Source organism: Arthrobacter sp. WCS2018Hpa-7 (genome assembly GCF_031843805.1).
Taxonomy (GTDB): Bacteria; Actinomycetota; Actinomycetes; order Actinomycetales; family Micrococcaceae; genus Arthrobacter.
On the sequence record NZ_JAVTJB010000005.1, the window covers coordinates 1 to 115,343 of the forward strand.

Genomic DNA, 115,343 nt, shown 5'->3' on the forward strand with positions numbered 1-115,343 from the left:
CGCGCGATCACTGGGAAGCAAGCCCCTCCCATACACACGTTTTGTCCTATAACCCTGAAGAAAGTCGAACTGGTCCTGGTGAATGGGGGTTGACTATTCAAGCAACGAGGGTCCGGAGAAGCCGCGCCGAATGCCGTACCGACAATCCGGGGAGATAGGCGCGGCTTAGTGCCCGCCCCATTGCCGGAAGGTGCAACGGGTCTTGGTAATACAGGTACAACGTTCGGTACTCGGGCTGGAATCTCGACTTAAAAGAAGCCAGTGACCTGAATCCATAAACGGGTTCCAGTGCCTGCCCCACAGCATCCAGAATTCCCGCCAGGCCCTCAGCCTGCTGTTCGATCTCGCCCTTCTCCCTGGCCAAGGGCGAACCGGACAGTGAGATGACCTCTACGGAGCCACGCAAGTGCAGGATGGCCGAGGCAATCAGGAATTCCATGACTCCCGGGAAGGTGTCCCCACGCCGCCTCATGAAGTCCAGCGTCCAACTGACAACCTGGCCATCCTCGTAAACCGGAAGCCAACTGGTGACCCCGTACACGAAACCGGCCTCATCGACGGCAACGCAGCACAGGACGTCGTCGTCCTCCAATTCGTCCAGGCCGCCCAAGGTGAAGCCCATCTCGGGAATCTTCTTTTGGGCCGCCCACTCCTCAGACACCTCAGTGACTTGGGCGCGCACGCCATGCGAGAGTTCTGAGTAGCGGCCCCAACTGGCCCTTATCCCCAGTTTTTTGGCGCGGTTCAGTGATGTCCTGACGTTCTGCCACTCCTTGCCCCGAAATTCCAAGTCCCTGATCCGCAGGCGGGTTTCCTGGGCAACAGCCACCCTGCGGAACCCCCGCGTTTGAAGCATGGGCCACAGCTCATCCGTGCAGGAGTAGAAGCACGGTATCAACGCCTGCTGGGTGCAGTACTCGAGGAAACCCCTGGCGGTTTCCAGACGATGTCCCGACGACCCAAACGGGCCAGCCAGCGTCAAGGCCACGTGACCATGCTGTTGGTAAGCCACTCCCCCGGTGCCCTCACCGTTGAACCAATATTTGTTGGGTTCCCAGAGCGCCATCCAAGACAAGGAGTCACCCCCGGACTTGACCAGGGTGCGGGCTCTCTGGCGGGCTTGGTGGTCGAGTCCGCCGGAGTGGTGTCCACGGATGAGCAGGATCCATACGCCCACCAGCGCCACCAACCAGAACACCGTTCCGGAGTAGGAGAAAAGGAACACCTCCAGGACATCACGTTCGGCGAAGACCTTCCGGTAAACGCCCGGCAGTGGAACGGGGAGGTACTGCCTGGCCAATTCTGCAGCCAATCCCAGCAAGCCGCCGTCACGGTCCATGCCGCCGGACGCCAACCACACCGCGGTGTAGGCGATGCCAAGCCCTGCCCCGGTCAGGCCCACCAACCAGAAAATCCTGCGCCGGAGTCGATCCGAGGACACCACCCGGAAGTGGCCTCGGTAGACAAAAAGCAGCACAGCCAGCCCCAGCGGCACCAGGACGAGCGGGATCAGGTGCACCACGGCCGAGTTCAGCATCGGCACGTGGGGACGTCCCTGCAGCCTGGGCATCCCGGCAAAGAGGCCGAGGTAGATCGCTGACAACACCACCACTACCAGCTGGACCGCAATCGCGATCCCCAAGGCCAACCTGCGTCCACGCCTCATGCCGTCGGCACAAATGAGCAGCAAGACTACGGGCACCACTGCCAGCGCCAAACCCCACGGGCCGGTATAGCCTTGGCGGCCCACCTCCAAACAGGCAACATCAATGGTTCCGCCGCAACTGCTTTCCAACTGGCTGAGCGTGGGCAAAGGATTCAGGATGACGTCCCGCAGCAATGCGAGGGGACCGGACGGACTCTTCGCCGCAGCGGTAACGATGGGCCCCACAGCGAAGATTGCCATGGTCAACGACAGAAGGTTCCGCACTTCCCTGCCCGTAGAGCGATGCAGATGGAGATGCCCCTGGCTGCTTTGCATCCACCACCCGGCGGCCAAGCCGATCAGGGCCCCCAGGAAACCCACCACAGTCTCGGCGTGCCCCACGTAGAGCACCAAGAGCAAGGAGACCGAAAGGGCCACCGTGCGCAGGCGCCGTTGCCACAGCGAAGGGAGCAGGGCGCTGGCCGCCAAAGCAGTCGCCAGAGCTGCGCCATAGGGACCGATCAGCCGGGTGTCTGCCATCCGTGACAGCCAGCCGTCATCTGAGTGCTGCGCCACCTGGGTGACCAAGAGGAAAGCCGAAACGCAGGCGAACTGAGCGCCCAGGAACACACCCGCCGTTTTGAGTGATCCAAGGTGCCGCTCGGCAAGCCCCAGAAGAAACACGATCATGAGGACCGCTGTGGCATAGGCCAACGGATTGGTGGTGAAGAACAGCGATGTCCAGATGGACCACCATTCTCCCGACCGCAGACCGTCAAGTGATACGCCTGCGAAAGCAAGCCACGGTTCCGGCGGACCGGACAGGAAACTGCCCGAAACCAGGGATAACGCCACAAACAAGCTCAGCACCAGCAGGGTGAACGGTGTGGCACGCATGTGCTTGCCCGCCTGCAGCATTGCCGGCTTGATCACACCCTTGAGGGCACGGCTCATGGGGACAGCCTCCAGCGGTCGGCAAGGAAACCCAAGGCACCAGGCATTCCCCGGACAACCGCGTCCCAGGAATGTCCTGCATGCTGAACGGAATGTTCTTCTGTTGCGAAGCCCGCGCTCCGGGCCGCCTCAGCGAGCTCATGCATGTAGTCGGTGAACTCGTGGTCCGTTTCGCCGGCCGTGAGGTAGGCACCGCTTCCGGCATAAGTGCGTTGCTGCATCAAGGCCAAAGGCGTCCTCGACTCGAAAGCCGCTGCATCGCCGTCGAACGAGTCCTGAATGGTCTTGTTTCGATCCTTGGCCAACGCAGGTTCCCGTTCCGCCGAGAACGCGAGCACTGTGGGGAAGAGCTCCGGGTGGGCTGTACCCATCTGCATGGCACATGTTCCCCCAAACGAGAAACCGCCCACGGCCCACAGCTGAGGGTCATTGGAAACATCCAGCGTGGAGGTGATCCAGGCCGGAACATCCTTGGAGAGGTATGTGTCCGCAGGGGCAATCAGGCTATCCATGCACATGGTGTTGGCGCCGTTTGACCCGTTCGGATCCACCACCACCGTCACCGGAGCTACTCCGTGGTGGGCTTCAGCGAAGCGGTCAAGTTGGGAACGGAGTTGGCCGCCCGTCAACCAGTCGGCCGGGCCACCGGGCTGCCCTGAGAAAAGCACCAGCACGGGCAGCTTGGGGCGGGGTTCAGCCTGATACGCGGGGGGAAGGTAGATGTACGCTTCCCGTGCAGTGAAACCGGAAGTGGTCCCGGGGATGTCGGCCTTGCGCAAAATACCGTTGGCCGGCATGGACTCCGGCGCTTTCCACCCCTTAAGGGCGGGGCCGGGCTTACTGTCCGGACTCCGTTGAAGGCCGGCCTCCAGCGGCTGAATGCGGGCCACTGCAGTACCCAGCAAATCTCCTACCGAGTTGTTCAGCCCGAAGTAGAGATTCACTTGGACCGCACTCAAGAGGACGACCCCCAGCATCGCCAGGACGCTGAGGGAGCGGCCTTTACCGGAGTTACGTGGAAAGCGGGCTGCGCAAAGAAGGACAGCCGCGACAGCCGGCACAGACCAAGCGAGAGTCTCAAAGGGCAGGTTCTCTGAAAAAGTGGCCATGAGGTCCACCAGGATCCAGTGGACCAACGCCACGATGCCTGCAGAAACAGCGAGAGAGCCCACGACAACCAGGGGCCAGGATCGTCGTCGTCGCCATAGCAGGTACATTCCACCGGCAGCACCGCAAGCAATGCTGAACCAGAGGAACGGACCACCAACCAGGCTGACGTCGGAAAGAAAATCCATAACGCCTAGCGCCAGGTACCGACGCCGATGACCGGACCGGCCTCCAGCCAGGAGGACAACCCTGCATAGGCGTCGAAGTTCATGGCGAGCATGAACTTCTTGCCCTCGTACTGCAATTCAACAACCACAACGCCGGGCTGCACCCTGACGAGTTCATCTTCCGTGGGTTGGCGGCGGCCCAACAGTTCCAGCGAACTGCGCGTAAATCTGTGCTTGGGGATCACGCTCAAGGACATCAAGCGGAACCACTCCAGCTCATTGTCCTGATAACGACAAACCCCCATCTGCCAGCTGTTTCCAGCCGTGCAAATGGAGGCGTCTACCGTGCCCAGGGCACGCCGCAGGTTGAAGCGGCGCACCCCGAACAGGCACAGTGAAATGATCAGCAACGTAAACGCTGTTGCCAGGGCGATGAACGGAATAAGGGAATCGTCCATCAAGGTCGTGCTATCGGATCCCCGCTGTAGCCGCTTCGCCCAATTTGGCGTTGTCAGCAACAATGACCACGCGATCGTTGTCAACGGAGAAGAACCCGCCGTCGACAACTACCGCAATACGGTCACCGGAAACCGGCTGGATTGCCAGCTCGCCCTCGGCCAGGATGGCCAGAAGGGGCGAGTGGCCCGGCAGGATTCCGATTTCACCATCGCTGGTGCGGGCCTTCACCATCTTGGCCGCGCCGGACCACACGAAGTGGTCCGCTGCGACAATCTCAACCTCGAGCTCAGCCATACTACTTGGTCTGTTCCTGGATCTTGGCCCACTGGCGCTCGACGTCATCCAGGCCGCCGACGTTGAAGAACGCCTGCTCTGCAATGTGGTCCAGCTCGCCGTCGCAGATGGCCGTGAAGCCTTCCACGGTGTCCTTGATGGACACGGTGGAACCCTCGACGCCGGTGAACTGCTTGGCGGTGTAGGTGTTCTGGGAGAGGAACTGCTGGATACGACGTGCACGCGACACGACGATCTTGTCCTCTTCAGACAGTTCGTCAACACCGAGGATGGCGATGATGTCCTGGAGTTCCTTGTTCTTCTGCAGGATCTGCTTAACACGGACAGCCGTGTTGTAGTGATCCTTGCCGATGTACTGGGGATCCAGGATGCGGGAAGTCGACGTCAGCGGGTCAACGGCCGGGTACAGACCACGGGATGCGATTTCACGGGAAAGTTCCGTGGTCGCGTCGAGGTGTGCGAAGGTCGTGGCCGGGGCCGGGTCGGTGTAGTCATCAGCCGGCACGTAGATGGCCTGCATCGACGTGATGGAGTGACCCTTGGTGGACGTGATGCGCTCCTGGAGGAGACCCATCTCATCGGCAAGGTTGGGCTGGTAGCCCACAGCGGACGGCATACGGCCGAGCAGCGTGGAAACTTCCGAGCCTGCCTGGGTGAAGCGGAAGATGTTGTCAATGAAGAGCAACACGTCCTGGTTCTGGACATCGCGGAAGTACTCCGCCATGGTCAGGGCCGACAGGGCTACGCGCAGACGCGTTCCCGGCGGCTCATCCATCTGACCGAATACAAGGGCGGTGTCCTTGAGGACGCCTGCCTCTTCCATTTCAACCCAGAGGTCGTTACCTTCACGGGTACGCTCGCCGACACCGGCGAATACGGAAGTACCACCGAAGTTGCGGGCAACACGGGTGATCATTTCCTGGATCAGAACGGTCTTGCCAACGCCGGCGCCGCCGAACAGGCCGATCTTTCCACCCTTGATGTACGGGGTGAGAAGGTCGATGACCTTGATACCGGTCTCGAGCATCTCCGTGGAGCCCTCGAGGGACGCGAAGGCCGGAGCCTTGCGGTGGATCGGCCAGTAGGCGTCAGCCTTGATCTCGGACTCTTCGACGTCCAGCGGCTTGCCGAGAACGTTGAAGATGTGGCCCTTAACGCCGTCGCCGACGGGCACGGAGATCGGAGCGCCGGAGTCCTGGACAGTGGTACCGCGGACGAGTCCGTCGGTTGCCTGCAGGGAGATGGCGCGGACGAGGTTGTCACCCAGGTGCTGGGAGGTCTCGAACGTGATGGTCTTCGTCTGGCCGTTGAGAGTGATCTCAGTGGTCAGAGCGTTGTAAATCGAGGGGATTGCGTCAGCCGGGAATTCGACGTCGACAACCGGACCAATAACACGGGCAATGCGGCCGGTGGCACCGGCCGTTGCTACGTGTTCGGTAGCAGTGGCAGTCATCTCTCTCACTTCACTCAGTAGATGGCGTGGGGTTAAGTTTATCTGTTTGTTGCAGGTGCGGCTTCGAACCGAATCCGGTGCAGGCTAGGACGCGAGGGCGTCGGCGCCGGCAACGATTTCGGAAAGCTCCTGCGTAATCTCGGCCTGGCGGGCCGTGTTGCGAAGGCGCGTGTACTTCTTGATCAAATCGGTAGCGTTGTCACCGGCCGACTTCATGGCACGCTGGCGGGCTGCGAGCTCGGAAGCAGCGGCCTGCAGCATGGCTGCGAAGATGCGGGACTCGATGTAACGCGGAAGCAGTGCGTCAAGCACCTGCTCTGTTTCCGGTTCAAACTCGTACAACGGCAACAGCTCGGATTCCGAGGCTGCTTCCTCTTCGACGACCTCCAACGGGAGCAAACGGATAACCGTGGGCTCCTGCGTCACCATCGACTTGAAGCGGGTGTAGACGACGTGGATCTCATCCACGCCACCCTCTTCGAAGTCAGTGGAGAAGTCTTCGAGAAGTGCAGCTCCGACTTCCTGTGCGGTTTCGAATTCCGGTGCGTCCGTGCCACCGGTCCATACGCGGGTATATGACCGGTTGCGGAAATCGAAGTACGCCTGCGCCTTGCGGCCAACCAGGTACGCCTTGACTTCCTTGCCTTCTGCGTGAAGAAGCTCGGTGAGACCTTCAGCCTGCTTGAGCACGCTCGCGGAGTACGATCCTGCAAGGCCACGGTCCGATGTAATGATCAGGACTGCGGCGCGGCGGATCTGCTCCGGCTCGGTGGTCAGCGGGTGGTCGATTTCGCTCTGAGTTGCGACAGCAGAAACGGCGCGGGTAATCGCGTTCGCGTAGGGCAGTGAAGCTGCTACGCGGGCGCGGGCCTTACCGATGCGCGAGGTAGCGATCAGTTCCATCGCCTTGAAGATCTTGCGCATCGACGTCGTCGAGCTGATCTTCTGACGGTAGACCCGAATCTGGGCTCCCATACTTATCCTTTCCTAAGTTCCCGATGTGCTGCCCTGCCGGGGCCCTTGCGGACCCCGGCAGGGCAGGTGATCGGAACTAGCGCTTCTGCTTGACGATCTTTTCCTGGTCGACGTCGCCGCCGGAGATCGCTGCGTGCTCTTCGTGGCCGGCGCCAACCAGGTGGTTGTCGCCTTCTCCGAAGAAGCCCTTCTTGAAGGAAATGATGGCTTCCTTCAAGGCTGCAGCGGTGTCGTCATCCAGGACGTTGGTCTGAGCCAGCGTGGTCAGGATGGAGGACTTGTGCGCGAGGTGCTCCAGGAACTCGGACTCGAAGCGGCTGATGTCCTCAACCGGAACGTCGTCCAGGTAACCCTTGGTACCGGCCCAGATGGATACAACCTGGTTCTCAACCGGGAACGGTGAGTACTGGCCCTGCTTCAGCAGTTCCATCAGGCGTGCACCACGGGTCAGCTGCTGACGGGAAGCAGCATCCAGGTCCGAGGCGAACATGGCGAATGCCTGCATGTCGCGGTACTGGGCCAGGTCCAGCTTCAAGGTACCGGAGACCTTCTTCATGGACTTGACCTGTGCAGCGCCACCAACGCGGGAGACGGACACACCGACGTCAACAGCAGGACGCTGGTTGGCGTTGAAGAGGTCCGACTGGAGGAAGATCTGGCCATCGGTGATGGAGATCACGTTGGTCGGGATGTATGCGGAGACGTCGTTAGCCTTGGTTTCGACGATCGGAAGACCGGTCATCGAACCTGCACCGAGCTCGTCGGAGAGCTTGGCACAACGCTCCAGCAGACGGGAGTGCAAGTAGAAAACGTCACCCGGGTAAGCTTCGCGTCCCGGCGGACGGCGAAGCAGCAGGGAAACTGCACGGTAGGCTTCGGCCTGCTTGGACAGGTCATCGAAGATCACCAGTACGTGCTTGCCGCCGTACATCCAGTGCTGGCCGATGGCCGAGCCTGCGTACGGTGCAAGGTACTTGAAGCCAGCGGGGTCCGATGCCGGGGACGCCACGATGGTGGTGTACTCCAGCGCGCCGTGATCCTCGAGGGTCTGGCGGACGGCTGCGATGGTGGAAGCCTTCTGGCCGACACCAACGTATACGCAGCGAACCTGCTTGGTGACATCTCCGGAAGCCCAGTTGGCCTTCTGGTTGATGATGGTGTCCACGGCGATGGCGGTCTTGCCGGTCTGGCGGTCACCAATGATCAGCTGACGCTGGCCGCGGCCGATCGGGATCATGGCGTCGATAGCCTTGAGGCCGGTCTGCATCGGTTCGTGAACCGACTTGCGTTCGGTAACGCCCGGAGCCTGGAGTTCCAGTGCACGGGTGCCCTCGGCCTTGATCTCGCCGAGGTCGTCGATCGGCTGGCCCAGCGGGTCGACAACGCGGCCCAGGAAGGCATCGCCAACCGGAACGGACAGGATCTCACCGGTACGGTGAACTTCCTGGCCTTCTTCAATACCGGTGAAGTCACCGAGGATAATGACACCGATCTCGCGGACGTCAAGGTTCTGGGCCAGGCCCAGCGTGCCATCTTCGAAGCGAAGCAGCTCGTTCGCCATGACCGAGGGAAGACCCTCAACACGGGCGATGCCGTCACTTGCGGTGGTCACACGACCAACCTCTACGCGCTCTGCGTTACCGGGTTCGTAGGACGCCGCGAACTCGTTCAACGCATTACGGACGTCGTCGGCGTTGATGGTCAATTCGGCCATCTGCAGTCCCTGCTCTCCTGTTTTCGTGATCATCGTTGCTCACGATGACCGGGTTTTATATCAGTTAAGTTGTGCTTAGTCTGGCTAGCCAGCGAGCTGACGGCGGAGTTCGGACAGGCGGGCGATAACCGAAGCATCGAGCACTTCGTCACCAACCTGGACACGGATTCCACCAATCAGGGCGGGGTCAACGTTGAGGTTGACCTTCAGTTCGCGGCCGTACAGGGCGTCAAGCCCGGCCTGCAGACGGCTGGCCTGCGTTTCCGTCAACGGACGGGTAACGCTGACAGTTGCAATCCAGCGCTGCTGACGCTTGGCTGCAAGCTTGGCGAAAGAATCGACGAGCTTGCTCGGCTTGACACCGCGCGGCTGCGTAACTGCCTGGCTGATGAGAACCTTTGCTTCCTCGCTGCTGCCAGGAACAAGCTTCTCGGCCAGTGCAATCTTCGCCGCAGGGGATCCCTGCGGCTCAGACAGAGCACGTTGTACTTCGTGGCTGGAGGCGACGATCTGGTTGAAGGCAAACAGATCGTTTTCCAGCTCTTCCAGCCCCGTGATACCGGAGGCAGAAACGGCCGACTTGTTTTCAGCTACGGCAATAACAACCGTGGCGGCAAGCGTCTCGAGTGCATCGCCGATATCACGTGCCGATGCCCAGCGTGAGCTGGCCAGTCCGCCCGCAATTTCAGCAGCATCAGCGGAGACTTTCCCGCCAACCAGCTGCTTGACCAGCGCCGACTTTTCGTCTCCACTGCGGGACGGGTCAGTCAGGGCGCGGCGCAAGCCAGCCGAGCTGTCCACCGTTCCCAGGATTCCGAAGAGGTCCTTAGCCAACTGCAGCGAGGCGAAGGGAAGCTTGGCTTCCAACTGCGCCAGTGCTGTGGTCAGCGATTCGCTCGATATACCTGCCATTACTTAGCTGCACCTGCGCTCTGGGTCTCCAGATCTGCAAGGAAGCGGTCCACAACGCGTGCGGCACGCTGGTCGTCGGTGAGTGCTTCACCAACGATGCGGCCGGCCAGCGTGGTGGCCAGGGTGCCTACCTCGGAACGAAGCGAGACAACAGCTGCCTGGCGCTCCGATTCGATGGCAGCGTGTGCCTGCTCGGTGATGCGTGCAGACTCCGCTGCAGCCTTGGCCTTCAGGTCCGCAAGGATCTGGGCGCCTTCGGCGCGTGCTTCTTCGCGGATGCGGTTGGCTTCGGCGCGGGCATCGGTGAGCTGCTGCTTGTACTCTTCAAGAGCTGCAGAAGCTTCCGCCTGGGCCGCTTCGGCCTTTGCAATGCCACCTTCAATTGCTTCGGCGCGCTCTGCGAAGGTCTTCTCGAACATCGGGACAATGAACTTGACCACGATGTACAGGAGGACCGCAAAGCCGACGAGGACGACGCCCATTTCCCAGACATTGGGAACGAGAGGGTTGGCGGCCTCTTCGCCTTCAGTGGCGGCTGAGATGATCAGCTGATTCATATTTCACCCGTCCTATCTACTCGGTTGCGGAATTCGCTTCGTTCTAAATCCGAAGACTAGAGAACGAACGCGAAGACGAGTCCGAGGATGGCGAGAGCTTCGGTCAGTGCCAGACCAAGGAACGCGATCGGCTGCAGCACGCGCTGAGCTTCCGGCTGACGAGCAACACCGTTGATGTAAGCCGCGAATACGAGACCCACACCGATACCACCGCCGATTGCGGACAGACCGTAACCTACGAGGTTGAGATTGCCTTCCATTTTTTTCCTTTCAAGATGCCACCCATGTGGCAGGTTGTTTGGTTTACTTCAATCCCCATCAGGGGAAGATTTTGTGCCTAGTGGCTGTCGGCGTGCAGGGCGCCTTCAATGTAGATCGCGGTCAGCAGGGTGAACACGTAAGCCTGCAGGGCCATAATCAGTGCCTCGAGCATGTACATGGCGACAGCGCCGACGAGGACCAGAACCGAGGTGCCCTTCAAGAGGACGTTTTCCTGCATGACCAAGTACTCGATGCCGGAACCGGCGAGCATGACGATCAAGTGGCCTGCCAACATGGTCGCGAACAGACGGAGGCTGTGAGTGACGGGGCGGACCAGGAAGTTGGAGATGATTTCGATCGGTACCACGATCGGGAGGATGTACCACGGAACACCCGAAGGAACGGTGGCGAGCTTGAAGTACTTCAGTCCGTTCTTCTTGATGCCGATGATAATCCAGGTGAAGTACACGATGCCGGCCAGCACATAAGCTCCACCGACGTGGGAGAAGCTCGGGAGCTGAATGACGGGAATCGCGCCATAGATGTTGTTCACCAGAATGAAGAAGAACAAGCTGAACAGCAGCGGGACGTACTTGATGAAGTCCTTGCCGCCGATGATGTCCTTGGCGATGCTGTTGCGGACGAAGCCATAGGCCATCTCGCCTGCGAACTGCAGCTTGCCGGGAACCAGCTGCTGCTTTCGTGCAGCGAGGATGAAGAATGTAGCGATAATGACGACCGAAAGGATTACCAGCAGCATCTGCTTGGAGAATCCGTCGTGCGCACCCCAAGGCAGGATTGCCGGCAGGTGCATTTCGTCGATTCCGGGTGGGGTGAATGACCCCGAATCCTGGGCGGGGAGCGCAAGCGCGATCAACGCGTTTCCTCTCTGCTGTGTCCATCATTGGGCATTGGTTGGAATCCGGGCGCGTTGGACGCATCCGTATTCCATGTGAAATTATTTGGCATTACTGTCCCCGTCCGTGGACGGACCGCTGTCTGCGTTGCTCTCGCCAGAAGAAGAGCTTTGCCTGGTGAGGCCGTGCATATGGGAAAGATAGAACCCTCCTGCGGCTCCCAGCAGAGCGCCAAGGAGCACAATCCAGCGGGTCCCCCACAGATTATCCAGACCCCAGCCTATCAAACTCCAGACAATGATCCCGCCAACGATGTAGCTGAAGACGGCGATGCCGGCGTTGTATCCGCCGTCGTTTCCGGCTTCCGCGGTTTCATTGGCTTTTCCAGGTTGCTGGGCTTGTGCGGCCGGGCGTGAATATCGCTTACGCGGAGACATCCGGGCCACCCTTCTTTTCTTCAGGATCGTTGTAGATCTGAAGGCGGGCCTTGCTGAAACCATAGATTTCTGCCGCCTGCCAGAAGACAACGGTGACCACGGCGCCAATCAGGAACCAGCGTTGGTGGAGCCAATCCGGCGCACCGAGCACAAACAGTACTACGGCAAAGCCGACCACTTTGATGAAATACGTAGCAACAAAGAGGCCAACAGCACCTGAAGGGTTGTTGCGGCCTACATAGTGGCCGATCAAAAGGCTGATGCCAAAGAAGAGCATGACCAGTGCGGCGCCGAACGCCACTGAAAGGGCGCCCTGACCGCCGTTCATCACGGCCGCGATCACGCAGGTGACTGCAGTGGCCGCGACTGCGGCCGAGGCACTCAGAAGAAGCAACCGCAGCCAGAGGTTCGACGTCTCACCGGAGACTCCAACACCACGTTTACCGGACGGGCGTCCGGTTTCGGCGTTGGATGTCATGGGGATACCAATCCTCGTGGCACAGGTGCCATATTCTCAAAGTGGGGTTACGGGCGAGTGACTGTCCGCAGAAAGAATTCTACATGAGATAGAACTGTGACGATAACCAGCCGTCACAACTACTCCCCCGGACGCGCCGAGTTACGTGTGAAGTAGGGCCACGCAGTCACAGCGGCCATGATCAGCGCCGCCGCGATGACCACAATGAGCACAATCTGCCACGGGAAGACGGCGAATGCGACGCCACCGAAAGCCAGGATGCACGTCCAGACATACAGCATGACAACGGCGGCGCGGTGCGAGTATCCGAGGTCCACCAGTTTGTGGTGGAGGTGCCCACGGTCTGCCGACCACGGCGACTGACCCCTCGCAGTCCTGCGGACCACCGCCATCCCGAGATCCAGGAGGGGCAGGGACAGAACCGCGAAAGGCAGCAAGATCGGAACAATCGTAGGGATGCCGTTGGCACGGTCATACAGTCCCGAGCCGATCTGCCCCGTCGCTACGACGCCGGCTGACGCCATGAGCAGCCCGATGAGCATGGCCCCCGAGTCACCCATGAAGATTTTTGCCGGGAACCAGTTGTGTGGCAGGAACCCGATGCAACTTCCCACCAGGATGGCCATCAAGAGGGTCGCAAGGTCTGAGTTGTCGGTGGATGGATTGTTCCTGTGGACCCAATAGGCCGTGAGGAAGAAGGCGCCGCCACCAATGATGGCCACTCCCGCTGCCAAACCGTCCAGCCCGTCAATGAAGTTGACGGCGTTCATGGTGGTGACAATGAGTCCCGCAGTGAGCACAATCTGAAGGATCTCAGACTCAAGGAAAATCGGTTCCGGGATGAATGGCACCACCGACATCCGGACGCCCCACAGTGCCACGATTAAGGCGGCAGCGCCCTGGCCCAGCAGCTTGATCCACCACCGGATGTCCAGGATGTCATCTGCCACCCCTACGGCTACGATCACCACAGCACCGGCCAGGATCCCCCAGGGCGCATCGTTGTGCCTGAAAATGTCCTTCACGAAGAAAGAGTTGCCGGCAACTACCAAGGCGACGAAGAAGCCCGCAAAGATGCCCAATCCCCCGAGCTTGGAAATCAGGGCGGAGTGCATGTCGCGGCTGCGGATGGGACGGTACAAGCGCAGTTTGTTTCCGGCCACGCGGGCACCCCACGTTCCCGCGTAGGACACCACGGCAGCCGTGAGTGCCATCAGCAGATACATGATCATGATGCGGCTCCCGGGAGCAGCCCGCCCACTGTTCCGGAAATGGCAATGTACTGACGCTGCCGACGCGTCGCCTGAAAGCCGGTGGTTTCCGGGCACCTTGAGGTGTGGAATTCTGTGTGTGGATAAATGGAACTACTCCGTCGCCATGCCTGCACCGGCTGTGCCGAATGTTGCGGGATTTCTGTGGACTCTAGTCACGATACTAATGCCAACGGCCGTGACCACCCTGTGACGCAGCCGCAAGACCCCCGCCTGTTTGACTGGGTTGTAGCTGCGTATCTGTCAGCTGGCTGGCCCTTGGACGTTCCGCAACGCGTAGATTCCCTCAAGCACCTGCGCATTGGAACGCGGTGCTTTGAAGCTGTGGCGCAGGCCCTTGAGAAGCCCGCCCAGCAGCACTTTGCGGTTGGGCGAGGCCGCGATGGTGCGGGTCCAGTTACGCAACGACGCGCCCGTGAAAAGAACCTTTTCCCACGGCGCCAAGGCACTGGAACGGGTGTAAACCCACAGCTTGTTCCGAACCTCGTAGTAGAAGCGCGGTCCAGGGTCAGCACCGGCGTCGCCGAAGACCTTGGTGTGGTGATTGGCCACCGAAGCTTCCGTGGTCAGTGCTGTTCCCCTGCGCGAGACCCTGGCAGTGTATTCAAGGTCGTCGTTCCAGATGAAGTAGTCCGCGATGGGCAGGCCGTATTTCCTGATCTCTTCGGCACGGATCAGCACGGAGACGAAGGAAGCACTGCGAATCTGCGTGGCACCGACGCGTGCAGCAGCGGTACGTGCTTCTTCGCTGGCACCCATCCGGGGACGCATACGGTTCATGGGGTGGTCCCGGCCGTCGGTCCAGACCACGCGGCTGGCAACGAAGGCCGGCGTATCTCCTGTTTCCTGCTGATAAGCAGTGGAAACATCCAGCGCTTCGGAAAGGGCGGCTGGTTGGGGTTCTGTGTCATCGTCCATGATCCAGACGTGATCCGCGCCGTGATCCAGCAGGGCGCGTTCCATTCCGACCACAAATCCACCAGCACCGCCCACATTGGCGGTGAGCGTGACTACGTCCGTAGCCAACGGCCCCTGATAGTCCCGCAGGTACTCTGCGGTTCCGTCAGTGGAGGCGTTGTCCACCACGACGACGGCGTCCGGAACCCGGGTGCCGGCCGCGATGCCCGCCAGAGTGGTCTGGAGGAGTTCACGCCGGTTATAAGTCACCACGACGGCGACCACAACAGCTTGGGACGTCATTTACTTGCCTTTGGTCTTGGGTGATTGAAAACGGCGCCGAACCAACAGGCCGGCAAGCTTCCACGGCTCAAGGAAAACTCTGTAGGCAACCCGGCCCGGGTGGAGGACCAGCCGCCAGGCCCATTCGAGCCCCAGCCTCCCCAGCCAGCGCGGCGCCAGTTTCTGGATGCCGGCAACTTGCTCGATAGCGCCTCCAACGGCGCAATACGTAGCCGGCGGCAATTCCCCCAGCCGGCGATGCAGGACATGTTCCTGGAGCGGCATCCCCAGACCCAACAGCACCAGCTGCGGCCGGAAGGTGCCCAGCCAGCCCACTACGGCGTCTTCGAGCGCGTCATCCCAGCCCTCGCCGGGCATACCGTCCACCGTGGCGCCGGGAATGATGGAACGCAGGCGGGCCACCGCTTCGGTATTGGCCTCCCGGCCGGCGCCGATCACAGCAACCCGCTGCAATCCGGGAACCTTGCCGAGTTCAGGGATCCAGTCCATGGAGCCCAGGCGGTACGCCATGGCCCCTTCGCTCAAGGGCAAACCCTGCCGCTTCCGGGAAACCCCCCACAGCAACGTGGCGGGGGCCCCATCCAGGAGGATTATCGAGCTCTTCTCATACAGGGCGCGGACATCCGGACAGGAATGGAACAGCGTGATGCTGTGCAGGTTGTGGCCGAGTACTGTGCTTGTGGTCCCCGCAGCAATGAGCCCGCCAATGGCCTCAATGAGTTCATTGACGCGCAACGGAGTAGCGTCGACGTCGAGGACGGGGACGCGCTGGCGGTCCGGAATCATTCGGACTTGGCTTCTCGTGAGGCCGGCGGCTCCACATCGCTGCCAGCAGTCAAGTCGTCGTCAGGCGTCGGTTCGACGACGGCGGTTTCCGTCACTTCAAACGGGGCGTCGCCCACGGTGGCTGTCTCCGCGACAGGCTCAGCCCCCGGAACTGCCTCATCCGCGACGGCTGTTTCTTCAGCCCCTTCTTCGGCAACCGCTTCTTCAGATGCTGTCGCTTCAGCAGGTTGCTGAACGTCTGCGGATACAGACTCTCCAAAGCCGAGGAGGGTCGGAACGATCGCACGGAGGCTTTCCAAGGAGATGGCTCCTTGGCGAACTACTCGGAACGGGGTGGCAGTTGCGTCCACAATCGTGGACGGCAGCGCCGCCGTACCTTCCACGGGCCGGAATCCGCCCTCAAGGTACACGTCTACGGATTCGGCCAGTTGCATGCGCGCTTCCGAAGCGGTCTGGGCTGCTTCCTGGCCTGTGCGGTTGGCCGATGATACGGCCAGAGGGCCCGTGAGCCCGAGGAGTTCCAAGGCAATCTGGTCGTCGGGCATACGCAGGGCAACGGTGCCCTTGGTATCGCCCAGATCCCAATCCAAAGAGGGTTGTGCGTGCAGGATCAACGTCAGCCCACCTGGCCAAAAAGCCTGTGCCAGCGCGCGGGCGTCGGCCGGTACGTCCGTGGCGAGGCCATCCAAGGCGTTGATCCTGGGGATCAGCACGGGAGGAGGCATCTGCCGGCTGCGTCCCTTGGAGGCCAGCAACATCGTCACAGCCAGGGGCGAAAAGGCATCCGCGGCGATGCCGTACACAGTGTCCGTCGGCAGCACGATGCACTTCTTCTCGCTGATGGCACGCTGGGCGTGCTGAAGTCCCTCGGCACGCTGGTCATCGGAAGTGCAGTTGTAGGTTGTGGTCACAGCGCTATTCTTTCACTCATCAGGTGCGGTGCTTGCCAGCACCGCACTGGTGGCACGTTCCTTGCCGTTCAGGTCGAAATGCGTGGTGACGTTGTTCCAACGTCCCGTGCGGCGCAACATCCCGGCGATCCAGCCGGCTTGGACTTCTGCGTGTTCCATCACGAAGTAGCCGCCGGGCTTCAGGAGCCGGGCCGCGGAGGCCGCTGCCGCCGTCGGGAGTTCCATGCCGTCCGCTCCCCCACCGTACAGTGCCTCGGGAGGATCGTGGAGCGCGACTTCAGGTTCTGTGGGTATCGCCTCTGCCGGAATATACGGCGGGTTGGAGACGACGACGTCGAAAGTTCCGTTATGTTCGGGCAGCGCGTCCCGGAGATCGCCCTGCACGAGGGTGACGCCCAGCGGCTCCAGGTTCTTCGAAGCCCAAGCGTGCGCGAAAATACTGTATTCCACGGCGTGGACGTCAGCGCCCGGCACCTCGTGGGCAATCGAGCCGGCGATCGCACCGGATCCGGTGCCGAGGTCCACCACTTTGGGGTTCGGCATTCCTGCCACGTGGTCAATGACCAGCTGGACCACCGACTCCGTTTCGGGCCGGGGAATGAAAACGCCCGGACCCACGCGCAACTCAAGGTACCGGAAATAGGCGACGCCGGTGATGTGCTGCAGGGGAACACGTCCCGCCCGCTCCTGCACCAGTTCTCCATAGCCATCCGGCGCGGGAGCATCGCCCAGCAGCATGGCCCGCAGGCGTCCCAGCCCCACACCCAGCAGGTGTTCGGCAAGCAACTCCGCGTCCACGCGTGGCGTGGGGACACCGGCCTCGGTGAGAACGGCAGTGGCCTCGCGAACTGCGTCCGCGAGGCTCTGGCCTTGGTAAAACGTCATGGATCTACTCTGCTGTTGATGTGCGGCAGGGTGCTATTCGCCGATGGCGTCCAGTCGTGCTTGCTCGTCCGCCTCAATGGCCGACTGGATCACAGGCTCCAGGTCACCGTTCATGACGGCATCGAGGTTGTACGCCTTGTACCCGGTGCGGTGGTCCGCAATGCGGTTTTCCGGGAAGTTGTACGTGCGGATGCGCTCCGAACGGTCCATGGTGCGGATCTGCGACTTGCGCTGCTCCGAGTTGGCGGCGTCGATCTGTTCCTGCTGGTGGGCCAGAAGGCGGGCGCGGAGAACGCGCATGCCGGCTTCGCGGTTCTGCAGCTGGGACTTCTCGTTCTGCATGGCCACCACGATGCCCGTAGGCAAGTGGGTGATGCGGACAGCGGAGTCGGTGGTGTTCACGGACTGGCCGCCCGGACCCGAGGAACGGTAGACATCGATCTTGAGATCGTTCTGGTTGATCTCAAGCTCTTCAGGCTCGTCCACCTCGGGAAGCACCAGCACGCCGGCAGCCGAGGTGTGGATGCGGCCCTGGGATTCGGTAACGGGCACGCGCTGCACACGATGCACGCCACCTTCGAACTTCAAACGCGCGAAGACGCCCTGCGCGGGATCGTTGGAGTTGCCCTTGATGGCCACGGCAACATCCTTGTAGCCACCAAGATCGGATTCGGTGGCCGAAATCATTTCGGTCTTCCAGCCCCGCGATTCGGCGTAGCGCATGTACATGCGCAGAAGGTCGCCGGCGAACAAAGCAGCTTCGTCGCCACCTTCGCCGCCCTTGACTTCAAGGATGACGTTGCGGGCGTCGTCGGGATCACGAGGAATCAGCAGACGGCGCAGACGCTCCTGCGCAGCGGGAACCTGCTCCTCCAACTGCACAACTTCTGCGGCGAATTCGGGATCCTCATCAGCCATCTCTTTGGCTGCTTCCAGATCATCATTGAGCCCGCGCCACTTGTTGTACGCCTCCACAATGCCCTGAAGCTGAGCGGACCGCCGCCCCAACTTCCGGGCCGCAGACTGATCGGCATAAACAGCAGGATCACTCAGCTGCGCCTGAATAGCAGCATGCTCATCAAGCAATCCCTGTACGGACTCAAACATTTTCAAACCTCTTTCGACTTCTACAAGTCTAATAACTGCATCGTGGGGTCACGCACAGCCCATCTGGGGCCCACTGGGCCGTTTCTGACCTCACGTGGTGTCGGGCCAAGGATTCCTTAAACAAAGACCGCTCAAAATATGCCGGCCAGGGAGTGGCTTCGGGCCTGCCGGAGCCGGGTAGTTTCCGATCGTAGATCGGAAGCTACCCGGCGTAGGGGCGGGGCCGGCATATTTTGAGCGGTTAGAGCACAGCTACTTGTCGTTGTCCGACTTCGCTCCGAGCGTGGTCTTCTGAACCTGCATGAGGAACTCGACGTTGCTCTGCGTCTCCCGGATCTTGTTGGTCAGCAGCTCAAGGCTCTGCTGCTGCTCCAGGCCGGAAAGGACGCGGCGCAGCTTCCACATGATCTTGACTTCTTCGGGCGAGAGCAGGTTCTCTTCGCGGCGCGTACCGGACGCGTTGACGTCCACGGCCGGGAAGATGCGCTTGTCCGCCAGCTGGCGGGACAGGCGGAGCTCCATGTTGCCGGTGCCCTTGAACTCTTCGAAGATGACTTCGTCCATCTTGGAGCCGGTCTCAACGAGGGCCGTTGCCAGGATGGTCAGCGAGCCGCCGTTTTCGATGTTGCGGGCAGCACCGAAGAACCGCTTGGGCGGGTACAGGGCTGCGGAGTCCACACCACCGGACAGGATACGGCCGGAGGCCGGTGCTGCCAGGTTGTAGGCGCGGCCAAGACGGGTCATGGAGTCCAGCAGGACTACAACGTCCATACCCATTTCCACGAGGCGCTTGGCGCGTTCAATGGAAAGTTCGGCAACCGTGGTGTGGTCGTCGGCGGGACGGTCGAAGGTGGAAGCAATGACCTCACCCTTGACGGTGCGCTGCATGTCCGTGACTTCTTCAGGACGTTCGTCAACCAGAACCATCATGAGGTGAACCTCAGGATTGTTGGTGGTGATGGCGTTCGCGATGGACTGCAGGATGAGCGTCTTACCGGCCTTCGGCGGGGAGACGATCAGGCCACGCTGACCCTTGCCGATCGGGGCCACGAGGTCAATGACACGCGGGCCGATCTTCTTGGGGTCAGTCTCGAGGCGGAGGCGCTCGGACGGGTACAGCGGTACGAGCTTGGCGAACTCGACGCGGTCCTTGAGCTCTTCCGGAGTCTTGCCGTTGACGGAAGTGACGCGAACCAGCGCGTTGAACTTCTGTCGGGCAGACTGCTGGCTGCGGTCTTCGCCGTCACGGGGTGCGCGGATGGCGCCGACAACGGCGTCGCCCTTGCGGAGGTTGTACTTCTTGACCTGTGCCAGGGAGACGTAAACGTCGTTTGCCCCGGGGAGGTAGCCGGACGTACGGATGAACGCGTAGTTCTCCAGGACGTCCAGAATACCGGCTACGGGAAGCAGGACGTCGTCCTCGGTGACCTCGACGTCGTCGACATCCGGTCCCTGCGCGCGGCCACGGCGACGTTCGTTCCGGTCGCGGAAGCGGTCGCTGCGGGTGTTTCCGTCACGGTTGTCCTGACCTCCCCGACGGTCGCTGCGGTCGTTCTGGTCGTTGCGGTCACGACGGTTGCGGCGGTTGCGGCGGTTGCCGGTGTCATCGCCGTCGTTGTTCTCTTCACGGCGGCCGCGGGTGTTGTCACGGCGTTCGCGCTGCTCGCCCGAATCTGACTGTTCGCGCTGTTCGGTGCGGTCGGCACGCTGCTCACGCTGTTCGGTGCGGTCGGCACGCTGCTCACGCTGCTCGGTGCGGTCGGCACGCTGCTCACGCTGTTCGGTGCGGTCAGCACGCTGCTCGGCTGCGGGGGCTTCGGCTGCTTCAACAGGTGCTGCAGCAGCTTCGCCACGGCGGCGGTTGCGGGTGCGCGGTTGGCGACGCTCGGTGCCGGACTCAGCCGCTTCAGGTGCTGCCGGTGCTTCAGCAACCGGCGCAGCAGCGGTCTCAGCAGGCGCAGCAGCGGCTTCAACAGCAGCTACCACACCATCACTGGTGGCGCGGCGGCTACGCCCACGACCACGACCGCGGGGAGCTTCCTGGGCCGGAGCCTCGGAAGTTGCCTCGGCAACGGCACCGTTATCGGAAGCCTTGCCCTTGGACTCACCTGAAGCCTTGGCTTCCACTGCCGGGGCCTCCTTGGCCACCGCAGTGGTTCCCTTTGCCGAGGCGCTGGCCTTGGCGGGTGCCTTGGTGGTGGAGGTGCCGGCGCGATGGGCGGAAATGGCGGTAACCAGATCCCCCTTGCGCATACGCGATCCCCCGGAGATGCCCAACTGGCTCGCGAGAGCCTGAAGCTGGGCGAGCTTAAGGCCTGCAAGGCCGCTGCTCTTGGTGGTTGCTGCTGTTGACGACTCAGCAGCAGAAGATGTTGTGTCCACAGCTGAAGCCAGCTCAGTGGTTTCTGTCACGAAGGATCCTTCCCCCTCGACGGCGTCCAGAGCGAGAGCTGGACGCGATGATTTGTTCTGGGCTGCAGTTCAGATCTGCAGCCGGTGATTGGGCCGTGCCTGATGGATTGTGGCCAACAGGGCCGGATACTGATCGCCATCACTGGATCCGGTTGCCCGGACAGCCGGCTGAATGTTCAGGAAACAGAGAGATCTCGGCACCTGAGACAGGCCGGAAAGAGACGACACCACCAACGTTGGCACAGTTGACGAAAGGTACGGCGAAACACCGAGATCCAAAATCAGGGAACTGCCCGCGGCTTTACCGGCGGTGCACTTCCACTCTAGCACCTTGAACGTCCACAGCCAGCGTCATCACGCGCCAGCCAATGTCGGGTGTGTTGGACGCCGTGTAGGACTCAATGAAATCAGCAACAGTGGCGGCTTCGCTTTCCCCGTTGGCCAGCACCATCACAGTAGGTCCCGCACCGGAAACAACGGCCGCGTGGCCTGCGGACCGAAGCGCCGCGATGAGGTCGGCGCTGGGGCGCATAGCCTGTGCACGGTAGCTCTGGTGGAGGTAGTCCTCGGTCGCAGGCAACAGGAAGGACGGCTGCGCCGTGAGGGCGTGGATCAGCAGGGCGGCGCGTCCGGAATTCATGGCCGCTGCATGATGGCCCACGGATGCCGGGAGCAAACCGCGCGCGGTCTCCGTGGACAATTCGAAGTCCGGGACTGCGACTACGGGGACGACCGACGGCGCGACGTCTGCTTTGGTACTGCTGTACTGCTCGCTGTCCTGCCAGGACAGCGCCAGTCCGCCGAAAATCGCGGGTGCGACGTTGTCCGGGTGGCCTTCCATCTCGCTGGTCAACTGCAGGATCCAATCGCGATCCTTCCGCGATTCCTCCGGTACCAAGGCGTTGGCGGCGGTCACAGCTGCTACCACGGCAGAAGCCGAGGATCCGAGGCCACGTCCGTGGGGATTGACGTTGTCCGCGGTGATTTTCAGCCCGGAATGCTGGTAGCCGAGGCGATCCAGCGCAAGATCAATGGCGCGCACCACGAGGTGGCTGGAATCCCGGGGAAGGGTTTCGGCCCCTTCACCGGAGAGCTCGAACTCAAGCTCTCCGGTGCTGAGGGTTTCCACCGTCAAGGTGTCGTAAATGGACAAGGCCAAGCCGAGGCTGTCGTAGCCGGGGCCCAGGTTGGCGCTTGTACCGGGGACCTTGACGGTCAGCCGCTGGCCTGCCGCGACGAGCGCACGATCAGTCGCGGTGGGCTGCGTTGATTCCACTCTTACTTTTCTTCCAGTCCCAGTTCTGCGGCAACGGTGACGACGTCGTTCGGCACCTTGACGGGGTGGACATCACTGCCATCCTCAGTGCGCAGGGCCCACTGAGGGTCCTTGAGTCCGTGACCGGTGACCGTGATGACGATGGTCTTTCCGGAGGGAACCTCGCCCGCAGCGTGCTTCTTGATGAGGCCCGCTACGCCTGCAGCGGAGCCTGGCTCCACGAAGACGCCTTCTTTGGCAGACAACCAGCGGTGGGCTGCCAGGATCTCATCATCCGTGACGGCCTCAATCAGGCCACCGGATTCGTCGCGGGCGGCAACAGCGGTGTCCCACGACGCCGGGTTGCCGATGCGGATGGCAGTAGCGATGGTGTCAGGCTCGGTGATCGGGTGTCCGGCAACGAACGGCGCAGCCCCTGCAGCCTGGAAGCCCCACATGATGGGCGTCTTGGTGGAGACGGCCGGCAAGGTTCCGTTAGCGGTCTCGAAAGGCGCGGAATATTCCTTGTAACCCTTCCAGTAGGCGCTGATGTTGCCGGCATTACCGACGGGCAGCACATGGATGTCAGGAGCATCGCCGAGTGAATCCACGATTTCGAACGCACCGGTCTTCTGACCCTGGATGCGGGCTGGGTTGACGGAGTTCACCAGGAACACCGGGTAGGACTCGCCCAGTTTGCGGGCAATGTCCAGGCAGTTGTCGAAGTTGCCGTCAACCTGGAGCAAGGTGGCGCCGTGGGCGATCGCCTGGCTCAGTTTGCCCATGGAGATCTTGCCTTCAGGAACCAGAACTGCACACTTCAGGCCGGCCGCAGTGGCGTAGGCAGCGGCCGAGGCGGAAGTGTTTCCGGTAGACGCGCAGACTACGGCCTTGGCGCCGGCTTCAACTGCCGCCGTCATGGCCATGGTCATGCCACGGTCCTTGAAGGAACCCGTGGGGTTCATGCCTTCAACCTTGAGGTACACCTCTGAGCCGGTAAGCTCCGAGAGCTGCCGTGCATGAACCAAGGGCGTGCCGCCCTCGCCGAGGGTAATGACCTTGGTGGCTTCCGTTACGGGCAAACGATCAGCGTATTCGCGGATTACTCCGCGCCATTGGTGAGCCACTTAGACCCCTTCTACCCGCAGTACGGATGTCACAGAATTGATGACGTCCAGGCCCTTGACGGCCTCGACGGTTGCTGCGAGTGCAGCTTCGGATGCACGGTGCGTCACGATCTTCAGCTCAGCCGATTCAACGTTCGACTCAGAGTCGCGGTGGATCGTCTGACGCATGATTTCGATGGAGACACCGTTTTCCGCAAAGATATGCGCAATCCGAGCCAAAACGCCTGCTTGGTCAGCTACGTCCAAGCCGATGTAGTAGCTGGTGTTGGAGGCATCGATGGCCAGTGCCGGAACGTGCCCGGTGGTGGTTTCCGTACGGCCCGGGCCACCCAGGACCAGGCGCCGCGCTGCGGAGACGAGGTCACCAAGTACGGCAGAGGCGGTGGGGGTTCCACCTGCACCCTGGCCGTAGAACATCAGTTCTCCGGCGTTCTCCGCTTCGATGAAGACGGCGTTGAAGGCACCACGAACGGCGGCCAGCGGGTGTTCCCGCGGCAGCAGTGTGGGGTGGACGCGCACTGAAATGCCACTGCCGTTTTCGGAATCGATCTTCTCGGCGATCGCCAACAGCTTGATGACGAATCCGGCCTCCTTGGCAGAAGCGATGTCAGCGGCGCTGACCTTGGTGATGCCTTCGCAGTAGACATCATCCAGGGAGAAGCGCGTGTGGAAGGACAAGGACGCGAGAATGGCGGCCTTCGCCGCGGCGTCGTGTCCTTCGACGTCGGCGGTGGGATCCGCTTCGGCATATCCGAGGCGCTGGGCTTCGGCCAAGGCGTCAGAGAACTGAGCACCTGTGGTGTCCATCTGGTCAAGGATGAAGTTGGTGGTGCCGTTGACGATGCCCAGGACCCTGGTGATGCGGTCGCCGGACAGGCTGTCGCGGATGGGGCGCAGGATGGGGATGGCACCGGCTACTGCCGCTTCGTAGGACAACTGGACGCCGGCTTTATCAGCCTCTTCGTACAAGGTGGGGCCGTCCTGCGCAAGCAGGGCCTTGTTGCCTGTGACAACGCATGCGCCGTTCTGGATGGCCGTCAGGATCAGCGAGCGTGCAGGCTCAATGCCTCCCATGAGTTCGATGACCAGGTCTGCATCCTTGACCAAGGTGTCGGCATCCGTGGTGAAAAGTTCACGCGGCAGTTCGACGTCACGCGGGGCATCGATGGTGCGTACGGCGATGCCGGAAAGTTCCAGGCGGGCGCCGCTGCGGGCAGCCAAGGCCTCGGCGTCGTCAATCAGAATCCGCGCGACCTGGGCCCCAACGTTGCCACAGCCCAGCAGGGCCACCTTCAAGGTTCGCACTTCAGACATTCGCCACTCCCATGTCGCGGTTCAAGAGATCTTCTTCGGTTTCCCCGCGGACAATCAGCCGGGCAGCTCCGTCGCGTACAGCGACAACGCCAGGCCGTGCCAGGTAGTTGTAGTTGCTGGAGAGGGCCCAGCAGTAGGCGCCGGTACCCGGTACTGCGAGCAAATCACCGGCTGCCACATCCGCGGGCAGATATACATCTCTAACAACTATGTCGCCGCTCTCGCAATGTTTGCCCACTACGCGGGACAGCTGGGGAGCCGCCGAGGAGTCACGGGAAGCCAAAATCGCCGAATAATCCGCGTCGTACAGCACCGGACGGGCGTTATCGCTCATGCCGCCGTCCACTGACACATAGCGGCGCGGATACGTAACGTTCTTTTGCCCGTCCCCACCCTCAGGGGCGTCAACACGGACGGTTTTGAGCGTGCCCACTTCATAGAGCGTGAACGTGGTGCTGCCGACGATGGCCCGTCCGGGCTCGATGGAGATGCGCGGCGGCGTGATGTCCAACTCGGCGCAGGTGGAACGCACGACGGCGGCCATCGCCTCCGCGATCTCAGCCGGTGGGCGGGGTGTGTCCACCGGGGTGTAGGCGATGCCGTAGCCGCCTCCGAGGTCCAGTTCCGGCAGGACTATGGAGTACTTGGCCTGCATGGCCGCAAGGAAGCCCAGAAGCTTCTCCGCAGCGACAGCAAAGCCATCAGGTTCAAAGATCTGCGAGCCGATGTGGCAGTGGAGGCCCAGCAGTTCGACGCTTGAGTAGGAGGTGGCCGCTGCCACAGCTTCCTCGGCTGCCGACAGACCCGCTTCCTCGGTGGAGTCTTCGGCCATGGACAGGCCAAACTTCTGGTCCTCGTGTGCGGTGGCGATGAACTCGTGGGTATGCGCGTGCACACCAGGTGTCAGGCGCAGCATGACCTTGGCAACCTCGCCGCGGCCGGAAGCTATTTTGGCAACCCGCTCAAGTTCATCGAGGCTGTCCACCACGATCCTGCCCAGCTTCATGTCCAGGGCGCGGTTGATCTCCGCGTCCGACTTGTTGTTGCCATGCAGACCCAGGTTGGAGCCATCAATTCCTGCACGTGCAGCGACAGCGAGTTCGCCGCCGGAACACGTATCCAGGCGGAGTCCCTCTTCTGCCACCCAACTGGCCACAGCGGTGCACAGGAAGGACTTCCCTGCGTAGTAGACGTCCACTCCCCCGCAGATGTCGGCGAAGGCGGCGTCGAAGGCATCCTTGAACGCCCTGGCGCGGGAGCGGAAGTCCGATTCGCTCATGACAAACAGCGGAGTACCGAACTGTTCCTTGAGTTCACTGACGGAGAACCCGTCAACGGTGACCTCACCGGCGTCGTTCTTTCCAACCCCGGCTGCCCACATGGGTTCCTGCAGTGCGTTGAGGTCCGCGGGTACGGCCAACCATTCAGGAGCGAGCGGAGAAGCGTGGTCAGCGGCTGTGTTCATTGCCCTACATCCGTTCCGGCGCCGAAACGCCCAGCAGTTCGAGTCCGTTGGCGAGTACCTGGCTGGTGGCGTCATTGAGCCAGAGGCGCGTGCGATTGACGTCAAGGACGGGATCGTCACCCTGCGGCGACACCCGGCAGGCGTCGTACCAGCGGTGGTAGGCCCCGGCGATGACTTCAAGGTGGCGTGCCACGCGGTGTGGCTCGCGCAGCTCAGCTGCCTTGGCCACGATGGACGGGTAGCTGCCCAGGTAGGAAAGCAGCTCGTTTTCCGTGGCGTGGTCCAGGAGCGATGCGTCGAACGCATCCACGCCATCGACCTGGCGCTCCACTCCGGCCTCGGCAGCATTGCGTGCCGTGCCGCGGGAACGGGCATGGGCATACTGCACGTAAAACACCGGGTTCTCGTTGCTGTGCTTCTTCAACAGTTCCGGGTCCAGCGTCAGTGGCGAGTCGGCCGGGAAACGGGCCAGCGAGTAGCGGACGGCGTCCTTGCCGAGCCAGGAAATGAGGTCCTTGAGCTCGATGATGTTGCCGGCACGCTTGGACAGTTTTGCGCCATTTACCGACACCAGTTGGCCGATGAGGACCTCGATGTTGACCTCGGGATCATCGCCCGCGCAGGCCGCGATGGCCTTCAGGCGGTTGATGTATCCGTGGTGGTCGGCACCGAGCAGGTAGATCTTCTCAGTGAACCCGCGGTCCTTCTTGGAAAGGTAGTAGGCAGCGTCCGCGGCGAAGTAGGTCGGTTCGCCATTGGCACGGATCATGACGCGGTCTTTGTCGTCACCGAAGTCGGTGGTGCGCAGCCAAACGGCACCGCCGTCGTCAAAGACGTGGCCCTGCTCGCGAAGACGGGCAACGGCGGATTCGATCGCACCGGCGTCGTGCAATTCCTTCTCCGAGAAGAAGACGTCGAACTCTACGCCGAATTCCGCCAGGGTCGTCTTGATGTCCGCCATCTGTGCCTCATAGGCAGCGGAACGGATCACAGGGAGAGCGGCCTCGTCCGTCAGTTCCCGGATGCCGGGGTGTGCGTTGAGGACTTCGTCGCCGAGCTCGCGGATGTACTCACCCGGGTAGCCGCCCTCAGGGACGCCGCGGCCGTGCAGCCGGGAAAGGACAGAGTTGGCGAAGACGTTCATCTGCGAACCGGCGTCGTTGATGTAGTACTCAGCGGTGACGTCTGCACCGGAGGCGCGCAGGACCCGGGCTATGGCATCGCCCAAGGCCGCCCAACGGGTGTGCCCAATGTGGAGCGGTCCGGTGGGGTTCGCGGAAACGAATTCCATGTTAACCACGCGGCCTGCGAGCGCCTGGTTGGTTCCGTAGCTGGCGCCGGCCTCAACAATGGCCTTGGCGAGGACACCGGCGGTGGCGGCATCCACAGTGATGTTCAGGAAGCCTGGACCAGCGATTTCGACCCCGGTAACACCTGGAATGCCCTGCAAGTGGTTGCTGAGGATGCCGGCGAATTCGCGCGGATTCATGCCGGCCTGCTTGGAGAGCTGCAGGGCGATGTTGGTGGCCCAGTCTCCATGATCCCGGTTCTTGGGTCGCTCCACTCGCACGGAATCGGGCACGGCAGATTCCGTCAAGGTAATTTCGCCGGTAGAGACGGCGTCCTTAAGGCAGGCGGATATGGCAGCAGAGAGTTCTTCGGGAGTCACGCATCTAGCCTACCGGGGGCCCGCAAAGTCGCGGAATTGGGGGTCGCTTATGTGGATAATCCGGTCACAGCCGGCACACAGGAACGACTGGCGGGTGGCACAGACTGAACCATTACGCTGAATTCAACGTTGTGAAGACGTAGGAGGTGGCCTCGTCCGCCATCCCGCGAGTACCAATCCCATGACCATTTCTTGTCCAGTTGAAACGAGCAGAACCATGACTACGCCACTCCGCAAGAGCATTTACGCCGGAATTGCCGGCCTTTCCCTCATCGGTGCCGTGGCGGGCTGCGCGCCATCTGCGCAGTCCCCTTCCGCTGAGTCCACGCCGGCAGCCGAGAATGGCGGCCAGGCCAGCACGTCCAGCCCCACCTCTTCCTCTACCGCGTCCGGCTCCACTGCCGCGGGCACCTCGGCGTATAAGGACGGCACCTACAGCGCCGACGGAACTTACACGTCCCCCAATGGCCAGGAGACCGTTGGCGTGGAATTGACGCTTGCAGGTGACACGGTATCCGCGGTCAACATCACCACGCACCCTTCGAACCCCAACACCAAGAAGTTCCAGGGCGAGTTCGCCAGCGGCATTTCGGCGCAGATTGTGGGCAAGAAGATCGATGAACTCAATGTCTCCAAGGTGGCTGGTTCTTCCTTGACGTCCGGCGGGTTCAACGAAGCCGTGGAACAGATCAAGTCCCAGGCCAAGTAGCACCATGCCGCTCGCTGACTGGAGCTCCTTCAGTTTTGACGGCATTGGGACGCACTGGGAGATTTCGACGCCGGAGGCACTGGGACCCGCGGTGCGGCACCAACTGCTGGAAACAGTCAGTGACTACGACACAACGTATTCGCGGTTCAGGATGGACTCCCTGGTGTCCGGACTGTCCCGCGAACCGGGCAGGATCACTTTGCCCGGGCATGCCGCAGCCCTTCATGACGTCTACGCGGCCTTGTACCGGCTCAGCGGGGGCGCCATGACCCCACTGATCGGCAGCAGCCTGGAACGGCTTGGCTACGATCCCGGTTACACACTGGCCCCGTCCGGAAATCCCCAGGCCCCGCCGCGCTGGGAAGACGTCCTTGAGTGGACGGATACGGCCCTGACCACCACCGAACCAGTGGTCCTGGACATAGGGGCCGCGGGGAAGGGACAGCTGGTGGACCTGCTGGGCGGGGTCCTGCAGTCAACCGGTCATCCCGAGTTCCTGGTTGATGGGAGCGGCGACATGCTCCATGCGGGCACCCATCCTGTGGTGGTCGCCTTGGAGCATCCCTATGACCCCGGCCAGGCCATAGGCACTGTTGAGCTCCACAATTCAGCACTCTGTGCCTCGGCTTCCAACCGGCGCGCCTGGGGCGATGGCCTGCACCATGTCCTGGATGGGACCACCGGCAAGCCCATCCAGACCACAGTAGCTACCTGGACCATGGCCGCGAGCGCTTTGGTGGCGGATGCCTTGGCCACCGCCCTGTTCATGCTTGAACCGGCCCAATTGCAGGATGAGTTCGATTTCTCCTGGATCAGGGTGTCCTCCAGTGGTGCCGCCACGTTTTCGCACCGTTTCGAGGGGAGACTGTTCACATGATTGCCGCTAAGTCCCGCGTAGACACCTGGTTGGGCCGCTTCACGATGTACCGCTTGATTCTGTGGGTGCTGGGTGTGCTGGTGGCCTACAGCATGCTCCTCAACATTCTGGGCTGGCTGACGTTCGGCCTCCCGGAGATGCTGGTGCATCTGGTGCTCTGCCTGGCGGTGACGTACGCGTCCAACCGACTGTTGGCCTTGATCTTCGGCGTCAAGCCACACACGGAGTCCTCCCTGATTACGGGATTGCTGCTCTATTTCCTGTTCTGGCCTGCCTTCGGAGTCACTGACATGACAGGCGTGGCCCTGGCCTGCGTGGTGGCCAGCGTGTCCAAGTATGCGTTGGCCTTTCGAGGGCGGCACATCTTCAATCCGGCAGCGGCCGGGGCCTTCGTCACCGGCCTGACCGGGTTGAACATCGCCACGTGGTGGGCAGCGACCCCTGCGATGCTGTGGCTCCTGGTTCCCGGCGTGCTGATTGTGTTGTACCGCACGCGGAAAATGTTGATGGCCACGGTCTTCCTTGTGGTGGCTGCCGGCATCATCACGGTGGAGCTCCTGAGCCGCAGCATGACATTCGGACAGGCCTTGTGGCAGGCCTTGGCGCAGAGGCCTCTGCTGTTTTTCGTGGGCTTCATGCTCTCGGAGCCGCTCACCCTCCCTCCCCGCCGCTGGCAGCAGTTGGCGCTTGCCGGTGTGGTGGGCGTCGTGTTCGCTGTTCCCTACAACTTCGGCTTTGTTGCCAACTCCCCCGAACTCGCGTTGTTGCTGGGTAACCTCCTGGCCTTCTTCCTGGGCCAACGGGGCGGGGTGGAACTGACGTTCAAGGGTTCGCGTTCCCTGACCCCGGGCAGCACCGAGTTCAGGTTTGAGCCACAGCGCCCGGTGCGCTTTGCTGCCGGCCAGTTCATGGAACTCAACCTGCCGCACCGGGCTTCCGACGGCAAGGGACGACGGAGGGTCTTCAGCATCACCAGCGCCCCGGGTGCCCCGGAGGTGACCTTTGGAGTTGGCACGGCCGAGCCGCTGTCCACGGCAAAGAAGGCACTGTTGGCTTTGAAGCCCGGGGACATGCTCTCTGCCACGGCCGTAGGTGGCGACTTTCTTCTACCGCGCGACGCCGGGAAACCGGTCCTGCTGATCGCTGCGGGAATCGGTATCACGCCCTTCCTCTCCCACCTGTCCGTTGACGCTGCGCCTCGCGACACCGTGGTCTTGTACCTTGCCAAAGGTCGCGATGAGTTGGCCGGCGTGGAGCAGCTGGAAGCCTCCGGGGCCAGGGTGATCGCCCGGCTGGCGGACGGTTCCGCTCCCCCGGAATTCATGGTCGACGCCGGTGCCGCCAGGATCGATGCGGAGCGCCTTAAGGAGTTGGTCCCTGACGTTGCGGAACGGGAAGTTTTTGTTTCCGGTTCACCAGCGAGCGTTGATTCCCTGCGTGCTTCGGCCCGCTCTGCCGGGGCGCGCCGCATCCACGTGGATTCGTTCGCCGGGTACTGATGCCAAGGGCCGGTCCGGACGCTCCAAGGCGGGGATTGCCGCCGGGGCGCCGGGTTTTCATTTGCGGCGCAGTGGCTGCTAAGCTCTAGGACGTCCCACCGGCAACGGAGGGAACCCTGGATGCCCTCGTAGCTCAGGGGATAGAGCGTCTGCCTCCGGAGCAGAAGGCCGTAGGTTCGAATCCTATCGAGGGCACAACGAATACCCCGCCAGTGAACTGGCGGGGTATTTTTGTGTGCCGGAGCCCTGCTATCAGTTCGGGGCTTGCCGGGCGTACACCGCAATATTGTCGGCGGCTGCTTTTAGGCTGAATCCAGTTGGTCTTTCCGATAGCCAAAGGGGTTTGCCGTGATGTGCTCGATCGTTCCTCCGTACATGCTTCGCAGGATTGCCGCCCAGAACGAGCCACGGCTGCGGGCTGTGGCCAGGGCAGCCAAAGAGTCGCTGCTGCACATCAAAGGCCTGCAAGCCATCCGCACAGCACCCATCCCGGCGGCGCCACCCAGCGCCCGCCAGGCAAAGCCGGGCCCGCCCAAGCGAACTGTTTTCGATGCCGAATCTTCAGAGACCCTGCCCGGCCGTGTTGTCCGGAAGGAAGGTGCAGGGCCCGTGGGGGACGTGGCCGCTGATGAGGCCTATGACGGCCTCGGCAGCACGCACCGCCTTTATGGCGAAATCTTCGGCAGGGACTCCATTGATGATGCGGGCCTCGCCCTGGATGCCACTGTCCACTACGGAAAGCTCTACGACAACGCCTTTTGGGACGGATCCCAAATGGTCTTTGGCGATGGCGACGGGCAGATCTTCCAACGCTTCACCAAGTCCGTCAGTGTCATCGGCCACGAACTCGCCCACGGGGTGACCCAGTACACGGCCAACCTGGCCTACCGGAACCAGGCCGGGGCTCTCAACGAGTCCATGTCCGACGTCTTCGGTGTCCTCGTGGAGCAGTACCTGAAGCAGGAGTCTGCGGCGAAGGCCAGCTGGCTCATCGGTGAGGGACTCTTCACTGAGCAGGTCCAAGGCGCTGCCCTGCGCTCCATGAAAGCACCGGGCACCGCTTACGACGACGACGTCCTCGGCAAGGATCCCCAGCCGGACTCCATGGACACCTACGTGCGCACCAGCGCGGACAACGGTGGGGTGCACATCAACTCCGGCATCCCCAACAAGGCTTTCTACGTTGTGGCCTCGGAACTCGGCGGCAATGCGTGGGAGGCCCCCGGCCAGATCTGGTACGGGACGTTGACCAGTGGATCCCTCCCCGCGACCTGCACTTTCGGAAAGTTTGCCAAGACCACCGTGGCTACCGCTGAGGAACTCTTCGGTTCCGGTTCTGCGGAGCATGACGCCGTCCTTAAGGCGTGGGAGACTGTGAAGGTCAAGGTTTAGTCGGATGGCGGGACCGGACAGCTTGGTGCGGTCCCGCTGGCTGACTGACGAGGAAACGTCGAACGAGAAGCAGCCGGCCATGAAGATCACCGTCCAACGCAGTGGGGGAATTGCAGCGATGACGCGCGTCTGGAGCGTGGACGCAGTCTCCCCCGGCGACAAGGAACGATGGGTTCCGATGGTTGAGGCTTGCCCTTGGGAGGAAGCCAAGAGCCAGTCACGGGCGGCCAACGAACCGGACAGGTTCATGTACTCCATCAGGGCAGGCCAACGCCGGGCCACCCTCCCGGACCGTGCCGTCACCGGGCCTTGGCAGGAACTGGTGGAATGCGCCAAGGCCGAGGGCTCTGAGTCCCGCGGCCGGCTGGGGAGCCGGCGCTGAAAGCCCGGGATGCACTGAACCCGGCGCGTCTCTAGACGGCCTCCGCCAACTGCCCACGAAAAGCACGCCTGTAGCTCTGCGGGCTGGTATCCAGCACCTTGGTGAAATGGTGGCGGAGCAGCACGGAATGTCCGAACCCCGCTTCCCTGGCGACTTCGTCGATGTTCAGCTCAGTGGTCTCCAGGAGTTCCTGGGCCCTGAGCACCCTCTGCGAATTCAGCCAGGCAGCAGGAGTAGTTCCCGTCTCTGCCCTGAAGCGGCGGGCGAAGGTCCTCGGTGACATGTGGAGGCGGGCCGCCAACTCGTTAACGCTGTGTTCCTCGTCGAGGTGCTCAACCATCCACCGGAGGAGCTCCTCCATGGGCGCAGATCCGCAGCGGGGCATGGGCCGGTCGATGAACTGGGCCTGGCCGCCATCGCGGTGCGGCGGAACCACCATGTCCCGGGCAATGGCGGCAGCTACGTTGGCTCCCAATTCGACGCGTACCAAGTGGAGGCAGGCATCGATGCCGGCCGCGGTGCCTGCGCTGGTGATGATGGTTCCGTCCTGCACATAGAGGACGTTCTCGTCCACGATGGCCCCGGGGTATCGGCTGGAAAGATCCTGTGAATAGTGCCAGTGGGTGGTGCAGCGCCGCCCTTCCAGCAAGCCAGCACGGGCCAGAGCGTAGGCCCCGGAGCAGATGGACATCACCCATGCGCCCCGTGCGTGGGCCGCTCGCAGAGCCTCCAAGACCGACTCGGGGACGGCTTGGTCCCGTCCGAAAGGCGCCATGATGACGAGGTCCGCGTCTGCGGCAGCTTCAAGGCCCAGGTTCACGTGGAGGGACAGCCCGGATTTCATGCGGATGTCCCCCGGCTCGGGTGCGCACACCCGGAAGTCGAAGGCCGGAACTCCGGCGCCCCGATCCGATCTGTCGATGCCGAAGACTTCGAACGCCGTGCCGAACTCGAAGATCGAGAAGTCGGGAACAACTATCACCGCCACTGATTTCAACATATCTCCAGTGTGGCAGAAAATTATCTAAATGGGGCATTTCTGCCACTGTTTCTTGACCTTCCACAGGAGCAGGCTGGAGACATGGAAATCTTCGGAATCATCCTCTTCATCGTCCTCCTCACCGCCGTCTCAGCCACAGTCTCAGCCCTGCTGAAGGATGGCCGCGGCCATAACCCGCCCATCCAGTCCAAGGAACCCTGGAGCGCTTTCGACGCTCCCAGCACCCCGTATTGGAACCCCCGCATCTACTAGGCCATGCCGGGCCACTGCACACCTTCGGAAAAACCTAGCCTGCCAGCCACCACCGGCAACCCGTATTGTCCATTCGACGCCCGCCCGTTCACGGAATTCTGCGCAGATTCCCCGAACGGCGGGCGTCCCTATGCCTGCCACTTGCGACGGAACGGGCATCCATGCCGATGCCACATGGACTAGATTCACTTGCATGATCCAAACCTCTGCCCGCCTTCTCCAGTTGTTGTCTCTGTTGCAGGTGCGCCGGGAGTGGACGGGTCCAGCTCTCGCGGACCGCATGGGCGTCACCGAACGGACCGTGCGACGCGATGTCGACAAGCTCCGTAACCTCGGATATCCCATCCACGCCTCCCCGGGGATCGCTGGCGGTTACCAATTGGGGGCCGGCGCGCAACTGCCGCCCCTGCTGCTGGACGACAACGAAGCTTTGGCAGTTGCCTTGGGGTTGAACTCAGTAGCCGCGGGACCCGTCGCCGGAATTGGCGAGGCCTCCGTCCGCGCCCTGGCAAAGCTGGAACAAGTGTTGCCCTCCCGGCTGCGTCCGAAATTCGCCATGCTGAAAGCAGCGGTCACTACCCTTCCCAGCAACGCAGCCACGGTTGATCCCCAGCAGCTGACGGTGGTTTCAGCCGCGATATCGGACCGGCGCCAGATCTCTTTTGACTACGTCAAGTCCGACGGCGAATCGGCACGACGCCTTGTGGAACCCTACCGGCTGGTGGACACGGGCCGCCGGTGGTACCTGGTGGCCTGGGATGTGGAGCGGGAAGACTGGCGGACCTTCCGCGCGGACCGCTTTGCTTCCCTGCCGTCAGAACGCAAAAAGTACACGCCCCGTCCCTTGCCGGCGGAAGACCTGGCAGCCTACGTGCAGCAATCCATCACCCGTTCCCCGTACAGGTTCGACGTCGTGGTGCGGCTCCGCGCGCCGCTCGCGGAGGTGGCCGCCGTCGTCAGTTCGCAGTACGCGACGCTGTCCGCTGACGGTCCGTCAGCAACGATCCTCCGTTCCGGGTGGGACAACCTTGCCGCACCCGCCGCTTATCTTGCCGCGCTGGACATGGACTTCGAGATCCTGGAACCGGAAGAATTCAGGTCCTTCGCCCGGCATCTGTCCCACCGGCTCACTGCGGCAGCGGGGACTGTGACGGACGCAGCGGACGTGGAACCGCGGCCACAGTAGACTGGCAGCAGCCATGACACTTCATATTTCCTACCCCGCTGAGCTGCCCGTATCCGAGCGCCGCGAGGATCTGATGGCGGCCATTGCCGCAAACCAGGTCACCATCATCGCCGGCGAGACCGGTTCCGGTAAGACCACGCAGATCCCCAAGATGTGCCTCGAACTTGGCCTTGGAGACAAAGGCCTGATCGGGCACACCCAGCCGCGCCGCCTGGCAGCCCGTACCGTCGCAGAACGAATCGCCTCGGAACTGGACGTCGAAATCGGACAGGAGGTGGGCTTCCAGGTCCGCTTCACCGGAGAGGTCAGCGCGTCCACCAAGATCAAGCTGATGACTGACGGCATCCTTCTGGCGGAGATCCAAAGAGACAAGCTGCTGCGCAAATACAGCACCATCATCATCGATGAAGCCCATGAGCGCAGCCTCAACATCGATTTCATCCTGGGCTACATCAAACGCATTCTCCCCCAGCGCCCGGACCTCAAGATCATCATCACCTCGGCCACCATCGATCCCCAGCGCTTTGCCAAGCACTTCGGGAGCGAGGAAGACCCAGCGCCCATCATTGAAGTGTCCGGTCGGACGTATCCGGTGGAGATCCGCTACCGGCCGTTGTCCCAGCCTGCCGGCGGGGATGAGGACACCTCGGACGATGAACTGGAAGAAGACCGGGATCCCCTGGATGCAGTGTGCGATGCGGTGGACGAGCTCGCCAAGGAAGCTCCCGGCGATATCCTCATCTTCTTCTCCGGTGAACGCGAGATCCGCGACGCCGCCGAGGCCATCAACGGGCGCATCCAAAGCAACCGTCGCCTCGCCGGGACCGAAGTGCTGCCACTTTTTGCGCGGCTGAGCCTGCAGGAGCAACACCGGGTCTTCAATCCGGGTGGCAAACGGCGCATCATCCTGGCTACCAACGTTGCTGAGACGTCGCTGACCGTCCCGGGCATCAAGTACGTAATCGACACCGGCACCGCACGTATTTCGCGCTACTCCCACCGGACCAAGGTCCAGCGCCTCCCGATCGAGCGCGTCTCCCAGGCATCGGCCAACCAACGCTCAGGCCGTTGCGGGCGTGTTTCCGAAGGCATCGCCATCCGTTTGTACTCGGAGGAGGACTTTGAGTCCCGTCCGCAGTTCACGGACCCGGAAATCCTTCGAACCAACCTCGCTGCGGTCATCCTCCAGATGACCGCCATGGGCGTGGCCCGCAGCCCCAAGGACGTAGAGAACTTCCCCTTTGTGGAGCCCCCGGATTCCAGGGCAATCAACGACGGCGTCACGCTCCTGCGCGAACTCGGCGCCTTGGGTTCGCCCAAGTCCGGAGACGCAGGAACGGGAGGCCGCAGCGGCAGCGGCCTCACCGCCGTCGGACAGCAGCTGGCCCAGCTGCCGGTTGATCCCCGGCTTGGCCGCATGATCGTTGAGGCAGGCAAGCGTGGCTGCGTCCGCGAAGTCATGATCCTGGCCGCTGCACTCACTATTCAGGACCCCCGCGAAAGGCCGACGGACAAGCAGCAGCTGGCCTCGGAAAAGCACGCACGCTTCCGCGATGAGACCTCGGATTTCACGGGTTTCCTCAACCTGTGGAACTACATCCAGGAAAAGCAACGCGAGCTGTCCTCCACCCAGTTCCGCAAGCTCTGCCGCAACGAGTTCATCAACTATCTGCGCGTCCGCGAGTGGCAGGACCTCTTTACCCAGCTCCGGCAGCTGGCCAAGCCACTGGGCATCGCGCTGGACAACAGGCGTGAAGCCGATCCGGTGGGCAACTATGAGGGCATCCACATCAGCCTGCTCTCGGGATTGCTGAGCCACATTGGGCTCTTGGATGAGCGCAAGCGCGAGTACGCCGGTGCGCGTGGCAGCCGCTTCGCCATCTTCCCCGGCTCGGCCTTGTTCAAGAAGTCTCCGGCATTTGTCATGGCAGCGGAACTGGTGGAAACCAGCCGCCTGTGGGCCAGGGTCGCCGCCAAATTCGATCCCCTGTGGGCTGAACAGGTAGCTCCCGACCTCGTGAAGCGGTCCTACAGCGAACCTCACTGGTCCTCGCGGCAAGGCGCCGTCATGGCCCACGAGAAAGTCACCCTTTACGGTGTCCCGATCATTCCCAACCGCAGGGTCAACTACGGACGGGTTGATCCCGGGCTCTCCCGCGAACTGTTCATCCGCCACGCACTGGTGGAGGGCGAATGGAAGACCCATCACAAGTTCTTCCACCGCAACCGTGCCCTGCTCCAGGAAATCGAAGAGCTCGAGACCCGCATGCGGCGCCGGGACATCCTGGTGGACGATCAAACGCTCTTCGAATTCTACGACTCACGCGTGGGCCAGGAAGTAGTCTCCGAAAGGCACTTTGATAAGTGGTGGAAGGACGCCCGGCAGGCAGACCCCACGCTGTTGGACTTCGACCAATCCCTGCTGATGAGCGAAGACGCCGATGCGCTGGACGATTCCGCCTATCCTAAGACCTGGCTGCACAAGGGCTTCGAGCTCCCCTTGAGCTACGAGTTCCATCCCGTGGCACCGGGGTCGGCTCCCAACCCATCGGACGGCGTCACAGCCGAGGTTCCCGTGCTGTTCCTCAACCAATTGGACGACGCCCCGTTCCGTTGGCAGATTCCGGGCCAGCGGGTAGAACTGGTCACTGCCCTGATCAAGTCGCTGCCGAAACAAGTGCGGAAGAACTTCGTCCCTGCACCTGATGTGGCCCGGCAGGCAACCGCGGCACTGGAAGCGGACTTTGACCCCGCAACCGATGAGCTGGAGCCTTCCTTGGAACTGGTGCTTCGCCGGCTCCGCGGACACGTTATTCCTCCCGGTTCCTGGAACTGGAATGCCGTGCCGCCGCACCTGCGCGTGAGTTTCAAGGTGGTGGACAGCAAGGGCAAAGTCCTGGACGAAGGCAAGGACCTCGCTGAACTCCAGGAAAAGCTTGCCCCCGCCACCCGCCGCGCCATCGCCGAATCGCTCGGCGCAACCCCGGCCACCACGGCACCGGCCAAGGCCGGTAAGGGACCGGGAGTCTCCGGCCCGGCGAACGGTCAAGGGGCTGCTGTCAAGGCTTCGTCCTCCGGCAATCCCGATGGCGTAGTAGCTGAACGCAGCGGAATCACTGAGTGGGACTTCGGGACCGTGGAACGGCAGGTAACGCGCACCGTCAAGGGCCACGCAGTCACCGGCTTCCCGGCAGTGGTTGATGAAGGCAAGTCCGTGGCCCTTCGGGTCTTCCAGACCAAGGCCGAACAGGAAGCCGCTATGCGTGGTGGCGTCATCAGGCTTCTGGCACTGCGGATTCCGCCTCCTGACCGCTATGTGCTGGAGCATCTGAGCAATATGGAGAAGCTGACCTTCAGCCAGAATCCGCATGGATCCGTCAGTGCCCTGATCGCGGACTGCGCCCTGGCTGCCATCGACAAACTGACGCCCCAGGACCTGCCGTGGGACAGGAAGTCCTTCGATGCGTTGTATGAAGTAGTCCGTGCTGAACTGATCGATACCGTGTTTACGGTGACTGCCGTCGTCGAACGCGTTCTGGCAAGTACGCGGCGCATCCAGAAAGCGCTGAAGTCCAACGCCAGCCTGCCGCTGATCAGCGCCCTCAACGACATGAAGTCCCAGCTGGAGCAGTTGGTCTTTCCCGGCTTTGTGGCACAGACGGGCTACGCGCAGCTTAGCCAGCTGCCGCGGTACTTGCAGGCGATCGAGAAGCGGCTGGAGAAGCTTCCCGGCAACGTGCAGCGGGATGGCTTGAACATGGCGATCGTGCAGGCGCTGGAGGATGACTATGACGACGCCGCGTCCGCACTTCTCCCCGGGCGCCGGGCCGGCACAGAGTTAACACGGGTGCGCTGGATGATCGAAGAGCTGCGGGTCAGCCTCTTTGCCGTAGAACTCGGAACCGCCTACTCCGTCTCGGAGAAACGCATCCGCACGGTGCTGAACCAGGCGCTCGCCCCGGCCTAGCATCGACCAAAAAACCCGGCGGCGCTGATTCAGCACCGCCGGGTCAACTCTGTTGAGGTCTTAGTCCTGCGGAACAGCATCCCCATGCCCGGCCGAACGCAAGGCAGCACGAAGCTTCACGGCGGTGGCATCCATGACGGCGGGATCCGGATTGTGGTCCACGTTGTGGATCTCGAAGTCCGCGGTGGAGTAGGCCGGCCACACGTGGACGTGCAAGTGGTCCACCTCAAAGCCTTCCATCAGGACGCCGACTCTCCTGGCATCAAACAGGTCCTCCTGGACCTTTCCGATGCTTTGCGCGACATCCATGACCTTGGCCAGCAGTTCTGGACTCGCGTGGGTCCATGAGTCGATTTCCGCGCGCGGCACCACCAGCGTGTGGCCTTGCGTCAGCGGTGCAATAGTCAGGAAGGCCACCACATCCTCGTCCTTCCAGACGAAGCGGCCCGGAATCTCCCCGTTGATGATTTTGGTGAACAGTGTGCTCATGCGTCTGCCCTTTCGGATGGGTCCTGGAGTGTTGAGGTGTCCAGCACGAAACGGTACTTCACGTCACCGGCAACCATGCGGTCGTAGGCCTCGTTCAGTTGGTCGGCCCGCACGATTTCAATGTCACTGGCAACACCGTGTTCCGCACAGAAGTCCAGCATTTCCTGAGTTTCCTCGATGCCGCCAATTAACGATCCCGCATAGGCGAGCCGGCGGCGGATGAGCAGTCCGGGGCTGACAGGCGGCATCTCATCGGCGGGAAGGCCCAACTGGAAGAGCGCGCCGTCCAGTCGAAGCGTGCGGAAATAGGGGTTGAGGTCGTGCGGCGCGGCAACCGTGTCAATAATGACGTCGATGCTCCTGTTGGCGGCTTCCATGGCCTCGGCATCCTTGGACAGGACCACGTGATCGGCGCCCAACTCCCGGGCAGCGTCAAATTTGGATTCAGAGGTGGTGAAAACCGTCACCTCCGCCCCCATGGCCTTGGCGATCTTCACGGCCATATGTCCCAAGCCACCCAAGCCCACCACGCCCACGGCGTCGCCTTCTTCCACATCGAAATACCGCAGCGGAGAGTAGGTGGTGATCCCTGCACACAGCAAAGGGGCTGCCGCTGCCGGGTCAAGGGCCTCGGGAACGCGCAGCACGAACCGCCGGTCCACCACAACCGACGTCGAGTAGCCGCCTTGGGTGATGGCGTCACCTTGACGCGGGTCAGCGGCACCATACGTGCCGATGTTGCCCCTTTCGCAGTATTGCTCCAGGCCTTCAAGGCAGCTTTCGCATTCGCGGCAGGAGTCCACCATGCAGCCGACACCTACGTGGTCCCCCGGCGTGAATTCCTTCACGGCGGAGCCCACGCGGGTTACCCGGCCAACAATTTCATGGCCCGGCACCAGCGGGTATGGAGGAACCCGCCATTCACCGCGCGTCGCATGGACGTCGGAGTGGCACAGCCCGCAAAACCCAATCGCGATCTCTACGTCATCTGCGGTGGGTGCCCGCCTCGCAAGGGTCAGGGGCACCAGGCCGCTGTCCGGGGACGTGGCACCATACGCTGCAGCCAGGGTGGTGCTTCCGGTTTCACTGGTGTCCAGGGTGATGGGTCTGGCAAGGGGCGGGGGCACGGGGCGTCCTGGAGTCATGATCCGACGCTACTCCCGGCAGCGCCGCTTCTGCCACTCGGCCCTACGCCGTCCCCGGCATCTTCCTCCAACGGCTCGCTGCCCACGGCCACCGGGTTACCAGGGTTGTTGGACCACTGCGAGAAGGACCCCGGGTACAGGGCAGCCCGGAGTCCCGCGATGTGCAGCGCTGCGATTTCATGGCTTGCTGTGACGCCGGATCCGCAATAGACCGCCACGGTGGACGTGCCATCCACGCCCAACGCTTCGAAACGGCGGCGGAGCTCTTCGGCCGGCAGGAATGTTCCGTCGGGTGCAAGGTTCTCCGTGGTAGGGGCGCTGACGGCCCCGGGAATGTGCCCTGCCCGCGGATCAATCGGCTCCACTTCGCCCCGGTAGCGCTCCCCCGCCCGAGCATCGAGCAGGACTCCGTCCTTGTGCCACTGAGCGGCTTCGGGTTCGTTGATGGCCGGCATGCCTCCCTCGCCCAAGGAAACACGTCCGACGACGGGCTTCACGTCGCCCGCCTCCACCGGGTAACCACCGGCACGCCAAGCGGCGAGGCCGCCGTCGAGCAGGTAGACAGCATCCAGGCCCGCATTGCGCAGCATCCACCAAACGCGGGCCGCGGCCATGCTCCCGTTGTTGTCGTACGCAACCACGGTATCGCCGTCGTTGATGCCCCATTGCCGCGCCGCATCCTGGAACCGTTTGGTGGATGGCAGCGGATGCCGGCCACGGCCTGGCTGCGCATGGTCGGCAAGCTCCGTGGGGAGGTCCACGAACACCGCGCCGGGCAGGTGCCCCGCCAGGTACTCGCTGTGCCCGTCCGTCCGGCCGAGCACCCAGCGGACATCCAGAAGCACCGTACGCTCCCCTGAATCGAGGCGGTTGCGTAGTTCGGGGGCACTTATCAGCGTGGCCATCGTTTCTCCTTCATTCCCGCGGCATGGGCTCCGTTGCTGCCGGCGCCCGGTTTCCAGCCTAGGCTTATGCGGTGAGCAATTCGTGCATTCAGGACAGGGCATGGGCCAGTGAGGCCATCCGCAAAATCGAGGCCGAGAACAACCGTTCGGCGGACACACACCTTTACGCGGTCCCCCTTCCGGACCACTGGGGCGTCCAGCTGTACCTGAAGGACGAATCAACCCACCGCTCCGGCAGCCTCAAGCACCGCCTGGCGCGGTCCTTGTTCCTCTATGGACTGGTCAACGGCTGGATCACCGAGGGAACCACGATCGTTGAGGCCTCGAGCGGCAGCACGGCAGTCTCCGAGGCCTATTTTGCCCGGCTCATCGGACTGCCTTTCATCGCGGTGATGACAAAAACCACCAGTCCGGAAAAGATCGCCCTGATCGAGGATTTCGGCGGTGCCTGCCTGTTGGTGGACCACGCCTCCGAGGTGTACGCGGTGGCCGAAGAGACCGCGAAAACCTCCGGCGGTTATTACATGGACCAGTTCACGCACGCAGAACGCGCCACGGATTGGCGGGGCAACAACAACATCGCCGAGTCGATTTTCGACCAACTCGCCCTTGAGGAACATCCCATCCCGGAGTGGATCGTCGTGGGAGCGGGCACGGGTGGAACCAGCGCCACCATTGGCCGCTATCTTCGGTATAACCGCTACTCCACCCGCCTTGCCGTGGTGGACCCGGAAAACTCGGCCTTCTACCCCGCATGGCGCGATGGAAGCGCCGCCGCGGCAACAGGCCAGCCATCCAGGATCGAGGGCATCGGCCGGCCACGATCCGAGCCGAGTTTCGTGCCGGCGGTCATCGACCACATGATCCAGGTGCCGGATGCGGCCTCCGTGGCGGCCATGCGCCACCTCCGGAAACTCACCGGCCTGCACGCAGGACCCTCTACGGGGACCAACCTCTGGGGCGTCTGGCAGTTGGTGGCCGGGATGGTCGCCGAAGGCCGCCGTGGCAGCATCGTGTCGCTGATGTGCGACGGCGGCGACCGCTATGCGGGCAGCTACTACGACGCCGGGTGGCTGGCGGCCAAGGGGCTGGACCCCGCACCGCATGAGGCAGTCCTGGAGCAGTTCCACCGCACAGGGGTGTGGACCGGCTAGACCTCTACCGAGTCGCGTGGGTCAAGACGCTCATAGCTTGTCCCGTAGCGGGCGCCGATACGCCTCACGTGGCCTTCAACAATGCCTCGTCCCAGTTCGTTAAGCAGGGCGTCGTGGACCGGGAACGCCCGGGGAGCGCGGACCGAGATGACGAAGTCAACAACCTCCCCCACCTTGGACCATGGGGCATGGATGGGAACCAGGAGAGTCTTGACTTCAATCCCGTCCGGGACCACGAAAGAGTCCCCGGGGTGGAACACGTTGTCATCTATCAGGTAACCGATGTTGGCCACCACCGGGATCTGCGCATGGATCACCGCGTGCTGGCCGCCGAACGTGCGCACCCTGAACCCCGCGGCGTCGAAGTCGGAGCCCGGCTCAGCCGTGTGGACACGGGCTGCTACATCCGCTTCCTCCCTCAGGGCGGCGGCAACCCCGGCGGGCGCATGGAGCACAAGCCCGGCGTCGCTCCGGAGCGCGGACACCAAAGCGGGCCGGTCAATGTGGTCATTGTGCTCGTGCGTAATGAGGACGGCGTGGGCGCCGGTCAACGCTTCCCCGGACTCGGAGAAGGTCCCGGGATCGATGACCAGAACGTTCCCCTCCTTCTCCAACCGGACACAGGCGTGGGTGTATTTGGTGAGCAACATGACCAAAGCCTAGGACCACCGGCTGACAGTTTCCAAGCCTGCCCTGCTGGTAAAATTGGGGTTTGCCAGCATCCCCAGGGAAGTGAGTCCTTCAATGCCACACGGCACCAACTCCGCCACGACCGGCCCCTCGGCGCCGGCCACCAGCGGCGTCAAGGAGCAGCGCGTTACCAAGCAGCGCTTGGCCGTCAGCGCCGCACTGGACGAATTGGATGACTTCGTCAGCACCCAGGAGCTGTACCGCCTGCTGCAAAACAAGGGCATTTCGGTGTCCCTGGCCACCGCATACCGCATTCTTCAATCGTTGGCTGATGACGGACTCATTGATGTCCTCCGCAACGGTGAGGGCGAAGCGGTCTACCGACGCTGCAACGTCACCGGGCACCACCACCACCTGCTGTGCCGCAACTGCGGCAAAGCAGTTGAAGTGGAGGCACCCGCCGTCGAGACTTGGGCGGCACGAACGGCTTCGGAACATGGCTTCACTGAGGTGGCCCACACCGTGGAAATCTTCGGGCTGTGCCCGGAGTGCACTGCCAAGAAGGCAGCCGGGGTTCTCTAGAGAGCGCCTGCCGGCTGGTCCCGCGACACCCTGCCATTGAGGCCCCTGTTGGCCCTGACCCTTCCGATCACCCTGCACACCACGTAGATCAGGAATGACAGCGTGGTGACGTACGGGCTGATGGGAATCCGGCTGCCGAGGGCCAGCAGAATTCCACCGACCGTAGCCGTCATCGCGAAAACCACGCTCAGCACTACCACCAACCGGGGCGAGGTGGTCACCCGAAGCGCAGCTGCTGCCGGCGTAATCAGCAAGGCAAGGACCAGCAGCGCGCCGACAATTTGGATGGACAGCGCCACGCTGACACCCAGAAGCACCATGAACCCAATGGCCAGGCCACGAACCGGAACACCCCTGGCTTCCGCCATTTCGGGGTCTACGCTGGCAAAGCTCAGTGGCCGCCAGATTGCCGCCAAGGCGATCATCACCACCACTGCGGTTCCCGCAAGAACTTGCAGCTGTACGGTATCGACGGAAACAATCTGGCCGGTCAGCAGTCCGAACTTGTTGGCCGCGCGGCCCTCATAGAGTGCAAGGAAAAGGATGCCCAGCCCCAGGCCGAAGGGCATGATGACGCCGATGATCGAGTTCTTGTCCCGCGCCCGGACGCCCATGAAGCCCAGCAGCACAGCGGCCGCCACCGATCCGATCAACGAGCCAAAGATGATGTCGGCGCCGATCAGCAAAGCGAACGCAGCACCGGCAAAGGACAGTTCCGAGATGCCGTGGACCGCGAAAGCAAGGTCCCGCTTCATCACGAACGTGCCCACCAACCCGCCCAGCAGTCCCAGCACGGCTCCAGCCCAAATGGAGTTCTGGACGAGGACCAGCAACTCGCCGTAGTTCTCAAAGTTGAAAATGGTCTGCAGAATGGTGTCGAGGTCCATCTAGAACTCCTCCCCGGCGGTTGCATGGGCATCGTCATGGAAGTGCGTCGTTGCGTCAGGGAGGCCGACGACGACGATCCTTCCGTTGGCGTGGATGACCTCCACATGGCTGTTGTACAGCTCCGAAAGGACTTCCGTGGTCATGACTTCCTGGGGCGTGCCTACACGGAACTGGCCGCCGGCGAGGTAGAGGACCCGGTCAACATAGTCGATCACCGGGTTGATTTCATGGGTCACGAAAATCACTGCACTGTTGCGCTCATGGCACTGCTTGTTGATCAGGGAGCTCACGCCCTGTTGATGGTGCAGGTCCAAGGAAAGGAGCGGTTCGTCGCACAGCAGAACCTGTGGCTCCGTGGCCAGAGCCTGCGCCACCCTCAACCGCTGTTGCTCGCCGCCGGACAATTGCCCCACGGGCACCTTCGCGTAGTCGGAAGCTCCCACCAGCTCAAGCAGTTCGTCGATCCTCGGGTTGACCTTCCCGGCCGAAAGCCGCATGCCCCACCGGTGCCCGTCGATCCCCAGGCCCACCAGGTCGCGGGCACGCAACGGGGTGTCCGGAGCAAACGACTTTTGCTGCGGGATGTAGCCGATCCGCTTGCTGCCGCGCTCCACAGGATGGCCACCCAGGGAAACTGTCCCCGAATGCAGTTCCTGCAGGCCAAGGAGAACCTTCAGGAAGCTGGTCTTGCCGCTGCCGTTGGGGCCCAGGACAGCGAAGAACTCGCCGGGATTGATGTCGAGGTCGAGGTCCCGCCAGAGCGCCCTCTTCCCGAACTGAAGGCTCGCTCCACGGAGGCTCACTACCGGTGTCAAAAGTTGTCCTCGATCCATGCGTCACTGGGAACGCAGTCAATGGTGCCGCTGGTATTTACGGCAGTACTGGTGGCAGGCAAAAGGCCCCGCAGCCATCCTGAATATCTTAGGACGTTGGCAGGGCCCTTCACCGCATACCGGGTGTCAGGAAATGCTATTTCTTGAGTGCAGAGGAGACCGCTTCCACGTTATCCGCCATCCACTGAATGTAGTCCTTACCGTCAGGAAGCGTCTCGGTGAAGTTGACCACCGGCACGCCGGCGGCTTCCGCGGCCCGTTTGACGGCTTCAGTCTGGGGCCCTTCGGTCTGCTCGTTGTACGCCAGGAAGCGCACGGATTTGGCGCTGACCAAGTCAGTGGTTTCCTTCAAGACAGCGGCCGGGACATCCGTTTCCTCTTCAATGGCAGCGCTGTAAGCCTCCGGAGTCTTGTTTTCCAGGCCGGCTGCCTCCAAGAGGTACAAGGGCACGGGTTCAGTAACAGCTACCGGCGCGTGGTCGTTTTCGGCCTTGACGGCATCAAGCTTTCCGGTGAGGTCAGCGAGTTTGGTTTTGAAGGCTTCGGCATTGGCAGTGAATGTCGCGGCCGATCCCGCATCAAGGCTGCCGAGCTTGGCAGCGACTGCATCGGCGAGCTTGCCCATGGTATCCAGGCTGTACCAGACGTGCTCGTTGAACTCGCCGTGGTTATGCGTGTGGCCTTCTTCGCTGTGGGATTCCTCGCTGTGGGCTTCTTCTTCCGGGGCGAGCCCGGAGATTTCCACGGCGCTGATCATGTTCTCGTGGCCGACCTTGGTCTCATCAGCAATTTTATGGAGGAACTCGTCATAGCCTCCACCGTTCTCCACCACGAGCTTGGCCTTGGAAATGACCAGCTTGTCCTGAGCACTCGCCTCGTAGGAGTGCGGGTCCTGGCTGGTCTTGGTGATGATGGCGTTCACCTTGACCCTGTCCCCGCCAATCGCCTTCACGACGTCACCGTAGACATTCGTCGAGGTGACAACCTCAATGCCACCTGACGACGACGGATCGCTTGCCCCTGCTGTCCCAGCGCAGGAAGAAAGAAGCAGGGCGGCAAGGGCTGCGGAAGCGGCCATGGACAGGCGGGCGGCGGAACGACGCACGAGAACCTCGGATCTACTCAAAATGAGAATCAAACACAATTGCTGGCAGATTCGAGTGTATCTCTAAATGGGAATGATTCCTATTTAGACAAGACCGGCGCCGATCTGATGCGATCGGCGCCGGATTGTTCCGTGGTGCTACTTGACCTGTTGATCTCCATAACGGCGGATGCCCGTCGCCTGCGTGGCGTCGCGGATCTCACCAACCAACTGTTCAATAACGTCCTCCAGGAAGAGGACACCTTGGGTCTCACCGCCGGCGCCGATGACACGGGCCAGGTGCGAGCCCGTCCGTTGCATGACGGACATGGCCTGCTCGATTTCGTCGTCCGGTGCAAGGTTGGCAAAGGAACGGATGCGCCCCTCGGCGATGGGATGCCTTCTGCCCTCGTCCGGGATGGACAGGATGTCCTTCACGTGCAGGTAGCCGGCAAGTTCGCCGTCGTCGTCCACCATGGGAAAACGGGAGAATCCCGTGCGGCTGACCGCCTTTTCCAGGTCTACTGGAGTAGAGGCAGTCTTGAGCACCACCAATTTGTCCAAGGGAACCATGATGTGCGAAGCCGTGTGCTCGGAGAACTCCAGTGCACCGCTCAACAAACCGGTTTCGTCGTCCACCAAACCATGGCGCGTGGACTCCTGGACGATCGACTGCACTTCCTCCAGCGTGAACGAGGAGGATACCTCGTCCTTGGGCTCGATCTTCATCAGCCGAAGGATGTGGTTGGCCAACCAGTTCAGCGTCCAGATGATCGGGTTCACCAAGCGTGCAATGAACATCAACGGGGGCGCCAACAACAGTGCGGCCTTGTCGGCCACCGAAACCGAGATGTTCTTGGGAACCATCTCGCCAAACGTGACATGCAGGAACGTGACGAACAGCAAGGCGATCGCAAAGGCGATGATGTCCGCCAATTCAACCGGAACGCCAACCAGCTCAAGGGGCTCAGCCAACAAGTGATGGATGGCCGGCTCGGCAACCTGAAGGATCAACAGGGAACAGACGGTGATACCCAGTTGTGCACAGGCAAGCATCAACGACACGTTTTCCATGGCGCGCAGGGTTGTCTGCGCGCGCTTTGATCCCGCTTCAGCCAAGGGCTCGATCTGGCTGCGGCGTGCAGACATGACGGCAAACTCGGCGCCGACGAAGAAGGCGTTGCCGATCAGGAGAACGACGAGCCAGACAATTCCTACCCAGTCACTCATACGGCACCCGCTTCGTGACGCGGATTTTCTGCGTTCTCCTGGGTGTGATCCGCTTCCACATGATGGAAGCAAATCCGGTCGATCCTTCGGCCGTCCATCCTGGTCACCGTAAGCGTCCCGCCTACCGTTTCCACGACGTCCCCCGTCCTGGCTATGCGACCAAGCTGGCTCATGACATAGCCGCCCACAGTCTCGTAGGCGGACTCGTCGGGGACCGTGAGGTTGGGTATCTGCTCGGAAACTTCATCCGGCCGCAAGAGTCCCGGGAAGTACCAGTCGCCGGACGCGCTCTGCAGCACTCCCGGGCGGACTTTGTCGTGCTCGTCGGCGACCTCACCGACGATCTCTTCCACCAGGTCCTCAAGGGTGGTGATTCCTGCGGTTCCGCCGTACTCGTCCAGCACGACGGCCAACTGCAGGTTGCCCTCGCGCAACTCGGAAAGCAGCGCATCCAGGTGAATGGTTTCGGGAACCTGCAGGACATCGGTCATGATCGCGCCGGCCTCCAGCTTGGCCCGGCGTTCGGCCGGGACAGCAACAGCTTTCTTGACGTGCACCACGCCGCGGATATCGTCCGTGGAATCACCAATAATGGGGAACCGCGAATATCCGGTGCGCCGTGCGGCGTCGAGGATGTCGGATACAGGCTGGTCCGCGTCGATCGTTTCCATGCGGATACGTGGTGTCATGACATCTGCTGCCGTGCGCCCGGAAAAGTTCAGGGTGCGGGCAACAAAATTAGCGGTCCCGGCGTCCAAAGTCCCCAGCTCAGCGGAGCGCCTCACCAGGGAAGCCAGCTCTGCGGGGGTCCTTGCCCCGGAGATCTCTTCCTTGGCTTCAAGGCCGAACAGATTCAGCACCTTGTTCGAGAACCCATTAAGAACCACGATGGCCGGCTTGAAAACGGCCGTGAACATCAGCTGGGGCCGGGCCAGGCGTTTGCCCAAAGGGAACGCAAGGGCGATGGCCATGTTCTTGGGAACCAATTCGCCGATCAGCATCGACAAGAGGGTGGCGACAGCCATCGCCAGGATCAAGGCCACCGAATGCGCAGCATCCGGGCTAAGCCCCAGGGACGCAAGCGGTCCCCCAAGAAGTTGCCCCAAGGAGGGCTCCATGACGAAGCCGGTCAGCAGCGTGGTCAGGGTAATCCCGAGCTGGCAACTGGAGAGCTGTGTGGACAGTGACTTGAGGCACTTCAGCAGTGGGGCGGCAGCATGATCGCCGTTATCAACCGCACGCTGAACGCTCGATTGGTCCAAAGCAACCAGGGAAAACTCAACTGCTACAAAGAAGCCGGTACCCAGGATCAAGGCAAAGCCGGCGAGGAGAAGAATCCATTCCACTTAGCGCATCACTCCATGAGTGGGCGTGTGCAATGGGGAGGGCGCCTTCAGCGGGGGGATTCGCCCCGGCGGAGGCTGGTCGGGTCCCGCGGACGCATGGTCCGAGGAACCACCGGCTGTGAGCGCCGGCGCGTGATGGGCATGTGAACGGGTATTGCCGGCTCGACGGGCACGCTGTGCGGAGTTGCCAGATTGGCTCCCCCGACAGTTCCCAGGCCGGCACCTAGATTTACTGTCCATAAGAGTTTCAGTCTACAGTCCACCCCCCGGGCACCTCCAACAGCAGGCCTGACTCCGCGACAAAAAAGAAGTGTCACCCCACTAAGTCAGCCGCAACATGATTTAGGTCACCACTATTGGCAGTTAACCAACGATCCTAACTAGACTGTCAGGGGTCTGAGTTCGCGGGACCCGGACCCTGTCCCATCGTTGCGGAAAAGCAACTTTGGCCAGCGGGAAAACAACACTCATGGAAGAGGCGTATTTCAAGTGCCAGAGCAGCCCAGCCACCGTCTACCAGAGGAATTTGGCGGAAACGAGTGGCTCGTTGACGAACTGTACGAGCGGTACCAACAGGACAAGAATTCGGTCGACACCAAGTGGTGGCCGCTCTTTGAATCCTTTGCTTCTGCTGACGGCACTTCTTCCAACGGAACCTCCGCAGCTCCCTCAGCTGCCAATCCACCCACCCAAGTACTTCCCGTGGTAGCCCCGGCTGCAGCGGCTCCGGCACCGGCGCCGGCCGCTCCTGCCGCTGCCGCGGAACCGGCTGCACCGGCGGCACCCGCCCCGGCAAAGAAAGCACCGGCCACCGTAGCCCGGGACGGAGCAAAGAAGCCCGCAGCCGGAACCACCGCCCAGCCCATTCCTGCGCAGCTGCCCAAGAGCACCAAGGCGCCCACGGCACCTGAGGAAGATGTGGTTTCCGTCCTCCGGGGCCCGGCCAAGGCCATCGCCACCAACATGGTGACAAGCCTGGAAGTACCTACCGCCACGAGTGTCCGGGCAGTTCCCGCCAAGCTGCTCATCGACAACCGGGTGGTCATCAACTCCAACCTTGCCCGTGCCCGCGGTGGCAAGGTCTCCTTTACGCACCTCATCGGCTACGCCGTTGTCCGTGCGTTGTCCCAGTTCCCGTCGATGAACGTCTACTACGACGAAATTGATGGCAAGCCCAGTGCTGTGCAGCCCGCACACGTCAACTTCGGCATCGCCATTGACATGCCCAAGCCCGATGGCACACGCCTCCTGATGGTTCCCAACATCAAGAAGGCCGAGACCATGGACTTTGCTGAGTTCTGGCACACCTATGAGGACCTGATCAAGCGCGCCCGTAACGGCAAGCTGACGGCAGACGACCACGCCGGTACCACGGTCTCGTTGACCAACCCCGGTGGCATCGGCACCGTGCACTCCGTGCCTCGCCTCTCCAAGGGCCAGGCCGCCATCATCGGCGTCGGTGCCCTTGACTACCCCGCAGAGTTCCAGGGCGCCAGCGAGAAGATCCTCGCCCAGAACGCCATCAGCAAGATCCTCACGCTGACGTCCACCTATGACCACCGGGTCATCCAGGGCGCCGGCAGCGGCGAGTTCCTCAAGCTTGTCCATCAGCTCCTGCTCGGTGCGCAGAACTTCTATGACGAAATCTTTGAAGCCCTGCGCATTCCCTACGAGCCTGTCCGCTGGAGCCCGGACCTCCAAGTGGACCCTGCCGACGAGATCAACAAGGTTGCCCGCATCCAGCAGCTGATCCACTCCTACCGCGTGCGCGGCCACCTGATGGCGGACACCGATCCCCTGGAGTACGTCCAGCGCAAGCACCCGGACCTTGACGTCCTCACCTACGGCCTCACCCTGTGGGACCTGGACCGCGAATGGCCCACCGGCGGGTTCGGCGGCAAGCCGCAGCTTAAGTTCCGCGACATCCTCGGGGTCTTGCGTGACGCATACTGCCGCACCACGGGCATTGAGTACATGCACATCCAGGAACCTGCAGAACGCAAGTGGTTCCAGGACCAGCTGGAGCACCCCTACTCCAAGCCGAGCCGTGAAGAGCAGCTGCGCATCGTTTCCAAGCTCAACGCCGCAGAAGCTTTCGAAACGTTCCTGCAGACCAAGTTCGTTGGCCAGAAGCGCTTCTCGCTGGAGGGCGGCGAGTCACTGATTCCGTTGCTCGACGCCGTTATCTCGGATGCTGCGGACGACGGTCTGGACGAAGTTGCCATCGGCATGGCCCACCGCGGCCGCCTCAACGTGCTGACCAACATCGCCGGCAAGACCTACGCACAGGTCTTCCGCGAATTCGAAGGCACCCAGGACCCTCGCTCCGTGCAGGGCTCCGGTGACGTCAAGTACCACCTCGGCACCGAAGGTACCTTCACCTCGGACAACGGCAAGCAGACCAAGGTCTACCTCGCCGCCAACCCGTCCCACCTCGAGGCTGTGGACTCCGTCCTAGAGGGCATCGTCCGGGCCAAGCAGGACAGGCTGGATCAGGGCGAGTCGTTCCCCGTCCTGCCCATCATGGTCCACGGTGACGCCGCGTTCGCCGGCCAGGGTGTTGTGGCTGAAACCCTCAACCTCTCGCAGCTGCGTGGCTACCGCACCGGCGGCACTATCCACGTGATCGTCAACAACCAGGTTGGCTTCACCACGGCGCCGTCGTCATCGCGTTCGTCCACGTACTCCACGGACGTTGCCAAGATGATCCAGGCACCGGTGTTCCACGTGAACGGCGACGACCCCGAGGCCGTAGTGCGTGTTGCACAGCTCGCCTACGAGTTCCGTCAGCGTTTCCACAAGGACGTTGTCATCGACATGGTCTGCTACCGCCGTCGCGGCCACAACGAGGGCGACGACCCCTCGATGACGCAGCCGCTCATGTACAACCTGATTGAAGCCAAGCGCTCCGTCCGCAAGCTGTACACCGAGTCACTCATCGGCCGTGGAGATATCACCGAGGAAGAAGCAGAGCAGTTGCTCCGCGACTACCAGGAGCGCCTCGAGCGCGTCTTCGCTGAGACGCACGCAGCGCAGACCTCGCCGATCCCGATCATCACGGCGGATTCCGCAGCTGTCTCGGACATCGAGCGCCCCATCGCCCAGCAGGCCGACTTCGGGACCAACTCCCCGGCGTCCACTGCCATTTCCACGGAGACCCTTGCCCGGATCGGCAAGGCACACCTGGAAATTCCGGACGGCTTCACCGTCCACTCCAAGCTCAAGCAGCTCTTGGAGAAGCGCGAGCAGATGTCCCGTGAAGGCGGCATCGACTGGGGCTTCGGCGAGATCGCGGCCTTTGGCTCGCTGATCATGGAGGGCGTACCAGTCCGGTTGGCCGGACAGGACTCCCGCCGCGGAACGTTCGTGCAGCGTCACGCCGTCTTCCACGACCGAGCCAACGGCAACGAGTGGCTGCCGCTGGGCAACCTGTCCGATGATCAGGCCAAGCTGTGGATCTACGACTCCCTGCTGTCCGAATACGCAGCCATGGGCTTCGAATACGGATACTCGGTGGAGCGCCCGGATGCCTTGGTCCTGTGGGAAGCGCAGTTCGGTGACTTCGTCAACGGCGCCCAGACCATCATTGACGAGTTCATTTCCTCGGCTGAGCAAAAGTGGGGCCAGCGCTCGTCGCTGGTACTCATGCTTCCGCACGGATATGAAGGCCAGGGACCGGACCACTCTTCTGCACGCATTGAGCGCTTCCTGCAGATGTGCGCCGAGGACAACATGATCGTGGCCAACCCCACCACCGCGGCCTCGCACTTCCACCTGTTGCGACGCCAGGCCTACAGCCGTCCGCGCAAGCCGTTGATCATCTTCACGCCGAAGCAGCTGCTCCGCCTCAAGGGCGCCGCATCCGCCGTCGAAGACTTCACCACTGGTGGCTTCCGGCCGGTCATTGCCGACCCGGAAGTTCAGCCTGCCAACGTGGACCGCGTCATCCTGGTCTCGGGCCGGTTGTACTACGACCTCCTGTCCAACCGGCAGAAGTCCGGCGATACCTCCACTGCCATCATCCGCGTTGAGCAGCTGTACCCGCTGCCCAAGGCTGAGATTGACGCAGAGTTGGCCAAGTACCCGAACGCTGACATCGTTTGGGCGCAGGACGAACCCGCCAACCAGGGTCCGTGGCCGTTCATGGGCCTGAACCTGGCTCCGGAGCTTGACCGCAAGCTCCGGCTGGTCTCGCGTCCGGCATCTGCCTCCACGGCTGCCGGTTCCATGAAGCGCCACGCCGCTGAGCAGGATGCCCTGATCAAGCAGGCGTTCGAACGCAAGTAAGCGAAACTGCCCGGCCTGAAGAGCGAATGCGCCCCTCAGGCCGGGCAGTTCTGTTTAATGGGACAGGTATCCGGTTGCAGAACCGGCCGATGATCCGGCAAACCGTGCAAGGACCGTAACGAGTGTGAAGAGGTAACCGTGGAAGACAGGAAGCTGCGAATCGCAGCTGTAGGAGATGAACTGCTCGCGGGCCTGGGGGATCCCCGCGCCTTGGGTTGGCTCGGACGAGTGCTGGCCCGCACGCCCCAGGACGCCGTCGTAGTGGAGAGTTTCCCGCTCCCCTGCCCCATGGAAGGCACGGAGGGCTTGGCAGCCCGATGGCAGGACGAAGCGGGAAGGCGCTTCAGCGACACCCATGAGAATCGTCTGGTGATCGGGCTTTCAGGCCGCGATCTGGAGTTCGGCCTCTCCACGGCCCGCAGCCGCTTGAACCTGGCCAACATTCTCGACGGTGCCTCGCACAGCAGTGTGGAGGTCTTCGTGGTGGGACCGCCGCCCACGCTGGACCCGGCACGGAACAAACGGCTCGCAGAACTCAACACAGCCTTTGCCGATGTCACCACGCGACGCAACCACCACTACGTTGACACGTTCTCTCCCTTGCTCAATCATGAGCAGTGGAGGACGGACCTCGCAGCCAATGGGGGAACACCGGGCCAGGCCGGCTACGGATTAATTGCGTGGCTCGTCCTGCACCGCGGCTGGTTCCAATGGCTTAATATCGCTCAACCGGAGTAGCCATGACGCGGAAGATGCAGGTTTCTGTCAGAGCAGCATTCACAGTGGTCACCGCCGCGGCCCTGGCAGCCACAGTCTCCTGCAGTTCCGGTCCGCCTGCTCCATCAACGGCGTCATCAACAACGTCATCATCAGCGGCATCGGCGTCAGCGCCCGCCGCGACACCATCATCCACGTCACCTCCGGCGTCTGGAGCGCTGCAGCCTTTCGATGCTGCGACACTCCGTGCGGAATTCGAACGCACAGCAAAAGAACTTCTGGTGCCAGGTGCCATGGTGCTGTTGCAGACTCCCGGTGGATCACTGACTGCGTCCTACGGCACTGGGAGCCGGGGTACTGACCGTGCGGTATCTGCCGAGGACCACATCCGGGTGGGTTCGGTCACCAAGACCTGGACCACCACCGTGGTCCTGCAATTGGTGCAGGAAGGCAAACTTGCACTGGATGATCCCGTCTCCAAGTACCGTCCCGACGTCCCCAATGGAGACGCAATCACCCTTGAACAAATGCTGACCATGCGGAGTGGCCTGTTCAACTACACCGAAACACTCGAGCTCAACACAGGCATGGACCAGGATCCGCAAAAAGTCTGGCAGCCGGAAGAACTCCTTGCCTTGGCATTCGCGCACCCACCGTATTTCGCCCCGGGGCAGGGATTTCACTACTCCAACACAAATACCGTTCTTCTGGGCCTGATCTCCGAAAAAGTCGAAGGCAAGCCCCTTGCAACCCTTTTCAGGGAGCGAATTTTCGAGCCACTTGGATTGACGGGGACGGTCTTTCCCGAGCTTTCGTCCAACGCCATTCCGGAGCCCCATCCCCGCGGCTATTTCTATGGGGACAACGTCTTGACCATGACCAATCCGGCCCTCCCCGAGGAAATGCAGAAGGAAGCAACTGCCGGCGCCCTGGCACCGAACGATGTCACTGACGGTAATCCGTCCTGGGCATGGGCTGCAGGATCAGGCATCTCCACAGCCGCAGATTTGAAGATTTTGGGCGAGGCCCTCGTCAACGGAAAGCTCCTGAAGCCCGAACTCCAGCAGAAGCGGCTTGACAGCGTCACCCCCACCAATCCGGACAATCCCGCCGGAGCTTCTTATGGTTTGGGCATTGCCAAGTTCGGCAATTTGTACGGGCACACCGGCGAGTTGCCAGGCTTCAATACCTTTATGGGAAACGACCCCGTCAACTCCGTCACCTTGGTGGTGTGGACCAACCTGGCCCCCGCTGCCGACGGGCGGGACCCTGCTACCACCATTGCGCGCACGTTGATTGGCAAGGTGTACCGACCGGCCGCCTGACTTTCCGCAGGCCATTGATTCCTGGCCATTCGCGATATATCGTGATTTCATCAAACGCGATATATCGCAATCTGGAGGGATCATGTCTGAGGAACTATGGACCGTGACAGGTCCGCAAACCATTGATGTGGACGACGTCCGCTCTCTCAAGCTGGGAATCGTCAAAGGCCGTTTTGACGTCATGACGCACGACCAGCCTTCTGTCCGCATTGAAATCAGCGAAATCACCGGAGACCCCCTCACTGTGACGCTCGTGGACGGCCGCTTGGAAGTTCGCCACCAGCTGCAAGGGCCGCAAGGATGGTTCCGCAACCTGATGGGCACCGTCAACAACACCAGCACCAACTCGGTGGTTGTCGGGATCGCCCTTCCACCCGGTGTGGATGTCGAGGCTGGAACAGTCAGCGGCGACGGCCTGGTGTCCGGGATCAGCGGCCGCACCCGCCTGAGCACCGTCTCAGGCTCCGTTATGGCAGATGGAACCTGCGGCGAACTGCACGTGAACACCGTCAGCGGCGAGGTCATCGCCAGAAACCACGACGGCGTCCTGACCGCCAAGAGCGTCTCGGGCGAGGTGACCGCTTCGGGCAAGTTCAAGAACGTCCGGGCCAGCACTGTCAGCGGTGACCTCAGTTTCGATCTCCAGGACTATACAAACGACCTTGGGGCGAATTCGGTCTCCGGCGACCTGACCATCAGGCTTCCCCACGACGTCGGCCTGGACATTGTTGCCAAGTCGGCCAGTGGAACCGTAGTGATCGACGACCAGATGTATGCCCAGCCCGGCAGCAACGTGCACACGATTGTAGGCCCGGACGAAAAGCTCATGCTGGTGCGCACCAACACGGTTTCCGGCAAGACCTACATCATGCACGGGTCAGCGCCGGCAACAGACAGCAACCACCAGGTCCCCGGGGAAGCGGGGCTCTGATGCCTCCCGTCTTTGCACACGGCGCCCTGCGCCTGTACTTGCTCGCGTTGCTCGAAACGGGGCCCAAGCACGGCTACGAATTGATCAAGGCCCTGGGCGACAGGTTTGGCGGCACGTACTCCCCCAGCGCAGGCACCATCTATCCGCGCCTGGGCAAGCTGGAAGAAGAGGGCTTGGTGGCCACCGAAACCGAGGGCCGCCGCACCAAGTACTTCATCACCGACGCAGGCCGCGCCGAACTGGATGGCCGCAGGGACGAGTTGGCCGACGTCGAAAACACCATTTCTGCCTCCGTCAGGCGGCTTGCCGACAACTTGCGTGAAGACATCCGGACCAACATGCGGGGTCTGCGGGCGGACCTCGCCGCCACTGCTGAAGCGGCGCGCACCACCGCAACCTCAGCACCCTTCCGGAGCCGGTCCGGCGGCTACACCCCTGAGGGCCAGCGGCTGGTGAAAGAAGCCGAGCTGATGGTCCAGTCATTCAGGGACGATATCCGGGTAGAGCTGCGTCTGCACAGTGCCTCACAACCGCTGACGCCTTTGGCACTGGAAACAGTGCGTACGGTACTTGACCAGGCGCGCATCTCGATCAGGAATTCACTGCGGAATTGACGTGGGGTTGGCTTCTGCCGGCGCAACACCGTTCCCGGTTCGCGACCCGGCACCCGGATGTGCGAAACTGGAGGGCAGCTCTATTGAGTATCAATCATTGAAGGAGGCCAGCTATGAGCAAGCGTGCACGTAAGCGTCGTGACCGTAAGCGCGGCGGCGCGAACCACGGCAAGCGTCCCAACACCTAAGCCAGCGGCTTAGTGTCACAGGCTTAAGAGCGAGGGCCCCGGAAACCATGAGGTTTCCGGGGCCCTTGGCGTTTGTGTACCCTGCGATCAGGCTTCTACCGGCTTGATGGAGTGAATCCTGTCCAGAATCGAGTTCTTAAGGTTCTCCGGTGCTGACTCGGTGCACGACCGCTTGACCATGGTACGGATGAGGCACTCGAGGTCATACTGCTCGGAGCACTCCTCGCAGGTGTCCAGGTGCTGCTTGATCTCGCTGAGGTCCTCGCGGGTCAACGCGCCGTCGAGGTACTCGTAGATCCGCTGCATTCGCGTATCGTCGCAATCGCCCAATCCCTGGCAGTCGCTCATTTCTCTTTCTCCTGATTGTTGCTTCCGGCCGCGGCCTGGTCTTCGGTTTGGGCCCTGAAGCCCCGTTCGGTGGCGTAGTCCGCCAGCATGTCCCGCAGCATCTTCCTGCCGCGGTGCAACCGTGACATGACCGTGCCGATGGGAGTGTTCATGATTTCTGATATCTGCTTGTACGCGTAGCCCTCGACGTCCGCGAAGTAGACAGCCAGCCGGAATTCCTCCGGAATGGATTGCAGTGCGTTTTTGACATCGGAGTCGGGCAGGTGGTCCAACGCCTCAGTTTCCGCGGACCTCAACCCCGCAGAAGTGTGCGACTCAGCCTTGGCCAACTGCCAATCCTCGATCGTGTCCGAGTTGGACTGCAGCGGCTCACGCTGCCGCTTCCGGTAGAGGTTGATATAGGTGTTGGTCAGGATGCGGTACAGCCATGCCTTGAGGTTGGTCCCCGGCTTGTACTGGTGGAAAGCCGAAAATGCCTTGGTGTAGGCCTCCTGAACCAGGTCCTCCGCATCCGAAGGGTTTCGCGCCATCCTCATGGCTGCCGAATACAGCTGATCCACATATTGCATGGCGTCGCGCTCGAAGCGCGCCCGCCGCTGCTCAGGAGTCTCCGAAGCGACGTCGACGTCGGGTGCGGCCACTGCGTCTTCCGCGCCGGCCGCCTGGTACATGGCCGCTGCGGCCGGTTCCGTGGTGCTCATCGTTGCCAAGTCTACTGTCAGCTGCGGGGAATCCGGCTGTGTCCCATACCCGCGCTCCGGTAGAACCACACGGTCCTTAACCAAAGTCAAGAAATCAACTCCGTTCACCAAGGCGGCAACACCTTTGCCGCAGTCCGGTCTCCACCGCACCACTAGTTCACAACGGCCGCCGCTGGGTAATTATTCCGCAAAGGTGCAAGACTAGAGCAGACTGCACCCCTTGAACACAACACCTGAACACAAAACCATTGACATAGTGTGGCAAGCCATCCAGGAGGCAAGACATGTCTGTTATCCGTTTTCTCGCGCGGCCCATGCTCGCGTCCAGCTTCGTCGTCGCAGGTCTTGACAAGCTCAGGAACGCGGACGACACCGCCAAGCAGCTCTCTCCCGTCCTTCGACGGGCTTCGGAGTCCCTGCCTTTCACCACCGATGAGAAGACCCTCGCGCGCCTCCTCGGAGGTGCCCAGCTGGGGGCCGGCGCATTGCTTGGGCTCGGGAAGCTCACCCGTTTTGCCGCAACGGTGCTGGCTGTGACGTCGGCGTTGAACTCCTACGTTGAATGGCGTTCAGCGGACATCAGCACCAAAGAAGGGCGGAGCGCACGCAAGGCCCAGCTGCTGAAGAACATCTCGCTGACCGGCGGGGTCCTTCTTGCCTCGGTTGATACCGACGGACGCCCGAGCATTGCCTGGCGTGCGGAGCACTTGGCTGCCGACGCCAAAAAGGTGACGGGCAAGCAAATCAAGCGGGCAGACAAAGCAGTACGCAAGGCCGTAGACAACGCAGTTGGAGCATAAGGAAGCATGACAGGTACCACCGCCGCAAACACCGGATCAACCACAGCCGCAGAGCTGCCTCTCTGGCCGGCACCCTACGCCAAAGGGCCCGTGGACGCCACGGTGACGGTACCTGGTTCAAAGTCGCTGACCAACCGGTTCCTCGTGTTGGCGGCTTTGGCGGATGGTCCCTCGCGGCTGCGGGCTCCTCTGCATTCCCGTGATTCCGCGCTCATGATCCAGGCTTTGCGGCAGTTGGGTGCCACCGTCACGGAAGTCCCTGGCGACGGCGACTACGGCCCTGACCTTGAGATCACCCCGATGGATCCCGCTGCCCCAAGCGCCGGAACAGCCATTGACTGCGGCCTCGCCGGCACCGTCATGCGGTTCGTTCCTCCGCTGGCGGCCTTGCGCAAGGGAGCTACCGTCTTCGACGGCGATCCCCACGCCCGCAACAGGCCCATGGGCACCATCATCGAGGCGTTGACCGCCCTCGGAGTCCCCGTGGCAGCCGAAGGCGGCAGGACGCCGTCGGCCCTTCCCTTCACAGTGGACGGCACCGGCGAGGTCCGGGGCGGCCACTTAGTGATCGATGCCAGCGCGTCATCGCAGTTCGTGTCCGCGCTGCTGCTGGTCGGCGCCCGTTTCACCGAAGGCCTCCACCTGGAGCACGTCGGCAAGCCCGTACCCAGCCTGGACCACATCACCATGACCGTGGCGGTCCTCCGCAGCGTGGGCGTCAGTGTGGATGACTCAGTACCCAACCACTGGCGGGTCTCCCCGGGACCCATCAACGCCTTTGACCAGAGGATCGAGCAGGACCTTTCCAACGCCGGTCCCTTCCTGGCCGCGGCCCTGGCGACACAGGGCACGGTACGGGTCACCAATTGGCCGGCCGGCACCACCCAGGTTGGCGATATGTGGCGGACCATCCTCGCCACCATGGGAGCCAGCGTCACCATGGAAGACGGGACCCTCACTGTCACCGGTGGACCGGTCATCAAGGGCGCCGACTTCGACGAAACCAGCGAACTCGCACCCACCGTTGCCGCCTTGTGCGCCCTGGCCGCCGGCCCCTCGCGGCTGACGGGGATTGCCCATCTCCGAGGCCACGAAACAGACCGGCTCGCGGCACTCGTTGCCGAAATCAACTCCCTGGGCGGTGACGCCGAAGAGACCGCCGATGGCCTCATCATCCGCCCCGCGGCACTGCACGCCGGCGTGGTCCACAGCTACGCCGACCACCGCATGGCCACTGCCGGCGCCATCCTGGGCCTCGCCGTGGAAGGCGTCAGGGTGGAAGACATTGCCACCACCTCCAAGACCATGCCGGAGTTCCCGGAAATGTGGGCTCGAATGGTGGAAACCATCTCCAGCGCGGATGGGGCCAAGAACTGACCATGGGCCGTGATGCACGCTCCTGGGATGAATCCGACGTCCGGATCCGACCCAACAAAAAAGGTTCCAGGCCACGGACCAAGGACAGACCCAGCCACGACGACGCCGTGATCGGCCGGATCATCACCGTGGACCGCGGACGCTACAGGGCGATTGTGGACGAGGACTCCGCGAACGCACGCGTCGTCATCGCTGCGCGCGCCCGCGAACTGCGGCGGAACCCGGTAGTACCCGGGGACTTCGTCGCGTTGGTGGGGGACGTCTCCGGCTCGCCGGACACGCTCGCGCGGCTGGTCCGGGTGGAAGAACGACGAACCCTCCTGCGGCGCAGTGCTGACGACACCGACCCCATCGAACGGGTGGTAGTGGCCAACGCCCACCAATTGGTCATTGTTGTTGCAGCCGCCAACCCCGAACCGCGCACCGGATTCATCGACCGTGCCTTGGTGGCAGCCTACGACGCCGGCATTGAGCCGCTGCTGCTCATCACCAAGGCGGACGTCAGGGATCCGGCGGAATTGCTTGCCAACTACCTCAGCCTGGACTTCCCGGTGATCATCAGCCGCACGGCAGACTCCGAAGCAGGCGGCATCGACGCCCGCTCCGATGACGGCCTGTCAGCACGGCTGGACAAGGACGCCGTTGCCCAATTGCGCTCCCACCTCGGGGGCAAGGTCACCGTGATGCTCGGCCACTCGGGCGTGGGCAAGTCCACCATGGTCAATGCGCTGACAGGGGCGGAGCGGGCCACCGGCGGCGTTAACGCTGTGACAGGACGTGGACGGCATACGTCCTCCTCCGCTTTGGCCCTGAAGCTCGCCGACGCGCCGGCCGGCAGCTGGATCATCGATACCCCCGGTATCCGGTCCTTTGGCCTTGCCCATGTGGACCCGGACCGGATTCTGCACTCGTTTCCGGATCTTGAGCCCGGGACGGAGGCCTGTGAGCGGGGCTGCAAGCACGACGCCACTGCCATCAACTGCGGGCTGGATCCGTGGGTGAACGACGGCCATGCAGGACCGTCAGGGGTAGCGCGGTTGGCCTCATTGCGCCGTTTGCTCGGTGCCGACCCCCGACTGGAAGCAAAAGAGACCAAGGAACTGGGCACGGTCAACTGATCGTTGCGGCTTCACGTCCCCGCTGCAGCGCGCGTTTCAGGATAGTTTGGTGGCATGACCCATCCCGTTTCCACCTACAACGATGACCTGCGCCTTGCCCACGTCCTCGCTGATTCTGTCGATGCCCAGACCATGGACCGCTTCAAGGCTCTGGACCTGAAGATCGAAACCAAGCCAGACCTCACACCTGTCACCGACGCAGACAAAGCAGCGGAGGAGGCCATCCGGGGTCAGCTCTCCCGTTCCCGTCCCCGGGACGCTGTCCTTGGCGAGGAGTTTGGCAGCAGCGGACACGGCTCACGCCGTTGGATCATTGATCCCATCGATGGGACCAAGAACTTCGTCAGGGGCGTGCCGGTGTGGGCAACATTGATCGCACTGGTTGATGAGGGCGAACCCGTGGTCGGCGTCGTCAGTGCACCCGCCTTGGGCAAACGCTGGTGGGCTGCCAAGGACATGGGTGCCTACATGGGCCGGTCCCTTGCCGCTGCCACCCGGTTGAAGGTCTCCAACGTTTCCCAGTTGTCCGATGCCTCCTTGTCCTACTCAAGCCTGTCCGGGTGGAAGGAACGCGGGAACCTGGACGAGTTCCTGGGGCTTACCGAGGATGTCTGGCGAACCCGGGCCTACGGCGATTTCTGGTCATACTGCCTGGTGGCCGAGGGCGCAGTGGACATCGCGTGCGAGCCTGAGCTGAACCTGTACGACATGGCAGCTCTCGTCCCGATCGTCACGGAGGCCGGTGGCCGCTTCACTTCCCTGGAAGGCGACGACGGTCCGTTCGGCGGCAACGCGCTGGCCACCAACTCCATCCTTCACTCGGAAGTCCTCAAACGGCTCAACCCAGGCCTGGACGACCTCCTCTAGCGCAGGTTCCCTTTACGGTTCACAAGCTGCTTTTCAGCGAATATTCGACGGCGGAAGCCTCCTTTTGGAGGCCTCCGCCGTTTTTTCTTCGCCAAACCGGCGATTTACAACCCGGCGTAACAAAGTGCTTAACAAAGCGAAGTGACTTTGGAGGGGCCGCTGGAGGTGCCCTAACCTTTTTTACAGGTCACGAGTGCCAGCGCTAAACCCCGGTTTGCTGGCCGGCAACCCTCCATTCGCGGTGGGGTGCCCCGGGTGACGACCCGGCCGGTCCGGAACGGATGCGGCAAGCGCGGATCCCCCTATGGGGGTCCCTCTTGAGTGAGGTCCCATGAGCACAGTCACGTTCGATTCAAACATCATTCCGTCCTTTGCCGGCGAAACCCCGTCACAGGCAGCTGCAGCAGCACGGCCACTCGCCGCCGTCACTGGCGCTGAGCTGCAGGCACCCCTGATCCAGGGCGGCCACGTCCGCTATGCCAATCTGGACTACGGAGCATCGGCTCCGGCCCTGACCATCGTCTCGGCCTACCTCAACGAGGTCCTCCCTTACTACGCCAGCGTTCACCGCGGCGCGGGCTTTGCCTCCCAGATCAGCACGTCGGTCTACGAGAATTCGCGCAACATTGTCCGTGAGTTCGTCGGTGGGCGTCCTGACGATTCCGTGATTTTTACGCGAAACACCACAGACTCCCTGAACCTACTGGCTGGCTGCCTGCCGCAGATCGACGGCCGCTTCTCCGGGGAAGTCCTGTACCTGGACATCGAACACCACGCCAACCTTCTTCCCTGGCAGGGTGTCCCGCACCGCAGCGTCGTGGCGGCCTCCACCTTGGCCGCCACAGTGGACAAGCTTCGCGACGAATTGGCCCAAGGCGGGGTCAGCCTGCTCGCCGTCACGGGTGCCTCCAACGTGACAGGTGAAATCCTGCCGATCGCCGAACTCGCAGCACTTGCGCACGAATACGGCGCCAGGATCGTAGTCGATGCCGCACAGCTGGCACCTCACCGCCGGATCAACATCACGGAGGCCGATGTTGACTACGTCGTGTTCTCCGGCCACAAGCTCTATGCTCCCTTCGGCGCAGGCGTCGTAGTGGGCCGCCCGGACTGGCTCGACGCCGGGACTCCCCACCTGGCTGGTGGCGGCGCCGTCCGTGAAGCCCGCCTGGACTCCGTGAGCTGGGCAACGGGCCCTGCCCGCCATGAAGGCGGGTCCCCCAATGTCCTGGGTGCCGCAACCCTCGCCCGCGCCACGCAGGTCCTCGCCGGGTTGGACCAAGACGCGTGGCACACCCACGAAGCCGCCATCCGCACGTACCTGGTGGACGGCCTGGAAGCCATCGACGGCGTGACTGTGCACCAGATCTTCACTGACTCCGACGACACCATTGGTGTGGTCAATTTCTCCGTGGAAGGATTCGACGCCGGATTGGTGGCCGCTTATCTGGCCGCCGAGCACGGAGTTGGCCTCCGGGATGGACGCTTCTGCGCCCACCCACTGCTCAAGCGACTCGGACTTCCCTCCGGGTCCTTGCGTGCCAGCTTTGGCGTCGGCTCCCGGTTGGAGGACGCCACGAGGCTGCTCGCAGGCATCGAAGGGCTCAAGCGCAACGGACTGGGCTGGGACTACGTGGTGGACGAGGGCCGCTGGGTACCTGCCAACGACCACCGAAGCTACCCGGAGTGGGCTCCCAACACCCCCGGCACAGCAGGCGCTGCTCCCTGCACCGTTGACTAAGCGCGGTTTACCCCGGCTGCGGTAAATTCGTAGGGTATCTTTCAGCGACCCTGTGAAGGAGTTTTGGTGGCATTGCGTTCTCCGGCCGCCCCCAGCGGACAGCCCGGCATTCCCGGTCCTGCCGGACCACGTGGTCCCAAGCTCCACGCTGACCGTCGCCACGAGTTCGGCCAGAGCTTCCAAGACGGCGGAGAGCATTACGATCGCGTTCGGCCCGGATATCCCCTGGACTCCGTGGAATGGCTGGTTCCCCAAGGAGCCACCGCCGCTGCGGATCTGGGAGCCGGCACTGGCAAGTTCACTGCGCTCCTCGTGGAGCGCGGGCTGGACGTTACCGCCGTCGACCCTTCCACCGACATGCTGGAGCAACTGCGGAAGTCCCATCCACACGTCCGCGCATTGGAGGGAACGGCCGAAGCAACGGGACTGACGGACTCAGCATTCGACGTCGTCAGTGTTGCCCAGGCCTGGCATTGGTGCGATCCCCTTGCCGCGAGCTCCGAGATAGCCCGTATCCTGCGGCCGCACGGGACCTTGGGACTGGTCTGGAACCAGTTGGACACCGATGTGCCCTGGGTTCATCGGCTCTCGCGCATCATGCATGCAGGGGACGTCCACAAGCCCGGGTTCCGTCCACTTATCGGACCGGAATTTGCCGGCTTGGAGAGCCACTTCACCCGGTGGGCGGACGACGCGACGCCGGAAGACATCATGGAGCTCACTAAGTCACGGAGCTACTATCTCCGCGCCAACCACGCCACCCGGGCGAAGGTCATGGGCAACCTGGAGTGGTACCTCTACGAGCACCTCGGGCACGCACCGGGAGAGACCGTTCCGCTGCCCTACGTGACGCAGACCTGGCGGGCGTTCAAGATGCGCCCTGTGCAGCCACGGTAGGCTTGGGGTGTGAAGACCAGTACGCCCTCCTCCTCGATAGAGGACTACGTCAAGGTCATCTACTCGTATACAGAGTGGCAAGACAAGCCGATAACGTCCTCCCAGCTTGCCCAGCGCCTGGGTGTAGCCAATTCCTCCGTGTCAGAAATGGTCCGCAAGCTCAAGGACCAGGGGTTGGTGGACCACCAGCCCTACAGCGCCATTCGCTTGACCGCGGCGGGTATGCGCCTGGCCCTTGCCATGGTGCGCCGGCATCGCCTCATTGAGACCTATCTGGTGGAAGAACTCGGGTACAGCTGGGATGAGGTCCATGATGAAGCCGAGATGCTGGAGCATGCGGTGTCAGATACCTTTATCGAGCGGATGTCCGACAAACTTGGCCACCCGGTCAGGGACCCGCACGGCGATCCGATTCCCTCCGCGGATGGCTCCGTTGAACTGCCGCACGCCTACCGCATGATCGAACTGGACCAAGGACACTCCGGCCGTATCACCAGGATCAGCGACGAGAACCCCGATCTCCTCAGGTACCTTGCAGCGGAAGAGATCACCCTCGACGCCCCCGTTGAAGTGGTCGGACGTAAACCGTTCGGCGGAGCACTGGTGGTGCGGATTGGAAACGGCGCCACAGGCCGCGAGTTCGATCTCGCCGACGAAGTCACGTCCGCACTCTGGGTCCAGAGCGCCGAAGCCCACGAAGGCTGCGTCCTTCCCGCCCGCTGACCCAACCCCGGCGAGAGCTCAGCCGGGCTACCCGGCTGCCCCGCCGTCGCCGGACGCTGCATCCGGTTCGCTGTCGGCGGCAGCTGCCGCCCCCTTGGGAGGATTCCTGATCCCGACGGCGGAAGCTGCTGCCCCGGTCAGGAACAGTGCCGCCGTGACCAACAGGGCGTTGTACAAACCTTCACGGCTGAAGACCGGTCCCACGATCAGCCCCGCGAAGGCAATGGTGATCAGGCCGGCGATGCGGGCTACGGCGTTGTTCACCGCCGAACCGATCCCCGCTTCCTCGGGCGGGACCGCACCAAGAATAGCGGCCGTCAGGGGCGCTACAAGGGTCGCCAATCCCAAACCGAAGACGATCTGTCCCGGCAGTACCTGGGTCCAATAATTCAGCGGCTCCTGGACCGACAACGACATCAGGAAGCCCACACCACACAGCAGCGGTCCCACGGTCATGAACCATCTGGGCCCGTACTTCCCTGCAAGGCCACCAAAATATGAGGCACAGAGCATGAGGATAACGGTGCCAGGCAGCAGGGCGATGCCCGCCATGGTGGCCGCCATGCCCCCAACTTGCTGCAAATAGATTCCCAAAACGAAGAAGCCTAGGGAAATTCCCCCGTAAATGGCCAGTGTTGCCAGGTTGCCCCACCCGAAGTTGCGGATCGCGAAGAGCCTGAGTGGCAGCATTGGCTCGGCAGTCCTGGCCTCATGGATCAGGAAAAGAGCCATGGCCGCGATGCCGGCCACCAGAGGCAACCACACCTGCACGCTCCCCCAGCCCATGCGGCCCTGTTCGATGAACGCAAAAACGGGACCGCCGAGGCCCACCATGGCCAGGACGGCCCCGAGGTAGTCGATGCGTTTGCTCTTGTCCCTCGAGGCATCGGATGCCCGGAGGCCTGCCAACATGGGCCAAATGGCAACGGCGGGAATGACATTGATGAAGAAGATGACACGCCAGGAGAGCAGGTCCACAGCCATGCCGCCAATCAACGGACCCACGATGGCCGCAGCGCTGGTCCAGCCGGACCACTGGCCGATGGCTTTGGATTGGGCCGGGCCGGTGAACGAGGTAATAATCATGGCCAGCGAACTCGGGACCAGGAGGGCCCCGGCAATGCCCTGCAGTGCCCGCGACACCACCAGGACTTCGCCGCTCCACGCCAGCCCGCACAAGACCGAGGTCACAGCGAAACCCGCAAGGCCCCATTCCAGGATTCGCGCCCTCCCGAAATGGTCGGATAAGGAGCCGGCCACCAGGATCAATGCACCCAATGTCAGCAGGTACGCGTCTACTACCCACTGCTGGATGACCAGGCCGCCACCAAGTTCCCTCCCGATGGCAGGCAGTGCGAGATTGACCACAAAACCATCAAGGATGGCGATGAACGACGCCACGATGGCCACCACCAGCACGCGTTTCTGGAGCGGAGTACTCGGCAGAAGCGCGGCAGCGTCAGTCATGAGCACAGCCTACGCCCGTGAAGTCCCGTATCGTTGAGTGGTGATCAGCAGACGTGATGCCGCATTGGCCCTTGATATTTCGATGGAAATGGCACAGCGCCACGGTATTCCGTCCAGGCTTTCCGAGGCCGAACTCCGCGAAATGCAGGACAACCCCCCGGCTTGGTTGGTGCAGTCGCGCGCCAACCGCACCGGCAAACGCCCCGTCTGGGTCCATCTGACCTGCGCTGTGTGCGGCTATTCCGAGGCCATTCGGCCCAAAAAGTGGTGGCCGGACTTTTCCTTCGTCTACTGCGGTACCCACCGGAACAGTGACCTCCCCAAGCTCTTCCTCGGGGAAGTACGCAGCGAATACGAAGGGGTCGGCAGCCGCTTCGTGGGCGTCGTCGATGTTCCGGAGAGCAAAGCCTAGTCTCGGTTCACGGCTGGACCATCTCTGAGGGCACCGCAAGAATTTGCACGGATTTCCCTTCCCTGAGCACTGTCAACGGGAAGGGTTGGCCAATGGCTTCTTCGAACAGCAACTTCTGCAGGCTCTCGGCACTGGACACAGCCCGCCCCTGCGCCCGGAGCACGACGTCCCCCGGTTGAAGCCCGGACAGCTCCGCTGGAGACCGGGGAATCACCTCTACCACCCGCAGGCCTTCCTTCTGCCCAGTCCGTACAACGGCACTGGCATCCAGTGGGATTGGCGTGCTCACCAAACCCAAATATGCGCGGTGTACCCGGCCATCCCTCAGCAGGGACGCGATGATGCGCTGTGTGGTGGTGTTGATGGGCACTGCCAAACCCAGGCCCAGTCCTGCTACCGCAGTATTAATGCCCACGATGCGTCCGCGGGTATCGGCCAACGCTCCGCCGGAATTCCCAGGATTCAGCGCAGCGTCCGTTTGGATGACATCCTCGATGACCCGTCGATGCTCGCCCGCTTTGACGGGAATGGACCTGCCCAACCCACTGACTACGCCCGCAGTCACCGAGCCAGCCAGTCCCAGCGGATTCCCCACGGCGATCACCAACTGGCCCACCTTCAGGGTTTCGGCATTGCCCAACACTGCCGGGGGCGGTGCCGACTTCACGCCACGGACCACGGCGAGGTCGGATAAAGGATCCGCGCCCACCAACTCCACGTCCGTCTGCCTGCCATCAGCGAACACAGCCCTGCCCGACTGTATGCCAGCCACCACGTGGGCGTTCGTCAGCATGTATCCATCGCCGGTGAAGACCACAGCCGAGCCACTGCCCCTGCGGATCTGCCCCCTCCGGCCGGTGCTGGTCATCTCGATGGCGGCAACGTGGGGTGTCACGAATTCCGCAACCCGGACCACGATCTTCGAGTAGGCGTCCAGGGCCTCCTCGTCGTCCTCAGGTTCCTGCAGTTCGAACTCCGGCTCAGTGCTCATCACATGCCTCCTGCCAGTGCTCCGCCGTGTTTGCCGCTTATACAGTTCAACTGCCAATCCTTGGCTGGTAGTCCTCCGGACGGTACGCCGTGGGTGAACGCGGACGTCTTCTGCCGTTGTGCGTCCGGGCATGAAAAAACCCCCGGATCACAAGGATCCAGGGGCTTTCCGTGGGTGGAGATGGGGGGAATTGAACCCCCGTCCGATGTCGTTTTGTCAGGGCTTCTCCGGGCGCAGTTCGCGTCGGATTTTCTCGGCCCCAGCCATCCTGCGAACAGGTGGCTGATCCGGGCCCAGTCATCTAAGAGTCCCGTTTACCTCAATGACGAAGGCAAACAGCAGTGGCTATCTAAATGACGCCAGGAACCGGGGCGATAGCAACCCCGGGCTGACGGACTGTCTTACTGCTTAGGCAGCGAGAGCGAAGTCAGTGCGCTTAGATTCGGCACTTATTGGTTTGCAGACAGCGTTTACGAGATAATTCTGCATCCTCGGCCCGCTTCACCTGTCGCGACTAACATCGTCGAAACCGATCATCCCCGTATTTTGTTACCAATCCCGAAAGGATCATCGACTACGTCGAATTCCCTTCGGACTACTCATCATAACGCATTCATCCGGTGGAACATTCCACGGCCCGGTGGGCGTGGCGCTACCGGCGGTTGCGTTCCCGCAACTCACGCAGCGATTCACGCTTGTCCTGCTGCTCACGCAGCGTTTGGCGCTTGTCGTAATCCTTCTTGCCTCGGGCAATGGCGATTTCCACTTTGGCGCGGCCGTCCAGGAAGTACAACTGGAGCGGCACCACGGTAAAGCCGGACTCACGGATCTTCTGCGAGATTTTGTCCAGTTCATCGCGATGAAGCAAGAGCTTACGACGCCGGCGCGCGGCGTGGTTGGTCCAGCTCCCTTGGTGATACTCAGGGATGTGGATACCTTCCATCCACAGCTCGTCGTTGTAGAAGGTGCAGAAGCCGTCCACCATGGAGGCATGGCCCTCACGGAGGGACTTCACTTCTGTTCCCATGAGGGCGATGCCGGCCTCATAGGTGTCCAGGACATGGTAGTTATGCCGGGCCTTCCGATTGGTGGCCACTACCTTACGGCCACTTTCCTTGGGCACGGTAGAACTCCTTGTTAGATGCGGATTTCAACTAGTGTACGCCAGCGCCGGGGGCCTCCCGCGCACTGCGCCACACACTAGAGAAGGTTCATGGGATCCACAGCCGAACCGTTCAACCACGTTTCGAAGTGCGCGTGGCAACCGGTCGAGTTACCGGTGCTTCCCGAGTACGCGATGAGTTGGCCGGCCGAGACGCGTTGACCGTTCGACACCACGATGCTGCTGTTGTGGTAGTAGATGGTGGTCAACGAGTTGCCCTGGACCACACCATGGGACAGCTTCACACGCCATCCACCACCGTCTGCTGAGTTCCATCCTGAGTTGAAGACCTCCCCTGCGGCCGCCGCGTAGACGGGTGTGCCACAGGCGGCGCCGAAGTCGATGCCGGTGTGCATGTAGCCACCCGTGCCGTAGAAGTCGATGGTCCCCGGGGGCGTTGCGCGCCAGCCGAAGCCGGAGGTAATGGGAACATAGCTGGCAAAGGGGTGACGCAGCCCGAAGGCGGACGGAGAACCAGCTGCCGGGGGAACATACGGCTGCTCTGGTGGCGCCGGCCGGCCCTGGGCCGCAGCCGCGGCGGCTGCGGCTGCGGCAGCCTCTTCAGCAAGGCGGCGCTGCTCCGCTTCCCAGGCTTCCCTGAGTTTCCGGTCGCGCTCCACGATTTCAGCGGCCACAGTGTTCTGCTCGGCCTTCACCCGGGCCAGGTTGGCTTCGATACCCGGTTTGGCGGCCTGAAGCTGCCCGTTCAGGCGAGTGGTGTCTTCAATCAGCTTGTCGACTTCAGCTTTCTTGTTCGCAGCCTCGTCCCTGGCCGACTTCTCCCGGTCAAGCGCAGCGTCTGCTTTCGCCTTGAGGTCCTGGATCTCTTCCTCGACGGCGACGAGCCGCGCCTGGGAATTCACGTTCGTGGCGTTCTGCTGGGTCAGCTTGGTCATGGCAGCGTTCTGGCTGCGCATGGCCTGGTCCGCCAGGTCCATGGACTCAGTCAGGTTGCCCGACTCACTGGACCCGAACAAAAGAGCGATATTGGTGGGAACGCCACCGGACTTGTAAGCCTGGGAGGCGATCTGACCGATCAATTTCTTGGTATCAGTGATTTTCTGCTTATCACTTTCCAACTGCTCGGTGATCTTGGCTTTGTTTTGCTGGGCAAGCTCCACCCTGGCCGCCAAGGCTTCAACTTCCTTGACCGCACTCGCCACCCGGCCCTGCGCCTCAAGCAATGCCTGCTGGGCGCCGGGAAGGCGGCCCTGGTAGATCACCAGGTCGCCGGCAGCTTTGGCGATGTTGGCATCGACGAACTCAAGGGACGCCTGAACCCTGGCCGCTTCAGCCTCAAGTGCGGCTTGCTGGTCTTCAAGGTTGTCGGCCTGGGCAGCAGGAGCGCCCGACAGGAGGCTGACGGCCAGACCCACAGCAATCACGGCACCCATGATCCGAGCATTGCCCGACGCAAAGCGCCGGCGCAGGGAGTTCGGGTCCAACGCGGTCATCAGGAGTCCTTTTCGATTGTCAGCATGAAGGGTGATCGGGTCTCGGCGGTCATCGCTAGACCTTCAGGTATCGCCGGAGGGTCAAGAGAGAGGATATCCCGGCCAGACCCGCACCCAAGGCGATCAGCACGGGCGCGATGACCAGCACTTGGGTAGAGGAAATAAAGGGGGTGTTGAGGAACTGTGTCGACAGATCCCCGTTAAGCCAGAAGTGCGCCATCAACCACAGGGTGACCGAGGCAAGTACTGCGCCCACGACAGCAGCGATCACACCCTCCAGGATGAACGGTAGCTGGATGACTGTTTTGGACGCACCGACGAGCCGCATGATCCCCGTTTCCCGGCGTCTGCTGAAGGCAGAAAGCCGGATGGTGGTGGTAATAAGCAGCACCGCGCAGAAGATCATGACCACGGCTACACCCATCGCAGCAACCGACGCCCCGTTCATCCAGGAAAAGATGCGTTCCAGGACCTGCCGCTGGTCGCTGACCGTCTCGACTCCCGGCTGGGAGGAGAACGTCTCACTGATGATCTGGTACTTTTCCGGGTTCTTCATGTTGATCCGGAAGGAGGCCGGCAGCTGGTCCTCGGACACCGAATCCACAATCGGTGAATTGGAGAACTGTTCCTTGAAGTGCGTGTAGGCCTCAGTCTGGGACTCGAACTGGAAATCGTTGATGTATTGCTTGACCGCCGGCGACTCAAGCATTGCCTGCAGGTTCTCCTGCTGCTCCTTGGTGGCCGGTCCCGAAGCGCAGCCGACCGCCGTCGAACCGTCGTTGCAGAGGAAGACTGCCACCTGGACTTTGTCGTACCAGTAGCCCTTCATCTGGTTGATCTGCATCTGCAGCATTCCGGCCGCACCCACGAACGTCAAGGAAACGAACGTCACCAGGACCACCGAAATGACCATGGAAAGGTTCCGGCGGAGGCCACTGCCGATTTCCCCCAGGATAAACAGGAGCCTCACAGCTGCGCCCCCTGTGCACGGTTGAGTTCCTCGCCGCTGGCATCCCGCAGACGGCGCGATTCGCCAACCACCGGAATCATCGAGGTGTAGAGGGCCTTGGCTTCGTCTCGAATGACCTTGCCGTTCTTGAGCTCCACCACGCGGCGGCGCATTTCATTGACGATGTCGTCGTCGTGGGTTGCCATGACTACTGTGGTGCCGTTCTGGTTGATCTTGTCCAGGACTCCCATGATTCCCATCGAGGTGATGGGGTCCAGGTTGCCCGTCGGTTCGTCCGCCAGCAGGATGCCGGGACGATTCACGACGGCGCGGGCGATCGCCACGCGCTGCTGTTCGCCACCTGAAAGTTCGTGGGGCATGCGGCGCTCTTTGCCTTCCAGGCCCACGGTCTTCAGGACTTCGGGAACTGTTTCGCGGATAATTGAACGGCTCTTGCCGATCACCTGCATCGCGAAGGCAACGTTGGCAAAGACATTCTTTTGCGGCAGCAGGCGGAAGTCCTGGAAAACCACGCCGATGCCGCGACGAAGCTTGGGTACACGCCAGCTCGAAATGTTGGCCACGTTTTGCCCGGCAACATACACAGATCCCGACGAGGCTTTATCTTCCTTCAGGATCAAGCGAAGAAAGGTGGACTTGCCTGAGCCCGACGCACCTACAAGGAAGGTGAATTCGCCGCGGTTGATCTCAAGGCTGACAGAGTCGAGCGCCGGTCGGGCATTCTGCTCGTAGACCTTGGTGACATTCTCAAATCTGATCATGGCCCTTTAGAACCCCGCCGGACATGACATAGTCGCCCAGTCCAACAGCCGGAGCGCGGGCTTTCGATGGGGGAAGTGAGAGCACCGGCCACTCGACTATACGCACGGGTAAGTCGGATTTACCTGGCTTTGAAGGGCGTGTCGCAGAATCCCGAGGGTTGACGCCCCCGGATTCCGCTTGTCTCCGTTTTAGTTGGCAGCGGCTTTAGTTAGCAGCGGCGTTACGGTTGCCCGTACGCCAACGGATGCCGGCGTCAATGAAGTCGTCAATGTCGCCGTCCAGCACTGCAGACGTGTTGCCCACTTCATGTTCCGTTCGCAGATCCTTGACCATCTGGTACGGATTGAGAACGTAGGAGCGCATCTGGTCACCCCAGGACGCTTTGACATCCCCTGCCAGTGCCTTCTTTTCGGCGTCCTGTTGCTCCTTCTTGACCAGCAGAAGGCGGGACTGAAGAACTCGCATGGCTGCCGCCCGGTTCTGGAGCTGCGATTTTTCGTTCTGCATCGAGACCACAATGCCCGTGGGAATGTGGGTCAGTCGTACCGCAGAGTCAGTGGTGTTGACCGACTGGCCGCCCGGTCCCGAAGAACGGAAGACGTCAACACGAATTTCGTTGTCCGGAATTTCGATGGAGTCCGTCTGTTCGATCAACGGAATGACTTCGACTGCCGCGAAGGACGTCTGTCGGCGGCCTTGGTTGTCGAAAGGACTGATGCGGACCAACCGGTGTGTTCCTGCTTCGACGCTCAACGTGCCGAACGCGTACGGCGCCTTGACCTCGAACGTGGCCGATTTCAGTCCCGCCTCCTCGGCATAGGAGGTATCCATCACGGTGGTCGGGTACCCGTGGCGTTCTGCCCAGCGCAGGTACATCCGCATCAGCATCTCGGCGAAATCTGCTGCGTCGACTCCGCCGGCGCCCGCGCGGATGGTAACCACAGCTTCGCGTTCGTCGTACTCGCCTGCCAAGAGTGTGGTGATTTCAAGTTCCGCCAGAGCCTTGCGAATGGACGACAACTCCTTCGCAGCTTCCGCCATGGAGTCTTCGTCGCCCTCGTCCTGGCCGAGCTCCACTAGGACTTCAAGGTCATCGATCCGGGAGTCCAGCTTGGAAAGACGCTCAACTTCCGACTGCCGGTGTGACAACCTCGAGGTAATCACCTGGGCTGAAGCCGGGTCATCCCAAAGGTCCGGGGCTCCGGCTTGCTCGCTCAGTTCAGCGATCTCAGCTTTGAGTGCATCAACATCGGTAACGTTCTCGATGGAGCTGTAAGTTGCGCGAAGTGCGCGGATTTCTGCGGGAAAATCTATCTCAGCCATGGTCATCCCAGCGTACGCTATCCGTCGCGCTCCCCCGACGGCCCGGTTCTTTCATGCAGGACCATGACCCGGACATTATTGGGTCAGCGATGAGCGGGCTACCGATCGGGCCTCTACCAGGATCCCGTCCGGCAAGAGGAAGCTGATAACCGGAGGATGGGCCACAGCGGTAAGGACCACCACAGCCGTGCCGCCGGGTTCGCTGCCCGTTCCGGCCGTCAAGGCAAGGCGATCATGATGGGAAGAGGCGTCGGTTCCGGAAAGGTAGGAGTATGCCCCGGACCGCACGCGCTCATCGACCAACGTCGGGCCGGGACGGGTCCCGGTTCCCATATCTCCCACCATGAAGGTGTCGGCGGCGGCCAGCGCGGCTCCGTCCGCAAGTGACAACAGTTTTTTGTACTCCAGGTAGACGGCCGAGACAGCCATAACCGCTGTTGCCAGAAGGAGCGCCAGCACAACGAAGCCAATAATGAGAACAGCGATCTGACCCTCTTCGCGGGCTTCGCCACGGCGACGCAGCGTCGTCACAGGAAGCGCCCCACAACTTGAGTGGCCGACGCACTCAAACGGGCGGCGCTCAAGCCCACCGAATCCCCGAAGGGCATCAAGGGCAAGGGAACGTCCAGGGAAACCGTCACCGTCACCTTTGCTCCTGCCGACAGACAGTCCGCTCTGTCACACGCCACCTCAACATTGGCTTGGTCCGGGGCGTGCCCGTAGTCCCCCAGGGCAAGGAAGACCGCCCGTTCAGCTGCAGCCCTGGCATCGGGAAGGGCACTCCGGGCCACGAAGACCTTTGCGGCTTGGTCGGCGGCACCGACCACCGCAAGAGACCCACCTTGGATTTGCCCCACTGTCACCACGAAGTAGACCACCGGAACCATGAGCAATACGGCCAGGAAGATAAATTCCACCACGGCACTGCCCTGTTCGCTTTCTGGCGCCCGGTTGTCTCTCCTGCTTTCCCGGGTGGTCACCTCGGCTGGATCCCCAGCAGGCGCTCCAGCCGGCTCTACAGACAGACACATGGCTTCGCGCGTCCGTTGCAGGAAGGCTGCCAGCAGCTTCAGGGGCGGTTCAGTACACTGCATGACCTTTCACCTCCAGCAACCCACGGGGACCTAAGAGCCCGACAACTGGCATGGGCGCCTTCACCGTCACCTCCAAGGTGCGGACTCCGTCCACTATGACATCGCTGCATGCGATGTCTCCGGAAAAGTCGCCATTCAAGGCCGAGTGAATCAACTCCGCGGTCCGCGCCCGGGCATCTGCCGGCGTGCGGTCCGCCAAGGCCCCATACCGAGCACCGGAGGCCGCAGCATCAATCAGGGTGTTTCTGACATGCAACACCAAGGTGAGCTGAACGATCGCCATGAAAAACAGCGTCAGCAGCGCGCCGACCAAGACAAAGTCGACAACGGCGGACCCGCACTCGTCGGAGACGCTCCGCCGTTGATTGGTCCGAAGACGTGAACCAGCGGAGGGTTCCGGCCGCACTCCTACTGGCCCACTTTCTTTATCGCCTGATCGAACAGGCCCTCCAAAGCAGGAGCGGCCAAGGCAAGAAGGCCAGCGACCAAGACGGCCGACATCAGGGTGATCATGACCCAGCCAGGCACGTCCCCTCGATCTCGATCCTCGGCACAGGGCTGTCCCCTGAACGCGACTGCCAGGACCCACGAGGCGCTGACACGGTTCAGGAAAGAGGTGGCGGACATTCTGCTTGCAATGCGGTTCATGGTTCTCCCCAAGATGAATGGATCGGTATGCGGATATGACGTGAAGTGATGCGATGGTTACGTGGAAAATGCTGCTTCCATGGGCTGGATTGCTTCGATGGATGGAACTCCTTTGGCGGCCCCGGCGAAGGCTTACAGGCTGATTTCCAGCGCCGCTACGGCCGGGAAGGCAGCGAAGATAACAGTGAGCGGGAGCACCCCGAAAACGAGCGGCACCATCATGGCGATTTCTTTTCTGCCCGCGGACTCCATGAGCTCGCGTTTTGCGGCGTCGCGAACGTCCGCAGCCTGTGCCCGGAGGACATCGGCCAAGGGCGTCCCCCGTTCCACCGCGACCACCAACCCGTCAAAAAACCTGGCCAGGGGAGGCAGCTCCGACCTCATGGAGAACGCTTGGAGTGCCTCGGACAGTGATTTGCCGGATCTGGCATCGGCGAGGACAAGACCAAACTCTGCTGAGAGTTCCCCCTTGGAACTGCGGCTTACCCTGTCCATGGCGCCCATGGCGCTCTCGCCTGCAGCAACGGCGAGCGCCATCAACTCTGCGAGACTCGGAAATTCGGACAGCATCGCCGATTCCCGCTTCCTGATCCGTTGTCCCAGAACGTAGTCCCGGAGCACGTAACCCCCGGCTGCGCCTGAGATGACACAAGCAACAAGGAAAGCAGGGCTGAACTGGCCTGCGGCGGCGCTTATCACGACGACAAGTACTCCCACTACGAAGCCTGCGCAGGCCCAAAGGAGCTGTTCGGCTCGGAAGTCCAGCGTGGATTTGGAAGAACCAGCGCGCGCCAGCCTCTTTCCCAGTGCTGCAGACCCGATGTTGAACCGGGACAGGTACGTGATGGCGTCACCAATGATGGGACGCACTATCCTCTCCAGCGGCCCGAACGGCGTGAGGTTATGAGTTGGCGTGCGCAGGAGCCGAGATTCCAGGTTCCTGGATCTCAGCTGGGCCTCGATGCGGTCCGCAAAGGTGTTCTTTCGCATGAACGGGAGCCGCACCAGGATCAACCAGCAACCCGCCCCAAGAAGCAGCCCGCAGAGCACGGCAAACGCGGTGGTAGTGGTCATCGAAGAACCCGTTGATCCTCTGGTAACGCTCCAACCCGCAGCATCACGGAATAGCTGACAACGGATACCAACAGCCCACCGAGCAAGACCATGGCTCCTGTGCCCGAGTTGTAGGCCAGCATTGCTTCAGGCCGGCTTGCCATGACGACGAGGACCACCCAGGGCGCCGCTACGGCCAGCCGCGCTGCATTGATGGTCCATGACTGTCGGGCTTCGAGTTCGCTTCGAGTGCGTGCGCTGTCTCGCAGGAACTCGGAGAGAGTGCCGAGCATACGGCCGAGATCCGAACCGCCTACCTCGCGGGTCATTCTGAGTGCCTCGATGATTCGGTCTGCGACAGGGTCTGCCAGCCGTGCTTTCAGCCTGTTAAGGGCGGCCTCAAACTGTCCGCCGGATCTGTAGTCGGCCCCAAAGTCCACGAACAGCGTGCGAAGTTCTTCCGGTCCCTTATCTCCCAATTGGATCAGCGCTTCCGGCAAGGCGAGACCAGCTCGTATGGCTGAGCGCAAGTGGTCCACAACGTCCGGCCACAATAGCCGAAGCGCGGCCCGGCGCTTGCGTGCCCGCCAACGGACCGCTGCGAAAGGAACCCACGAACCAAAGAGCGAAAAGCAGGCTGCAACCGGCGGCGACCCCGTGATGACGAAGAACACCAGCAATGCGAAGAGGCCGAAGCCCGCGCACGTGAGAAGAAGACCTCCACCCGTTACTTTTTCAATGCCTGCTGAGGTGAGCAGCAGCTCAAGGCGCCCGGGGCCTGATTCTTTTGCTTCTGCCGGCGGTTGTACCCATGCGGACCACCAGACGAGGAACACCCCAAGTCCGCAGAGGATGCCGAGAAGGGACGCCATCAGTTCAATTCCAGAAGTGCGGCGACATCGAAGCCTGCCCGGGCGAACTTCTCCGCGGCGGGCATGGAGTTGGCCCGGGGCAGCAGTTGCGAGCCGACCATGCCGAACACAACCGAGGACTCGATGATTCCGTTTTCGACCCTCCGTCCGAGTGAGAGGATCTCAGTCACCTGCCTGCGGCCCGTGGAGTGGCGGCTGCAATGCACTACGAGGTCGATGCAGGATGCCACTGTCGGCACCACGAAGGCACTGGAAATATTTGCCCCTGCCAGGAGCGGGAGCGTGCAGATCTTAGTCACTGCATCATGTGCGGAATTGGCATGGACGGTGCACATGCCTGGCAACCCGGAGTTAAGCGCAATCAGCATGTCGAGGCTCTCGGCTTCCCGCACCTCTCCCACTACCAGTCTGTCCGGCCGCATCCTCAAGGCTTCCTTGACCAACCGCCGCAGTGGAATTTCGCCTTCCCCTTCCAGATTGGGTTGCCGGCACTGCAATCCGACGACGTCACGCAGCGGGAGTTGCAGTTCGAAGATCTCTTCCACCGTAATGACACGTTCACGGGAACCGATGTGGGCAGCCAGGCAGTTCAACATGGTGGTCTTCCCAGCCTGGGTGGCACCCGATACGAGGATGTTGAGACCGCTGGCGACAGCTGCTCCCAGGAACCGTGCGGCCTGTGGCGTGAGGCTTCCCAGCTCGACCAAATGCTCCAGACGGCTTGCCCGCGCAATGAACTTCCGGATATTGACCGCCCAGTGCTTCCGGGTAATGTCCGGGATGGCAACGTGCAACCTCGAACCGTCCGGGAGGGCGGCATCGACGAACGGGGACGAAAGATCCAGTCGTCGCCCCGAACTCTTGAGCATTCGTTCCACAAGGTCCCTGACCTGCTGCCCGGTCAGGCTGATGCCCGTGAGTTCCGATTCACCATTGCGGGCAACGAAGATTTCGTGCGGCGCATTGATCCATACCTCTTCAACCGCGGCATCGTCCAGGAGCGGCTGCAGCGGCCCGAAGCCGGCCACCGCATCGAAGATGTGCCGCCGGGCAGTCTCAAGGTGGCCGAGGGAAGGAAGAGGGCCCAACAGCGCACGTTCGTCGTAGTCATTCACTGCTGCTTCCACCAGGAGCCTGACGTCCGAAGCCTGCTCGAGGGGATCCAATCCCCTGCGCCGAATGAGCTCCCGAACTTCTCCCTCGACGATCCTTACAGCATCCACTTCTTCCCCAACCGACCACGAAGTTTGTCAAACGAGAGGAACATCTCGCCTCATTCACGCTAAGCGAGCACCAACACCCCTTCAACCCAGTGGAGCGGGCATGTGGATAACTAGGGATCACCAGTCACGTCAGCAACCCAAATCCCACTAGTCACTCCAGTTTCAGGATGTTAGGGTAAAGCCCGTTAGGAGCTGGCCTTTGGTCTCATGCGCAAGCGCCCGCCCCGGAGCTTGTCCGCAAGCCACCCCATGCGCCGCTGAGCCGCGGCACAGGGCCGGATGTGAAGATGAAAAGACGTTCTAGTGAACCGTCCCGCCGCACCCCTCTCACCCGTGTTGGCGTAGCGCTGACGATCGCCCTCTTAGCAGGCTCTTGCCTGGGATCGCCCGCCTCGGCAGAGACGCCCGGACCACGTCCAGCTCCATCACCCGCGTCCCCATCAGGAAATCCCTCGCAGGGGCCACAACCAGTAGGTGGTATTGCCCCCACAACCACCCCGGGCAGTGAAACCCCTCAGGTGACACAGCAGGCACCGGGCCAGCAACAGCCGCCTCCCGCCGTCGAACCTTCACCTGCGGCACCGCCGCTGCCGGCGGTGGGACCTACAAGCGATTCCGGCGAGCAGGCGCCCAAGAAGCAGGAAATGCCTGGCAACGCACCGAACGCTGAAGCCATGAAGGCAGCGATGCTGGCAGCCATCCCGGCGGGCGGCGCGGAAATGGGTCAACGGTCTCCCCGTGTCCTGGCAGCCAAGCAGGGCAAAGATGCGTCGGGAGCCTCGGGCTCACTGGCAGTAGGAGGCGCAGTCAGCGCCGCCGTCCCCATGGCGGCCGACCCGGGCCACTGGCGGCCGACTATCGGCATCGCAGGACAGGACGTCAGCGCCCACCAAGGGAACGTGAACTGGCAAAGCCAGTGGAACCAGGGATCCCGCTGGGCATACGTCAAGGCATCCGAAGGCAATTACTACCTCAACGAGAACTACACCCAGCAGTACAACGGCTCCCGCAATGTGGGCATGGTTCGGGGTGCCTATCACTTCGCCATCCCCAACTGGTCATCAGGCGCTGACCAGGCACGGTATTTCGTCGCGAACGGTGGAGGCTGGACGGATGATGGATACACCCTTCCGCCCGTCCTGGACATCGAATACAACCCCTACGCCGGGCGAACCATCAACGGGTTCTACTTCGGCAACACCTGCTACGACATGTCCAAAGCGCAGTTGGGGCAGTGGGCAGCCGACTTTGGCAACACCGTCAAAGCCCTGACCGGCCGCTTCCCGGTCATCTACAGCACCACCGATTGGTGGAACACGTGCGTTGGCAACACCACATTCGGCAGCTATCCCCTGTGGATCGCCTCTTACTGGAACAACCCCACCAACTCCCCTGGCTCCATGCCGGTCAGTTGGGGCGACTACACCATGTGGCAGTACAGCAGCACCGGCCCTTTCGAAGGCGATTCGAACATCTTCAACGGCAGCTACGACCAGCTGCGGACCTTTGCCCGCGGGGTTTCAAATCCTTCAAACCCGTCCATCAAGTCAGCCGCAGACATCCTGACCACCAGCGCGGCAGGGCGTTTGGACGCCTTCCCGGCGAACGGGGCCGGCAGAATCACCGGCCCCGTGGCCATAGGTTCAGGATGGTCCGGCGCGAAGGCGCTCTACGTCGTGGACTGGAACCAGGACGGCGTCCAGGACATCCTCTCCCAGTGGTCCGATGGGACGCTGAAGGTCTTCCGGGGAGCTCCCGGGGGTTCTTTCTACGCACCCATTCAAGTCGGTTCCGGATGGCAGGAAATGTCACTGACCGTGGGCTGGTGGAACGTCAAGGACGCCTACCCGGGAGTGATCGGACAGGACTATCGGGGGAACCTGTACAGATACTCGAACAATGGTGGCGGCGGCCTCGGGAACGGTGTTCTGATAGGAACCGGTTTCAGTGGACACCAACTGAACCAGATCGACTTCGACGGCGACGGCAACCAGGACATCGTCACACGCACCACGGACGGCACCCTGCGACTCTTCCGATCCAACGGTGTGGGCAGCTTCATCAGCGAACCCGGACGAGTCATTGGTTCAGGCTGGGGCAGCATGACGGCAGTGAGCTCCGCAGTCAACTTCAACGGAGCGGACTCGCAGGGACTCCACGCCCGGGCATCGAACGGGGACCTCTACTACTACCCCGCCGGATCCGGGTCGTGGGGCAACCGCAGCCTCATCGGCGTGGGGTGGAACGATGCCAGCCTCATCAGCGGTGCAGCACTTGACGTCGAGTCCACCCTGGGGATCGACCAAGAGGACATCGTGGCAGTCCGCCCCGATGCCAACCTCTACCGATACCCGGGGACCGGAACCACGGCCTTGTTGCCGGAAGACCTCATCGGCACGGGCTGGGCGGGCTTGAAGGCAGGCTTCGTCACAGACTGGAACGGCGATGGCGCCCTGGACATCGTGGCGCAATGGTCCGACGGCCGCTTGAACGTTTACCCCGGCAGGAACGGCAGCGGCTTTGGAGCCGCGATCTCCCTGGGGAGCAACTGGAAAGACTGGACGCTGAGTGTCGGCACCTGGAAGAAGGCCGACGCGCATCCCGGAATCGTGGGATACGACTCCGCGGGCAGGTTGTATTACTTCAACAACCCCACCGGGAAAACCGTTTCCACAGGCGTATCCATAGGCGCCGGCTGGACGGGCCTGGAGATCACACAGGTGGACTTTGACAAGGATTCCAATGCCGACCTCCTCGTCAAGACGGGCACTGGCGATCTCAAGCTGTACCGTTCCAACGGCACCGGAAACTTCGTCCAGGAACCCGCCGGCGTCGTGGGCACGGGGTGGAACGTGATGTCAGAGTTTGCAGCAATCCGTGGTTTCGCAGGTGCCGGGTCGCTGGGCATCATCGCGCGGACCACCACCGGGGACCTCCGGTACTACCCCGTGGGCGCCAACAAGTCGTGGGGTACGCCCACCAAGATCGGCACTGGCTGGAGCAGCCTGACAATTCTGGCGCCGGCTGCCAAGTAGCGGCCAGCGTCGTCAGTGGCGGCCAGCGTCGTCAGTGGCGGCCAGCGTCGTGACGTGACGGCGGGCCGGTCCAAGGAGTCCTCGGGCCGACCCGCCATCAAGTAGACACACTCTAGGCAAGCAAGGCATTCATCGCATTGACCAGCGTCGTCTCCACGCCATTGGTTCCGGCTTTAAAATGAGCCAAGTGGCCATACACTGTCATTGAACCACCGGCAATCCCCGGGAAATCAGGTTCCCATCCACCCTCATAGCTGCCAAGCGGCATGAACGGCGGAAAGAATTCATTGCTGGGGATATAGCAGCATGATTCATTTGCATATCCGCCAACAATAATTCCGTTGTTCCCGCCATTCCTTCCACGGAAGTAGGCTGCGTACCCACTGACGAGTTCACCACCTATCATGGCGATCTTCAATTGGGGGCTTCCGTTGAATTTCCACACTTGGAAGGGTGACGGCACAGCCGTATCAAAACTGTTGCTGTCGATCCGCCCGATCATGACCTGCGCGTGGCGCTGGTACCACTGGGGTTGGCCGTTGGGGTTGGCGAGTCGGGCTACGTAGGAAGCGCGCACGGCGGCCAGATTGCCGGCAGTTGGAGTGATATCCAGCGGCAACTGGACCTCCTGGTAGCGTGTGACCATGGGGCCGCTCAGCGCACGCCCCGCCGATTGCATGTTTGAGTGCACGGTGGCACCCAACGCGTCCCCGTGCTGATCCCTGAGTGCCCAACTGCGGACTCCACCCGGATCCTGGTCACCGGCTGGCCCCTGAACGAACATCGCAAAACAATTCGGGTTCCGGTTTTCAATGTAATTGCAGGCACCTGCAGCGAAATCTCCATCAAAAAGCGTCCGCAAGCCTGCGCTGATGGGGTGGCATCCATAACTGAAAATCACTGCTGCCGGCGTCCCGTTGCCCCGCCTGGCCACCAGAATCGGCACGGCAGTTTCGGTGTATGGCAACCCTACCCGGTTGGCAGAAAAGTTCTGGCTCGAAACTTTATAGTCGAAGGTCACCGCCGTTTCATCGGCATCCAGGGCTTCCTGGGCAAGGTTCACTATGGTGTCTTCAAGATCGTCGCTGTAGGAACGCACCAAACCCAGGTCCGCGAGCCCATAGGCCATGAAGGGGTGGAGGGTGTCAATCAAGGCGGGCCCATTATGCGTATGGGTCGCCTGGATCAGGATGTCGCTGCTGGACCACGTCGTAAGGCCAATGATCCTGTCACGGATCCTTTGATGCATGGCCCGCGGCAAAGCCAGGACGTCCAGGCTGATGATGATGTGGGGGTGGGCGTCTTCCCAGATAAGAATCGCCCGCGCGTACAACGGCTCAAAGGGTGAGCTGCTGGTTGCCTCGCGGCCACCGTCAGTTGAACCATATCCGGCCATGTAGGGATTGGTGCTCAGCGACGGCGTTATGTCAGCGCTTGCAGTTCCAATTCTGAACGCCATAAAAGATCACTCCTTGATTGTGCGCAACGGGTGATCTTTGTTTGCTCTGCAACAAATTTCGTTTCCCGGATACGCTGAACAGCCAATACGTGAGACCACTTTCATTAGACCATGTGATCCCGCAGTTTTGTGTGGTTGGAAGGGATGGACATCGGCCCCATTAGGCGCCGTCCCGGCCTGGAAAAATCCGGCCGGGTTCCACGGGTATTCAGGACTAGCGGGGCACGGCAGTCTTAAGCCACCTTGTGAGCTGGGCAGCCTGCGGAGCCAAAGGCGCCAGAGTCAAAGCGCCCTTGACTACTGGTATGCCGTAGGCGGCGAGTGATGCGGCGAGCGTCCTGTGGTCCGTGCGTGTGCAAGCCCTGATGATGAGCAGGCACAAAGCGGAGTCCTGTCCAGGCGCCGCCCCTGCCGCAACTGCCGCGTTGACGGCCGCCCGTTCTTCCGGAGTCAAAAGGTGCGGGCCGCTTCCGACGTAGACCACTTGGCAGTCAGTGACGTGCATGTACCGGGTGGAAGCCCAGACTTCTTCGAGGCTCGAAAATTTGCCTATGAGGCTGCCATCTGCCGCCGTACACGTGAACTGGTACCGGATCAGAGGCTCCGGACGTTCAATGGGGACTTTGTCATCGTTCGCGACAACCGGCGCCATATCGAGTGCGGCTGGTTGGGAAGTATCTACTTTGGTTCCTGAACAACCGGCCAGGGCAAGACTTGCCACACCGAGTTGAAGAACACTGCGCCTGCGCATGTTCACCGAGGGATCCCCACTTCATTCGGATGCTCCCCAGCTCCGCATGCATTGGTTATTCGCCCCAAGCCGTTTCCGGCTGCGTCTTAGTACATCTTCCCCCAAATTCCGCATTTGTCACTAGTAAACTTTTGACCCGGCTTCAACTCCACCCTGTTGCCCGCCTCCGAGAGGCCGCCGCCGGCAACAAAGGAGCCGTCCTGGCTGCTGACAGACCAGGTGCATTCGGCCGCCGCGGCACCCGGTCTAATCAACTGCAATCCCCCAGGCTCAAGGTTCTCTCCCGCCACGTGGGTGCCGTCCCCCACGCGGGTGCCCTCCGCCCAAGCGGCAATGATCTTTCCTTGTGGTGCGTCCGGACAGAATTCCGCCGCTGCCACCAACGTCGACTTGCTTGCTTCCTCAAATCCCCCTGGCCCGGTTTCATCACTGATCCTCGTGCAAAGGCGGAGGATGTCCAGCATGGTTGCCAGCCCATCATCAGCTGCCACTCCTTGCGGTGCAGCTGTCGAGATGGCTTCAGCTTCCCGGGGCGTCGGATCTAACTGACCGCCTCCCTCGAAGGTGACCCCACAGGAATCCATGCGGGTGTAGTTGGTGGCGGCCCAGACTTCCGCCAGGCTCGACAACTGGACTTCCGGCGAGGCGTCAAGGCTCGTGCACAGGTAGGAGAAGCGGCCCGGTTCGTCGTCGCCCGCAGCCGGGTCCCCGTCGCTCGGTTCGCTGCTTGCGGGTCCGGATTCGCTGCTTCCCGGAGCGGACGACGGCGGCTGGCCGGGCCCCGCGGTAGCGCTGGCACTGTTGGTCGCCGGCGAACTGGTTCCGGCGGTTGGCTCGGACGACGGCAAAGTGCAGGCGGCCAGCGCCATCACCATCGGCACCGCCATCAGGAACAGTCTGCGCATTGTGACCTCCACCTCAATCGTGCGGTGCAGCCGTGGCGCGGTCAAGACGGACGGGTCGCGAACCCCTATCTGGACATCTTCTGAGCTTTAGTAGTGACAAATGTGAAAATTGGTGGAAGATGGACGTAGACGCAGCCGGAAACGGCGTGGGGCGAATAACCAATGCATGCGGAGCTGGGGAGCATCCGAATGAAGTGGGGATCCCTCGGTGGACACGCGCAAACGCAGTGTTCTTCAGCTTGGTTTGGCATGTCTTGCCTTCGCCGGTCGCTCAAGAACCTTTTATAAGACTCCCCGTCACCTTGCATCCCGCAAGGCGGCCGGTAGCCGGCAACACCACAAACTCACCGCAGTCCTGGCCACTGCCAGCCTCGCAACGGCGGCACTTACCGGTGTGCTGACAGCAGGCCCGGCATTTGCGGACCAGGCACGCCAAACCGTGACTACAGGTCTCACCAAAGCGGCCGGCACCGTGGTAGACCCGGACGGACGCCTGTGGGTCTCCGATGCACGCGCTGGGTTCTGCCGCGTCACAGAAGCGTCCGGCGCCACCGCCGGTAGCCTCGAAACCAACACCTGCCTGGGCGGTACGCTGCCCGGACACGACGATGGTCCGGCTCTTGCCGGTACACCCGCAATGATCGATCCGTCCCCTGCCAGCCACGGCGATGGTGATGAAATCGCCTTCATACCGGATGCCGCCGTCGGAAGTTCCGACGTCGTGCGCGCGCTCTGGAACCCCAGCAGCGGCGTCTTCGATTACGACGGTGCGCTGACCATCTTCGACGGAGACCTGAGGCCAAACGCCGTCAGCGACGGCCCGGACGGCAACATATACCTGTCGTTCGCCAACGCACGGTCAATCGTCAAGATCGTGAATCCCACAGCGCTCCATCCGAGCATCGAATCCATCGCTTCCGTCAACTCCAGTTCCCTCAGCCTTGCAGCCACGCACCGCAACAGCGCGGGAAACGTCGTAGTGTATGTCGCCGAAACCTCCGGCCTGACGGTGTTCACTGCCCCCGATGACGGCGTTCTGACCAATTTCGTCCCTGCGCCCCTCTATAACGTCGGCAAGCCGACGGCCATCTACTACGACTGGCAGTCGCCCCTGGTCCTCTACACAGGAACTGGTGGCGGAACCACCACAGCCGACGCCGGCAAGGACACCATCACCCGCATCGACCTGAGCACCGACACGGTCAACAACCAATGGGCTCTCGGCTTCAGCAAGATCGGCGGCCTGGCCATGCGTGACGGCAAGCTCCTGGTGATGGAAGATCCGGGACAACTGGAACCCGCCAAACCCGCTGAGCGGGGAAGGCTGCTCACCTTGGGAGGCGTTGTTCCATCCATCGTCAGCGGTCCGACGGCGGCCAACGGAACCCAGGCAGCCAACCCGGCCTTCACCAACGACTCCACGCCAACCTTCACTGTTGCCTCCACGCCACCAGGCGGGGCCCTCGAATGCAGTCTTCAACTGAGCACAGCGACGCCGGTTTGGCAGGTATGTACCGGCGGAACCTTTACACCGTCGACTGCCCTGGCCAACGGCGCCTACACGTTCTCGGTGAGGGCCGCACCAACAGGCCTTCCTGTTTCACGGGCCTTCACGGTCGATGTCACCGCGCCCGCCGCTCCGGTCATCACCTCGCCCACGGCCGGTGCAACCGTCAACGGCTCGCCTGTCCTCGGTGTCACTTCCGACCCGGATTCGGTCTTGTCCTGCTCGGTGGATTCCACTACGACGTTCACAGCCTGCACCAACGGCCAGGTGCTTACCCTGGCAACCGCGGGGCAGCACGTGCTGCGCGTCAGGGCCACGGACATGGCCGGCAACGTCAGTCCGGTGGCATCGGTTACAGTTACCGCTGACCTGACTCCACCACAGGTGTCCATCAGCTCACCGGCGGAAGGCGCAACTGTGGGCATCTCGCCGTCGTTCACCTTCGCGTCAACGGCCACGGACATTGCGGGATTCCGGTGCAAGCTCGGCTCCAATGCCTACACTGCATGCACCTCACCCAAGGCCTACACCAACGTTCCCAGTGGTCCCGTCACCTTCACGGTGGAAGCGCGGGACAACGCTGGAAACACCACTACTGCCACCAGGAATGTGACGGTGTTCGCTGCAGACACAGCACCACCAGTTGTTTCCGTGGACCCGGCTGCAGGCACCTATGGAGCCGGCAAGTCCATCACGTTGTCGGTCAACGAAGCAGCCACCATCTACGTCACCAAGGATGGCACCGTGCCCACGACATCGAGTCCCGTGTACTCGGGCCCGATTCCGTTGACGTCGCTGACCCTGAAGTATTTCGCGCGGGACACCGCAGGTAATTCCTCGGCTGTGGCCACGCAGACGTACGTACTCGACAACACCGCACCAACCCTGACCGTGGCACCCGCGGCCGGAGGATATGCCTCGGGACAACCCGTCACCATGTCCTCGAGCGAACCGGGCAACATCTTCTACACCACCGATGGCACCACCCCTGCCACGGCTGCCTCGGGAAGCACCAAGGCCTACACAGCCCCCTTTGCCCTCACGGGCAACACCACCGTGAAGGCCCTTGCTGTTGACGCCTACGGAAACGCCTCCGCGGTCACCACGCGGGCCTACACCGTACTGGACACGACACCTCCAGTGGTTACGGTGACCCCGCCTGCGGGCAGCTATCCCGCCAACCAGCAGATCACGCTTGCGGCGAATGAGGTGGGTGCGAGCATCTACTTCACCACCAACGGCACGAATCCGACCGCCACAGCCGCCAACAAGTACTCCACGGCCATCACCCTCACGGCAGCGATGACCTTGAAGTACTTTGCAGTGGATACGTCCAACAACAGTTCGGCAATCGTCACCCAGGCCTACACTGTGACGGCACCACCGGCGAACACCTGGAAGGACTACACGGGTGATGCAAAGAACGACGTCGTGGCACGCGACAATGCCGGCACGCTGTGGCTGTACCCCGGTAATGGAGCCGGAGGTTGGCTGGCCCAACGTTCGCTCGGCACCGGCTGGAACTCGTTGAATGCCATTGTCCCCACCAAGGACTTCAACGGGGACGGACGCAGCGACGTCCTGGCCCGGGATACCAACGGCGTTCTGTGGCTCTACCCTGGAAATGGCTCAGGAGGCCTCCAGACCCGCGTCCAGGCCGGCACAGCCTGGTCCGGCATGACGCTGATCCTGGCTCCGGGAGACTTCAGCGGCGACGGGAAGGCAGATGTCCTCGCGAGGGACTCCGCCGGGATCATGTGGCTCTACCGGGGCAACGGAACCGGTGGCTTCACCTCGAGCGCCCAGGTGGGTACGGGATGGAATTCCATGAATGCCATCCTCAGTACCGGGGACTTCAACGGTGACAGCAAAACCGACGCCCTGGCCAGGGACACCTCAGGCATTCTCTGGCTCTACCCCGGCAACGGCACCGGAGGCTGGCTGAGCCGGGTCCAGGTGGGAAGTGGCTGGAGTGGGATGACCGCCATCCTCGGACCGGGCGACTTCAACGGCGACGGCAAGAATGACGTCCTCGCCCGTGATGCCGGCGGGAACTTGTTCCTGTATCCCGGCAACGGGACGTCCGGATGGCTGTCCCGGAGCCAGGTCGGCTGGGGCTGGGGAGGTTTCACCTCCCTGCCGTAGGAATGACAAACAAGGAGGGGCCCGGACGCCAACGTGTCCGGGCCCCTCCCCTGTTTCAGCACATGCCTAGGTACGTTCCTTCATGGGATGCATCGTGGGCCTGTTCGGGCTCGCCTGAATATCCAATTGCAGGGATACCAGCAGCATCTGGACGCCCAGAACAAAGGGCACCACAGCAAGCATCACCGAACCCGCGGTCGGAGACCCCACGCTTGCGGCAAGTACCCAGATTCCGGCCACCAGGCCCATGACGATCAGGGCGATGCCTGCGATCAGCAGGAGGGCAACAGCGGAGAAGGACCACACCATGTACTTCCACCACACACGGCGCCAGAAGCCGCCAAAGAGCATGGCAAGAAGTTCGGGAATAACCTTGCGCAGCTTGATGCTGGAGACCTCGTTGCCGTACACAGCTGGAATCGGCACATCAACAATAGGAACATCAAGAATGTTGAGGTGGATCAGGAGGTCATTTTCGAAGCTGTAGCGCGCCGCCACTTTGTTCATGGGAAGACGGCGGAGGACCTCCGTGCGAATGGCTGTGTAGCCATTCTGCGGATCGAAGATGTGCCAGTAACCGGAAGCAAGCTTCGTCATGAAGGACAACACGATGTTGCCGAAGATCCTGTAGCCGGGCATGCCCGCGAATGACTCGCCCGAAAAGAAGCGGTTGGCCTTGGCGAACCCGTAGCCATCGACCACCGGGTCAAGAAGCTGCGGCAGGTAGTCGGGATCCATCTGGGCATCGCCGGCCATGACCACGTTGATGTCTGCGCCCAGTTCCATCGCGGCTTTGTGGGCGGTCAGGACTGCGCCTCCCACGCCTTGGTTGACTTCATGTCGAATCAAGGTGACCCGGCCGTCGTCGGCCCGACGTGCTGCCCCTGACGTGTCGTCCGGGCTGCAGTCATCAACAATGACGATGTCATCAACAAAATCAGGCATCGTTTCGATGACCTGTGCGATGTGGTTTTCTTCTTTGTAGGCCGGTACTACCGCGGCAATTCGAACGCCTCGATACATCGATTATCCTTCGCTGCTGTTTGGTGTGAGTTTCTGTGTTGGCGTGTCGGTGTCCGACTGGCCATCTGACTGTTCGCTGCCGCTGTTCGGTTGCTTTTTTTGCGGGAAGACCCAGTGCTTGTAAATGAAGTAGTTCCATCCCATGGTCACAATGGTCGCAACCACCTTACCTACCACGTATCCGGCACCGATGAACTGAAAAAGCTCAACAATGCCCATCACGGCAAGCGTGTTGAAAACCAGGAGCCCTGAGTAGCGCAGTACGCCACCCAAGGCAGTTCCACCGCCGTTGAACGCAAAATGGCGCTGCAGGAAGTAGTTGAAGAAGAAGCTGCCCCAGAAGCCCGCACCGGTCGCCAGCCACAACGGCCACCCGAAGACCTGGAAGCACAGGGCCAGCAGACCGAGGTCCAAGAGGAAGCTCAGGCCGCCGATCAGCAGGAACTTGAACAAACTGGACGCCAGGAACTTGGAGATGAATGCCTTCATGATCAGCAGATCCTTCCTAGCGGTGCTATGCCATCAGGGTTCCGGTTCTCAAGGATTCCCGACACGCCATCGAGCTGGAGACGGTCCTTCGCGGCGGCGTCGAATGTTTCTTTACCGCCAGGCAGCTGCGACCAGTCGATCTTGTACAGCGCAGCATTTCCTTCACGCACAACGAGCTGAAGATACGGAATGGAGTCAGGTTGGGTCAGCCCGGCCTTGGGCTCGTCCCAGGCCCGGATCCTGCCATCAGCGATGTACACCCATTCGATGCCCAGTTCAGCAGCTGCGTCACGGACCTCGGAATCGGTCGCAAGCTCGGGAAGCTTTTGGAGAACCAGCAGCTGACGGTTCGTCGGAAGGATCTCGAAGTGGCGGATCATGGGCATGCGGTTACCCAGTGCGTACATCCAAACCGAACCGTCGCAGGAGTCATTCAGGACGGTGGCATCCTCTGGCACATATTCATCAATCTTGCTGAGGAGTCCAACTTCGGATGCGCTCAAAGTGGCCCCATCAACCTTGGTATTGATGTTGATGCGTTGGGCGTTTTGCTTGAAGTACGGGATAGCCGCAATGCCGCTGACAAGAAGCACCGCTGCCGCGGCAACTGCAGTCACCACGTGGCTGGGCCTGCGTCCGGCTTTGATTCCGTCCGTAGTGGTTTTGGCCGAGCGGTTCCGTACTTTTGCCACCAGCCATGCAATGGCTTCAGCCAGCTGAGCCACTCCCAAACCCGCAAGGGGTACCAGCAGCATCACCAGTATGCCGAAGATACGCCATTGGTCGTCGTAGAACGGGGCCGTCAAAGTCATGAAGCGTGGGTTGTCGGTACCCATGGTGTAGACCGAGAGGAAGGCGAAGGCCAGGACAGGACCGAAGTACCACCACATGCGGATCCTCAGGACCACGGCCAGGCATCCAAGCGCCACAAGGGCCGTCAGGATCGGCATGGCCATTGAACCGTGGTTCAGGAAAATGACGTTCTGAATGGCGCCGTTGCGGTCAGTGTCCGCAGCCCAGACCTGCTTGGAGACGCGCTCGGATTCCTTCAGCATCTGGGCGATGATCGGCCAGCCGAGGACGACTGCCAGAACACCGGAGACCGCGAGGTAGACCGTGATGCCGAGGATTCTGCCCTTGCGCCGGATCAGTGCGGAAAGCAACCAGAAGATCAGTACCGGCAGGACAACGAAGGCCAGTGAGGGATGGACTGCTATCAGTCCAACTGCGCCAAAAGCGATGCCGGGGATCCAGAATTTCTGCCGCTCCACTGCTCCCTTCACTGCCAGCAAGGCGAACGGGCCAACCAACAGCATGCCGGCAAAGAATGGAATCAGCGGCCCACGCCACAAGAGGTCGTAAGGGTAGACCGTAAACCACCCGGCAACGGCCGCCGCGGCCGCCAGAGCAATCGGGCGGCGGGTGACCAGCATGGTCAGGGCCATGGTGCTCAACGGGAGCTGAACTGCCATCATCACCAGGACAAAGACGTTCAGGAACACCGGGATACTGACACCGCTCATCGGCCAGAACAGCGACAACACAGCGTGGAAGGCAATGGGATAGCTCCGGATGGGAGCTTCAGGAATGGTGGTGTCGTAGTAGGCAAAGTTGCCTGCGATACTCGGATCCCACTCGTGGTTCACGGAAATCAGCCGGATCATGTTGGCGTGCCAGGGAATGTCCCAGTCCTGGTTGATTCCCTGGAGGCCTTCGGTTCCCACAATCCAGGAGACGGCCGCAACCGCACCGCCGGCGACCAATCCGGCCAGGAGGATCCACCATGAGCCCCTAAACCGGTGCTTGCCAAAGACGGGCGGCTGAGCAGCGGTGCCGAACTTGTCCGGGAAATAGCGCCGCAGAGTGAGCCGCAGGGCAAACAGAAGTGCGCACAGCACCAGCAGGACGGCGGTCACCGGGAGCAACTGCCAGCTGAGTCCCACCGCATTTCCCATAACGCCAATGACGGTCAGGACGCCCATTCCGAGCAATGGCGCTACAACGGGCAGGAGAACCCGGCGAACGCCCAGCGCTTCTCCCAGGATCCACCCCGGGCCCCACCACAACACAACGATCAGGAGTACACACAACAGCAGCGGGCCGATACCCATTCCAACGATCGCCTTTCTTAGATGCTTCCACCAGCCATCCGTTGACAGACGACTCTTTGCAATTGGATGCGGGTTAGTTACGTTCCCGCAGCCACGCCACAGCTTGGTCAGCCGGACCCTCGAACTGGACCGTGCCCGAGGATAACACCACTCCGCGGTCGCAGATCCGCGAAATCATGTCGAGGTCATGGCTGACCACCACCAACGTCCGGCCTTCGTCGGAGAGTTGCTTGATTTTGGCCAGGCACTTCCTCTGGAAAGGCTCGTCGCCCACGGCCAGGATTTCGTCCACGAGGAAAATATCCGGTTGGGTATGGACAGCCACGGCAAACGCAAGCCTGAGGAACATACCCGAAGAGTAGAACTTCACCTCAGTGTCAATGAACTGTTCAATCTCGGAGAAGGCGACGATGTCGTCGAACTTGTCCTGGATTTCCTGTTCCGTCATCCCCAGGATCGCAGCATTGAGGTAGACGTTTTCACGGCCCGACAAGTCAGGGTGAAAGCCTGCTCCCACCTCAATCAGACCTGCGACCCTGCCCTTGGTGCGAACGGTCCCTTGGTCGGGCAGGATGACGCCCGAGATCAGCTTGAGAAGCGTGGACTTGCCGGAGCCGTTGAAGCCCAACAACGCAACGGTCTCCCCCGGCTGGATCTCAAAGCTGACGTCGTGCAGGGCATCGAATTTCTTGGTGAGATCCCCTTTTCGCCCCTTGGCGAGCCACACCAGCGTTTCCTTCAAGGAGTGCGAGTGGCGGAGGTTGAAGGTTTTTTTCAAGCCTTTGACGATTACTGCTGCACCCATTTAGACCTCCTGCGCAAAGTGGCCCTCGAGCCGTCGGAAGACGATTTGGCCAATAACAAGGAACAGTGCCGCCATGCCCAGGCCTATGAAGCCGGTGATCAGGAGGTGCGGAGGCAACTCGACAGGCTGATCGACAGTTGGATACCAAAAAGCCCAGTGGAACAGTTCCACCGCAACGGTAATGGGGTTGAGCTGGTAGATCGTCAGGACCCAAGGCGCAGCCAGGCGGCGGATCATGGTCCAGTCATACAAGACCGGCGAAGTCCACGTCACGATCATCATCAGCATATCCACGATGTTTTCGGCATCCCGGAAGAACACATTGATGGCACCGGCCAACAGGCCAAGGCCCGTCGCCGTAACGGCCACAATGACAAAACCAAGAAGGGCGCCGAAGAGCTGCATGATGTCCGGATGCCACCCGCTCAGCAGTGCTGCGGCCAGCAGGACAATCAATTGCGGGAGGAAATGGACCGCAGCCACCCATACGGATGCCACCGGAAACAGTTCACGCGGAAGATAGATCTTCTTTACCAACGCCGCATTGGACACGATGGATCGGGTGGCATTCGAGAATGCCTCCGAGAAGAAGTTGATGACAATGACGCCGGAGAACATATAGAGCGCGTAGTTGGGAATTTGATCCCCAACCCGCAACACAATACCCAAGGCAAAAAACAGGACCACGTACTGGACCAGCGGCTTGACGTAGGACCACGCCAAACCCAATACCGAACCGCGGTAGCGGACACGGAGTTCCTTGCGGACAATCAGCTTCAGGAGGTACCGCCGGCGGTAGACGTCCAGCAATCCGGCGCCCACCCCCGGAACAGCATAAGTATCAGTGGAGTTCGACATCGCTACTTGCTGGGCTCCGACGCTTCAAAGGTTTCCCGCCAGGACTCCATCGATGTGATCTCAGGAAGGGCTTCACGATACTGGGCCCGGAGGGTCTCCCAGTTGGAGAAGAGCTGCGCGTGCAGTTTTGCCGATTCCACCACGAGCTGGCGGGCCAGCTTGGGGTCACGCAAGTGCCACGAAGCTCCCGTTCCATCCGCATTGGAGACGACAGCGCTGTCCAGGTGCGCAAGGCTCCACCATTTGCCGTCCTGGTGCGCCACCTGTGCCTCGGGGTTCTCCTTGGCGGAGTCACGCACGGGGGCCAGCGTTTGCTTCAGAACGGTCTTCACGGCCCAGGGAAGTAGACCAAGGGCACCGGGCTGCTTGTAGGACTGCGGCTTCTTGGGGGGACGCTTCCGGAAGACCTCCGGGAAGGCCCCGGGATCGGTCTTGACCTGGGAGTCCTGGAATTCTTCGCGCATTGCGCGGAGTTTGGGCATGGTGGTGGGCAGCTGCCGGTGCAGGTTGCCCGGGCCCTCAAGGACATCCCGCAGGGCCATGATCCGCGCCTGCTCCGGGTAATACTGCATGGACACCAAGTGCTTGACGTCCGTGTTCAGGCTTTCGCGCAGGATGCGTCCGCCCTTGGGGAACGGCGAGTGCAGGAGAGTCGCGATAAGCCTGTTGCGCTCATGGTAATAGGCCTGCCAGTCAACAGAGTCGTCCTTGTCGGCCCAGGAGACGTGCCAGACTGCTGCCCCGGGAAGAGTGACCGTCGGGAACCCGGCTGCCCGGGCGCGAAGTGAATACTCTGCGTCATCCCACTTGATGAAGACGGGCAGGGAAAGTCCAATGGTCTCCACCACGGTCTTGGGGATGAGGCACATCCACCAGCCGTTATAGTCGGCATCCCAGCGCCTGTGCAGCTGAGGGGTGGAGCGCAGGCCCGCAGAAGAGAAGTCGTGGTTGCCGAGGCCTTCCACCGGACCCCACAGGAAGCGGTAGAAGTTGACGACCTCCGAGTAGGCATGCAGGACAGACTTGTTGTACATGTCGAACATGTGCCCGCCGACAATGGTGGGCTTACGGCAGAGGTCAGCAAACGCCACTGCGCGCATGACGCCCTCGGTCTCAAGCTCAATGTCGTCGTCCAGCAGCATCACGTAGTCGCTCTTGTCGGAGACGACCATCTCGTACATGTTGCGGGCGAAGCCGCCTGATCCGCCCAGGTTGCCCTGATTGATGATGCGGAGCTGGTCGCCCATCGACTCCGCAACTGCATCAAATCCGGCTTCATCGGCAACCTTTTTGTTGCCTTGGTCCACGATGATCAGCTCGGCGAGGATCTCCCTCAGCCCGGCGTCGCCGTCAATTGACTTGATGGTTTCGAGGCAGTAGTCAGCGCGGTTGAACGTCGTTACGCCGAGGGTCACCCGGCCCTGGGGGCGTCCTTCATCCGGGACTGCCCAGTGGGCGCTCTTAAGTGTCATGCCGTCGCCGCCCGCAATGAGGTCGAACCAGTACCAGCCACCGTCGCCGAACGGCGCCAGGGTCAGCTCGAATTCGTTGGCGGCCGTGCCTTCTACGAGTATGGAGTCAACACGCTGCGAGGCCCCACGGGCGTTGGAGCGGTAGACAATGACCGTTCCCTCGCCTTCCGTTTCAAGATGCAGGACTGTCTTCGTGGCAACGGTCCACTTCCGCCAGTAGCTGGCAGGAAAGGCATTGAAGTAGGAACCGAAGGAAAGCCGCTCACCGCGGCGAACCTGCACCGAACCGCGGTCCAGGATGTCCTCGGGGTGCAGTTTCCGCGTCATACCAACTGCCTGCACGACGGCGCTGCTGTCGCCGTCGTCCTTCTTCACCTTGCTGGTATCCGGGTCAACATACAGCGGAAGGGTGTCGAGGTCGCGGTTGGCCGGGAAAACCACACGCTGAACGATACGCAGATTTTCTTTGGCCGGTGACAGGTCATCCGTAGTGGTCATCGCAGTCTTCTGACTTTCGTTCGTAGTAGCCGTCATGCGTCCACTCCCCCGCTTTCAAGCTTGGCGCCGCCAGTGAAGTGCGGCTTGATCTTGTTGTCGAACATGGACAGGGCAGAGCCAATGGCCATGTGCATGTCGAGGTACTTGTAGGTTCCCAAACGGCCGCCGAAGAGGACGGACTTCTCGCCACGGGCGAGGTCGCGGTAAGCGAGCAGTTTCTGGCGGTCGTCAGAGGTGTTGACGGGGTAGTACGGCTCGTCACCCTTTTCGGCGAAGCGCGAGAACTCACGCATGATGACCGTTGCGTCCTTGGTGTAGTCACGCTCAGGGTGGAAGTGACGGAATTCGTGGATGCGGGTGTAGGCAGCATCGGCGTCAGGGTAGTTCATCACGGAACAGCCCTGGAAGTCCTCAATGGGGAGTACTTCCTCTTCAAGGTCGATGGTGCGCCACGAGAGGTCGCCCTCCGCGTAGTCGAAGTAACGGTCCACCGGGCCGGTGTAGATGACCGGCACCTGGCCCAGAACAGAAGACCTGCCGAACTCACCGTCGTCGAAGAAGTCCGTGTTCAAGACAACCTCGATGTTGGGGTGATCGGCCATACGCTCGATCCATGCTGTGTAGCCGTCAACCGGAAGACCCTCGTAAGAGTCATTGAAGTAACGGTTGTCGTAGTTATACCGCACAGGCAACCGGGAAATAATCTCGGCCGGCAGGTCCTTGGGATCTGTCTGCCACTGCTTGCCTGTGTAGTGCTTGATGAACGCCTCGTAGAGCGGGCGGCCAATCAACTGGATGCCTTTGTCATTGAGGTTCTGAGGATCGGTCCCGGCCAATTCGCCGGCCTGTTCCGCAATAAGGGCCTTCGCTTCGGTTGGGCTCATGGCCGAACGGAAGAACTGGTTGATGGTGCCCAGGTTGATGGGCATCGGGTACACCTCGCCCTTGTGGCTGGTGTACACCTTGTGCTGGTAGCTCGTGAACTTGGTGAAGCGGTTCACATATTCCCAAACGCGTTCGTTGGACGTGTGGAAGAGGTGCGCACCGTAGCGGTGGACCTCGATTCCCGTCTGCGCTTCGTTCTCGCTGTAGGCGTTTCCTCCAATATGGTGGCGGCGATCAAGCACCGCGACCTTCAGCCCCAACTCGGTAGCGGCGCGTTCTGCAATGGTCAGGCCAAAGAAACCCGAGCCGACGACGACGAGATCAGCGTTCACAAACTCTCCTGTGTATTGGCGTGCGGGCACAGAAATGCCCACGTCTACTGGTCAAGGCTACCCGACATGACTCGGGTTCCCGGTATCCGGGGCGGGCCACGGTGGTGAGGGGCCACGCCGGGAAACGGCAAGGGGAGGTTGGCCAGCGGCCAACCTCCCCTTGGTGCCTTGCTTGATCTGAAGTGCTCAGAGAGTGATGACTGAGCCGGATTTCGCGGATTCCAAAACAGCCTCAGCGACCCTCAGGGTCTCGAGCCCCTCTGCCATGGTGACAATGTTCAACGACTTTCCGAGAACTGCATCACGGAATGCCTCGTGCTCCATTTTGAGGGGTTCGCGCTTAGCCAGCGCAAAGCGCGTCGATGATCCCTCGGAAACTCCGCGGAATGCCGCCACGGAATCCCAGTCCGTCTGGAACGTACCGTTCTCCACGAACGTGAGGTCCGCGGAAATGGTGTCGGCAATGAACGCGCCGCGTTCGCCAAGGACTACCGTGGTGCGTTCTTTCATGGGCGACAACCAGTTGACAATGTGGTTCGTCACTACGCCACTCTTGAGATGGCCTATGGCCGTGACCATATCCTCATGCTCGCGGCCACTGCGGGAGGTGGTGTGGGCCACGACGTTGACGAAGTTGCTTTGGGCCAGCCAGGCCGTGAGGTCGATGTCGTGGGTGGCCAGGTCCTTGACGACCCCGACGTCGGCTATGCGGGCCGGGAAGGGCCCCTGCCGCCTCGTGCTGATCTGGTAGACATCACCCAGGTCACCGTTCTCCAACCGGTCCCGGAGGCTCTGCAGCGATGGGTTGAAGCGTTCAATGTGCCCGACGGCACCGATGAGTCCCTTGGATTCAAAGGCTTCAGCGATGCGTCGGCCGGATTCGGAATCATTCGCGATCGGCTTCTCGACGAGGCAGTGGACACCTGCCTCGGCAAGCTGCAGCGCCACTTCCTCGTGCAGGATGGTGGGCACTGCCGCCACAGCCATATCAATGCCCTGCGCGATGAGTTCCTCAACCGTGTTGAAAACCGTCAAGCCGTCGGCAACGTTGTGGGGGTCGCCGAAGGAGTCGGCAACAGCAACCAGGTCAACGCCCTCGAGCTCACGAATGACACGGGCGTGGTGACGCCCCATCATTCCCAGTCCGATGAGGCCTGCGCGAAGATTTGCCACTAGCTGCCTGCCTTGGCGACGGCGTTGACCGCAGCAACAATCCGGTCAAGGTCATCCTGGCTCAGGGACGGGTGCACCGGAAGCGAGAGCACGCTCGCTGCCGCTTCTTCGGTGACCGGGAGGTCGTCCGAGGTCTGGAAAGGCGCAAGGCGGTGGTTGGGGATCGGGTAATAGACCCCGCAGCCAACGTTGTATTCCTCGCGCAGGGCCTTGGCGAAACCGTCACGGTCCTCAGCGATGCGGATCGTGTACTGGTGGTAAACGTGCTCGTAGCCTTCTGCGACCTTTGGTGTCACAACGCCTTCGATGTTCGCGTCAAAGAAGGCAGCGTTTTCCTGGCGGGTCTTGGTCCAACCGTTGACCTTGGTCAGCTGGACGCGGCCGATGGCCGCATGGATGTTGGTCATACGGCAGTTGAAGCCAACCAGTTCGTTCTCGTACTGGCGTTCCATGCCCTGGTTGCGGAGCAACCGGAGGCGACGCTCGACGTCGGCCAGACCAGTGCTGACCATGCCGCCCTCACCCGACGTCATGTTTTTGGTGGGGTAAAGGCTGAACATGGCGAAGTCGCCGAAGGTGCCAACCTTGCGCCCGTTGACTGCTGCGCCGTGCGCCTGTGCCGCGTCCTCAAAGACCTTGACGCCGTGCTTGGCGGCAAGCGCGCCGATCGCATCAACGTTGAACGGGTGCCCGTAAAGGTGTACCGGCATGATGGCCGCAGTGCGATCCGTGATTTTCGCTTCGACGGAAGCCGGGTCCAGCGTGTAGTGGTCCGGATCAACGTCGGCGAAAACGGGGGTGGCGCCCGTCAGTGCGACCGAGTTGGCCGTCGCTGCGAAAGTGAACGACGGAACGATGACCTCGTCTCCAGCGCCGATGCCGGCAGCCAGCAGGCCCAGGTGAAGACCCGAGGTTCCGGAGTTAACGGCAACGGCGGCCCTGCCGTCGAGGAGGACCTGGGAGAATTCCTGCTCGAAAGAGGCTACCTCCGTGCCCTGGGCGAGCTGGCCGGAAGCCAGCACGGCATCAACGGCCTTGCGCTCTTCATCGCCGATGATGGGTTTGGCGGGGGGAATGAATTCGGGGCTCATGCCTCTACCTCTCGAAGGGTCTCGTTTTGTTCAACATACGTTGCGCCGGTCTCCGGACACACCCAGTTCTCTCCGCTGCGCTGCAGCGGGAAACCAGCTTTGCCGACCCACCCGTGACGCTTGGCCGGAACTCCGACCATCAGGGCAAAATCCGGGACATCTTTAGCCACGACCGCGCCGGCGGCAATTGTGGCCCACCGCCCAATGGTCACAGGAGCAACGCACACGGCGCGGGCACCGATTGATGCGCCCTCGCGGATAGTGACACCAACGGGCTCCCAATCGTGGGCACTCTTCAAGCTGCCGTCAGGACCGACAGCGCGGGGGTAGGTGTCGTTGGTCAGCACAACTGCGGGGCCAATGAACACGCCGGCTTCAAGTTCCGCGGGCTCGTAGACAAGTGCATAGTTCTGGACTTTGCAGTTGTCCCCCATCTTTACCCCGGTACCGATATAGGCACCTCGTCCCACGATGCAATTGACGCCTAACTCGGCCTGCTCGCGGACTTGGGCAAGATGCCAAATCTTTGATCCATCACCAATTACCGCCTTGTCTGAAACATCGGCGCTCTCTGCAACCACTATCACCGGTGAAGGTCCTTCCTCATTGAGCACACGCGACAACGAGATTCATCTTAGCTGAGACACCATGCTGCAGCGTCAAGGGCTATCCGTGAAGATCGCTCCGGTTTGTCCACATACGCCATGCCTAAGGCTGCAGCACGGAGTAAACGCCTCTAGCGTCAGGTGCAACGCCCACCACTGTCCGGCAGGGGCGTTACTGAACACAGGAAGACGGAAGCCATGACTTTGGAATGCACGTTGGTGAGGGGCCCGGCGGCCGCGGAGTTTTCGGCTCCGGAGGAATTGACCATCAGGGTCCCTGCGGGTACGTCCGGAGCCTACCTTCAGTCGATTCTTGGGGAGGAGCGCGGGACTGGCCCACTGGCAGTGGATGGAAAAGACATAGCCGCCCTGACGGTTGGCCGGCCACCCTTGGTGTCCGGCGCAATAATCGTCGATGGTCATGCACCGCACCATTTCTCCGAGCCAGCGTCCCTGCCTCTCATGCTGCTCACTCATTCGGGTCCCTATGCCGGTGCCGTCTTCCATATTCATCGCGGCCGCTTCCGGATAGGCCGCGGTGCCGCGGAGGTTTCCGTGCCGGATCCAGGGATGTCCAGGGAGCACGCCGTGCTGGATGTTTCCAGCACGGCACTGACCCTGAGCAGCGTCGCACCCGTCAACCGGGTACTCGTGGATGGGCGGCCATCCCGGCGCACGTCCGTGACGTCGGAATCGACAATTCTGTGCGGCAACAGCGTGTTCTCCGTCTCCACGGAGAGAGGACCACTCCCGGAAATTTCCAACGATGCCGGCCGCTCCGTCGAGGAGCCGATTGAGGTGGCGCATGCCGGACGGCAAGGAAACCGTACGGCGATCATCCTGGCTGCCGGGCTGCCGTTGATCGCCGGCATTGGACTTGCCGTTGCCACGGGGATGTGGATGTATCTGGGATTCACTGCCATCTCCGCGATCAGTCTCCTGATCCCCTTCATGACAGGACGGAAGAGCCGCCGGGAATGTGGATTGGCTGTGGCTCGCGCCGCACACGATGACCTCGTCCGCCGGCAACGCAGCTCTCCTTCCGCTGCGGAGCTGGTGGTGGCTGCCATCGGCAGGGCCACTATGCAGGCTCAGGACGCAGCACGAGGTCAGTCCCGATCGCCTGCTGGCTCCCCGGGAGAAACCTTCCGTGAAGATTCCGGCAGCTGGATCCGGTTGGGTACAGCAAACGCGCTGGCGAACATCCGATTGACACCTGAAGATCCAACGTTCAGCGCTCCAAGCATCGGTGCAGCGGCAGTGACTTTGGACCCGGATCTTCCCACGGTGGCACTTGCCGGACCTCCCGACCATGTTGATTCCCTGCTCCGCTTCATGGTGATGCAGATGACCGGCTATCCCCGTGCTGCGGAGACACCCGTCGTTGTCGTTGGGAGTGTCGGAAGGTTGCCTCTCAGTGCCAGGTTCCTCTCGAAGGTAACTCTGACGACGAAGCATGAGGTGGCCCTGGCAGCCATGCACCGGCTCAGCGGCAGCGCCCTTGGAAGGCTGCTCATCATCGATGAACCGGCAGGCGGAGACAAGGGCGCGTTGTCGTTGCTCCTGGGCGCCGCGCACCGGAACGGGTGGCAGGTGATCCATTGCGGCCCACCTGCTGGACAGCCCGGACCCCTCATCGAGCTTTCGCGGTCAGGGACATCAGGAACACTGGACGTGGCCGGCGAGCGCCTGGACTTCGTTCCAGACCTTGTCCCGGTCAGCGTTTTCGATGCGTTCTGCCGCTCCATGGCTTCGCTGGCGCACCACGAACGTGCCGGCACACGGCAGCCCGTTCCTGAGCAATGCACTCTGGCTGCCATTCTTCCTTTCGGGACCAGGAGGGTTCTTCGCCGCTGGGATGACGCTGCACGCTTGCCTGGACTTAGGGCAGTGTTGGGCCAGGGCCGTCAGGGCCCTGAGACCTTTGACTTTAAGCGAGACGGTCCACACCTTCTGGTGGCAGGTACCACGGGCTCTGGAAAGTCGGAGCTCCTGAGGACCCTCGTCGCTTCCGTGGCGCTGACGTACTCCCCCGAGCACACAACCTTCCTCTTTATTGATTTCAAAGGCGGCTCGGGATTGCGACCGCTCGCCGGCCTGCCCCACTGTGTTGGCCTCTTGACCGATCTTGGTGGGCACCATCTGGATCGCGCTCTTGCGTCGCTCCGGGGGGAGATCAGATACCGCGAGGAGTTGTTCGCTGCAGCTGACGTCGCAGACCTGAACCAGTACCGCCTTGCTGCGTCGAGCACGTACCCAGCCGTTCCGCATTTGGTTTTGGTCATCGACGAGTTCCGCATGCTGATTGACGAGGCTCCCGAAGCCCTTCGCGAGCTCATGCGGATCGCCACCATCGGCCGTTCCTTGGGTATCCATCTTGTGATGGCGACCCAAAGGCCTCAAGGAGCATTAACCGCCGACATCCGGGCAAACGTTGCCTCAAGTATCGCTCTGAGAGTGCAATCTGAAGCAGAGTCCGTGGACATCATCAATTCCAAAGTAGCTGCCTCCATACGGGCTGACACTCCGGGAAGGGCCTACCTGGTCCGGCCCTCAAGCAACCCGGAAGAATTCCAGGCCGCGTCCCTTGCGGTTTCCCCCGACGCCAGAGCCTCCGACGGCCCTGACGACGGCCCTCCACAGTTCGTCCAAGCCGCCATTCAGGTGCTCAACGGCGGTTCGCAGCATCAAGGCTCACTGTCCCACCCCTTGGCAGGTCTGCAGGAGGCCCTCCCGGATGCCGGTGTCCGCCGGCTTGTTTCTACTGTCCAGGACGCATGGCACCGCCAAGGGAGTTCCCTCCCCCGGCACCCCATAGCGGAGCCCCTGCCGTCTGCGATTCCGTGGAGTGGGGGACTTTCCCTGGCGGATGCCTCTTACGTCCCCGCAACCACTGAAGCAGCGCCTTGGTGTGTCGGGCCGCTGGCGTTGGTTGACAGGCCCACACGGCAAATCGTGGAGCCCTTGCAGTGGTTGCCGGCCGAGCACGGACATCTGGCCATGATCGGAAGCGCGTCGAGCGGTATGCACGCCTGCTTCAGGGCCGTCTCAGCCATGCTGGCCATGCAAGGGCCCCAGCCTCACCCCTTTGTCCTGGATGCGGCCGGAATACTGGGCGACCTCCGTGGCCATCAAAGGGTGGGTGCGTTCGTCGGCCTTCACCAATTAACGCTTGCGGCACGTGTGTTAAAGCGTCTTGCCGAGGAAATGGGCCGTAGACGCACCGGCAACGACGCGGGGAGGGCCGCCAAGCCCCTGGCTTTGATCATCTCAGGGTGGTGCTCATGGGCAACTGCATTCCGGGCCGGGACTTCAGCCTGGGCAGAGAGCCTCGTGCAGGACATTGTGCGGGACGGCCGCCCTCTGGGCATCACGGTGATAATTTGTGGCGAGCGGGAATTGGTCAGTTCGCGTTTCTTTGGAGGGATACAAAACCGGGCCTATTTTCCGTCAGGCTCCACGGAGGAAGCCCGGTTTCATTGGCCCCGCCTTCCGGAGGTGGAGCCATTCCCAGGGCGCGCCGTCGCCACGGGCAACTTCGTCAACGGAGAAGCAGTGGTCACGCAGTTTCGTGAGGCCCCCGATGAGGGGCGCTGGCCGTTCGCCCTTCTCCCCCAAGAGAATCCACCCTTCAGCCTGCGGCCTCTTCCTGATCGCCTGGAGGAACAGGCATTTCATGATGGGCTCGCTGCGTCCACCGCCCACGTGATGCCTGCCGGGCAGGAACCGGGGTACGCTCTGTGGATCGGCGTTGGAGGGGACGAAGCGACACCTGTTTCCCTGCCTCTCCGGTCGAACGGTGTCAGCATCATCCTCGGCAGCCATCGATCAGGGAAGAGCACGGCCTTGGCATCACTGCGTCGCCTGAACCCTTCGGTTGCTTGGGTTGTTCCGGCACGCGGAACATCCCAAGACTCATTCTGGGCCTCAGCCGCACAAGAAGCGGGCAAGCTGGACCCGGAGAGCGTCCTGTTGGTGGACGACGCGGACGCCCTCGGCGCCGCAGGGCGGCAAGCCCTCGCTGCCTTGGCTGGAAAAGTCCGGGGCATCGTGATGACAGCCACTCCAGGGCCCGCATTGATCCAACAACTGCCGCTTGCCCGGGAAGTACAAACATTCCGGATGGGTTTGGTCCTGGCGCCGGAATCGCCTCACGATGGCGATCTCTTGGGAGTTCGACTGGAAACAGAGCGCCCAGCGCGCCCAGGGCGCGGGTATGTGGTGGAGGCAGGAGACGTGCGGCCATTTCAAGCAGTGCTCACAACGGGCTCCCCGCCCACTGCCGCCCATGATTCCCCAACGGAAGCGGGCTAAAGGACTCCGGAGGTACCACCTGTACGCGATGCGTAGGCAATGACGTCCTTGTGGAAGAGGAACACGATCGCCGCAACGGCCGGGATGATCATTGCCAGCCCGGCCAAAACCAGCCCGCCGGTCAAAGTGGGAAAACCGATGGTGAGCACGAACAACTGGGCCACCAACGCAGCCGCCCGGGTCCACCGGTATCCACGGAACAGATAATGCCCCACTGCGAACAACCACACCGAGAAGGCAAGGAGCAGCCCCAGCGTAAACACGGCGCCCCAGAAGGTCAGCACAGGGGCCCCAGTGAGTAATTCGTATGCGTACCAGGCTGCGGCGCCCATGAGAGCGAGTGCTTCCAACAGGACAACAGCCGATATCACCGCGACCCCACGGGGCCGGTGGCTGCCTCCTGGATCGCCGGTTTCCTGGTGCGCCTGCGCGCCGGAATCTTCTCCTGGCTCCGATCCGGAGGCGGGTTGGGCAGGGTTTACGGGAGGTCTTGACACACTGGCACACTACCGGACATAGTCATCTAGCAGTGAGGGCACTGGCGGCTGATGTGATGCATCGCTCACGGATTCCGGGCATTTCGACCACTAACACCCCTTGTTTACAAGGCGTTAACATGAAACGCTTGACTCAGACGACCAAGGGGGCCCATGCGGGCCCCTTTCCTTTGGAGCCTCTCGTGAATGTTTTCACAAAAGGCCCTATCTAGTTCTCACGAATGGAGTGACTGATCAGCATGGATTGGCGTAATCGCGCAGCCTGCCTCGACAAGGACCCGGAGCTCTTCTTCCCAGTCGGCAACACCGGACCAGCACTTCTGCAAATCGAGGAAGCCAAGAGCGTCTGCCGCCGCTGCCCCGTAGTGGACACCTGCCTGCAGTGGGCCCTGGAGTCCGGACAAGACGCCGGCGTCTGGGGCGGTATGAGTGAAGACGAGCGTCGGGCGCTCAAGCGTCGCGCTGCCCGCGCACGCCGCGCTTCCTAGACCTCATCAATAAGGAAGGCCGCGGACCGATGGTCCGCGGCCTTCCTTATTTAAGCCATGGCTGTCGGTGCGCTACCCCGGTGACACTGGCGGGGCGCACCGACAGCTTAAGCGCGGGCCAGGTTCAGAACGATTTCGACGGCGGTTCCCCCTCCGTCGCGAGGGCTCCACTGGATTGATCCACCGAGCTCGCTCGTGACCAGCGTGCGGACGATCTGCAAGCCCAGACCTTCGGAGTATTGACCGTCCGGCAAGCCAACGCCGTCATCGGCAATGGTCACGGTCAGAAATTCGTCATTCCCGTCTCCGTCTGCCCGATCAGCCAAGAGCCATACCGTACCCGTGCGCCCTTCAAGACCATGCTCAACAGCGTTGGTGACCAACTCGTTGATGACCAGGGCCAAGGGAGTGGCAAAATCGCTGGGCAACTCGCCGAACAGCCCTGAACGTTCCGTTCGTACCTGCTGGGACGGCGACGCCACCTCTGCAGACAGCCGGAACTGCCGTCCAATCAACTCGTCAAAATCAACACTCTGCGTCAGCCCCTGGGAAAGCGTTTCATGGACGAGTGCGATGGTGGCCACCCGCCGCATAGCCTGTTCCAGGCCCTGCTTCGCTTCGTCACTGACCATACGGCGCGATTGCATTCGCAGCAGTGCCGCCACAGTTTGAAGATTGTTTTTCACCCGGTGATGGATCTCCCGGATCGTGGCGTCTTTGGTAACCAATTCCATTTCCCTGCGCCGCAGTTCCGAGACATCGCGGCACAGGACGAGGGCACCGAAACGGTGCTGCTCGTCGCGCAAGGGAATAGCCCGCAGGGAAAGGCTGACGCCCCGGGACTCAATCTCACTGCGCCAAGGCATTCGTCCGGTGACAACCAATGGCAGTGTCTCATCCACCATCCGGCGGTCTTTGAGGAGCCCGGCCGTCACCTCCGCCAGGGACCGGCCCTCCAATGACTCAACTTCGCCGAGTCGCCTGAAGGCTGAGACGCCATTGGGGCTCGCGTACTGAACTATGCCTTCGGCGTCCAGCCGGATAAGCCCGTCCCCCACACGCGGGGCCCCACGACGTGATCCAGTGGGCGAAGCGAAATCGGGCCATAGTCCCAGAGTTCCCATGCGCAGGAGGTCATAGGCGCACTGACGATACGTCAGCTCCAACCTCGAGGGCATGCGGGAGCTGGACAGATCCATGTGGGACGTTACTACGGCCAGTGTCCTGCCATTGCGCACCATGGGAACAGCTTCGACACGCAACGCCATCTCGCTGCTCCAGCTCGTTTCGCTGGATCGTTCGATCGAGCGGCTGTTCCATGCCTTATCAACCAGCGGGCGAAGATCGGAACGGATGCCCTCCCCCACGAAGTCCGCATGAAACACCGTATGTGATGTCGACGGACGGACGTGGGCGAGGGCGATGTAACCGAACTCCGGGTGCGGAAACCACAGTGCGAGGTCCGCGAATGCCAAGTCGGCGACCATCTGCCAGTCACCGACGAGGAGGTGCAGCCATTCGGCGTCTCCAGGCCCGAAATCAGCGTGTTCCCTGATGGGGTCTGTAAAGATTGCCACTGCACCTCCATTTGCGACGCCGGGATTGCCCCTAGCGTCGAACGATTGACCTCAAGAGCCTTAATGCTACCGACAGTGAAGCCATGTCGTCGGCTTCGAGCGCGTTGACCTCGTCAAACATGGTCTTGGCCCGGCCCAGTTGCTCGGCATTCTGCCCTTCCCACGCCCTCAGGCGATCTTCAGCTGAGGTGCCGGACTCCGTCGACTCCAGGACCGACGTCGTCATATCCGCGACCGTTGAGTACAGATCATCCCGAAGGGCGGCCCTGGCCAACGCCTGCCAGCGATCATCACGCGGCAGGGAACTGATCCGTTCCAGCAGCGAATCGACGTGGAAGCGGTTGAACACGGTGTAATAAACGTGGGCAACGTCTTCGACGCTGCCACCGCCGGTCTCGGCAATCCGCGCGATATCCAACAGCGCGTAACTCTCGAACAGCTCCGCCCACCTGTGGGCAAGGTGTTCCGGCAATTCCCAGCCACGTGCCTTCTCAAGCCAGCCTGAGATGCGGGTCTTGTCCTCGCCCCGGAGGTAGTCCAGCAGCTTGGCCCGCAAGGGGGCCAACATTGGCTTGAACGATTCCACCACTGTGGAAATCGGCTGGGACGCCATCCCTTGCCCCAGGACCCATCGCACAGCCCTGTCGAGCAGCCGGCGGATGTCCAGGTGGACCTCACTCCAGTGTTCTGTCGGGAAGGACGCCGGGAGCGCGTTCAACTCCTCCACCATGGGATCGAGGTCGTAAATTTCGCGCAGCGCCACAAATGCCTTGGCAACCGCTACCTCGTTTGCCGATGTTTCTTCGATGGCCCGGAACGCGAACGTGATGCCACCCAGGTTGATGATGTCGTTGGCTACGACGGTTGCGATGATTTCGCGGCGCAACGGGTGTGTGTCCAGTTCGGCGTCGAACTTCTCGCGCAATTGCTTCGGGAAGTAGTTGCGGATGGTGTCCGCAAACCAGGGGTCGTCGGCAAGGTTGCTCTCGCGCAGTGCGGCGCCGAGTTCGATCTTGGCGTAGGCAGCCAGAACTGCCAGTTCCGGGGACGTCAGGCCTTGGCCCTGCTCCAATCTTGCACGAAGTGTCTCCGTGGTGGGCAAAGCTTCGAGATCACGCTTGAGATCGGCGGACTTCTCCAACCAGTCCATCAACCGCTCGTAGCTTGGACTCCATTCCGCAACCCGCGTCCGATCATTCAGGAGCAGGATGTTCTGGTCGATGTTGTCCTGAAGGACGAGTCGTCCCACCTCATCGGTCATATCTGCCAGGAAAGCGGCCCGTTCTTCGGCCTCAAGCTTGCCGGCGGCCACCATTCGATCCACGAAGATCTTGATGTTCACTTCATGGTCGGAGCAGTCCACCCCGGCCGAGTTGTCGATCGCATCCGTATTGAGGATGACTCCTTGCAGTGCGGCTTCGATGCGCCCACGCTGCGTCAAACCGAGGTTTCCGCCTTCGCCCACAACCTTGACCCGCAGGTCGCGTCCGTCCACACGAATGGCGTCGTTGGCTTTATCGCCAACTGCCGCGTGGGTCTCCGTACTGGCCTTGACGTAGGTGCCGATGCCGCCGTTGTAGAGGAGATCCGCCGGAGCCAGCAAAATCGCGCGAAGAAGCTCCGGCGGGCTGAGCTGCGTGGTGCCCTCGGGCAGGCCCAACGCCTTTCGGACCTGGTCCGAGACGGGGATTGTCTTCGCCTGGCGCGCAAAGACGCCTCCGCCTTCACTGATGAGAGACCGGTCATAGTCATCCCAGGAAGATCGGGGCAGCTCAAACAGCCGCTGCCGTTCCGCGAAGGATGCCGCGGCATCGGGTGTGGGATCAAGGAAGATATGGCGGTGGTCGAATGCGGCCAGCAGACGGATGTGCCGGGACAGCAGCATCCCGTTGCCGAAGACGTCGCCGGACATGTCGCCGACGCCAACTACCGTGAACTCTTCGGTCTGGGTATCCAGATCAAGTTCACTGAAGTGCCTCTTGACTGATTCCCACGCCCCGCGTGCCGTAATGCCCATGGCCTTGTGGTCGTAACCCACGGATCCGCCGGAGGCGAAGGCATCGCCCAGCCAGAATCCATACTCGGCCGCGAGCCCGTTGGCGGTGTCGGAGAAGGTGGCGGTTCCCTTGTCGGCCGCCACCACCAGGTAGGAATCGTCACCGTCGTGGCGAACAACGTCCGACGGCGGGACCAGCCTTTCGCCGTCCGCTGACGTCACGAGGTTGTCGGTGATGTCCAGCAGGCCCCGGATGAAAGTCTTGTAGCTCTCAATTCCTTCGGCCATCCATGCGGCCCGGTCAACTGCCGGGTTGGGCAGCTTCTTTGCGAAGAACCCACCCTTGGCACCCGTAGGAACGATCACGGCGTTCTTGACTGTCTGGGCCTTCACCAAGCCAAGGATTTCCGTGCGGAAGTCTTCCCGGCGGTCTGACCAGCGGAGACCGCCGCGGGCTACCTTCCCGAAGCGCAGGTGCACACCTTCAACCCTGGGTGAATAGACCCAGATCTCGTACACAGGGCGGGGGAAGGGCAATCCGTCGATCGACGTTGGATCCAGCTTGAAGCTGAGGTATTCCTTGTTTTGGAAATAGTTGGTCCGCAGGGTGGACTCAATCAGGTTCACGAAAGTACGCAGTACGCGGTCAGCGTCCAACGTAGCCACTTGCTCAATGGATTCGGCGAGGGCTGCCCGTGCTGCAGACTGGCGTTCCGGCCGAAGATCCTCCGGCACAGTGGGGTCGAAGCGCGCAGAGAAGAGGGCGTTGAGTCCACGGGCAACGTCGGGGTTGCCCAGAAGAGTGTCAGCGATGAAACCGAACGAATTAGTGTTGCCCATTTGCCGCATGTATTTGGCGTAGGCCCGGAGGACCACTACTTGGCGCCAGTGCATGCCTTCACGCAGCACCAGCCGGTCAAAGTTATCCGACTCAACGGATCCTGTGACAGCCGCTCCGAAGGAATCGCTCAGAAGCTCCCCGGTGACGAGGGGGTCCACGCCGGCGGGGTACTTCAACCCGAGGTCGTAAAGGAAGAAGTCGCGGTGATCGGAGGTTTCGATTTCGAAGGGACGTTCGTCCAGGACCTCAAGACCGAGATTGTGGAAGTAAGGGAGGATCTGGCTCAGGCTCTTGGGCTCCATGAGGTAGAGCTTGACGCGGGCATCCTCCTCCAGGGCTTCGCCGGCACCTTCTGGAAGGTACACGTGAACCCCAGGTTTGACCTGCCTTGTTGCTTCGCCGGCCCTCTCGGCCTGGGCCCCATACTTCTCGAAGCGTTCGATGTCCTCCAGGGCGTCTTCCACCTCATAGTCCACCCGGTAGCCTGCGGGGAAGGCCTCCGCCCACAGGGCTGACAGGACATCGGCGCTTTCTGCCGGGCGGTGCTCGCGGAGGACCTCGGCGACTCCTTCGCTCCAGGAGCGGGACGCCCTCATCAGCCGGTGTTCAAGCTCCGCAACATTGACTTCTGCAAGCTCAGCCGTGCGCGGGAGCCGGATCCTGAAGAAGACACGCGCCAAGGCGGACTCGGTGATCCGGGCTTCGTAGTCGATGCTCTCGGCCTGGAACGTTTCCCGGAGCTCCTGTTCGATCCGAAGGCGAACGCTGGTGGTGTAACGATCGCGGGGAAGGTACACCACTGCCGACATGAAACGGCCGTAAATGTCGGGCCGGAGGAACAACTTGGTACGGCGACGTTCCTGCAGCCTCTGGATCCCGGTAGCAGTAGCAGCAAGGTCGGGAATCTCGATCTGGAACAGTTCGTCGCGCGGGTATGTCTCGAGGATACCCAGGAGATCCTTGCCGGAGTGGGAGTCAATCGGGAACCCAGCGTTCCGCAGGACGGCGTCCACCTTGTCGCGGACAATCGGGATGTTGCGCACAGAACCGGTGTAGGCACTTGTTGCGAAAAGCCCGATGAATCGCCGTTCCCCATTGACGTTGCCTTGGGCGTCGAAGCTCTTGACGCCGATGTAGTCGAGGTAGGCGGGCCGGTGGACTGTAGATCTGGAATTGGCTTTGGTGATCACCAGGGCCCGTTTTTCCCGGGCGCGCTTCCGTCCGGCGTCCGTGAGGTGCTGAACCTGACGCGTGGTGTCCCCTGCCCGCAGAAGACCAAGACCGCTGTCTTCGCGCAGTTGAAGGACGTCCTCGCCGTCCTGGTCTACGAGGTCGTACTCGCGGTAGCCGAGGAAGGTGAAGTTGCCGTTGTCCAGCCAGCGCAGGAGGTCCTGAGCCTGCCGGAGTTCGGCGATCTGCTCGGGGTGCGAAATGCCGGCAAGGGCTTCTGCGAGTTCGAGTGCTTTGCTGCGCATCTTGGGCCAGTCTTCGACTGCTGCCTTGACATCGCCGAGGACACGGTGCAGTCCTTCGATCAGTTCTGCACGGGCGTCGTCGTTGACACGGTCAATCTCCACCGCAATCCACGACTCCATGTGCGATGAGTTGTCACCGTCACCCAGGAGGTGGGCCACGCTTGGAAGTGCAGCGGTGTCGCCGCTGGAGATCCCTACGTTGGAAGGAACCCGGGAGATGTTCCGGAGCTCCCCGGAGACACGGTCGCGGGTGATCACGAACAAAGGATGCATGACAAGCCTGATGGCACAGTTCTGGCGAACGAGTTCTGCATTGACTGAGTCAACGAGGAACGGCATATCGTCCGTGACGATGTACACGACGCTTCGGTCCGCCTCAATGGCGATGTCGACGACGGCGTTTCCCGGCATACGGGACTGCGCGACTTTTTTGTGATTCGTAGCCCGCGAGATCAGCAGCTCAGGCGAATACGCACGGGCATCCTCCTCTGCCAGGTGTTCATAGTAGTCACCGAAGAACCCTTCACGGACAACTGTTGCATCGGACCGATCCTCCACGCTGGATCCTGACGACATCTACAAACGCCTCCATCACATGTTGATTGCTGCGACTCTGCAGCCCACATTTTGAGCCTAGCGCTTAAGCAAGCGGGCGGCTCTGGTGTTTCGACCAAAGGATTTTGCTTTTTGCTGGTCAGGCGCACAGACCAATCCGGCGATGGCAATTCGAAGGGCGGATTCGGGCGCGCTTTCAAGCAGGACGGAGCCCGAGAGCAAGGCGGCGTCGCAGGCCACGGGATCTGCCGGGAGGTAGGCATCGATCCGCAGGCCTGGGCCATACCGGTCCCACGCTTCCGCCAATTGCTGCTGGGGCGCGTGGCCCACGGCCGCCTTCTTCACCTTGTTCAGCACCACGCGGAGGGATGCTTGTGGAACGACTGCTTGAAGGTCGGCCAGGCCCCGGACCAGCCGCGGTACCCCGATTGCGTCGGCTGCTCCCACAGCGAAGACAACGTCGGCCATTTCCAAACTCCTGAGAGTTGCTGCGTTCCGCCGTGGGGCCATGGTGTCGAAGCTTAGTTCCTCATCTGATTCGAGGCAGAATCCGGCATCGACCACCACGACATCCGACATTTCTTTGGATCGCTCAAGGACCTGCGACAGCGCAGCCGCCCTCAATTCCGTCCATCGATCCGCCCGCGTAGTCCCAGTGAGCACCCGAAATGATCCCCCTTTGGTGAAGACGGGGATCGCCGCGGCCTTCAAAGCACTGGGGTCGAGCATCCCCTGGTCCGCAAGCCTGCAGACCTGGGCCAGTCCTGCGGCTTCGTCCAACAACCCGAGTACAGCTGACACGCTGGCACCATAGCTGTCAGCATCCACGAGGATGACGGACTTACCCTCTGCTGCCAATTCGGCAGCGATGTTGACCGCAAGCAGGGTCCTGCCGGGTGACCCTATGGGCCCCCATACAGCAAAGACCAGACCTGAACCCGCCGCTGGGTCCTCCCCCGTTTCGGGAGCAGACATCAAAAGCGCCCCGCCTCCCGCATCAGCGAAACCTGCGTCCTGTCCCGCGCCCAAACGTCCGCGCGCGTGCTCACGACCCACAGCCTCGGATATTTTTGCGGCGAGTTGTGTTGGTTCTATCCCGGAAGCCGCGACAACGACTCCAATGGAGTGCAGCCGCCGCACTTCGGCCGGATCATCGGTCAGTGCAACGATCGAAACTCCAACAGCGCCAAGCCGATCCACCAAGGTAGTGGTCAATTCCTCGCAGCCCTCGGCCACGACGGCCGCCATCGCAAGGCCGCTTTGGCAGGCAGCCATCAGCTCAGCAAGCTCTGAACAACGGCGAACCACCGTCACCGGACCGTGCAGGCCCTCAAGACCGCCCACGACAGCCTCCTGGGCAGGGCCCACAGTAATCACCGGGATGCTCATGGGTTGAGGCCCGCCGGATTCCACACGACGGAGATACTGGCCCCATTTGCTTGGGCACCCAATAGCTTGGGCATCTGCTCATCCGTCACCAGCACCAACACTTGAGTGGTCTTTGATGCCCCCAAGCCAGCCGAGCCTGAAACCACCTGGGCGATTTCTGCACCAGGCAAGAGCAGTTGCGGCTCATCAAAGGCGGTGCTCGAACCAGGCAAGGCAACCCATACGTCCACCCGCGCACCACCGACCGCCTGGGCGGGAAGTTCTCCTTCCATGGAGATGGCCACTGGCTTCCTGTTCAGGGCATCAGCTTTTCCCAGGCTTTCCTTTGGAACGAGTTGGTCCTTGGCCACCCGCTGCAGGGCTACCCGCCCCTCCGCCAGACCACCCTCCACAGTGACGTACCCGGACTCGACATCATCCAGGCGCACATTGACAATCGAAAGATCAGCGACGGCGATCACCTGGCCAACTGCGATGTCTTCGCGCGCACTGTAGACCTGCGTAGTCCTGTCAGCCGTACCAACCAAAGCGATGACGCCCGCAATGGATACGAGTACCAGCAGTATCCCGATGAGGAGCCGCGGGTCCTTCCACGATGGCTTCTTCAATCTTGCTGCAGCGACCGCTCTCACTTGACCCATGTTCCTGATACCCCCGATGAGCTAAAGGCATGGTCGACGGACCCGCCTCCTCATTCTTACCGGCCCCCTCCCGAAGGACGAAAGCCATCGACCTCAAAAGAGCCGAAACTGTGGATAAACGCATCAAAAGGGGCCAACAGTGGCAAAATGGTGCCATGCCCCGATTCCTGACTCTGGCGGATGTCGCCGAACAACTCCAAATCAACTCACCACAGGCCTACGCCTTGGTGCGAAGCGGCGAGTTGAAAGCGATCCAGGTTGGAGGGCGTGGACAATGGCGCATCGAGGAGACGATGCTTGAGCAGTACATCCAAGAGCGCTACGCAGAAACAAGCCGGATGATTCAGGAAGCCAAAACCAAGGCGAACCAGCCCTAGGGACTACAGCAGAGTGGCTACTCGCCGGCTGCCGAGCAGAGGGCTGAAACAGCACTGAACGGGACGGTCACGACTGATGCCACGTTGCCTGCCCGCCGTACTTCACCGTCACGGACAACAGCCACGTCGAAGTGGTCCCGGCCGACCCTGTCGATGACACCGTTGAGCTTGGCGCCATCTCCGGTCCGTGTGTTCAAATGAACTACCACTGCGGACCTGTCCCGGGCCAATGCTCTCAGGGCTGAGGCGATCCCTGGCAATTGCCGAACCGTCGACACAGGTTTAAGGGCCAGCCTCCCCAGACCTTGGAATGTGAGCACGGCCGCGAAGGGAACCAGCCATTGCCGCGAGCCCTCGGACAACACCAACCATTCGCCGCCCACACGGCCCAGCGCTCCATGAATGATGTTGCCGTCAGCGAGGAAGAGCTTGATCATGGAGCCAGCTGCACCACGGAGCCGATCACCCAGTTCGATCCCCGCAAGCTCAACTCTGGCCCGCTCGGTGATCTCCGATTCCGCCTCCAGGGCACGTCCGGCAGAAAATTGTGCTTCCAAGTCCTCAAAGAGAGAGTCCCATCTCATGTAATCAGACTAGGCTGCAACATGGAGGCACGGCGAATCATCCGTGACCCTGGCACCCAAATTGGACAGAAAGCCCGGGACGTGCCCACAATAGGCCTAACGATGTCAAAATGCATCAAAATGCATCAAACGAAGCTTGGGGGCTTTGAATGGCAAGAACGGTACGCAGCGACGCCTG

101 protein-coding genes, 1 tRNA gene, 1 other RNA gene and 1 riboswitch (1 of these 104 running past the window's edge) are annotated in these 115,343 nt (G+C 61.8%); of the genes, 31 read left to right on the plus strand and 72 right to left on the minus strand.

What is annotated here, in order from left to right:
- Positions 1-97 precede the first annotated feature (97 nt).
- From RQH14_RS07285 to argS, 25 genes are all read right to left on the minus strand, one after another.
- Complete coding sequence (locus tag RQH14_RS07285; RefSeq protein WP_311212656.1) at positions 98-2,599, minus strand: DUF2156 domain-containing protein; 2,502 nt, start codon at positions 2,597-2,599, stop codon at positions 98-100.
- A complete protein-coding gene (locus RQH14_RS07290; protein ID WP_311212657.1) occupies positions 2,596-3,894 on the minus strand; it encodes an alpha/beta hydrolase-fold protein in 1,299 nt (432 codons plus the stop codon). Before RQH14_RS07290 ends, RQH14_RS07285 begins: the two co-directional genes overlap by 4 nt.
- Before the next feature lie 5 nt (positions 3,895-3,899).
- On the minus strand, positions 3,900-4,331 hold the full coding sequence (locus RQH14_RS07295; protein WP_089595530.1) for a DUF2550 domain-containing protein: 432 nt from the start codon (positions 4,329-4,331) through the stop codon (positions 3,900-3,902).
- A gap of 10 nt (positions 4,332-4,341) precedes the next feature.
- On the minus strand, positions 4,342-4,626 hold the full coding sequence (locus tag RQH14_RS07300) for a F0F1 ATP synthase subunit epsilon (RefSeq protein ID WP_026540143.1): 285 nt from the start codon (positions 4,624-4,626) through the stop codon (positions 4,342-4,344).
- Position 4,627: 1 nt separating this feature from the next.
- Positions 4,628-6,079, minus strand: a complete 1,452-nt coding sequence (gene atpD, locus RQH14_RS07305; protein WP_089595532.1) for a F0F1 ATP synthase subunit beta — start codon at positions 6,077-6,079, stop codon at positions 4,628-4,630.
- Positions 6,080-6,163: 84 nt separating this feature from the next.
- Entirely contained in the window at positions 6,164-7,054 is an 891-nt protein-coding gene (locus tag RQH14_RS07310) for a F0F1 ATP synthase subunit gamma (RefSeq protein WP_089595533.1), read from the minus strand.
- A gap of 76 nt (positions 7,055-7,130) precedes the next feature.
- Complete coding sequence (atpA, locus tag RQH14_RS07315; RefSeq protein WP_089597491.1) at positions 7,131-8,768, minus strand: F0F1 ATP synthase subunit alpha; 1,638 nt, start codon at positions 8,766-8,768, stop codon at positions 7,131-7,133.
- A gap of 84 nt (positions 8,769-8,852) precedes the next feature.
- The gene (locus RQH14_RS07320) at positions 8,853-9,680 is read right to left on the minus strand and encodes a F0F1 ATP synthase subunit delta (protein WP_311212658.1); all 828 of its coding nucleotides are present in this window, start codon (positions 9,678-9,680) and stop codon (positions 8,853-8,855) included.
- A complete protein-coding gene (locus RQH14_RS07325) occupies positions 9,680-10,237 on the minus strand; it encodes a F0F1 ATP synthase subunit B (protein WP_026540138.1) in 558 nt (185 codons plus the stop codon). Before RQH14_RS07325 ends, RQH14_RS07320 begins: the two co-directional genes overlap by 1 nt.
- Positions 10,238-10,293: 56 nt before the next feature.
- Complete coding sequence (gene atpE / locus RQH14_RS07330; protein WP_009356484.1) at positions 10,294-10,497, minus strand: ATP synthase F0 subunit C; 204 nt, start codon at positions 10,495-10,497, stop codon at positions 10,294-10,296.
- A gap of 77 nt (positions 10,498-10,574) precedes the next feature.
- Positions 10,575-11,375 (minus strand): F0F1 ATP synthase subunit A, encoded by an 801-nt coding sequence (atpB, locus tag RQH14_RS07335; protein WP_026540137.1) that lies wholly within the window; start codon positions 11,373-11,375, stop codon positions 10,575-10,577.
- Positions 11,376-11,456: 81 nt separating this feature from the next.
- Positions 11,457-11,792 (minus strand): hypothetical protein, encoded by a 336-nt coding sequence (locus RQH14_RS07340; protein WP_311212659.1) that lies wholly within the window; start codon positions 11,790-11,792, stop codon positions 11,457-11,459.
- Positions 11,779-12,270 carry a hypothetical protein gene (locus tag RQH14_RS07345; protein WP_311212660.1) on the minus strand — a complete coding sequence of 164 codons (492 nt, stop codon included), beginning with the start codon at positions 12,268-12,270 and terminating at the stop codon, positions 11,779-11,781. Before RQH14_RS07345 ends, RQH14_RS07340 begins: the two co-directional genes overlap by 14 nt.
- Positions 12,271-12,389: 119 nt before the next feature.
- The gene (locus RQH14_RS07350; protein WP_311212661.1) at positions 12,390-13,502 is read right to left on the minus strand and encodes an MraY family glycosyltransferase; all 1,113 of its coding nucleotides are present in this window, start codon (positions 13,500-13,502) and stop codon (positions 12,390-12,392) included.
- A gap of 282 nt (positions 13,503-13,784) precedes the next feature.
- A complete protein-coding gene (locus RQH14_RS07355; RefSeq protein WP_311212662.1) occupies positions 13,785-14,741 on the minus strand; it encodes a glycosyltransferase in 957 nt (318 codons plus the stop codon).
- Positions 14,742-15,527 carry a WecB/TagA/CpsF family glycosyltransferase gene (locus RQH14_RS07360; protein WP_311212663.1) on the minus strand — a complete coding sequence of 262 codons (786 nt, stop codon included), beginning with the start codon at positions 15,525-15,527 and terminating at the stop codon, positions 14,742-14,744.
- Complete coding sequence (locus RQH14_RS07365) at positions 15,524-16,438, minus strand: L-threonylcarbamoyladenylate synthase (protein WP_311212664.1); 915 nt, start codon at positions 16,436-16,438, stop codon at positions 15,524-15,526. Before RQH14_RS07365 ends, RQH14_RS07360 begins: the two co-directional genes overlap by 4 nt.
- Positions 16,439-16,450: 12 nt before the next feature.
- Positions 16,451-17,323 (minus strand): peptide chain release factor N(5)-glutamine methyltransferase, encoded by an 873-nt coding sequence (prmC, locus tag RQH14_RS07370; RefSeq protein WP_311212665.1) that lies wholly within the window; start codon positions 17,321-17,323, stop codon positions 16,451-16,453.
- Positions 17,324-17,356: 33 nt separating this feature from the next.
- Positions 17,357-18,430: a peptide chain release factor 1 gene (gene prfA, locus RQH14_RS07375; RefSeq protein ID WP_311212666.1), complete on the minus strand. Its 1,074-nt coding sequence runs from the start codon at positions 18,428-18,430 to the stop codon at positions 17,357-17,359.
- 252 nt (positions 18,431-18,682) lie between these two features.
- Entirely contained in the window at positions 18,683-20,842 is a 2,160-nt protein-coding gene (gene rho, locus RQH14_RS07380) for a transcription termination factor Rho (RefSeq protein ID WP_311212667.1), read from the minus strand.
- A gap of 301 nt (positions 20,843-21,143) precedes the next feature.
- Complete coding sequence (gene thrB / locus RQH14_RS07385) at positions 21,144-22,118, minus strand: homoserine kinase (protein ID WP_311212668.1); 975 nt, start codon at positions 22,116-22,118, stop codon at positions 21,144-21,146.
- Positions 22,119-22,120: 2 nt separating this feature from the next.
- Complete coding sequence (gene thrC / locus RQH14_RS07390) at positions 22,121-23,224, minus strand: threonine synthase (RefSeq protein ID WP_311212669.1); 1,104 nt, start codon at positions 23,222-23,224, stop codon at positions 22,121-22,123.
- Entirely contained in the window at positions 23,225-24,538 is a 1,314-nt protein-coding gene (locus tag RQH14_RS07395) for a homoserine dehydrogenase (protein ID WP_311212670.1), read from the minus strand. It abuts the gene before it with no gap.
- The gene (gene lysA / locus RQH14_RS07400) at positions 24,531-26,003 is read right to left on the minus strand and encodes a diaminopimelate decarboxylase (protein ID WP_311212671.1); all 1,473 of its coding nucleotides are present in this window, start codon (positions 26,001-26,003) and stop codon (positions 24,531-24,533) included. The genes RQH14_RS07395 and lysA overlap by 8 nt, the downstream gene beginning before the upstream one ends.
- 4 nt (positions 26,004-26,007) lie before the next feature.
- Positions 26,008-27,672, minus strand: a complete 1,665-nt coding sequence (argS, locus tag RQH14_RS07405) for an arginine--tRNA ligase (RefSeq protein ID WP_311212672.1) — start codon at positions 27,670-27,672, stop codon at positions 26,008-26,010.
- A 217-nt stretch (positions 27,673-27,889) separates the two neighbouring features.
- Here argS and RQH14_RS07410 point away from each other — a divergent pair, with 217 nt between their 5' ends.
- The 6 genes from RQH14_RS07410 to RQH14_RS07435 all read left to right on the plus strand — a co-directional run bounded on the left by RQH14_RS07410 (position 27,890) and on the right by RQH14_RS07435 (position 32,531).
- Positions 27,890-28,381, plus strand: coding sequence for a hypothetical protein (locus RQH14_RS07410; RefSeq protein ID WP_311212673.1), 492 nt, complete (start codon positions 27,890-27,892; stop codon positions 28,379-28,381).
- Between the two features lie 4 nt (positions 28,382-28,385).
- Positions 28,386-29,258, plus strand: a complete 873-nt coding sequence (locus RQH14_RS07415) for an FAD:protein FMN transferase (protein WP_311212674.1) — start codon at positions 28,386-28,388, stop codon at positions 29,256-29,258.
- Complete coding sequence (locus RQH14_RS07420) at positions 29,255-30,757, plus strand: oxidoreductase (protein ID WP_311212675.1); 1,503 nt, start codon at positions 29,255-29,257, stop codon at positions 30,755-30,757. Before RQH14_RS07415 ends, RQH14_RS07420 begins: the two co-directional genes overlap by 4 nt.
- Before the next feature lie 122 nt (positions 30,758-30,879).
- Positions 30,880-30,952: transfer RNA gene (locus RQH14_RS07425), tRNA-Arg, on the plus strand.
- Between the two features lie 156 nt (positions 30,953-31,108).
- Positions 31,109-32,149 carry a M4 family metallopeptidase gene (locus RQH14_RS07430; protein ID WP_311212676.1) on the plus strand — a complete coding sequence of 347 codons (1,041 nt, stop codon included), beginning with the start codon at positions 31,109-31,111 and terminating at the stop codon, positions 32,147-32,149.
- A 79-nt stretch (positions 32,150-32,228) separates the two neighbouring features.
- Positions 32,229-32,531, plus strand: coding sequence for a protealysin inhibitor emfourin (locus RQH14_RS07435; RefSeq protein ID WP_311212869.1), 303 nt, complete (start codon positions 32,229-32,231; stop codon positions 32,529-32,531).
- A gap of 31 nt (positions 32,532-32,562) precedes the next feature.
- Here the strand turns inward: RQH14_RS07435 and RQH14_RS07440 are convergent, their stop codons facing one another.
- Positions 32,563-33,531 carry a helix-turn-helix domain-containing protein gene (locus tag RQH14_RS07440; RefSeq protein WP_311212677.1) on the minus strand — a complete coding sequence of 323 codons (969 nt, stop codon included), beginning with the start codon at positions 33,529-33,531 and terminating at the stop codon, positions 32,563-32,565.
- Positions 33,532-33,612: 81 nt separating this feature from the next.
- On the opposite strand from RQH14_RS07440, the gene RQH14_RS07445 reads away from it, so the two are divergent.
- The 3 genes from RQH14_RS07445 to hrpA all read left to right on the plus strand — a co-directional run bounded on the left by RQH14_RS07445 (position 33,613) and on the right by hrpA (position 38,936).
- On the plus strand, positions 33,613-33,783 hold the full coding sequence (locus tag RQH14_RS07445) for a hypothetical protein (RefSeq protein ID WP_311212678.1): 171 nt from the start codon (positions 33,613-33,615) through the stop codon (positions 33,781-33,783).
- 193 nt (positions 33,784-33,976) lie between these two features.
- A complete protein-coding gene (locus RQH14_RS07450) occupies positions 33,977-34,969 on the plus strand; it encodes a WYL domain-containing protein (RefSeq protein ID WP_311212679.1) in 993 nt (330 codons plus the stop codon).
- Positions 34,970-34,982: 13 nt separating this feature from the next.
- Positions 34,983-38,936, plus strand: a complete 3,954-nt coding sequence (hrpA, locus tag RQH14_RS07455; protein ID WP_311212680.1) for an ATP-dependent RNA helicase HrpA — start codon at positions 34,983-34,985, stop codon at positions 38,934-38,936.
- A 60-nt stretch (positions 38,937-38,996) separates the two neighbouring features.
- Here the strand turns inward: hrpA and RQH14_RS07460 are convergent, their stop codons facing one another.
- Genes RQH14_RS07460 through RQH14_RS07470 form a run of 3 tightly spaced genes read right to left on the minus strand, consistent with a single transcriptional unit; the run spans position 38,997 to position 41,475 of the window.
- Positions 38,997-39,425 carry an HIT family protein gene (locus RQH14_RS07460; protein ID WP_311212681.1) on the minus strand — a complete coding sequence of 143 codons (429 nt, stop codon included), beginning with the start codon at positions 39,423-39,425 and terminating at the stop codon, positions 38,997-38,999.
- On the minus strand, positions 39,422-40,570 hold the full coding sequence (locus tag RQH14_RS07465; RefSeq protein ID WP_311212682.1) for an NAD(P)-dependent alcohol dehydrogenase: 1,149 nt from the start codon (positions 40,568-40,570) through the stop codon (positions 39,422-39,424). Before RQH14_RS07465 ends, RQH14_RS07460 begins: the two co-directional genes overlap by 4 nt.
- Entirely contained in the window at positions 40,567-41,475 is a 909-nt protein-coding gene (locus RQH14_RS07470; protein ID WP_311212683.1) for a sulfurtransferase, read from the minus strand. Before RQH14_RS07470 ends, RQH14_RS07465 begins: the two co-directional genes overlap by 4 nt.
- Before the next feature lie 71 nt (positions 41,476-41,546).
- Here RQH14_RS07470 and RQH14_RS07475 point away from each other — a divergent pair, with 71 nt between their 5' ends.
- Positions 41,547-42,629 carry a PLP-dependent cysteine synthase family protein gene (locus RQH14_RS07475; protein ID WP_311212684.1) on the plus strand — a complete coding sequence of 361 codons (1,083 nt, stop codon included), beginning with the start codon at positions 41,547-41,549 and terminating at the stop codon, positions 42,627-42,629.
- Here RQH14_RS07475 and RQH14_RS07480 read toward each other — a convergent pair.
- Positions 42,626-43,279 carry an MBL fold metallo-hydrolase gene (locus tag RQH14_RS07480; RefSeq protein WP_311212685.1) on the minus strand — a complete coding sequence of 218 codons (654 nt, stop codon included), beginning with the start codon at positions 43,277-43,279 and terminating at the stop codon, positions 42,626-42,628. The genes RQH14_RS07475 and RQH14_RS07480 overlap by 4 nt on opposite strands.
- A gap of 94 nt (positions 43,280-43,373) precedes the next feature.
- Between RQH14_RS07480 and RQH14_RS07485 the strand changes: the two genes are divergently transcribed.
- A complete protein-coding gene (locus tag RQH14_RS07485) occupies positions 43,374-43,841 on the plus strand; it encodes a Fur family transcriptional regulator (protein WP_311212686.1) in 468 nt (155 codons plus the stop codon).
- Here the strand turns inward: RQH14_RS07485 and RQH14_RS07490 are convergent.
- From RQH14_RS07490 to RQH14_RS07510, 5 genes are all read right to left on the minus strand, one after another.
- Positions 43,838-44,728 carry a metal ABC transporter permease gene (locus tag RQH14_RS07490; protein ID WP_311212687.1) on the minus strand — a complete coding sequence of 297 codons (891 nt, stop codon included), beginning with the start codon at positions 44,726-44,728 and terminating at the stop codon, positions 43,838-43,840. The two genes, RQH14_RS07485 and RQH14_RS07490, sit on opposite strands and share 4 nt — an antisense overlap.
- Positions 44,729-45,562, minus strand: a complete 834-nt coding sequence (locus RQH14_RS07495; RefSeq protein ID WP_311212688.1) for a metal ABC transporter ATP-binding protein — start codon at positions 45,560-45,562, stop codon at positions 44,729-44,731.
- Positions 45,563-45,698: 136 nt separating this feature from the next.
- Entirely contained in the window at positions 45,699-46,700 is a 1,002-nt protein-coding gene (locus RQH14_RS07500) for a metal ABC transporter solute-binding protein, Zn/Mn family (protein ID WP_311212689.1), read from the minus strand.
- A 105-nt stretch (positions 46,701-46,805) separates the two neighbouring features.
- Positions 46,806-47,876: a hemolysin family protein gene (locus RQH14_RS07505; RefSeq protein WP_311212690.1), complete on the minus strand. Its 1,071-nt coding sequence runs from the start codon at positions 47,874-47,876 to the stop codon at positions 46,806-46,808.
- Positions 47,873-49,222 (minus strand): hemolysin family protein, encoded by a 1,350-nt coding sequence (locus RQH14_RS07510; RefSeq protein ID WP_311212691.1) that lies wholly within the window; start codon positions 49,220-49,222, stop codon positions 47,873-47,875. Before RQH14_RS07510 ends, RQH14_RS07505 begins: the two co-directional genes overlap by 4 nt.
- 489 nt (positions 49,223-49,711) lie before the next feature.
- Between RQH14_RS07510 and RQH14_RS07515 the strand changes: the two genes are divergently transcribed.
- Positions 49,712-53,509: a multifunctional oxoglutarate decarboxylase/oxoglutarate dehydrogenase thiamine pyrophosphate-binding subunit/dihydrolipoyllysine-residue succinyltransferase subunit gene (locus tag RQH14_RS07515; RefSeq protein ID WP_311212692.1), complete on the plus strand. Its 3,798-nt coding sequence runs from the start codon at positions 49,712-49,714 to the stop codon at positions 53,507-53,509.
- A gap of 138 nt (positions 53,510-53,647) precedes the next feature.
- A complete protein-coding gene (locus RQH14_RS07520; RefSeq protein WP_207593932.1) occupies positions 53,648-54,247 on the plus strand; it encodes a GDSL-type esterase/lipase family protein in 600 nt (199 codons plus the stop codon).
- On the opposite strand, the gene RQH14_RS07525 is transcribed toward RQH14_RS07520, so the two are convergent.
- Positions 54,225-54,422, minus strand: a complete 198-nt coding sequence (locus RQH14_RS07525; RefSeq protein WP_311212876.1) for a hypothetical protein — start codon at positions 54,420-54,422, stop codon at positions 54,225-54,227. The two genes, RQH14_RS07520 and RQH14_RS07525, sit on opposite strands and share 23 nt — an antisense overlap.
- 22 nt (positions 54,423-54,444) lie before the next feature.
- On the opposite strand from RQH14_RS07525, the gene RQH14_RS07530 reads away from it, so the two are divergent.
- The 4 genes from RQH14_RS07530 (at position 54,445) to RQH14_RS23145 (ending at position 57,284) form a co-directional block, all read left to right on the plus strand.
- A complete protein-coding gene (locus RQH14_RS07530) occupies positions 54,445-55,551 on the plus strand; it encodes a serine hydrolase domain-containing protein (protein ID WP_311212870.1) in 1,107 nt (368 codons plus the stop codon).
- Between the two features lie 82 nt (positions 55,552-55,633).
- Positions 55,634-56,482: a DUF4097 family beta strand repeat-containing protein gene (locus tag RQH14_RS07535; RefSeq protein ID WP_311212693.1), complete on the plus strand. Its 849-nt coding sequence runs from the start codon at positions 55,634-55,636 to the stop codon at positions 56,480-56,482.
- Positions 56,482-57,096: a PadR family transcriptional regulator gene (locus tag RQH14_RS07540; RefSeq protein WP_311212694.1), complete on the plus strand. Its 615-nt coding sequence runs from the start codon at positions 56,482-56,484 to the stop codon at positions 57,094-57,096. Before RQH14_RS07535 ends, RQH14_RS07540 begins: the two co-directional genes overlap by 1 nt.
- A gap of 113 nt (positions 57,097-57,209) precedes the next feature.
- The gene (locus tag RQH14_RS23145; protein ID WP_369299106.1) at positions 57,210-57,284 is read left to right on the plus strand and encodes a 50S ribosomal protein bL37; all 75 of its coding nucleotides are present in this window, start codon (positions 57,210-57,212) and stop codon (positions 57,282-57,284) included.
- Positions 57,285-57,371: 87 nt separating this feature from the next.
- On the opposite strand, the gene rsrA is transcribed toward RQH14_RS23145, so the two are convergent.
- Together rsrA and RQH14_RS07550 are read right to left on the minus strand one after the other, a co-directional pair.
- On the minus strand, positions 57,372-57,632 hold the full coding sequence (rsrA, locus tag RQH14_RS07545; protein ID WP_089595572.1) for a mycothiol system anti-sigma-R factor: 261 nt from the start codon (positions 57,630-57,632) through the stop codon (positions 57,372-57,374).
- Entirely contained in the window at positions 57,629-58,423 is a 795-nt protein-coding gene (locus RQH14_RS07550; RefSeq protein WP_396136322.1) for a sigma-70 family RNA polymerase sigma factor, read from the minus strand. The genes rsrA and RQH14_RS07550 overlap by 4 nt, the downstream gene beginning before the upstream one ends.
- A gap of 194 nt (positions 58,424-58,617) precedes the next feature.
- Here RQH14_RS07550 and RQH14_RS07555 point away from each other — a divergent pair, with 194 nt between their 5' ends.
- The 7 genes from RQH14_RS07555 to RQH14_RS07585 all read left to right on the plus strand — a co-directional run bounded on the left by RQH14_RS07555 (position 58,618) and on the right by RQH14_RS07585 (position 65,856).
- Positions 58,618-59,133, plus strand: coding sequence for a DoxX family membrane protein (locus tag RQH14_RS07555; RefSeq protein ID WP_311212696.1), 516 nt, complete (start codon positions 58,618-58,620; stop codon positions 59,131-59,133).
- 6 nt (positions 59,134-59,139) lie between these two features.
- On the plus strand, positions 59,140-60,510 hold the full coding sequence (gene aroA, locus RQH14_RS07560) for a 3-phosphoshikimate 1-carboxyvinyltransferase (RefSeq protein ID WP_311212697.1): 1,371 nt from the start codon (positions 59,140-59,142) through the stop codon (positions 60,508-60,510).
- A 2-nt stretch (positions 60,511-60,512) separates the two neighbouring features.
- Positions 60,513-61,628: a ribosome small subunit-dependent GTPase A gene (locus RQH14_RS07565; protein WP_311212698.1), complete on the plus strand. Its 1,116-nt coding sequence runs from the start codon at positions 60,513-60,515 to the stop codon at positions 61,626-61,628.
- 54 nt (positions 61,629-61,682) lie between these two features.
- Positions 61,683-62,495, plus strand: a complete 813-nt coding sequence (hisN, locus tag RQH14_RS07570; RefSeq protein WP_311212699.1) for a histidinol-phosphatase — start codon at positions 61,683-61,685, stop codon at positions 62,493-62,495.
- A 185-nt stretch (positions 62,496-62,680) separates the two neighbouring features.
- Positions 62,681-62,794, plus strand: a riboswitch (SAM riboswitch).
- Positions 62,795-62,826: 32 nt separating this feature from the next.
- Positions 62,827-64,236, plus strand: coding sequence for an aminotransferase class V-fold PLP-dependent enzyme (locus tag RQH14_RS07575; RefSeq protein ID WP_311212700.1), 1,410 nt, complete (start codon positions 62,827-62,829; stop codon positions 64,234-64,236).
- 72 nt (positions 64,237-64,308) lie between these two features.
- Complete coding sequence (locus RQH14_RS07580; protein ID WP_311212871.1) at positions 64,309-65,133, plus strand: class I SAM-dependent methyltransferase; 825 nt, start codon at positions 64,309-64,311, stop codon at positions 65,131-65,133.
- 9 nt (positions 65,134-65,142) lie between these two features.
- On the plus strand, positions 65,143-65,856 hold the full coding sequence (locus RQH14_RS07585) for a metal-dependent transcriptional regulator (protein WP_311212701.1): 714 nt from the start codon (positions 65,143-65,145) through the stop codon (positions 65,854-65,856).
- Positions 65,857-65,883: 27 nt separating this feature from the next.
- Here RQH14_RS07585 and RQH14_RS07590 read toward each other — a convergent pair whose 3' ends face one another.
- Positions 65,884-67,329, minus strand: coding sequence for an MFS transporter (locus tag RQH14_RS07590; protein WP_396136323.1), 1,446 nt, complete (start codon positions 67,327-67,329; stop codon positions 65,884-65,886).
- 76 nt (positions 67,330-67,405) lie between these two features.
- On the opposite strand from RQH14_RS07590, the gene RQH14_RS07595 reads away from it, so the two are divergent.
- Positions 67,406-67,735 (plus strand): hypothetical protein, encoded by a 330-nt coding sequence (locus tag RQH14_RS07595; protein WP_311212872.1) that lies wholly within the window; start codon positions 67,406-67,408, stop codon positions 67,733-67,735.
- 7 nt (positions 67,736-67,742) lie between these two features.
- Here RQH14_RS07595 and RQH14_RS07600 read toward each other — a convergent pair whose 3' ends face one another.
- The 14 genes from RQH14_RS07600 to RQH14_RS07665 all read right to left on the minus strand — a co-directional run bounded on the left by RQH14_RS07600 (position 67,743) and on the right by RQH14_RS07665 (position 79,287).
- On the minus strand, positions 67,743-68,726 hold the full coding sequence (locus tag RQH14_RS07600; protein ID WP_311212703.1) for a trypsin-like peptidase domain-containing protein: 984 nt from the start codon (positions 68,724-68,726) through the stop codon (positions 67,743-67,745).
- Between the two features lie 172 nt (positions 68,727-68,898).
- Positions 68,899-69,267, minus strand: a transfer-messenger RNA (tmRNA) gene (ssrA, locus tag RQH14_RS07605).
- 111 nt (positions 69,268-69,378) lie between these two features.
- A complete protein-coding gene (smpB, locus tag RQH14_RS07610; protein WP_017198498.1) occupies positions 69,379-69,849 on the minus strand; it encodes an SsrA-binding protein SmpB in 471 nt (156 codons plus the stop codon).
- Positions 69,850-69,926: 77 nt separating this feature from the next.
- Positions 69,927-71,342, minus strand: coding sequence for a peptidoglycan DD-metalloendopeptidase family protein (locus tag RQH14_RS07615; protein WP_311212704.1), 1,416 nt, complete (start codon positions 71,340-71,342; stop codon positions 69,927-69,929).
- 55 nt (positions 71,343-71,397) lie between these two features.
- Positions 71,398-72,312 (minus strand): permease-like cell division protein FtsX, encoded by a 915-nt coding sequence (ftsX, locus tag RQH14_RS07620; protein WP_311212705.1) that lies wholly within the window; start codon positions 72,310-72,312, stop codon positions 71,398-71,400.
- Positions 72,309-73,073: a cell division ATP-binding protein FtsE gene (gene ftsE, locus RQH14_RS07625; protein ID WP_017198501.1), complete on the minus strand. Its 765-nt coding sequence runs from the start codon at positions 73,071-73,073 to the stop codon at positions 72,309-72,311. The genes ftsX and ftsE overlap by 4 nt, the downstream gene beginning before the upstream one ends.
- A gap of 205 nt (positions 73,074-73,278) precedes the next feature.
- Positions 73,279-74,397 (minus strand): peptide chain release factor 2, encoded by a 1,119-nt coding sequence (gene prfB / locus RQH14_RS07630; protein WP_311212706.1) that lies wholly within the window; start codon positions 74,395-74,397, stop codon positions 73,279-73,281.
- 75 nt (positions 74,398-74,472) lie between these two features.
- Entirely contained in the window at positions 74,473-74,928 is a 456-nt protein-coding gene (locus RQH14_RS07635) for a pilus assembly protein TadG-related protein (protein ID WP_311212707.1), read from the minus strand.
- Positions 74,925-75,491, minus strand: a complete 567-nt coding sequence (locus RQH14_RS07640) for a hypothetical protein (protein WP_311212708.1) — start codon at positions 75,489-75,491, stop codon at positions 74,925-74,927. The genes RQH14_RS07635 and RQH14_RS07640 overlap by 4 nt, the downstream gene beginning before the upstream one ends.
- Positions 75,478-75,897, minus strand: coding sequence for a pilus assembly protein (locus RQH14_RS07645; RefSeq protein WP_311212709.1), 420 nt, complete (start codon positions 75,895-75,897; stop codon positions 75,478-75,480). The genes RQH14_RS07640 and RQH14_RS07645 overlap by 14 nt, the downstream gene beginning before the upstream one ends.
- Positions 75,898-75,899: 2 nt before the next feature.
- Positions 75,900-76,139 carry a hypothetical protein gene (locus tag RQH14_RS07650; protein ID WP_311212710.1) on the minus strand — a complete coding sequence of 80 codons (240 nt, stop codon included), beginning with the start codon at positions 76,137-76,139 and terminating at the stop codon, positions 75,900-75,902.
- A gap of 132 nt (positions 76,140-76,271) precedes the next feature.
- Complete coding sequence (locus RQH14_RS07655) at positions 76,272-77,213, minus strand: type II secretion system F family protein (RefSeq protein ID WP_311212711.1); 942 nt, start codon at positions 77,211-77,213, stop codon at positions 76,272-76,274.
- Positions 77,210-78,064: a type II secretion system F family protein gene (locus RQH14_RS07660; RefSeq protein ID WP_311212712.1), complete on the minus strand. Its 855-nt coding sequence runs from the start codon at positions 78,062-78,064 to the stop codon at positions 77,210-77,212. The genes RQH14_RS07655 and RQH14_RS07660 overlap by 4 nt, the downstream gene beginning before the upstream one ends.
- Entirely contained in the window at positions 78,064-79,287 is a 1,224-nt protein-coding gene (locus tag RQH14_RS07665; protein ID WP_311212713.1) for an ATPase, T2SS/T4P/T4SS family, read from the minus strand. Before RQH14_RS07665 ends, RQH14_RS07660 begins: the two co-directional genes overlap by 1 nt.
- Before the next feature lie 518 nt (positions 79,288-79,805).
- Between RQH14_RS07665 and RQH14_RS07670 the strand changes: the two genes are divergently transcribed.
- Positions 79,806-82,322: a GH25 family lysozyme gene (locus RQH14_RS07670; protein WP_311212714.1), complete on the plus strand. Its 2,517-nt coding sequence runs from the start codon at positions 79,806-79,808 to the stop codon at positions 82,320-82,322.
- 112 nt (positions 82,323-82,434) lie between these two features.
- Here the strand turns inward: RQH14_RS07670 and RQH14_RS07675 are convergent, their stop codons facing one another.
- From RQH14_RS07675 to RQH14_RS07685, 3 genes are all read right to left on the minus strand, one after another.
- Positions 82,435-83,781, minus strand: coding sequence for a hypothetical protein (locus tag RQH14_RS07675; RefSeq protein ID WP_311212715.1), 1,347 nt, complete (start codon positions 83,779-83,781; stop codon positions 82,435-82,437).
- A 214-nt stretch (positions 83,782-83,995) separates the two neighbouring features.
- The gene (locus RQH14_RS07680) at positions 83,996-84,502 is read right to left on the minus strand and encodes a hypothetical protein (RefSeq protein WP_311212716.1); all 507 of its coding nucleotides are present in this window, start codon (positions 84,500-84,502) and stop codon (positions 83,996-83,998) included.
- Between the two features lie 116 nt (positions 84,503-84,618).
- Positions 84,619-85,437, minus strand: coding sequence for a hypothetical protein (locus RQH14_RS07685; RefSeq protein ID WP_311212717.1), 819 nt, complete (start codon positions 85,435-85,437; stop codon positions 84,619-84,621).
- Positions 85,438-85,645: 208 nt separating this feature from the next.
- Between RQH14_RS07685 and RQH14_RS07690 the strand changes: the two genes are divergently transcribed.
- Positions 85,646-89,089 (plus strand): chitobiase/beta-hexosaminidase C-terminal domain-containing protein, encoded by a 3,444-nt coding sequence (locus tag RQH14_RS07690; protein ID WP_311212718.1) that lies wholly within the window; start codon positions 85,646-85,648, stop codon positions 89,087-89,089.
- A gap of 66 nt (positions 89,090-89,155) precedes the next feature.
- Here the strand turns inward: RQH14_RS07690 and RQH14_RS07695 are convergent, their stop codons facing one another.
- The 10 genes from RQH14_RS07695 to RQH14_RS07740 form a co-directional block, all read right to left on the minus strand.
- Positions 89,156-90,112, minus strand: coding sequence for a glycosyltransferase family 2 protein (locus RQH14_RS07695; protein ID WP_089595595.1), 957 nt, complete (start codon positions 90,110-90,112; stop codon positions 89,156-89,158).
- Positions 90,113-90,115: 3 nt separating this feature from the next.
- Positions 90,116-90,601: a GtrA family protein gene (locus tag RQH14_RS07700; protein WP_311212719.1), complete on the minus strand. Its 486-nt coding sequence runs from the start codon at positions 90,599-90,601 to the stop codon at positions 90,116-90,118.
- A gap of 2 nt (positions 90,602-90,603) precedes the next feature.
- A complete protein-coding gene (locus tag RQH14_RS07705; RefSeq protein ID WP_311212720.1) occupies positions 90,604-92,712 on the minus strand; it encodes a DUF6541 family protein in 2,109 nt (702 codons plus the stop codon).
- Between the two features lie 73 nt (positions 92,713-92,785).
- The gene (locus RQH14_RS07710) at positions 92,786-93,517 is read right to left on the minus strand and encodes an ABC transporter ATP-binding protein (protein WP_311212721.1); all 732 of its coding nucleotides are present in this window, start codon (positions 93,515-93,517) and stop codon (positions 92,786-92,788) included.
- The gene (locus tag RQH14_RS07715; RefSeq protein ID WP_311212722.1) at positions 93,518-94,375 is read right to left on the minus strand and encodes an ABC transporter permease; all 858 of its coding nucleotides are present in this window, start codon (positions 94,373-94,375) and stop codon (positions 93,518-93,520) included.
- 2 nt (positions 94,376-94,377) lie between these two features.
- A complete protein-coding gene (locus tag RQH14_RS07720) occupies positions 94,378-96,381 on the minus strand; it encodes a glycosyltransferase (protein WP_311212723.1) in 2,004 nt (667 codons plus the stop codon).
- Positions 96,378-97,562 (minus strand): UDP-galactopyranose mutase, encoded by a 1,185-nt coding sequence (glf, locus tag RQH14_RS07725; RefSeq protein WP_089595600.1) that lies wholly within the window; start codon positions 97,560-97,562, stop codon positions 96,378-96,380. The genes RQH14_RS07720 and glf overlap by 4 nt, the downstream gene beginning before the upstream one ends.
- Positions 97,563-97,748: 186 nt before the next feature.
- Positions 97,749-98,735 carry a Gfo/Idh/MocA family protein gene (locus RQH14_RS07730; protein ID WP_089595601.1) on the minus strand — a complete coding sequence of 329 codons (987 nt, stop codon included), beginning with the start codon at positions 98,733-98,735 and terminating at the stop codon, positions 97,749-97,751.
- Complete coding sequence (locus RQH14_RS07735) at positions 98,735-99,826, minus strand: DegT/DnrJ/EryC1/StrS family aminotransferase (protein WP_311212724.1); 1,092 nt, start codon at positions 99,824-99,826, stop codon at positions 98,735-98,737. The genes RQH14_RS07730 and RQH14_RS07735 overlap by 1 nt, the downstream gene beginning before the upstream one ends.
- The gene (locus RQH14_RS07740; RefSeq protein WP_311236096.1) at positions 99,823-100,440 is read right to left on the minus strand and encodes an acyltransferase; all 618 of its coding nucleotides are present in this window, start codon (positions 100,438-100,440) and stop codon (positions 99,823-99,825) included. Before RQH14_RS07740 ends, RQH14_RS07735 begins: the two co-directional genes overlap by 4 nt.
- 189 nt (positions 100,441-100,629) lie before the next feature.
- Here RQH14_RS07740 and RQH14_RS07745 point away from each other — a divergent pair, with 189 nt between their 5' ends.
- Positions 100,630-104,745, plus strand: a complete 4,116-nt coding sequence (locus RQH14_RS07745) for an FtsK/SpoIIIE domain-containing protein (protein WP_311212725.1) — start codon at positions 100,630-100,632, stop codon at positions 104,743-104,745.
- On the opposite strand, the gene RQH14_RS07750 is transcribed toward RQH14_RS07745, so the two are convergent.
- Positions 104,742-105,242, minus strand: coding sequence for a hypothetical protein (locus RQH14_RS07750; RefSeq protein ID WP_311212726.1), 501 nt, complete (start codon positions 105,240-105,242; stop codon positions 104,742-104,744). The genes RQH14_RS07745 and RQH14_RS07750 overlap by 4 nt on opposite strands.
- Before the next feature lie 239 nt (positions 105,243-105,481).
- Here RQH14_RS07750 and RQH14_RS07755 point away from each other — a divergent pair, with 239 nt between their 5' ends.
- Entirely contained in the window at positions 105,482-105,730 is a 249-nt protein-coding gene (locus RQH14_RS07755) for a WhiB family transcriptional regulator (RefSeq protein ID WP_003804966.1), read from the plus strand.
- A gap of 107 nt (positions 105,731-105,837) precedes the next feature.
- Here the strand turns inward: RQH14_RS07755 and RQH14_RS07760 are convergent, their stop codons facing one another.
- From RQH14_RS07760 to RQH14_RS07775, 4 genes are read right to left on the minus strand one after another with little or no spacing between them, the layout of a single operon-like run.
- Entirely contained in the window at positions 105,838-107,307 is a 1,470-nt protein-coding gene (locus tag RQH14_RS07760; protein WP_311212727.1) for a histidine kinase N-terminal domain-containing protein, read from the minus strand.
- Positions 107,308-107,338: 31 nt separating this feature from the next.
- Positions 107,339-112,195, minus strand: a complete 4,857-nt coding sequence (locus RQH14_RS07765) for an NAD-glutamate dehydrogenase (RefSeq protein ID WP_311212728.1) — start codon at positions 112,193-112,195, stop codon at positions 107,339-107,341.
- A gap of 57 nt (positions 112,196-112,252) precedes the next feature.
- Positions 112,253-113,563 carry a chromosome partitioning protein gene (locus RQH14_RS07770; RefSeq protein WP_311212729.1) on the minus strand — a complete coding sequence of 437 codons (1,311 nt, stop codon included), beginning with the start codon at positions 113,561-113,563 and terminating at the stop codon, positions 112,253-112,255.
- A complete protein-coding gene (locus RQH14_RS07775) occupies positions 113,560-114,204 on the minus strand; it encodes an SAF domain-containing protein (RefSeq protein WP_311212730.1) in 645 nt (214 codons plus the stop codon). Before RQH14_RS07775 ends, RQH14_RS07770 begins: the two co-directional genes overlap by 4 nt.
- Before the next feature lie 155 nt (positions 114,205-114,359).
- Here RQH14_RS07775 and RQH14_RS07780 point away from each other — a divergent pair, with 155 nt between their 5' ends.
- On the plus strand, positions 114,360-114,581 hold the full coding sequence (locus RQH14_RS07780; protein ID WP_311212731.1) for a helix-turn-helix domain-containing protein: 222 nt from the start codon (positions 114,360-114,362) through the stop codon (positions 114,579-114,581).
- Positions 114,582-114,598: 17 nt separating this feature from the next.
- Here the strand turns inward: RQH14_RS07780 and RQH14_RS07785 are convergent, their stop codons facing one another.
- Complete coding sequence (locus RQH14_RS07785; RefSeq protein ID WP_311212732.1) at positions 114,599-115,165, minus strand: hypothetical protein; 567 nt, start codon at positions 115,163-115,165, stop codon at positions 114,599-114,601.
- 149 nt (positions 115,166-115,314) lie between these two features.
- Between RQH14_RS07785 and RQH14_RS07790 the strand changes: the two genes are divergently transcribed.
- On the plus strand, positions 115,315-115,343 hold the start of the coding sequence (locus RQH14_RS07790) for a hypothetical protein (protein WP_311212733.1). It continues 739 nt past the right edge of the window; 29 of the gene's 768 nt are visible here — the first part of the coding sequence; the start codon lies at positions 115,315-115,317; its stop codon lies beyond the right edge, outside the window.

Coding starts and splice junctions, on each gene's coding strand:
- RQH14_RS07615 (WP_311212704.1), bottom strand. CDS start 71,342: ATGACCGCGTTGGACCCGAACTCCCTGCGCCGGCGCTTTGCGTCGGGC.
- RQH14_RS07780 (WP_311212731.1), top strand. CDS start 114,360: ATGCCCCGATTCCTGACTCTGGCGGATGTCGCCGAACAACTCCAAATC.
- RQH14_RS07300 (WP_026540143.1), bottom strand. CDS start 4,626: ATGGCTGAGCTCGAGGTTGAGATTGTCGCAGCGGACCACTTCGTGTGG.
- RQH14_RS07655 (WP_311212711.1), bottom strand. CDS start 77,213: ATGACCACTACCACCGCGTTTGCCGTGCTCTGCGGGCTGCTTCTTGGG.
- prmC (WP_311212665.1), bottom strand. CDS start 17,323: ATGACGTTTTACCAAGGCCAGAGCCTCGCGGACGCAGTTCGCGAGGCC.
- RQH14_RS07715 (WP_311212722.1), bottom strand. CDS start 94,375: ATGTCGAACTCCACTGATACTTATGCTGTTCCGGGGGTGGGCGCCGGA.
- rsrA (WP_089595572.1), bottom strand. CDS start 57,632: ATGAGCGACTGCCAGGGATTGGGCGATTGCGACGATACGCGAATGCAG.
- RQH14_RS07435 (WP_311212869.1), top strand. CDS start 32,229: ATGAAGATCACCGTCCAACGCAGTGGGGGAATTGCAGCGATGACGCGC.
- RQH14_RS07765 (WP_311212728.1), bottom strand. CDS start 112,195: ATGTCGTCAGGATCCAGCGTGGAGGATCGGTCCGATGCAACAGTTGTC.
- atpA (WP_089597491.1), bottom strand. CDS start 8,768: ATGGCCGAATTGACCATCAACGCCGACGACGTCCGTAATGCGTTGAAC.
- RQH14_RS07355 (WP_311212662.1), bottom strand. CDS start 14,741: ATGACGTCCCAAGCTGTTGTGGTCGCCGTCGTGGTGACTTATAACCGG.
- RQH14_RS07735 (WP_311212724.1), bottom strand. CDS start 99,826: ATGAGCCCCGAATTCATTCCCCCCGCCAAACCCATCATCGGCGATGAA.
- RQH14_RS07540 (WP_311212694.1), top strand. CDS start 56,482: ATGCCTCCCGTCTTTGCACACGGCGCCCTGCGCCTGTACTTGCTCGCG.
- RQH14_RS07745 (WP_311212725.1), top strand. CDS start 100,630: ATGACTTTGGAATGCACGTTGGTGAGGGGCCCGGCGGCCGCGGAGTTT.
- RQH14_RS07480 (WP_311212685.1), bottom strand. CDS start 43,279: ATGTTGCTCACCAAATACACCCACGCCTGTGTCCGGTTGGAGAAGGAG.
- hrpA (WP_311212680.1), top strand. CDS start 34,983: ATGACACTTCATATTTCCTACCCCGCTGAGCTGCCCGTATCCGAGCGC.
- RQH14_RS07430 (WP_311212676.1), top strand. CDS start 31,109: ATGTGCTCGATCGTTCCTCCGTACATGCTTCGCAGGATTGCCGCCCAG.
- prfA (WP_311212666.1), bottom strand. CDS start 18,430: ATGTTTGAGTCCGTACAGGGATTGCTTGATGAGCATGCTGCTATTCAG.
- hisN (WP_311212699.1), top strand. CDS start 61,683: ATGACCCATCCCGTTTCCACCTACAACGATGACCTGCGCCTTGCCCAC.
- RQH14_RS07290 (WP_311212657.1), bottom strand. CDS start 3,894: ATGGATTTTCTTTCCGACGTCAGCCTGGTTGGTGGTCCGTTCCTCTGG.
- RQH14_RS07495 (WP_311212688.1), bottom strand. CDS start 45,562: ATGGATCGAGGACAACTTTTGACACCGGTAGTGAGCCTCCGTGGAGCG.
- RQH14_RS07710 (WP_311212721.1), bottom strand. CDS start 93,517: ATGGGTGCAGCAGTAATCGTCAAAGGCTTGAAAAAAACCTTCAACCTC.
- RQH14_RS07285 (WP_311212656.1), bottom strand. CDS start 2,599: ATGAGCCGTGCCCTCAAGGGTGTGATCAAGCCGGCAATGCTGCAGGCG.
- RQH14_RS07415 (WP_311212674.1), top strand. CDS start 28,386: ATGCCGCTCGCTGACTGGAGCTCCTTCAGTTTTGACGGCATTGGGACG.
- RQH14_RS07320 (WP_311212658.1), bottom strand. CDS start 9,680: ATGGCAGGTATATCGAGCGAATCGCTGACCACAGCACTGGCGCAGTTG.
- RQH14_RS07600 (WP_311212703.1), bottom strand. CDS start 68,726: ATGAGCACTGAGCCGGAGTTCGAACTGCAGGAACCTGAGGACGACGAG.
- RQH14_RS07295 (WP_089595530.1), bottom strand. CDS start 4,331: ATGGACGATTCCCTTATTCCGTTCATCGCCCTGGCAACAGCGTTTACG.
- RQH14_RS07695 (WP_089595595.1), bottom strand. CDS start 90,112: ATGTATCGAGGCGTTCGAATTGCCGCGGTAGTACCGGCCTACAAAGAA.
- lysA (WP_311212671.1), bottom strand. CDS start 26,003: ATGAACACAGCCGCTGACCACGCTTCTCCGCTCGCTCCTGAATGGTTG.
- RQH14_RS07395 (WP_311212670.1), bottom strand. CDS start 24,538: ATGTCTGAAGTGCGAACCTTGAAGGTGGCCCTGCTGGGCTGTGGCAAC.
- RQH14_RS07340 (WP_311212659.1), bottom strand. CDS start 11,792: ATGTCTCCGCGTAAGCGATATTCACGCCCGGCCGCACAAGCCCAGCAA.
- RQH14_RS07785 (WP_311212732.1), bottom strand. CDS start 115,165: ATGAGATGGGACTCTCTCTTTGAGGACTTGGAAGCACAATTTTCTGCC.
- RQH14_RS07640 (WP_311212708.1), bottom strand. CDS start 75,491: ATGCAGTGTACTGAACCGCCCCTGAAGCTGCTGGCAGCCTTCCTGCAA.
- RQH14_RS07420 (WP_311212675.1), top strand. CDS start 29,255: ATGATTGCCGCTAAGTCCCGCGTAGACACCTGGTTGGGCCGCTTCACG.
- RQH14_RS07555 (WP_311212696.1), top strand. CDS start 58,618: ATGTCTGTTATCCGTTTTCTCGCGCGGCCCATGCTCGCGTCCAGCTTC.
- RQH14_RS07565 (WP_311212698.1), top strand. CDS start 60,513: ATGGGCCGTGATGCACGCTCCTGGGATGAATCCGACGTCCGGATCCGA.
- RQH14_RS07535 (WP_311212693.1), top strand. CDS start 55,634: ATGTCTGAGGAACTATGGACCGTGACAGGTCCGCAAACCATTGATGTG.
- RQH14_RS07705 (WP_311212720.1), bottom strand. CDS start 92,712: ATGGGTATCGGCCCGCTGCTGTTGTGTGTACTCCTGATCGTTGTGTTG.
- RQH14_RS07660 (WP_311212712.1), bottom strand. CDS start 78,064: ATGGCGTCCCTTCTCGGCATCCTCTGCGGACTTGGGGTGTTCCTCGTC.
- ftsE (WP_017198501.1), bottom strand. CDS start 73,073: ATGATCAGATTTGAGAATGTCACCAAGGTCTACGAGCAGAATGCCCGA.
- RQH14_RS07675 (WP_311212715.1), bottom strand. CDS start 83,781: ATGGCGTTCAGAATTGGAACTGCAAGCGCTGACATAACGCCGTCGCTG.
- RQH14_RS07485 (WP_311212686.1), top strand. CDS start 43,374: ATGCCACACGGCACCAACTCCGCCACGACCGGCCCCTCGGCGCCGGCC.
- RQH14_RS07470 (WP_311212683.1), bottom strand. CDS start 41,475: ATGGCCACGCTGATAAGTGCCCCCGAACTACGCAACCGCCTCGATTCA.
- RQH14_RS07465 (WP_311212682.1), bottom strand. CDS start 40,570: ATGACTCCAGGACGCCCCGTGCCCCCGCCCCTTGCCAGACCCATCACC.
- RQH14_RS07575 (WP_311212700.1), top strand. CDS start 62,827: ATGAGCACAGTCACGTTCGATTCAAACATCATTCCGTCCTTTGCCGGC.
- RQH14_RS07345 (WP_311212660.1), bottom strand. CDS start 12,270: ATGACATCCAACGCCGAAACCGGACGCCCGTCCGGTAAACGTGGTGTT.
- RQH14_RS07410 (WP_311212673.1), top strand. CDS start 27,890: ATGACTACGCCACTCCGCAAGAGCATTTACGCCGGAATTGCCGGCCTT.
- RQH14_RS07700 (WP_311212719.1), bottom strand. CDS start 90,601: ATGAAGGCATTCATCTCCAAGTTCCTGGCGTCCAGTTTGTTCAAGTTC.
- RQH14_RS07445 (WP_311212678.1), top strand. CDS start 33,613: ATGGAAATCTTCGGAATCATCCTCTTCATCGTCCTCCTCACCGCCGTC.
- RQH14_RS07350 (WP_311212661.1), bottom strand. CDS start 13,502: ATGATCATGTATCTGCTGATGGCACTCACGGCTGCCGTGGTGTCCTAC.
- RQH14_RS07460 (WP_311212681.1), bottom strand. CDS start 39,425: ATGAGCACACTGTTCACCAAAATCATCAACGGGGAGATTCCGGGCCGC.
- atpE (WP_009356484.1), bottom strand. CDS start 10,497: ATGGAAGGCAATCTCAACCTCGTAGGTTACGGTCTGTCCGCAATCGGC.
- RQH14_RS07770 (WP_311212729.1), bottom strand. CDS start 113,563: ATGAGCATCCCGGTGATTACTGTGGGCCCTGCCCAGGAGGCTGTCGTG.
- RQH14_RS07720 (WP_311212723.1), bottom strand. CDS start 96,381: ATGACGGCTACTACGAACGAAAGTCAGAAGACTGCGATGACCACTACG.
- RQH14_RS07360 (WP_311212663.1), bottom strand. CDS start 15,527: ATGATTCCGGACCGCCAGCGCGTCCCCGTCCTCGACGTCGACGCTACT.
- aroA (WP_311212697.1), top strand. CDS start 59,140: ATGACAGGTACCACCGCCGCAAACACCGGATCAACCACAGCCGCAGAG.
- RQH14_RS07775 (WP_311212730.1), bottom strand. CDS start 114,204: ATGGGTCAAGTGAGAGCGGTCGCTGCAGCAAGATTGAAGAAGCCATCG.
- RQH14_RS07505 (WP_311212690.1), bottom strand. CDS start 47,876: ATGAGTGACTGGGTAGGAATTGTCTGGCTCGTCGTTCTCCTGATCGGC.
- RQH14_RS07755 (WP_003804966.1), top strand. CDS start 105,482: ATGGATTGGCGTAATCGCGCAGCCTGCCTCGACAAGGACCCGGAGCTC.
- RQH14_RS07310 (WP_089595533.1), bottom strand. CDS start 7,054: ATGGGAGCCCAGATTCGGGTCTACCGTCAGAAGATCAGCTCGACGACG.
- RQH14_RS07595 (WP_311212872.1), top strand. CDS start 67,406: ATGGAAATGGCACAGCGCCACGGTATTCCGTCCAGGCTTTCCGAGGCC.
- RQH14_RS07450 (WP_311212679.1), top strand. CDS start 33,977: ATGATCCAAACCTCTGCCCGCCTTCTCCAGTTGTTGTCTCTGTTGCAG.
- RQH14_RS07650 (WP_311212710.1), bottom strand. CDS start 76,139: ATGAACCGCATTGCAAGCAGAATGTCCGCCACCTCTTTCCTGAACCGT.
- RQH14_RS07490 (WP_311212687.1), bottom strand. CDS start 44,728: ATGGACCTCGACACCATTCTGCAGACCATTTTCAACTTTGAGAACTAC.
- prfB (WP_311212706.1), bottom strand. CDS start 74,397: ATGGCTGAGATAGATTTTCCCGCAGAAATCCGCGCACTTCGCGCAACT.
- RQH14_RS07685 (WP_311212717.1), bottom strand. CDS start 85,437: ATGCGCAGACTGTTCCTGATGGCGGTGCCGATGGTGATGGCGCTGGCC.
- RQH14_RS07325 (WP_026540138.1), bottom strand. CDS start 10,237: ATGAATCAGCTGATCATCTCAGCCGCCACTGAAGGCGAAGAGGCCGCC.
- atpD (WP_089595532.1), bottom strand. CDS start 6,079: ATGACTGCCACTGCTACCGAACACGTAGCAACGGCCGGTGCCACCGGC.
- RQH14_RS07440 (WP_311212677.1), bottom strand. CDS start 33,531: ATGTTGAAATCAGTGGCGGTGATAGTTGTTCCCGACTTCTCGATCTTC.